At 53.7% G+C, this 115,343-nt stretch carries 93 protein-coding genes (2 of these 93 running past the window's edge); 26 read left to right on the top strand and 67 right to left on the bottom strand.

Features of this window, described 5'->3' with window-relative positions; translation table 11 throughout:
- Positions 1–2,107, bottom strand: partial view of a bifunctional serine/threonine-protein kinase/formylglycine-generating enzyme family protein gene (locus ACJJIK_RS16500; RefSeq protein ID WP_444943361.1) — the 5' portion only. It extends 509 nt beyond the left edge of the window; the window shows 2,107 of its 2,616 coding nt (coding positions 1–2,107); its start codon is at positions 2,105–2,107; the stop codon falls past the left edge of the window.
- An 851-nt stretch (positions 2,108–2,958) separates the two neighbouring features.
- Between ACJJIK_RS16500 and ACJJIK_RS16495 the strand changes: the two genes are divergently transcribed.
- The 8 genes from ACJJIK_RS16495 to ACJJIK_RS16460 all read left to right on the top strand — a co-directional run bounded on the left by ACJJIK_RS16495 (position 2,959) and on the right by ACJJIK_RS16460 (position 10,164).
- Positions 2,959–3,447, top strand: coding sequence for an Hcp family type VI secretion system effector (locus ACJJIK_RS16495; protein ID WP_444929373.1), 489 nt, complete (start codon positions 2,959–2,961; stop codon positions 3,445–3,447).
- A gap of 162 nt (positions 3,448–3,609) precedes the next feature.
- Positions 3,610–5,517, top strand: coding sequence for a type VI secretion system Vgr family protein (locus ACJJIK_RS16490; RefSeq protein ID WP_444929372.1), 1,908 nt, complete (start codon positions 3,610–3,612; stop codon positions 5,515–5,517).
- Positions 5,518–5,530: 13 nt separating this feature from the next.
- Positions 5,531–6,109, top strand: a complete 579-nt coding sequence (locus ACJJIK_RS16485) for a DUF6931 family protein (protein WP_444929371.1) — start codon at positions 5,531–5,533, stop codon at positions 6,107–6,109.
- A 3-nt stretch (positions 6,110–6,112) separates the two neighbouring features.
- On the top strand, positions 6,113–6,406 hold the full coding sequence (locus ACJJIK_RS16480) for a PAAR domain-containing protein (RefSeq protein ID WP_444929370.1): 294 nt from the start codon (positions 6,113–6,115) through the stop codon (positions 6,404–6,406).
- Positions 6,407–7,218: 812 nt separating this feature from the next.
- Complete coding sequence (locus ACJJIK_RS16475; protein ID WP_444929369.1) at positions 7,219–7,695, top strand: DUF6795 domain-containing protein; 477 nt, start codon at positions 7,219–7,221, stop codon at positions 7,693–7,695.
- 26 nt (positions 7,696–7,721) lie between these two features.
- Positions 7,722–8,876 (top strand): lipase family protein, encoded by a 1,155-nt coding sequence (locus ACJJIK_RS16470; RefSeq protein ID WP_444943360.1) that lies wholly within the window; start codon positions 7,722–7,724, stop codon positions 8,874–8,876.
- A 322-nt stretch (positions 8,877–9,198) separates the two neighbouring features.
- Positions 9,199–9,600, top strand: a complete 402-nt coding sequence (locus ACJJIK_RS16465) for a DUF6795 domain-containing protein (protein WP_444929367.1) — start codon at positions 9,199–9,201, stop codon at positions 9,598–9,600.
- Positions 9,601–9,642: 42 nt separating this feature from the next.
- The gene (locus tag ACJJIK_RS16460) at positions 9,643–10,164 is read left to right on the top strand and encodes a DUF6795 domain-containing protein (protein ID WP_444929366.1); all 522 of its coding nucleotides are present in this window, start codon (positions 9,643–9,645) and stop codon (positions 10,162–10,164) included.
- 365 nt (positions 10,165–10,529) lie between these two features.
- Here ACJJIK_RS16460 and tssH read toward each other — a convergent pair whose 3' ends face one another.
- The 18 genes from tssH to ACJJIK_RS16370 form a co-directional block, all read right to left on the bottom strand.
- Positions 10,530–13,193 carry a type VI secretion system ATPase TssH gene (gene tssH, locus ACJJIK_RS16455; protein WP_444929365.1) on the bottom strand — a complete coding sequence of 888 codons (2,664 nt, stop codon included), beginning with the start codon at positions 13,191–13,193 and terminating at the stop codon, positions 10,530–10,532.
- A 38-nt stretch (positions 13,194–13,231) separates the two neighbouring features.
- Positions 13,232–14,362, bottom strand: coding sequence for a type VI secretion system baseplate subunit TssG (tssG, locus tag ACJJIK_RS16450; RefSeq protein WP_444943359.1), 1,131 nt, complete (start codon positions 14,360–14,362; stop codon positions 13,232–13,234).
- Positions 14,326–16,155, bottom strand: coding sequence for a type VI secretion system baseplate subunit TssF (tssF, locus tag ACJJIK_RS16445; protein WP_444943358.1), 1,830 nt, complete (start codon positions 16,153–16,155; stop codon positions 14,326–14,328). Before tssF ends, tssG begins: the two co-directional genes overlap by 37 nt.
- The gene (tssE, locus tag ACJJIK_RS16440; protein WP_444929362.1) at positions 16,155–16,628 is read right to left on the bottom strand and encodes a type VI secretion system baseplate subunit TssE; all 474 of its coding nucleotides are present in this window, start codon (positions 16,626–16,628) and stop codon (positions 16,155–16,157) included. Before tssE ends, tssF begins: the two co-directional genes overlap by 1 nt.
- 5 nt (positions 16,629–16,633) lie before the next feature.
- Complete coding sequence (tssC, locus tag ACJJIK_RS16435; protein ID WP_444943357.1) at positions 16,634–18,148, bottom strand: type VI secretion system contractile sheath large subunit; 1,515 nt, start codon at positions 18,146–18,148, stop codon at positions 16,634–16,636.
- 102 nt (positions 18,149–18,250) lie between these two features.
- Positions 18,251–19,738: a type VI secretion system contractile sheath large subunit gene (gene tssC / locus ACJJIK_RS16430; RefSeq protein ID WP_444929360.1), complete on the bottom strand. Its 1,488-nt coding sequence runs from the start codon at positions 19,736–19,738 to the stop codon at positions 18,251–18,253.
- The gene (tssB, locus tag ACJJIK_RS16425; RefSeq protein WP_444929359.1) at positions 19,735–20,256 is read right to left on the bottom strand and encodes a type VI secretion system contractile sheath small subunit; all 522 of its coding nucleotides are present in this window, start codon (positions 20,254–20,256) and stop codon (positions 19,735–19,737) included. Before tssB ends, tssC (ACJJIK_RS16430) begins: the two co-directional genes overlap by 4 nt.
- Before the next feature lie 50 nt (positions 20,257–20,306).
- Positions 20,307–21,605 carry a type VI secretion system protein TssA gene (gene tssA, locus ACJJIK_RS16420; RefSeq protein WP_444929358.1) on the bottom strand — a complete coding sequence of 433 codons (1,299 nt, stop codon included), beginning with the start codon at positions 21,603–21,605 and terminating at the stop codon, positions 20,307–20,309.
- Positions 21,606–21,789: 184 nt separating this feature from the next.
- Complete coding sequence (locus ACJJIK_RS16415) at positions 21,790–22,386, bottom strand: hypothetical protein (RefSeq protein ID WP_444929357.1); 597 nt, start codon at positions 22,384–22,386, stop codon at positions 21,790–21,792.
- Between the two features lie 329 nt (positions 22,387–22,715).
- A complete protein-coding gene (locus tag ACJJIK_RS16410; protein WP_444929356.1) occupies positions 22,716–23,441 on the bottom strand; it encodes a SapC family protein in 726 nt (241 codons plus the stop codon).
- A 16-nt stretch (positions 23,442–23,457) separates the two neighbouring features.
- The gene (tagF, locus tag ACJJIK_RS16405; RefSeq protein ID WP_444929355.1) at positions 23,458–24,135 is read right to left on the bottom strand and encodes a type VI secretion system-associated protein TagF; all 678 of its coding nucleotides are present in this window, start codon (positions 24,133–24,135) and stop codon (positions 23,458–23,460) included.
- A 14-nt stretch (positions 24,136–24,149) separates the two neighbouring features.
- Positions 24,150–27,692 (bottom strand): type VI secretion system membrane subunit TssM, encoded by a 3,543-nt coding sequence (gene tssM / locus ACJJIK_RS16400; RefSeq protein WP_444929354.1) that lies wholly within the window; start codon positions 27,690–27,692, stop codon positions 24,150–24,152.
- Between the two features lie 57 nt (positions 27,693–27,749).
- Complete coding sequence (gene icmH, locus ACJJIK_RS16395; RefSeq protein WP_444929353.1) at positions 27,750–28,613, bottom strand: type IVB secretion system protein IcmH/DotU; 864 nt, start codon at positions 28,611–28,613, stop codon at positions 27,750–27,752.
- 1 nt (position 28,614) lies between these two features.
- Positions 28,615–29,952 carry a type VI secretion system baseplate subunit TssK gene (gene tssK / locus ACJJIK_RS16390; protein WP_444929352.1) on the bottom strand — a complete coding sequence of 446 codons (1,338 nt, stop codon included), beginning with the start codon at positions 29,950–29,952 and terminating at the stop codon, positions 28,615–28,617.
- Positions 29,953–30,004: 52 nt separating this feature from the next.
- A complete protein-coding gene (gene tssJ / locus ACJJIK_RS16385) occupies positions 30,005–30,664 on the bottom strand; it encodes a type VI secretion system lipoprotein TssJ (protein WP_444929351.1) in 660 nt (219 codons plus the stop codon).
- Positions 30,642–32,579: a type VI secretion system-associated FHA domain protein TagH gene (tagH, locus tag ACJJIK_RS16380; protein ID WP_444943356.1), complete on the bottom strand. Its 1,938-nt coding sequence runs from the start codon at positions 32,577–32,579 to the stop codon at positions 30,642–30,644. Before tagH ends, tssJ begins: the two co-directional genes overlap by 23 nt.
- Before the next feature lie 88 nt (positions 32,580–32,667).
- Positions 32,668–34,098, bottom strand: a complete 1,431-nt coding sequence (locus ACJJIK_RS16375; RefSeq protein WP_444929349.1) for a type VI secretion system contractile sheath domain-containing protein — start codon at positions 34,096–34,098, stop codon at positions 32,668–32,670.
- A 58-nt stretch (positions 34,099–34,156) separates the two neighbouring features.
- Positions 34,157–34,924, bottom strand: coding sequence for a transposase (locus tag ACJJIK_RS16370; RefSeq protein ID WP_444929348.1), 768 nt, complete (start codon positions 34,922–34,924; stop codon positions 34,157–34,159).
- 188 nt (positions 34,925–35,112) lie between these two features.
- Here ACJJIK_RS16370 and ACJJIK_RS16365 point away from each other — a divergent pair, with 188 nt between their 5' ends.
- From ACJJIK_RS16365 to ACJJIK_RS16355, 3 genes are all read left to right on the top strand, one after another.
- Positions 35,113–35,976: a Stp1/IreP family PP2C-type Ser/Thr phosphatase gene (locus ACJJIK_RS16365; protein WP_444929347.1), complete on the top strand. Its 864-nt coding sequence runs from the start codon at positions 35,113–35,115 to the stop codon at positions 35,974–35,976.
- Between the two features lie 23 nt (positions 35,977–35,999).
- Complete coding sequence (locus ACJJIK_RS16360; RefSeq protein ID WP_444929346.1) at positions 36,000–39,083, top strand: DUF6531 domain-containing protein; 3,084 nt, start codon at positions 36,000–36,002, stop codon at positions 39,081–39,083.
- A gap of 93 nt (positions 39,084–39,176) precedes the next feature.
- The gene (locus ACJJIK_RS16355) at positions 39,177–40,199 is read left to right on the top strand and encodes a succinylglutamate desuccinylase/aspartoacylase family protein (protein WP_444929345.1); all 1,023 of its coding nucleotides are present in this window, start codon (positions 39,177–39,179) and stop codon (positions 40,197–40,199) included.
- An 8-nt stretch (positions 40,200–40,207) separates the two neighbouring features.
- Here the strand turns inward: ACJJIK_RS16355 and ACJJIK_RS16350 are convergent, their stop codons facing one another.
- The 13 genes from ACJJIK_RS16350 to ACJJIK_RS16290 form a co-directional block, all read right to left on the bottom strand.
- The gene (locus tag ACJJIK_RS16350) at positions 40,208–41,428 is read right to left on the bottom strand and encodes a lytic murein transglycosylase (RefSeq protein ID WP_444929344.1); all 1,221 of its coding nucleotides are present in this window, start codon (positions 41,426–41,428) and stop codon (positions 40,208–40,210) included.
- Positions 41,429–41,606: 178 nt separating this feature from the next.
- On the bottom strand, positions 41,607–42,260 hold the full coding sequence (trhA, locus tag ACJJIK_RS16345) for a PAQR family membrane homeostasis protein TrhA (protein WP_444929343.1): 654 nt from the start codon (positions 42,258–42,260) through the stop codon (positions 41,607–41,609).
- A gap of 139 nt (positions 42,261–42,399) precedes the next feature.
- Positions 42,400–43,722 (bottom strand): adenylosuccinate synthase, encoded by a 1,323-nt coding sequence (locus ACJJIK_RS16340; RefSeq protein ID WP_444929342.1) that lies wholly within the window; start codon positions 43,720–43,722, stop codon positions 42,400–42,402.
- Between the two features lie 112 nt (positions 43,723–43,834).
- The gene (locus ACJJIK_RS16335; protein WP_444929341.1) at positions 43,835–45,028 is read right to left on the bottom strand and encodes an ATP phosphoribosyltransferase regulatory subunit; all 1,194 of its coding nucleotides are present in this window, start codon (positions 45,026–45,028) and stop codon (positions 43,835–43,837) included.
- Positions 45,029–45,224: 196 nt separating this feature from the next.
- Positions 45,225–46,124: a protease modulator HflC gene (gene hflC / locus ACJJIK_RS16330; protein ID WP_444929340.1), complete on the bottom strand. Its 900-nt coding sequence runs from the start codon at positions 46,122–46,124 to the stop codon at positions 45,225–45,227.
- 11 nt (positions 46,125–46,135) lie between these two features.
- A complete protein-coding gene (hflK, locus tag ACJJIK_RS16325) occupies positions 46,136–47,287 on the bottom strand; it encodes an FtsH protease activity modulator HflK (protein ID WP_444929339.1) in 1,152 nt (383 codons plus the stop codon).
- A 185-nt stretch (positions 47,288–47,472) separates the two neighbouring features.
- Complete coding sequence (hflX, locus tag ACJJIK_RS16320; RefSeq protein WP_444929338.1) at positions 47,473–48,783, bottom strand: ribosome rescue GTPase HflX; 1,311 nt, start codon at positions 48,781–48,783, stop codon at positions 47,473–47,475.
- Between the two features lie 131 nt (positions 48,784–48,914).
- Complete coding sequence (gene hfq / locus ACJJIK_RS16315) at positions 48,915–49,199, bottom strand: RNA chaperone Hfq (RefSeq protein WP_020413623.1); 285 nt, start codon at positions 49,197–49,199, stop codon at positions 48,915–48,917.
- Between the two features lie 190 nt (positions 49,200–49,389).
- Positions 49,390–50,313: a tRNA (adenosine(37)-N6)-dimethylallyltransferase MiaA gene (gene miaA, locus ACJJIK_RS16310; protein ID WP_444945079.1), complete on the bottom strand. Its 924-nt coding sequence runs from the start codon at positions 50,311–50,313 to the stop codon at positions 49,390–49,392.
- Positions 50,314–50,383: 70 nt separating this feature from the next.
- Positions 50,384–52,264, bottom strand: coding sequence for a DNA mismatch repair endonuclease MutL (gene mutL, locus ACJJIK_RS16305; RefSeq protein WP_444943355.1), 1,881 nt, complete (start codon positions 52,262–52,264; stop codon positions 50,384–50,386).
- 45 nt (positions 52,265–52,309) lie between these two features.
- Entirely contained in the window at positions 52,310–53,620 is a 1,311-nt protein-coding gene (locus tag ACJJIK_RS16300) for an N-acetylmuramoyl-L-alanine amidase (RefSeq protein WP_444943354.1), read from the bottom strand.
- Between the two features lie 55 nt (positions 53,621–53,675).
- On the bottom strand, positions 53,676–54,170 hold the full coding sequence (tsaE, locus tag ACJJIK_RS16295) for a tRNA (adenosine(37)-N6)-threonylcarbamoyltransferase complex ATPase subunit type 1 TsaE (protein WP_444943353.1): 495 nt from the start codon (positions 54,168–54,170) through the stop codon (positions 53,676–53,678).
- Entirely contained in the window at positions 54,170–55,651 is a 1,482-nt protein-coding gene (locus ACJJIK_RS16290; RefSeq protein ID WP_444943352.1) for an NAD(P)H-hydrate dehydratase, read from the bottom strand. The genes tsaE and ACJJIK_RS16290 overlap by 1 nt, the downstream gene beginning before the upstream one ends.
- A gap of 134 nt (positions 55,652–55,785) precedes the next feature.
- On the opposite strand from ACJJIK_RS16290, the gene queG reads away from it, so the two are divergent.
- Positions 55,786–56,895 (top strand): tRNA epoxyqueuosine(34) reductase QueG, encoded by a 1,110-nt coding sequence (gene queG / locus ACJJIK_RS16285; protein WP_444929333.1) that lies wholly within the window; start codon positions 55,786–55,788, stop codon positions 56,893–56,895.
- Between the two features lie 13 nt (positions 56,896–56,908).
- Here the strand turns inward: queG and orn are convergent, their stop codons facing one another.
- The gene (gene orn / locus ACJJIK_RS16280) at positions 56,909–57,448 is read right to left on the bottom strand and encodes an oligoribonuclease (protein ID WP_444929332.1); all 540 of its coding nucleotides are present in this window, start codon (positions 57,446–57,448) and stop codon (positions 56,909–56,911) included.
- Between the two features lie 86 nt (positions 57,449–57,534).
- Here orn and rsgA point away from each other — a divergent pair, with 86 nt between their 5' ends.
- From rsgA to asd, 3 genes are read left to right on the top strand one after another with little or no spacing between them, the layout of a single operon-like run.
- Positions 57,535–58,575, top strand: a complete 1,041-nt coding sequence (gene rsgA, locus ACJJIK_RS16275) for a small ribosomal subunit biogenesis GTPase RsgA (protein WP_444943351.1) — start codon at positions 57,535–57,537, stop codon at positions 58,573–58,575.
- On the top strand, positions 58,572–59,366 hold the full coding sequence (locus tag ACJJIK_RS16270; RefSeq protein WP_444943350.1) for a sulfurtransferase: 795 nt from the start codon (positions 58,572–58,574) through the stop codon (positions 59,364–59,366). Before rsgA ends, ACJJIK_RS16270 begins: the two co-directional genes overlap by 4 nt.
- Before the next feature lie 25 nt (positions 59,367–59,391).
- Positions 59,392–60,255 carry an archaetidylserine decarboxylase gene (gene asd / locus ACJJIK_RS16265; RefSeq protein ID WP_444929329.1) on the top strand — a complete coding sequence of 288 codons (864 nt, stop codon included), beginning with the start codon at positions 59,392–59,394 and terminating at the stop codon, positions 60,253–60,255.
- Between the two features lie 76 nt (positions 60,256–60,331).
- Here asd and ACJJIK_RS16260 read toward each other — a convergent pair whose 3' ends face one another.
- The 11 genes from ACJJIK_RS16260 to ACJJIK_RS16210 form a co-directional block, all read right to left on the bottom strand.
- Positions 60,332–61,684, bottom strand: coding sequence for an HD-GYP domain-containing protein (locus tag ACJJIK_RS16260; protein ID WP_444929328.1), 1,353 nt, complete (start codon positions 61,682–61,684; stop codon positions 60,332–60,334).
- Between the two features lie 168 nt (positions 61,685–61,852).
- Positions 61,853–62,917 (bottom strand): uroporphyrinogen decarboxylase, encoded by a 1,065-nt coding sequence (hemE, locus tag ACJJIK_RS16255; RefSeq protein WP_444945078.1) that lies wholly within the window; start codon positions 62,915–62,917, stop codon positions 61,853–61,855.
- Positions 62,918–63,092: 175 nt separating this feature from the next.
- On the bottom strand, positions 63,093–64,511 hold the full coding sequence (locus ACJJIK_RS16250) for an FAD-dependent oxidoreductase (RefSeq protein WP_444943349.1): 1,419 nt from the start codon (positions 64,509–64,511) through the stop codon (positions 63,093–63,095).
- A gap of 20 nt (positions 64,512–64,531) precedes the next feature.
- The gene (gltB, locus tag ACJJIK_RS16245; protein ID WP_444943348.1) at positions 64,532–68,980 is read right to left on the bottom strand and encodes a glutamate synthase large subunit; all 4,449 of its coding nucleotides are present in this window, start codon (positions 68,978–68,980) and stop codon (positions 64,532–64,534) included.
- A gap of 342 nt (positions 68,981–69,322) precedes the next feature.
- Positions 69,323–70,408 carry a 3-dehydroquinate synthase gene (aroB, locus tag ACJJIK_RS16240; RefSeq protein ID WP_444943347.1) on the bottom strand — a complete coding sequence of 362 codons (1,086 nt, stop codon included), beginning with the start codon at positions 70,406–70,408 and terminating at the stop codon, positions 69,323–69,325.
- Between the two features lie 68 nt (positions 70,409–70,476).
- On the bottom strand, positions 70,477–70,998 hold the full coding sequence (gene aroK, locus ACJJIK_RS16235) for a shikimate kinase AroK (protein WP_444945077.1): 522 nt from the start codon (positions 70,996–70,998) through the stop codon (positions 70,477–70,479).
- Positions 70,998–73,151 carry a type IV pilus secretin PilQ gene (pilQ, locus tag ACJJIK_RS16230; protein ID WP_444943346.1) on the bottom strand — a complete coding sequence of 718 codons (2,154 nt, stop codon included), beginning with the start codon at positions 73,149–73,151 and terminating at the stop codon, positions 70,998–71,000. The genes aroK and pilQ overlap by 1 nt, the downstream gene beginning before the upstream one ends.
- Positions 73,151–73,681 (bottom strand): pilus assembly protein PilP, encoded by a 531-nt coding sequence (locus tag ACJJIK_RS16225; RefSeq protein WP_444943345.1) that lies wholly within the window; start codon positions 73,679–73,681, stop codon positions 73,151–73,153. The genes pilQ and ACJJIK_RS16225 overlap by 1 nt, the downstream gene beginning before the upstream one ends.
- The gene (locus ACJJIK_RS16220) at positions 73,678–74,298 is read right to left on the bottom strand and encodes a type 4a pilus biogenesis protein PilO (RefSeq protein ID WP_444943344.1); all 621 of its coding nucleotides are present in this window, start codon (positions 74,296–74,298) and stop codon (positions 73,678–73,680) included. Before ACJJIK_RS16220 ends, ACJJIK_RS16225 begins: the two co-directional genes overlap by 4 nt.
- A gap of 12 nt (positions 74,299–74,310) precedes the next feature.
- The gene (locus ACJJIK_RS16215; protein ID WP_444929320.1) at positions 74,311–74,886 is read right to left on the bottom strand and encodes a PilN domain-containing protein; all 576 of its coding nucleotides are present in this window, start codon (positions 74,884–74,886) and stop codon (positions 74,311–74,313) included.
- A gap of 1 nt (position 74,887) precedes the next feature.
- Complete coding sequence (locus ACJJIK_RS16210) at positions 74,888–75,964, bottom strand: pilus assembly protein PilM (RefSeq protein ID WP_444929319.1); 1,077 nt, start codon at positions 75,962–75,964, stop codon at positions 74,888–74,890.
- Between the two features lie 148 nt (positions 75,965–76,112).
- Between ACJJIK_RS16210 and ACJJIK_RS16205 the strand changes: the two genes are divergently transcribed.
- Positions 76,113–78,746, top strand: coding sequence for a penicillin-binding protein 1A (locus tag ACJJIK_RS16205; RefSeq protein WP_444943343.1), 2,634 nt, complete (start codon positions 76,113–76,115; stop codon positions 78,744–78,746).
- Positions 78,747–78,809: 63 nt separating this feature from the next.
- Here ACJJIK_RS16205 and ACJJIK_RS16200 read toward each other — a convergent pair whose 3' ends face one another.
- The 6 genes from ACJJIK_RS16200 to pilG form a co-directional block, all read right to left on the bottom strand.
- Complete coding sequence (locus ACJJIK_RS16200) at positions 78,810–79,289, bottom strand: chemotaxis protein CheW (protein ID WP_444929317.1); 480 nt, start codon at positions 79,287–79,289, stop codon at positions 78,810–78,812.
- Positions 79,290–79,323: 34 nt separating this feature from the next.
- The gene (locus ACJJIK_RS16195; RefSeq protein ID WP_444943342.1) at positions 79,324–85,473 is read right to left on the bottom strand and encodes an Hpt domain-containing protein; all 6,150 of its coding nucleotides are present in this window, start codon (positions 85,471–85,473) and stop codon (positions 79,324–79,326) included.
- A 139-nt stretch (positions 85,474–85,612) separates the two neighbouring features.
- Positions 85,613–87,754, bottom strand: a complete 2,142-nt coding sequence (locus ACJJIK_RS16190; RefSeq protein WP_444929315.1) for a methyl-accepting chemotaxis protein — start codon at positions 87,752–87,754, stop codon at positions 85,613–85,615.
- Positions 87,755–87,913: 159 nt separating this feature from the next.
- The gene (locus ACJJIK_RS16185) at positions 87,914–88,453 is read right to left on the bottom strand and encodes a chemotaxis protein CheW (RefSeq protein WP_444929314.1); all 540 of its coding nucleotides are present in this window, start codon (positions 88,451–88,453) and stop codon (positions 87,914–87,916) included.
- A gap of 16 nt (positions 88,454–88,469) precedes the next feature.
- Entirely contained in the window at positions 88,470–88,832 is a 363-nt protein-coding gene (gene pilH, locus ACJJIK_RS16180) for a twitching motility response regulator PilH (RefSeq protein ID WP_444929313.1), read from the bottom strand.
- Positions 88,833–89,083: 251 nt separating this feature from the next.
- On the bottom strand, positions 89,084–89,479 hold the full coding sequence (gene pilG, locus ACJJIK_RS16175; protein WP_020413651.1) for a twitching motility response regulator PilG: 396 nt from the start codon (positions 89,477–89,479) through the stop codon (positions 89,084–89,086).
- Positions 89,480–89,829: 350 nt separating this feature from the next.
- On the opposite strand from pilG, the gene gshB reads away from it, so the two are divergent.
- From gshB to ACJJIK_RS16130, 9 genes are all read left to right on the top strand, one after another.
- A complete protein-coding gene (gene gshB, locus ACJJIK_RS16170; RefSeq protein ID WP_444929312.1) occupies positions 89,830–90,786 on the top strand; it encodes a glutathione synthase in 957 nt (318 codons plus the stop codon).
- Between the two features lie 92 nt (positions 90,787–90,878).
- Entirely contained in the window at positions 90,879–91,787 is a 909-nt protein-coding gene (locus ACJJIK_RS16165) for an energy transducer TonB (protein ID WP_444929311.1), read from the top strand.
- A 34-nt stretch (positions 91,788–91,821) separates the two neighbouring features.
- Positions 91,822–92,406: a YqgE/AlgH family protein gene (locus ACJJIK_RS16160; RefSeq protein ID WP_444929310.1), complete on the top strand. Its 585-nt coding sequence runs from the start codon at positions 91,822–91,824 to the stop codon at positions 92,404–92,406.
- A gap of 20 nt (positions 92,407–92,426) precedes the next feature.
- Positions 92,427–92,849: a Holliday junction resolvase RuvX gene (gene ruvX, locus ACJJIK_RS16155; protein ID WP_444929309.1), complete on the top strand. Its 423-nt coding sequence runs from the start codon at positions 92,427–92,429 to the stop codon at positions 92,847–92,849.
- Between the two features lie 76 nt (positions 92,850–92,925).
- Positions 92,926–93,843 carry a hydroxymethylbilane synthase gene (hemC, locus tag ACJJIK_RS16150; protein WP_444943341.1) on the top strand — a complete coding sequence of 306 codons (918 nt, stop codon included), beginning with the start codon at positions 92,926–92,928 and terminating at the stop codon, positions 93,841–93,843.
- A gap of 1 nt (position 93,844) precedes the next feature.
- On the top strand, positions 93,845–94,627 hold the full coding sequence (locus tag ACJJIK_RS16145; protein WP_444943340.1) for a uroporphyrinogen-III synthase: 783 nt from the start codon (positions 93,845–93,847) through the stop codon (positions 94,625–94,627).
- Positions 94,628–94,747: 120 nt separating this feature from the next.
- A complete protein-coding gene (locus ACJJIK_RS16140) occupies positions 94,748–96,049 on the top strand; it encodes a uroporphyrinogen-III C-methyltransferase (protein WP_444943339.1) in 1,302 nt (433 codons plus the stop codon).
- Positions 96,046–97,296 (top strand): heme biosynthesis HemY N-terminal domain-containing protein, encoded by a 1,251-nt coding sequence (locus tag ACJJIK_RS16135; protein WP_444929305.1) that lies wholly within the window; start codon positions 96,046–96,048, stop codon positions 97,294–97,296. Before ACJJIK_RS16140 ends, ACJJIK_RS16135 begins: the two co-directional genes overlap by 4 nt.
- Before the next feature lie 91 nt (positions 97,297–97,387).
- The gene (locus ACJJIK_RS16130; RefSeq protein ID WP_444943338.1) at positions 97,388–98,416 is read left to right on the top strand and encodes an alpha/beta fold hydrolase; all 1,029 of its coding nucleotides are present in this window, start codon (positions 97,388–97,390) and stop codon (positions 98,414–98,416) included.
- Positions 98,417–98,511: 95 nt separating this feature from the next.
- Here ACJJIK_RS16130 and ACJJIK_RS16125 read toward each other — a convergent pair whose 3' ends face one another.
- The 17 genes from ACJJIK_RS16125 to ACJJIK_RS16045 form a co-directional block, all read right to left on the bottom strand.
- Complete coding sequence (locus ACJJIK_RS16125; RefSeq protein WP_444929303.1) at positions 98,512–98,841, bottom strand: hypothetical protein; 330 nt, start codon at positions 98,839–98,841, stop codon at positions 98,512–98,514.
- Between the two features lie 426 nt (positions 98,842–99,267).
- Entirely contained in the window at positions 99,268–99,759 is a 492-nt protein-coding gene (locus tag ACJJIK_RS16120; protein WP_444943337.1) for a hypothetical protein, read from the bottom strand.
- Between the two features lie 76 nt (positions 99,760–99,835).
- Positions 99,836–100,846 carry a serine hydrolase domain-containing protein gene (locus ACJJIK_RS16115; RefSeq protein ID WP_444945076.1) on the bottom strand — a complete coding sequence of 337 codons (1,011 nt, stop codon included), beginning with the start codon at positions 100,844–100,846 and terminating at the stop codon, positions 99,836–99,838.
- 329 nt (positions 100,847–101,175) lie between these two features.
- Positions 101,176–102,642, bottom strand: a complete 1,467-nt coding sequence (ubiD, locus tag ACJJIK_RS16110; protein WP_444929301.1) for a 4-hydroxy-3-polyprenylbenzoate decarboxylase — start codon at positions 102,640–102,642, stop codon at positions 101,176–101,178.
- 155 nt (positions 102,643–102,797) lie between these two features.
- Complete coding sequence (locus tag ACJJIK_RS16105) at positions 102,798–103,067, bottom strand: RNA recognition motif domain-containing protein (protein ID WP_020413665.1); 270 nt, start codon at positions 103,065–103,067, stop codon at positions 102,798–102,800.
- A 271-nt stretch (positions 103,068–103,338) separates the two neighbouring features.
- On the bottom strand, positions 103,339–104,598 hold the full coding sequence (gene rho / locus ACJJIK_RS16100) for a transcription termination factor Rho (RefSeq protein ID WP_444920731.1): 1,260 nt from the start codon (positions 104,596–104,598) through the stop codon (positions 103,339–103,341).
- Between the two features lie 367 nt (positions 104,599–104,965).
- The gene (gene trxA / locus ACJJIK_RS16095; RefSeq protein ID WP_444929300.1) at positions 104,966–105,295 is read right to left on the bottom strand and encodes a thioredoxin TrxA; all 330 of its coding nucleotides are present in this window, start codon (positions 105,293–105,295) and stop codon (positions 104,966–104,968) included.
- Between the two features lie 147 nt (positions 105,296–105,442).
- Positions 105,443–106,657 (bottom strand): radical SAM family heme chaperone HemW, encoded by a 1,215-nt coding sequence (hemW, locus tag ACJJIK_RS16090; protein WP_444929299.1) that lies wholly within the window; start codon positions 106,655–106,657, stop codon positions 105,443–105,445.
- Entirely contained in the window at positions 106,650–107,267 is a 618-nt protein-coding gene (gene rdgB / locus ACJJIK_RS16085) for an RdgB/HAM1 family non-canonical purine NTP pyrophosphatase (RefSeq protein WP_444943336.1), read from the bottom strand. The genes hemW and rdgB overlap by 8 nt, the downstream gene beginning before the upstream one ends.
- Before the next feature lie 89 nt (positions 107,268–107,356).
- On the bottom strand, positions 107,357–107,809 hold the full coding sequence (locus ACJJIK_RS16080; RefSeq protein WP_444929297.1) for a DUF4426 domain-containing protein: 453 nt from the start codon (positions 107,807–107,809) through the stop codon (positions 107,357–107,359).
- A 139-nt stretch (positions 107,810–107,948) separates the two neighbouring features.
- On the bottom strand, positions 107,949–108,539 hold the full coding sequence (metW, locus tag ACJJIK_RS16075; RefSeq protein WP_444929296.1) for a methionine biosynthesis protein MetW: 591 nt from the start codon (positions 108,537–108,539) through the stop codon (positions 107,949–107,951).
- Positions 108,539–109,702 (bottom strand): homoserine O-succinyltransferase MetX, encoded by a 1,164-nt coding sequence (metX, locus tag ACJJIK_RS16070; protein ID WP_444932367.1) that lies wholly within the window; start codon positions 109,700–109,702, stop codon positions 108,539–108,541. Before metX ends, metW begins: the two co-directional genes overlap by 1 nt.
- Before the next feature lie 152 nt (positions 109,703–109,854).
- Positions 109,855–111,822, bottom strand: coding sequence for a dynamin family protein (locus ACJJIK_RS16065; RefSeq protein WP_444929295.1), 1,968 nt, complete (start codon positions 111,820–111,822; stop codon positions 109,855–109,857).
- A gap of 147 nt (positions 111,823–111,969) precedes the next feature.
- Positions 111,970–112,578 (bottom strand): YggT family protein, encoded by a 609-nt coding sequence (locus ACJJIK_RS16060; protein ID WP_444929294.1) that lies wholly within the window; start codon positions 112,576–112,578, stop codon positions 111,970–111,972.
- Between the two features lie 66 nt (positions 112,579–112,644).
- Positions 112,645–113,478 carry a pyrroline-5-carboxylate reductase gene (proC, locus tag ACJJIK_RS16055; protein ID WP_444929293.1) on the bottom strand — a complete coding sequence of 278 codons (834 nt, stop codon included), beginning with the start codon at positions 113,476–113,478 and terminating at the stop codon, positions 112,645–112,647.
- 412 nt (positions 113,479–113,890) lie between these two features.
- On the bottom strand, positions 113,891–114,193 hold the full coding sequence (locus ACJJIK_RS16050) for a hypothetical protein (RefSeq protein ID WP_444929292.1): 303 nt from the start codon (positions 114,191–114,193) through the stop codon (positions 113,891–113,893).
- A gap of 27 nt (positions 114,194–114,220) precedes the next feature.
- Entirely contained in the window at positions 114,221–114,934 is a 714-nt protein-coding gene (locus ACJJIK_RS16045) for a YggS family pyridoxal phosphate-dependent enzyme (RefSeq protein WP_444943335.1), read from the bottom strand.
- A gap of 69 nt (positions 114,935–115,003) precedes the next feature.
- On the opposite strand from ACJJIK_RS16045, the gene ACJJIK_RS16040 reads away from it, so the two are divergent.
- A protein-coding gene (locus tag ACJJIK_RS16040; RefSeq protein WP_444929290.1) for a type IV pilus twitching motility protein PilT crosses the window boundary here: on the top strand, positions 115,004–115,343 show its beginning. 695 nt of this gene lie beyond the right edge of the window; only the first 340 of its 1,035 coding nucleotides appear in the window; it begins with the start codon at positions 115,004–115,006; its stop codon lies off the right edge, out of view.

The raw sequence follows: 115,343 nt of genomic DNA, 5'->3' as shown, positions 1-115,343 counted from the left end.
CGCTCACACCTTTAATAACAACCATTGCCGGGCCTTTGCGGCCGTCCACAAGGCGGTCGCGGCAGGTGTAGCGATCACCTCGCCGGCCACTGCCGGGTACCAGGTGGCCACAGAAATCCAGCTTAAAGTCCTTCAGTGGCTGATAGGCGGGCAGTAGGGCCCTGAACTGATCGACGAGGCCTTCGGTCTGAACCGGGTCTTTAGCACCGAGATTCGATGCGCAATTGAGCAGCTCTTCACCCACTACAGGGCGTATCTTCAGGGCTTTTGTACTGTCCAGACTCGCTAAGCGGGACAACTGTGATCCGACTGCGCTGGCACTGATAGAAAAGCTACAGTTGAGCGCCACTTCCATATCATCGAGCACCGCATCAATTTGCTGCTGCTTCAGTGCCTCCAGGCGGCGACGCTCCGCCCGCTCTTCAGCCAGACGGATGCGCTCAGCTTCCCGCTCTTCGGCGATGCGTTCAGCCTCAAGGCGAGCACGCAGATTCTCTCTGTCATTCGCCAGCTGCGACTTGATCGCCTCAGCTTCTTTAGACTCGCCATACCAGTTGGCAACGCCTGCAAGCATTACGTCTGCTTGGTCAAGGTTACCCAGGTTTAGCTGACCCGTTGCCGCTGCCAGGAAGAGCTCTGAAACCTGGCGTCGGGAAGCGTCGATGAACTCTTCGTCGGAGGGGTTCAACTTGGCGTACTCCTCCAGCTCCAGCTGCAGGTCCCGCTCCCAAGCCGGGGTCAATATACTCAAACCAATCAGGCGGGTGATGGCCTCTTTCTTATCGGCGATGCGCCGGGCCAAAAGCTCCTGTTCGTGCTTGCGCTCAAGCTCGACCCTAACCCGCTCCTGCTCCACTGCGTTTTGCTGCTGTAAGTGGCCATAACCCACAACGGCCCCGCCCAAAACCATAACAAATGCACTGCCGAGCACCCACTTCCAGGCATGGCTGACAAAGAACGCCTGGACAAATTTATCAACGGTACTGGTGCGGTTCTCCCGCTTCAGTTCAAGCGCCGACTCGAGTGCCCGCCACTGTCGGCGGTTAAGACCCTTGATTCGCTTGGGCCGCAGGCCTTTCTCTAAGGCCTTGTCTGCCGGTGTTTTGTCATAGGGGTGGCGCCCACAGAAAAGCTCATAGGCAACACAGCCCAGTGCATATACATCGTCACTGGGCGCCGGCTCAGCCCCTTTGAGCATCTCCAGGCTGGCATAGGCCGGGGTGAGGGCGCCGAGTGTGCCCGCATCAAATATGGTGGTTTCACCGGCCTTACTCGCGATTCCCCCCTCGGAAACGGCTCGGGCAATACCGAAATCAAATACTTTTGCCCCCTTCTTATTGGTGACAAAGATATTGCCCGGCTTAAAGTCCGAGTGGACGATCTTGTGGGAGTGGGCATATATCAGTGCCTGGGAGATATCCCAAAACACCGAGCGGGCGCGCTCCGGCTCCAGCCCCACATCGGCGTGATCGCGCAACAACTTGTCCAAAGGAGCCCCCTCCAGGAACTCCATTGTCATAAATACGCGATCGCCATCGCGGTCAAAATCGTAGACCGTTACAATATTGGGGTGAGCCAGTGTTTGCGACTTGCGCGCTTCCCGCTGGAGGGAGATAAAGGCATCGGGGTGCTTCTGAAAATCGTCATTCAGCAGCTTGATAGCAACATAGGGCTCACTGTCATTGGCTTCCAGCTTGCGGCGATCGAGAGCTTTATAAACCGCTCCCATACCCCCCACACCCAAAAGCTTATCGAGCTCAAACCGCCCCTTGATAACCGTTTTGGTCACGGCATTTGCTTCAGTGGACTCAAAGGGCTCGGACAGAAAAGCCGATTCCACAGGGCCCAGGTCCAGCCCCTCACCGGTTCCCGAGCGATCATCCAGCCTTTTGAGCGAGGGCGCAAAAACCGTAGCATCTGAGCTAAAGTCAGCGGCAGCCGAGGGAATTACCGGCTGAGCGCCTCTAATCGGGGGGTGATCATTGGCCCCGGTCTTATCCTGCTGGACAACAACCGTTATATCACCGTCTTCTGTCAGTCCAGCACTTGAGTGACCCGAATCCGGCGAAGCGTCACTCGGCCGGACAATGCGCGTCTTATCGTTCAATTCCGCCTCCATGGGAAGCCATTACGACATATCCAAGTCCGCAAAAGCTCTGTTATAAATCCATAAAGAGCCCCTGAATAATTCCGTAACGCCTCTGACTTGCAGGACAACCTGCAATCAGGGTGCGGCTTCGCAGGAGTGTGGACCTAAAGGTCGCAATGCAGGGGGCGGGTACTCCGCAAGCCCCTAAGGGCGGGCCCGGAAAGCTATAACTGCTGAATAAAGCCCCTGCAAAGGACTGCGGCCATTCACTGCAAGCTGCGCCCAACATCTGTAGCCTTCAAGGCCTACAGAGATATTACGGAATCGTTCAGAGCCTCCCTAATGGATAAGGCAATAAATATAGGGAGCAAAGTATATCGAACAGCCTTTGCGGCAACAATAAATCAGTATTCAAATAATTTTGCCTTAACATGCCATCCAGCCAATATACCAAAGCAACACCCGTAACCACTAGGGATTAGGCCGTTACAGGGCTAAATTACATATTATTACAAGGCTATCTCAGCAAAAGCATATTACTGGATGTTTTCAAATCGATATCTATCTGTCAATCAATATCCATGACCAGATCTGCACATTTGTCCCTATTAGAGATTTAATCGTTTTTGTGAATAAAAAAATGGGGTCAGAGTCAAATAAGGCAAATGGCTATAATTCGTAACTGCCTAGGGACGCCACTCGAAATTAGTGCCAGAGTCGATTAAATAACGAGAAAATTAGTTTGTTTTTATCTCTCTCTTTGTTTAAATCACCTCAGTTGCCACCGCGACGACAACCTGAACTACTGCAAATCGCGGTGGTAAAGGATTAACCACCAATATTACACACCAACCAATGAGGGACACCCCATGGCTGTTTACATGAATTACAACAACAAGGCCATCAAAGGCAATGTTACTGCTTCCGGCTACGAAGACTGGATCGAAATCGACAACTTCAACTTCGGCGTTGGTCGTGGCATTACCATGGAAGCTGGCGCTATGTCAAACCGCGAAGCTACCCGCCCAAGCCTGAGCGAAGTTAGCTTCAGCAAGCGTTTGGACGCGGCTTCCGGCGGCCTGTTCAAGTCTTCCGTTACCGGTGACGAAGGCGTTACCGTTGAGATCCACGTAGTACAAACCGGTGCTAACTCCGTAGAGAAGTACGCTGTTTACAAACTGGAAAACACTCTGATTTCCTCCTACAGCATGTCCGGTTCTGCTGGTGGTCCTCCCGCTGAGTCCATCTCCCTGAGCTACGCTAAAATCGAAGCGGAACTCAACCACGCAGACAAGACCAACAAAAACCCAGCCAGCATGCGCGTTGGGTACGACCTGGAAACAGCCAAGCCGCTGTAAGCCTGCACGGTCTGATCTGCATGCACAATGGCCTGCGAACTTCCGCAGGCCATTATTTAGCAGTTCTTTAGCTGAGTGCTTACGGAGCCTTCAGCTAAACAACTGAACACAAAACAACAAGTACTATTCTTAAAGGCACCGTAGGGATAGTAGGGGCTGCCCATGACTACATTAAATCAAGACCAAAGACTGATTAAGGTCGACAGCCCGCTCGGCACTGATGCAGTGATCGCCACAAGCCTTCAGGGTGAGGAGTATATCTCCAAGCCCTTCCGCTACGACCTGCAACTCCTATCTGACGATCACGCCATTAGCCAGAATGATATCGTCGGCAAAGCCCTCACCATATCCATACATCACTCAGAAACCCCTCGTTACATTAATGGCTATGTTACGCAGCTATCTCTGCGCGACGTAAATGCTGAAGGGGTGCGCAGTTATAGTGCGATAGTTCAACCTGGTCTTTGGTTTACCACCCTCGGCGGCTCCAACAGAATTTTTGAAAAGAAATCTGCAAAGCAGATTCTTGAAGAAGTCTTAGGCGAATACAGTAAGGTTATTAAGTTAAGCGTTAAATTAAATGCTGAATATATAACTCGTGAATACTGTGTACAATTTGATGAAAGCGATTTCGAGTTCATCAATCGCCTTATGTCTGAAGAAGGTATCTCGTACTACTTCAAACACTCAAGTGGGCAACACGAACTGATTCTTTGCGATGACAGCCAGGACTTCTATGACTGTACCAGTGAGCAAATAGAATACGACGGCGATGGCAGCCATCCAACCAAAAATACCGTGAGCAGTTGGCAGAGAAATTTCAACTATCACGGTGGCGGTTTTGAGCTGAAAGATTATTGTGAGTTCACTGCAACCAAAGACAATAAGCAGCAGGTTAAAACTACCAGTCAGCTAAATGATGTCAGCAATTACGTCCGTGGTATTTATGGGCTGAACCATTTCCAAGTAGATGGTGAGCATAAGCATAAATTCACCGATAGCTACCATAAAGCGTTGGCCGAGCGCTCAATGGAGGCGCAAGAAGCCCTATTTGATGTAAGCCATGGGCGCAGCGACTGCCCCTCTTTTGCCGCTGGTGGCCGTTTTGACTTTGACCATACGCTCTCCTCGGAAAAAGGAAAGTACCTGATTACTTCCGTCAGTATCTCTGCAACAGACGGCAATAATAAAAGTACCCACTTCCACAATACCTTTAACTGCATCCCCGCATCAGTAACACCAAGACCTGAGCCCTCGCTATTTGCCAAGAAGGTCCACTCCCCTCAAGTCGCACGCGTCCTTGAGGTTAAGGCAACCACCGCAGATAGCTCCCAGGACCCCTATACCCAAATCAAAGTGCAGTTCCCTTGGAATTCACAACAAAACAGCTGCTGGGTACGGGTGATGCAATCATTTGCCGGAAAAAACTGGGGGGCAAATTTTGTTCCCAGGATAAACCAGGAAGTTGTCGTCACTTATATTAATGGTGACCCGGATAGGCCATTAATCACCGGAGCCGTATACAACGGTGATAATCCAGGCCCGAACTACACCGCAACTCAAAGCGGTTGGAAAACCGAGTATGAGAACAGCGCCTTCAATGAGCTCCGCTTTGATGATAAAGGCGGCAGTGAAGAAGTCTATATGGAGGCGGGCAAAGACCATAACTTCCTCATCCATAATGATCAGAATGGCAAGATAGAGAACAAACAAACTCTGGAAGTTAAACAAGACCGGACAATTACAGTTACCGATGGCAATGAGGTTGTTACCGTTGCAAAGGGCGACCAGAAACTCAATGTTAATCAAGGTCATCAAACTGTTACTATCGGATCAGGAAACCATAAACTCAAAGTCAGCCAAGGTACTCAAACTACTGATGTTATGGGGGCGATTAAAATTTCCTCCAATACCTCAATCGAGTTGAAGGTAGGCAGCAGCAGTATTAAGCTAACTCCGCAGGGCATTACCATCAAAGGTTTGACACTTTCTTGCGCGGGAGATGCCACTGCGGAAGTCAAAGGTGGCGGTACACTGACGCTGAAAGGCGGCATCACCATGATTAATTGATGCGGGTATATCAATGACGGACCTCATTAAGGTAGAAGCACTAACAGCGGATGAGCTACTCAAAAATTTTGAAGTTAGTGACGAGGCCGAAGAATATTTAGTACTAGATACAGCGCCAGAAGTCAGTATAAATCGCCTTATGGATGCCGGCCTATTTCCAGATGCGATCAAGCTGCTGGCTCACGGGCTCCCCAAGCGGGAAGCCGTGTGGTGGGCCTGCCTCGCAGCTCGGGATATCCAGAGCCCAGAAACTGACGAAGACAATGTAAATGCACTTAATGCGGCGGAAACCTGGGCAAAAAAACCCAGTGAAGAAGCTCGCTTGCGCTGTAAACTGTTCGGTGACAAAACCAAGCATAAAACACCTGCAAGCTGGGCAGCTACAGCAGCCAGCTGGTGCCATGGAAGCCTAGCCTCTGAGGGCGAACCCGTGATAGAACCTCCCGAACACCTCTACGCACACGCCGTTGCCGGCAGCGTTACTCTGGCTGCGGCATTATCCGACCCCGTTGACCCAAATAAAAGATTTATGCGCTACATGGAGCAAGGTCTCGACTTGGCTCGCGGCGGAAATGGCAGGATTGAGGGATAAACTATGGGTAAACCAGCTTCCCGTATCACTGATATGCATGTGTGCCCAATGGTCACCGGTACTGTCCCCCACGTAGGTGGCCCTATAGTCAGCCCTGGAGCCCCCACTGTTATTATCGGTGGAATGCCAGCAGCAACCGTGGGCAGCACATGCACCTGTGTAGGACCGCCGGATAGTGTTGCCATGGGAAGTACAACCGTAATGCTACAAAAAAAGCCTGCGGCACGAATGGGAGATACAACAGGCCATGGCGGGAAAATCGTTGTTGGCTACCCAACGGTATTGATCGGCGGATAAAATAAATCCGCCTTACCATTGGCTAAATACGGTATGCCGGCACCGACAAGTTAAGACCGGCCTTATCTGGATAAGATAATCTGATACTTACAATAACCTGTTTATCTTTTTAAAGTGCATTACTCCGCCACAGCACTTACTCCAAGTAAAGATAACGACTATAAAATAAAATTTTTAAATAAAAATTAACGCACAGAGAAATCTCTCTTGCGAGATTACAACCGAGTGCCCGGTAAGTAATCCGGGCTAAAAGCCTCAGAATAACTCTGCAATATCTCTGTAAGCCTTATAGATTAAGATATTCGGTATAGCTCGCCGCGAATAGCCTTAACCCTTTGCAAGAGCTACAACGCAATAACTGTAGCCGCTTCAGGGCCTGCAGCATTATTTAGGGAGTCGCAATGACTAGGCTTTCACTCTATGTGAAAGCTTTAAGCCTACCCAGAACAATAAAGCTCAAGCCTGATAAAAATAAAAACAACCAACTTAATCGACCAAGAAGAAATATAAATATAGACGAACCATAACCCCCTCCTTTGGAGAGCCTTAATAAAAATCAAGAACCCTATAAAAGCTCAAGAAAAGCCATGTAAAAATAGAGAGAAGAATCAACGCAAAAGCAGCAAGGTACTCGTATAAACCTGCAACCAAATCACAAAAAATTCACTCAAAAGATCAACAGTCTAGAGCAAGAATATAAACACCAGCAAAACATACATTCTATACGCTTCAAATCAATACAAAAATCAAGCCTGCAAGTATAGGTGAAAGAACCCTGCCAATTCAGAAGATAAATCAAGAGAGATTTCAATATGTACAAAAAATTTAAACTATTTTCAGTATTTTTATTATTAACTGCCATATCATCAGGAGGAACTAGCGCTATGGCTTCATTTAACCCATTTAAAGCTTGTACATTTTCAGAAATGAAAATCAAGTTAACCCTAAATGGCGAACCTGCATCAGGAGCCGAGATCACAAGATCAATACAATGGCAAAAAGAATGGATAGATACTTTCACTTCAGATGAAGAAGGAATTGCGATTCTCCCCGCCAAATTCTCAAATTCCTTAACTCAAGTCCTACCAGTGGAGTTTGTATCCGCACAAAAAATTACAGTCGAATATAACGACCAATCATACAAGATATGGGTATATGCAAAGAGACACCCAGAAGAAAACTCAGAACTTGACGGCAAACCTTTTGACTTAACATGCGAACTATCAGATGAACTCAAATTAGAGGAAGTTTTCGATTCATATCTAAAAACTTCTTGTAAGTTTATTTAAAATAAAAACACAAGGATGACAACACTATGCTTAGCCCAAAATACAGCGCCAAGCTTGCTGCAGATACTTACTTAGTAAAAGAACCCAATACCCGGGAGTTGTTTTTTGAAGTCTACAAGGATGATTTTGAAATTGATAAAGAGTTATCCGGAAAATTTGATGGGGAGGCCGGTGCACTCGCTATAATAAAAAGCACAGATACTAGAGGAATAGTTCTATCAGGAAAAAAACAATATAAAGGACAAGCCTTTGTAAGCATACTTGGCACTGACAGTTTATATGACTTGTTAACCGACCTAAATGCCGGCGTGAGAAGATTTCATACTGGAGGTTCCGTTCACCAGGGATTTTTTTATACCTTTGAATCTTTTTTACCAAAACTGGAAAACTTCGCACGTAACCTTCCAAACGACATTCACACTATCCACTGTGTAGGACACAGTCTTGGTGGAGCACTAGCCACTCTTGCCGCAGACTGGCTGTCATCGCACACAGGCAAGTCGATAAAACTGTATACATTTGGTAGCCCACGAGTAGGGCTTGACCACTTTTCTAGCAACTGTAAACGAAAACTCAAAGCCGAAAACATTTATCGTGTTTATCATCGTGCGGATCCTGTACCCATGGTACCCACCTGGCCATTTATCCATATACCAAATGGCGGCACTGGGGACTTTGAGCTGCCAACTCCCAGCCTCAATCCCGGAACAAACCACAGCAGTACAACCTACATCACCTCGGTTTCTCCCAATGGAACCAGCTTAGACTGGGATGGCATAAAACTTAGAAAACCCAAAGGCAATCTAGATAAAAGTATCGAAGCATGGTTAAAATCTGATAATCACCTCTCCCTAACGATGAATGCCGCATGGATGGCTGGTGAAGCACTACTCTGGGTGCTCAAGAAAATTACAAACCTCGCAGGGATTTCACTCGTAGTAACCGGCGGGACTGCTTTCACCCTTCTCGATAGGCTTGCAATATTCATGAATAAGGCCTATCAGATTAGTGAAGATATCTCTTTCTGGGTCTTGCGACTTATTCGTAGATTAGCACAGCTAATCGGCTTGGCTGTTGTAGAGGGCGCAGATATGACCGTATCCTTTATACGCATGATATTTTTACGTATACACCGTGCAGTATCCGACTTAGTGATGAAGGCTGGCAGGCCAAATCAATAGTTAAGCGTTAAAGTTATTTCTATAAGTATGTTATCAGTGGTACCTAGTCCAGCAATGACACTTCATCAAAGTCACTGCTGGGCTAATCTACTTTTCCCTGCTCTACAGGGTAATTGCCCCATACTGATGAATATTAAAAACCTATTCAAAACAGTAGCTTCGCAATAAAATCAATAAAACTTAGATTTGAAAAATATAACCAATCAAATAAAAACACCCTTGACAGAATAACCATAATATTTTCAGCGTGAAAAACTATACATTTAGATTACTTGCAATATCTTTTATATTAACTCTTGCGTCATTTAGAGGGTCTTACGCTATGATCTCATTTAACCCCTTTAAAGCTTACACGTTTTCAGAAATGAAAATCAAGCTAACTTTTAATGGAGAACCCATATCAGGTGCCAAGATTAAACGCTCAATCCGATGGAAAAAAGAGTGGATAGATACCTTTACATCAGATAAAGATGGGGTCGTTGTTCTTCCGCCTAAGTTTTCAAACTCATTAACACAGATATTGCCAATAGAGTTTATCGCTTCTCAGACCATTAACGTTAGCTATAAGGACAAAGATTATGAAATCTGGATTTATGCAAAAAGAAATCCCGCCGAAAATTCCGAAACGGGAAAACCACTTAACCTAACCTGCGAGCTAACCGACAAACAAAGACTGGAAGAAGTCTTCGGGTCCCTCTTATTAACCTCATGCCAATTTAATTAAACACCTGCATTCAACTCCTAAACACACTATAGAATCTGGAAAATGACAACCAACTTAGCCAGAGCAATTAGAGAATATTTAGTGTGCACAAAAAAATATAGCCTCAAATTACTTATGATATCTTCTTTATTAATCAGCATACTACCTGAAGAAACCAATGCTATGGCACCATTCAACCCCTTTAAAGCTTGCATATTTTCAGAAATAAAAATCAAACTAACCCTAAATGGTGAGCCCGCAGCAGGAGCAGAAATTATACGCTCAATAGAATGGAAACAAGAGTGGGTAGATACCTTTACAGCAGATAAAGAAGGCTTTGCCATTCTTCCTGCTAAATTCTCAAACTCTCTGACACAGATACTGCCAATTGAGTTTGTAGCTTCTCAAGCCATTGACGTTAATTATGAAAATAAAACCTACGAAGTCTGGGTTTACGCAAAAAGAAATCCCAACAAAAACTCTGAAACTGGAAAGCCACTTAACCTCACTTGTGAGCTAACAGATAAAACCAGATTAGAAGAAGTTTTCGGCTCCGCCTTACTAACCTCATGCCAGTTTAATTAAATTCAAATAAAAGCAACCATGCAGAGCACATAAAAATCCTCAATACAGATAAAAAATTACAGGCGGACCTTTACCTTTCGATATGCCTGAGAGAAACCAATGAAATTAGCAGGGATATTTGGTTATGATTTTATAATTTATCTGCAGGCCAGAATAACTTATCGAATTTCCCGTTATATGGACTGAAATATGGCCGCCTCACTTATATGCATAACATTTTTATACATATACTGTTTAGTATTCGAATTAGAGGTAAAAGCTGACAGGCAAAATCGACAGTTACACGTTAAAATTATTTGTATCAGTGATAGCTAGCCCAGCAATGAAATGCAATCAAAGTCACTACTGGGCCAACTTATACTTCTCTATTCTACCGCGTAGCTAAAGTCCCCGTCCTCCGTTGAGGAAACCTTAATTGCCTTAACCTCTTCGCCACGTGCCATTTTATCTAGGCACTGGCCGGCCAACTCAGGCAACAGCGTTTTATTTAGAATAACTTCAATATTACGGGCACCGGTATCAGCTTCATGACAACGAGCGACAATATTAATTAAGACATCCTCATCATAGCTAAAGGAAGCACCATAATGCTCATGAACTCGCTTCTCAATTTTGCGCATATTAATTTTGCAGATTTCTACCAGATTCTCATCATCTAGAGGATAGTAAGCAATTACATTGGCTCTCCCCAGGAATGCAGGCTTAAATTTTTGCAACAGATGCGGGCGGATATTATCCATTAATACATCTGGCTCGGGCTTCTCTTCAACCTGGTTAAATATAGCCCGAATAGCATCCTCGCCCGCATTAGAGGTCATAATGATAACGGTATTCTTGAAATCAATATCCCGCCCTTCACCATCCTTGATGGTACCTTTATCAAAAAGGTTATAGAAAATATCCTGTACGCCGGGGTGCGCCTTTTCCATTTCATCCAATAGAATTACAGAATAAGGTCTACGGCGTGCAGCCTCAGTAAGAACACCACCTTCACCATAGCCTACATAGCCGGGAGGAGAGCCCAAGAGCATGGAAACCTTATGCTCTTCTTTAAATTCCGCCATATTGATAGTGGTAATATTTTGCTCACCACCAAATAGCTCATCTGCTAAAGCAAGGGCGGTCTCGGTTTTACCGACACCACTCGTACCACAGAACATAAAGACGCCCACGGGCTTACGCGGGTCTGTTAGACCTGCACGAGAAGTGCGAATGGCTTGAGCTACAGCTTCAATAGCATGCGGTTGCCCAATAACCCGCTTATTCAAGCGCTCAGACAGCGTTTTCACCGCAACAATCTCGTCGCTCACCATCTTTCCAACAGGAATTCCGGTCCAGTTTGCGACAACAGCAGCAATAGCTTGCTCATCCACCGCAGGCTGCATTAGCGGAGTGTCACCCTGAACAGCTTCCAAATCTGCTGTTAAGCTCTTTAGCCGTTGCTGATAGTCCGCTAACAGTGCTTCATCTGGACTTTCTTCTCCACCCTGAGCCTTCATAAATTCACTATCAATTTGATCGCGAAGCTCTTGGATCTGCTCGATCAGCTCATTCTCTTTAACCAGCTGCTGTTCCAGCGTTTCCAGGCGCTGTTCTTCTGAGGCCTTGAAGGCTCTCAGTTCTTCCAACTGCTCCTCGTGCTCTCCCATTGCAGCATTTTCGCGCTCAAGTTTAGCCAGAGTCGTACTAGTGCGCTCAATATTGATACGCGCATCTTCAATGGCTCCAGGGGTTGCCGACTGGCTGAGAGTCACCCGAGCACAGGCCGTATCCAACAAGCTGACGGATTTATCTGGCAGCTGGCGCCCAGGGATATAGCGATGAGATAATTTGACCGAGGCGATAATTGCCTCATCCAGAATTCGAACTTTGTGGTGCTCTTCCAGAGAGGCCGCAATGCCTCGCATCATATCAATTGCATTGCTCTCGTCGGGCTCTTCAACTTTTACTACCTGGAATCGACGAGTCAGAGCGGGATCACGCTCAAAATATTTTTTATACTCTGCCCAAGTTGTAGCCGCTAAAGTGCGCAGCTCACCCCGAGCCAAGGCCGGCTTCAGCAGGTTGGCCGCATCACCCTGCCCCTCTTTACCACCAGCACCAATCATCGTGTGTGCTTCATCGATAAATAAAATAATGGGGGTTGCGGAAGCGCGTACTTCTGAAATTACAGATTTTAGACGATTTTCAAATTCACCTTTTACACTCGCGCCCGCTTGGAGCAAGCCCAGGTCAAGGGTGCGTACAGCAACACCACGGAGTGGCTCAGGCACATCACCACTGGCTATGCGAAGCGCAAAACCCTCAACAACCGCTGTTTTACCAACACCCGCTTCACCAGTCAAAATCGGGTTATTTTGACGGCGACGAGTCAGGATATCGATGCACTGGCGAATTTCCTCATCGCGGCCAAGTACCGGGTCAATCTCCCCTTTTTTTGCTCTTTCGGTCAGGTTGATCGTGTACTTATCTAATGCTGGAGCCTTAGAAGCTGCTGCTGCAACTGCTGCCGCGCCATCACCCATATCCGCTGTAGCACTAATGTGGCTGGACTCACCACTCTGCCCAAACATTGCTCGCGCGGTTTCACGAATTGATTCCGGGGCTATTTCTTTCAGCTCGGGACAAGACTCGAGAATCTGGCGGCGGGAAGTCTCTTCCAATAGCAGCGCGGCAATAAAGTGCCCAGAGCTGATTGCTCTATGCCCATAATCAATAGAAGCCAGCATCCAGGCATTCTTTGCCGCTTCTACGATGGTAGGAGAGAGCGCTGGGGGACGGCTGCTACCGGCCCGAAACCTTGCTATCGCAGTAGCTAATTGCTTGGCGAAGTTGGCGGGATTACAGTCGTGCTTTTCCAGCAAGTGGAATAAATCTGTATCAGACTGGTCCAGTAACTTCAGCAACCAGTGTTCCAATTCAACATTATACTGATTTTGTGACAAACATAGGCCGGCAGCGCCCTCAAGTGAGTCGCGCATATGCGGCGTCATGGTATCAACCAATCTCTTCAAATCGACATTGATCACGTTGACTATCCTTTCCTAAATAATGTTATTAATTTTACTTATGCAGCAGGCAAAGCTTCATCGGGTGAAATATTATCTGCACTCAAGGTAATCTGGACTAACCTATCACCATCTTGCTCACTAGCCATATGGGTATTCCAGCCCAGTAAAGGTTCATTGTCAGCTTTTCTACTTAACTGCACAGGGGCTACCTGGCTAGTTAAAAGCGTCACTGACAACTCAAAATCCAACTCAATACCAGCACTGAAATGTATAAATTCCTTAAGCGCTTCTAACTTTTTAGTTCCTGGAGCAATCGTCATAAATTGCTCATAAGGAATAGAATCAATAATTACTCGAAATTTGTTCTGCGCTTGGAAGCAGTGTGTCCCAAGAATTGCATTAACGCCCAAACAGTTGTTTATACCTTTGGGTGCCTGAACACAAGGTAGGCGACACAAGATATCATTGGGCAATTCATCCCACTGCCCCTGAAACTGCTCTATACGCACAGATAAATCAAAATAATGTTTAATCATGCCGGATAGAGCAGTGGCCGAACAGCGTCCACTGGAAAGATACCCCCCCATTCCCACCAGAGCTTCATCTGGTATCGGCATCCGGTAACGCATCTCACTAGTACCAAGCCCTGCCAGAGACGCAAGTGCCTGAGTAAATTTATCAGGAGCGGTGGAGTTTTGCAGGCGCTGCCGCTCATAGTTCACCGGCAGCTGATACTTATGCCAAGCTTGGTAAAAAAGTGAAATACTGCGGTGATTAAACATGTCGATAAAATCACGAAGTGCAGTATTATTCTCGCGTAGTTCCCTTTGCACTAATTCGGTTAAGTAATAAGGCATTACCCCCTGGCTACCGATTAGACCTGTGAACCCCACCTCCATATGCCACTGCTGAGAATTCTCTTCGCCGAGCTCTTCACCCTCGACGGTATCTTTCTCTAAACGCAGAACATCCGAGCTTACAAAAGACAAACCAGATTGGGCACTAAAGCGTATAAACTCTTTAGCCGGTGGAGCTGCACTTGCTATTGGCTCTTTACTAAAATCGGTACCAGCCAAATGGACCGCACGCTCGACCAGCCTTACCGCTTGAAAAAAATCAAAACTATAAGGCTCTCGGCGCAATCGTTCGATTACAGTAAAGCTTTTTCGCCGGCGCGAGGTGGCCATCGTTTCAACTCTCCATCTCTGCCACTCATCGTAGCAATCAGTTTTGTAAACGAATTAATCGAACAATATAGCCCCAAAAAACGCTCTATTATGCTGGCAAATAATAAGGGGCTTGTGCCATTCAACATCATCGAATCAAGTTCAATTTCAACCTCTGTACCGCGACACAAAACTACGCTTTGGTCTATCTGAATAGGTGCAGTAACAGGTTTTGTATTCAGCTTTAACAGCGACTCAATCAGGTTACGCGTACTTGCCGAGTCGCGAAAATCATAAAGCCTAAAAATTTCTTTTAATGCGTTGCAGCCACCCGCTCCTGACAGCGACAGGTGATTAAGATTGAGATGAGAGATCAATCGCCAATATCCCCGCTCTCTTCGCGGTGGTCGTAGTGTTGCGGTTGGAGAAACGACACAGCTAATTCTAGCTGTGGGCAAATCGCCATCAACAACCTCAAGGTAGGGTTGTGAATTTCCACTAGGCAGTTTCTTAGCCAAATTTCGATTACAGCAAGTCAGCTTAATATCTAGCGTCTGATCACTAATTCTGTGAGGGTTGAAATTTAGATCAACCAGGTTGATATCAATTTCAGACGCCTGCTCATTTCGGTGCTCACCCTCGATGACATCTCTGCGACGACTAAACCAAAATGCCGATTGGTCATCGTGATATTGGCTGTGCTGAATACCATAGAAAGGTCGATACTTGGTTGTCTCACCATCACCATCAGTAGCCGCAACCTCATCAACAGAATATATTTCCAAACCATCTCTGCGACGCGCATCGGGAATAACATGATAACTATACTGGGCGTGACTGAGAGGAATTGGATCTGCACTTTGCTGAAATAAATTTACCGCCGGAGTACATCCCAACGCAAACATGCTAGGACTTAACTGCTTTTCTAGCTCTTCATGGGTTTCAGACAGATAAAAATAGAGATTTAACGTATCCCCATAACTATCATTCAGGGCTTTACCAATATTTAATATATCTAAGAATAGAAATTTTTCTGGGAAAGCAAAATACTCTGTTAGCAGTCGATAGCCAATAAATGCCGTATCGGGATATGGCAGTAAACCCTCATCCGGGTTAAGCCCCACTTGACTGATTTCATCTGCTGAAAGAAAAGTTGGCTTTGGATCACTTTCTCCACTGGCCACAACCAATTTTACACACTTGCTCAAAAGCAGGTCATACAAACTATGAATGTGAGATGGCTGACCGCGCAGGAAAAAGCGCAACTTTTGCGGGCTCAACTCGGAAAACTTGATACTTGGACTTAACGTCTTCAGTGAAAGCTTAAGAACCGCATTCGCCCCCTGGACATCATTACAGCCTGGAGCAATAAATGGTCTAGGCATCAGACTGGCGCTAACCGCCTGGAACGGACAAATTTCCGCCGGGTAGTTGGTCGTAAAGCGACAGGTTTGCCCCTGAAAACTGTCACTTTCCAATAGAGTATTTTTTTCTACTGGGGTTATCGCATCCAAATCCTTCTCTGGTTCAAATTGGACAATAGCACAGGAAGGTATAGGGCGAAGATAGTGAGGATACAGCGTCTCCAGCATGGCATCGGTTAGCTCTGGAAAGTCATCGCTGAGCTTTTGCTGCACCCGGGCATTCATATAAGCGACTCCGGATAGCAGTCGCCCTACCAGAGGATCATCTACCGTGTCTGCATCCAACTGGAGTCTGGATGCCGCAGCAGGGTGCATTTTTGCAAACTCAGCAGAGGTCTGCTGAATAAATGCGAGTTCGCGCTCGTAGAGATCTATTAATTTTTCACTCATTACATAATCTCAGACACGTCTACCAGCTGGGTAACTGGGTTGAGTGCCGAATCAAATACAATAATTTCTGATGCCGGATTTACATGTAACATTGCTTCAACACGAAAACGTATACTGGGATCCTCGACATCCACTTTATCTTGGGTAGTTACTTTGACTGAACGTATCCTTGGTTCGAAACCCAATATAGTTTTTTCTATATCCCGGCAGAATTGCTTGCGGCTAATTGCTGAAGACAGGTTTACCGTCGACAAATCCGGTAAACCGTAGTTGATATTTGATTGCTGTAAATTTTCATGGGTACTGGGTGCGGAAATACATTTAAATCGCGTATTGAACAAATACTCCAAATCACGACGCACCCCCTCTCGCAACTGCCTTAACACTTGGTGAGGTTGATGCACATCCAGCCTGCTGGAAGATTCTAATAAGCGATCCAATACCGGAGCCAGTAAACGTTTTTCTCTCGCCATAATCGTTAAGAACCTCCAACGCCAATTGTTGCCAATGCTGTTGTAAGCTTCAACTCGGATACAAGGTGGTCAACGGTATAATGGCTCTTGAGATGGATAACACTTTGATAGCTACCCGCTTTACCTGGCTCATCGCTAACTTGAACACGGGATTCCCGCAGGGGATATCGAGCCTGCATTTCCCAGGAGAGGTCATCTCTGCCTGTTGTATATTCGTTAAGCCAGCTCTGTAATTGTCTTTCACAATCAGCGGCATTCATATAGGCACCGACCTTATCCCTAATCATTACCTTGATATAATGAGCAAAACGGGAGGCACAAAGTATTTGCTGAAGCATAGAGCTAATACGGGCATTAGCTGTAGCAGCCTTGGAAGTATATTGTTTTGGTCTTTGCAGTGACGGTACACTATTGAAGGCACTGTATGGGGTATCATAACAATGATTCAAACATACATAACCCAATTCACTTAAATCCCGCTCGGCGAAATCAGTAACCAGAATTGAGGTGGACATACGGATCATTCCTGGTGTGCTATCTGGCCTATAAGGCATCATTGGTAGCTGAGTGACTAAGCCTCCCCCCAGGTGATCACGTGCAACGCCCCGAATGTGGGAAAACCATCCAACCTCACTAAACTCCCTCAGCAATACAGCCCCCAAAGCAAAACAGGCATTACCCCATAAATAATTATGACTATGGGACGCCCGCACCTGCTCTTGAAATCTCAACCCGCGATATGAAGAGAACTCTTCATTGTATGGTTCTCTTAACAGGACTTGCGGCAGGGTTAAAGCAATAAAGCGGCTATCTTCCAAGTCCCTGAGGCCGTTCCAGCGAATATATTCCTTTTGACGGAATACCTCGGAGAAATTGATAGGTTTTGCCAGCTCGGAAAAATGATCTATACCAAATAGCTGTGGTGCGACTGCACACACAAATGGTGCAAATGCTGCGGCGGCAGTATGTGCAATACCCTGTAAGGTAAACACGTCATCATAGGGATGATCGGGCAAGGGGCGGTGCGATACGTAGTAATCCCCCAGCAATAAACCAAAGGGTTCCCCTCCAGGGGTGCCGAACTCTTCGTTGTAGACCAAATGAAATAGGCCTGACTGGTCAAAGTCCGGGGCCCGCTCGATATCCTTGGTGAGATCTTTCCAACTGGCATCAAGGAGTTTGATTTTAATACTCTCAGAGTGAGGGGTGTCGAATACCAATAGGGACAGCCCGCGCCAACTCGCTTCAAGCCGTTGGAATTTTTGGTGGTGAATTATACAGTTTAGTTGGTCGCAAATAATTTCATCCAACTCACTAATAACTCTACTAAGGTACTGACGAACAGAGTAATTTTCTCTATTCGCACAGGGGCATAATTCCGTTAACCAGTATTCAAAAGCAAAAAGTTCATCCGGTTCCTGTAGGAATTTGCGTAGTTCATTCTGCTGCCCTTTCGCCAACTTCTCCGGTAAAACATCAGATTGCTCTTCCGATATTTTGTCATGTGCTACACGGGGCACCGGCATACTCCAACAAGAATTATTATTTAAATAAAGTAAAACTTCGGCCTTGACCAAGGCCAGGTGAAGAGAGGACCCACTCTACCGAGCGGGTCCAAAGCATTATCCCGCAGACGGGATATTTGCCACCATACGCAAGGATGTTGTTAACTCTTCCATCTGCAACCAGGGTTTCAGATAGGCAACAGCACTGTAAGACCCAGGCTGACCCGGAATCTCTTTTACCTCTACGCGCGCCTCAGAAAGCGGATATTTAGCTTTCATTTCAGGGCTGGCATCGGGGTTGGAGTTAGTGTACTGAGAAATCCACTTGTTCAACCAGCGCTCACAGTCACTTGCTTCCATGAAAGAGCCCACTTTATCGCGAGCCATTACCTTGAGGTAGTGCGCAATACGGGAGGTCGCCATCAAGTAAGGCAGGCGTGCAGAGATAGACGCGTTGGCAGTTGCATCCGGGTCATCGTACATTTTGGGTTTCTGTGCAGTTTGAGCACCAAAGAATACAGAGTAATCGGTATTCTTATAGTGACACAGAGGTAAGAAGCCCTGAGCACTCAATTCTGCCTCGCGGCGATCGGTAATACCGATCTCGGTGGGGCATTTCTGGTCGAGGTCACCATCATCACTTTTAAATACATGAGATGGAAGGCCCTCTACTTTACCGCCACCCTCAGCACCACGGATAGCGGTACACCAGGAGTTCTCGGCGAATGCTTTCGTCATGGTCGTACCCATAACATATGAGGCATTCATCCAGCAGTATTGATCGTGCTCTGCTGGACGCGAAACACCACTTTCATCAACTTCGAACTCTTCGAAGTCAAAAGCCTCAATCGGCTTGGTGTTAGCACCGTATGGAGTACGGGCCAGAGTGCGCGGCATTACCAGGGATACAAAACGGGAGTCGTCGCTATCGCGGAAACTGCGCCACTTAATATATTCGGCAGATTCAAAAATACCGCCCAGGTCTCTCGGTTTGGAGAGTTCTGTGTAGTCATCGAAACCAAACATGCCGGCACCGGCTGCCGCAACAAACGGACAGAAGCCCGCTGCTGCAACGTTGGACATCTTACTTAACAGGTCGATGTCCTCTGGGTGACTGGTGAACTCGAAATCACCAATCATGACACCGTAAGGCTCACCACCGGCAGTGCCAAACTCTTCTTCATAAATTTTCTTGAAGGTCTGGCTCTGATCGAATTCAACGGCCTTATCCAGATCGCGGAACAGCTCACGCTTGCTCAGGTTGAGCATGCGGATCTTCATGGTTGCGCCAGTTTCAGAACTCATTACCAGATGATTCAGGCCTCGCCATGATCCTTCCAGCTTCTGAAACTTCTCGTCGTGCAAAATAGCAGACAACTGCTTGGACATAGCCTTGTCAATTGCACTAACAGCCTTCTTGATGGTCTGAGTCAGGTTACGGTCCCAGGTGACCGTTCCCTTCATAACTTGCTCAGTTAAATTCGCAAGTAGGTCTTGCGCCTCTTGAGGCTCAGTTTGTTTGGTTGCGGCAATGGCTTGATCCAGGAGGCTCGCTGACTGCTCTTCAGCTTCACCACCTGCAACGCTTTCTACTTCAGTGCTCATTCTGAATCTTCTCCTTTATCCTCACCCAAACCCAGCTGTTCAGAAATTGCGCTGACATTTTCAGTACTCTGGAGGATATCCTCAAGCACCTTCTCAAGCTCCTCTGAACGATCAGCTTTACTCAGTAGGTCACGCAATTTACTGCGAGCCTCAAGCAGTTGCTTGAGCGGCTCAACCTGTTCAACAATTTTCTCAGGAGAGAAGTCATCCATATGATTAAAGTCGAGATTAACAGCCATTTTGCTGCCGTCATCAGACAGAGCATTCTCTACCTGAAGGTTCAACTTCGGGTTAACTTTACCCATAACATCGTTGAAGTTATCGCGGTCAATTTGAACAAACTTACGCTCTTTCAACACCTTGCGGTTTTCGGTGTTATCACCAGAGTAATCACCCATAACGCCGGCCACAAAAGGAAGCTCTTTCTTAACTTCGGCCCCGTTAGTTTCGACATCGTAAGTGATATGTACACGCGGCTTGCGCACACGCTTAAGTTTATTGTGGATGCTTTCAGACATCTAAGGTCTCCTTTCCGACTTTAGGACTGCTGTTCTTAGTTAATTATCAATTACCAACCATCATTGTTGTTGGATTCTTGCGGTTCACGCCAACCCTCATCAAGGGCAGGCTCAGATACACTCTCACTCGGTGTATCTGCAGCAACCGCTGGAGCTGATGAAGTACCAGCTGTAGTCACTGGTGGGGTTATATATTTTTGTGTATCCGTGCCATCGAGACGAACACCCGTCAACTGCGAGTAAAGTGCCTTTGACTGATCATCGGGCAGTAGCTCCGACATCAGTTCTGAAACGGTCATGCGTCCCCAGCCTATCAACCGCTCCAGGCCCGGAGCCAGCGGCGTATGAGGCTCGTAGGTACGGAAGTACTTTGCCGCCTGCTCGAGTAGTTTCAGAGCATCTTCCCTGGAGACTACCGGGCCAGTTGGTACAACTACGGCACTTGTAGACACAGTAGCAACTGCGGGCCCCTCTGTCTGGGTCCCACCGCCCGTAAGCTCTTCGGAAGATTCCGGCTCCTGCGCAACTTGAGTCTGCTCCAGCGACTCCAACTTAGCTTTATACACAAAGCGGCTTGTTCGCAGTACCTCATCCAGTAGGGATGAAATATTAGTGGTGGGAGGGGCATCGTGGCCACAGCTCTGACGCAAATTGTTATTGATTGCCTTGAAGTACTCAAGTGCCCCTTCAATAGTTTGAATCAGGTTTTGTGCCCATTCGGCACTCGCACTATTTACACATTGCTCAACCTGTTCGAAACTGTAGCCCAGTGTCTCTATGCGGGCAGTTTTCGCATCCTCATCCGTTAGCTTGTCAGCATCCCGGGCCTGCTGGAACTGGAAGAATGAGAAGTCCCCATAATCCCCCTCTGGAGTAATAGCAGCACTGCGAATTGGCATCATCAAGGTGCCATCACCGCCATCACCATTAAGGCCCGTTAAGGGGGCAACCTTGGTTTCAAGGCCGTCTTCATCGGGCAGGGGGTACAGGCCTTCCCAATGCTGCTCTACCAGCGAGTCAATCAGCTGTAAGCCATCTCTAAGGCCGACAAAGCCGTGCAGGCGAATCAAGGCCTCGGTATACCAACTGGCAACTTCTAAGTCTTTACTCTTTTTACTGAGGATATTCTCAGCCACTTTCGCTACATCTCGCCAGGGCGCTAGCAAGTCAGTATCTGCATCATCAAACATTGCAGAGCGCTCAGCGGCCCGCGCACTGTTGCGCGCATCTTTGATCGAGTAGTAGTCAGAAGTTGGCGAACGATCCTCGCGGATATCTTCCCCTACGGGGTTATCCTCTGAGATTGGAGCAACTAATTCATCGATATTTATCGTGTTTGGGAATGCCATCAAAAAAGGCCCTTAAACCAAATCAAATCAAATCCTTTAATCAGAATTCTGAGAAGAGTACACGTTGTAGCTATCTAATCAAGGTAAATAGTACGCTTAATAGCTATTAGCTTGAAAAAACATAGACACTTGACCATTTTACGCTATTTATTTTTGTTAGATTTTGGCTTCTTATTCCAAGCTATTACATAGGAACTACGGTTGAATCGCAACTGTCTACGCTGGTCACAACTTTAAAGGTGGCCAGGATATGTAAAAACTCGGACCTACTCTTTTCAAAACCCTCCTGAGAAGACCATAAAAATACAGAGTAGAAACTACTCTGACACTGGAAAAATGTGACCAGATAGCGGACCGGGGTGTTTGCAACATCAGCGCACATTTCATAAATATGACCATCTCGGCGATTACCCATCAAAGGCTCGGGCCCCGATATCAGAACCCCATCCTTCACCCGGGTTAGACATTGCTGTATTTGAGCCCTGCCAAATTGTTCAAGCGATAATTGTTGGGGCAGCTGACTTCGATCCTGCCTCAATACAATCAAATAACGACTTAACTCTGAGCTTCCCGCCTGGATCACCGCCTCCCTATTCAGGTTATTAAATTCCCGCCAACCGGCAGGGACACCAATAGAGATTGCCCCCCCTACACCTTCCAGAAACTCAAGCACTGGCGGCAGCGGGGGATCGCCGCAATTACTGGACTTTTCAGTACAGTGTATTAAATGATCACCCAGACAGAGCTGCGTATGCCATCCAGCCTCCCAGAACTTTTGCATAAGTTGATATGCTTCTGTTCTATTATCAGTCGTTTTAATTTGCGATTTTACCCCGGTCAAAAGTCCCTTAATCTGACTAAAATCCAAACCAAATTCACGCCCCAGTGCAGCTATTGCATATCGCCGCTCTACAGAGCCCCTTATCCTCCCAGTGAAAATTATCCGGTAAGACATATCAGTAACCTTAGCTTCCTGCTCTGATACCTTTTTAGTCAACCAGGGCCTCTGATACACCCAATCTGATCTCAATCAGGTTGGGTACACTTTCTTAGCCAGACGCCCTGGAGTAATCAGTGATTAGTAAATAAAAATAAAACGCTAGCGTCATATCAATGCAGCGTTTTTGCGTGATTTTTTTTATGTAATACGCTCAAATTTTCTGACTGACGCAAGGAAAATAAATGTGCATAAATAAAGGGCAGGCAACCTGTATCACGCAACTTCAAGAAATCCGCATCCCCAAGCTTGCCCAGTTTTTCTTCCGAAACGCAATAAACACCCCTGAATTTATGCTTGACTCCGCCTGGCAGATCTATATTTATTTCTTTTTCAACCAGTAAATTTAACTGCTGAAGAAACTCCACAAATTTCCACGCCTGCAATTTCTGAAGGTGTATAGTCTCCAGGCGACGCTGATTATCCAGCAGGTACTTACTGGGCTGTCCATTGCGCTCAAATAGATTCTTGCCTTGAGAAGCACTATCACCTACAGACAATAGGGATGACTCAACACAAACATAGGCACTGGAAAGATCCCCCTGCCTGTATTTCAAGCCAAAAGGGTAACTGCGAATCGCTAGAGGGATATAGTCACTCTGCCACTGCCCCTGCTGCCAAAAAAGATTCTCACCCGGCTTCACACCCAACAGCGCACAACTTCCCAGCTTTCCCGTCTCTTTCGACTTGGTAAATATAATGGGGCAAGCACGCGCTATCGCCGCAAACTCTGGCAGTACAATTGGGCAAATATGTAAATTTTTACTATGCGAAAGATCAAATTCAAGCAGTCGGCAGCTGCGGTGCTTTTTTTTATCCAGAATGGTCAGCTGTCTCACTTTGCGCTCCAAAATCCTAGCTCATACTCTGCTGCAAACGTACGCCCAACATTGAACTGTAAAGTTCTGGGCTCGGTAATGACGAGCAAAGTAAGGTTGTAGGTGCCACGTGTTGTGATCCTTCACTCCACCAAAGACTATAAGTGGGATAATTACTCTTACTCATCTGCCCCAGCAAACCGGCAAAACCCCTCTCAAGACTGTTTGACAGCCCACTGGCTACAATAAAGTCTCCCTGCGCAGAGGGCAGGGAGATAATTCCAGCTCTTTCTGGTGGGGCACTAAACGCTTCACATAGCTGGTCTGCATGCAGCATATTTTGCAACGCTGTAATTGCCAGTTCAGACAAGCTCTGAAACCAGCTTTTGGCATCTGACATAAAGGCAAAAGCATCCACCACCGGGGACAACGGAGCGGCAAATGTCAGCGGAAAGTATCGCCCTACACTGTCTACACTGGGCACTAACACACCCGCCCACGCATGGGTATCGATAATCCCTTTACAGTGCACAAATCGCCAAATCGGACTAGTCAAATAATAATCCAACCACTCCTGACCTGCGAGTTCACGGGAACCAAATACCGCACGCTGCAGCCAGCCATCCCACACGGAGACAAAGCTACCGGGGAGTTGCCGCTGCACGAAATCCCCGTGCCCCGGCAACTTACCAAAAATACCTACTGTATTTTGCAAATCACTTACTCCGCCTACAGCGTCTCGGGGCACCGATAGCCGCCCAGCAAGCTGCGATCAAATGGATTGTTTACATTGGATGCAATTAATTTAAATTGAGCCTTGCGCCCCTCCTCAGAGAAAGTCACAAAATGCTCCGCATTACTCCGCCCGGCCTGCAGGTCTGAGCTGGCCAGCAATCTGTACCAGGCCCAATCCCCCTCAAAGTGTTTGCGGTGTACTGTTTCATTCAAATCCTCAAAAATGATTCGTACACGATTACTTTCACCGCCTCGCCAAGTCAACCTTTTAGTCGTCTGTGGACCATGGGAATAGGAAACTCGCTGCTCACCCAGTTCAAGCTCAAACTGACGGACACCGTGATCCAGCTTTGTCGGCTCAATACGGAAGGAGTAAGAGGCCCCTTCACCGGCACTAAAGAAGGTTTTGCGAATACGTTCTGCTCTACGCAACTGAGAAAGCGCGTTGCGTGAAAGGCTGATGCCCTGCCCTTCGACATACTTAATTTGCCAGTTTCTGGTATCCACGAATGGCTTTAGATACTGGTTCACAAACTGCTCTTCAATACCGCCCGGCTTAAAGTACTGATTAAACTCCATAACCGGTACTTCCTGCTCACGACTACTACGCAGGGGATATCGGTTTGCCAAACTATTGCTATAGCTTTGGTATACCTCTTCGCGCCAAACCCGATTGATATGCGCTTTGGTCTTGGCCATCACCAGCCCCCAAGCGCTATCGGCAATATCGGTCAACCACTGGTCAAAGGGCGCGGGCGCATTGGCCGCCTTGACCCTGAGCTGCTTAATAGCGTCACTACCACCGGCAAAACGCGCCTTGGCACGGCCAAAAGCGGCCTGATTAGAATCGGGAGCACTATCAATCTCAGTCAGGTACTCCTGAATTTGGTTGATCGTTGTCAGATACTCCTGAATTCGAGCAGGTCGGCCCTTTTCGCTCTGGGTAATTCGCTGAATCTCTTCAAACCTAACATCTACAATATTGGGTTTATAGTGCTCCTGTAGGGCTCCAGCAGCCTGGCCCAATGCAGCCTGACCCAGCCTGCGGGTAGTACTGGATACCGGCAGCGGAACTCCAGAGGCATCAACCGGAACCTCCGGGCGCAGAGTCAGTCGAGTATTATCAGAAGCAATTTCCGTAATCGCCAGTAATGGTGAATAAATCGGATCAGACAGTTTGGACAAAACATCCAGTGCCTGTGAAGTGCTGCCGAACCTCTGGATTTTGAACCCGCCGAGGAAGCTCTGCCAGCGCTGTAAGTACTCACCCAGGTAGATCCGCTTTACTTCCTCACCGAGTTTTTCCCGGTCAGCTTCCGTAAAGTCCTCACCATTCAGATCCCCACCGTAAATCCAGCGCTCCTCTGCCATGTTTGTCATTAGCTGGGAGTCTGCACCAAAATCCAACTCTTTATAGCCAGCCTTGGTGTAGAGGAAGGGAGTAGTAAAGCGTGGATTACGCGCATCCATACCAAAAATCTGCTCAGTATCCCCGCCAATTTCCTGGTAAAGATCTACAGGGGTCAGTCCGAAATCACTGTTTTGCAACTGGGCAAACAAGCGTTGCGGGACCGGTATACGGCGCAATTGTTGTCTTGCGCGAGCCACCACTCTCTCATTTTCTTTAAGTGAACTGGGCAGAGGTTGCGCAAAAAGCTGATCGAGGTGATAGCGCAATTCTTCCTGTTGCGCCGCCTCTCCTGGCAACTGGCGCTCCCAGCGAGCGGTGTAATAATCCTCAATCGTCTTAAGATCCAGCTTATCCGTATTGAAGAACATCAAGTAGGTTTTGAGTGTACTGACCAGAGCGGGATCACTGCTGCCGAGGCGGCTGAGGTCAGTTTCAATATCGCGCAGCAAGGCGGGGAGGTAAATAGTCTCCAATTTATGTCGATAGAGCTCATTCGCTGCAGTATCGATCCTGGTGTCATATAGGCCCAGGTTACTAATCCACGGGTGCTCCTCGCGTTCGTAGACTGCACTGGCATGCTTGAGGGGCTCCAGTAACTGCAGGGCATTAACAGACGTAATACTTTTACCTTTTAGCTCCTGCTCTGCGCTTTGGTAGGCGCTAAGATTGTCGCGAACCTCACCCATGGATAATTTATTCTGCGCGAGACTGCCACTCCATAGGAAAAGGGCACCGACAAAGCTGCCTCCCAAAGTGGCAAAAACGCCTCGGCGCAACCAGAGATTCGCCGACTCAATGCGTCGATTAACCCCCACCAGTTCAGCCTCAGGGAAAACGACATCCTTCAGCAGTCGATTTAAGAAAAAGCTCTTTCCAACCCCCTGGAACTTGGGGCCTACGCTGCGCTCCAAACCAAAGTCAGCCGTTACCGAAGACATCATACGGTCGACCGGGCTGCCCTCTTGAGTACCACTGGTAAAGTAGACCCCCCTGACCATTGGTACCGTTTCATAGCGATTGGGGCCAAAAGTCTGTTTGACAAAATCGGTAAGGATCTCGGTCAGGCTTTCCATGCGGGCGGGGAAACCTTGCAGTAGCGCCCGCTTTTCTATGTTTCTCTCTTGGTGAACACGCCATAAAACGCGCTGATTCAAACGCTCTATCAGCTGTTCAAATTCCGCTTTAAAGTTGTCGAGGGGAGCACCAACTGTGGCATTCGCTTCACGGGGAAAACTCATGCCCCAGACTTGTTCCCGCTCAGCTTGAGAGAGGTTGTCGAAAAACTCAGTAAAACCTGCAACCAAATCGCACTTAGTGAAAGTGAGATAAATAGGAAAGCGTATACCCAGCTCTTGCTGTAGTTCATTAACGCGCTGGCGAATAAGTTTGGCCTGATGCTGACGCTGCTCCTCTGTTTGCACCATTAGGTCCTGCAAACTAATCGCAACCAGGGCGCCATTAATCGGGCGGCGACGGCGGTATCGTTTTAACAAACTCAAAAATGCCTTCCAGGCACTATTATCGTAAACCCGATGACTATCTTGGGTGGTATATCGCCCTGCGGTATCAATTAAAACCGCATCATTGGTAAACCACCAATCGCAGTTCCGGGTGCCACCCACACCGCCGAGGGCCTCTTTACCGTGACTCTGCGCCAGGGGGAACTCCAATCCAGAGTTCACCAGGGCTGTTGTTTTACCGCAACCCGGAGGGCCGATAATGACGTACCAGGGAAGTTGGTACAGGGACACCTGGCCTTTTTCGGATTTAAACCGCGCACTGCGCAATACACCCATGGCTTCGCGAAAGCGGCCAGAAAGAGCGTCTAGCTCCTCCCGCGAGCGCTCTTCGTCGGGATCTGCCGACTCGGCTTCTTGCGACTCCTCAATACCTTTAATCAGGGCCTGATTTTGACGCCGCTCTACCAGCCACTGGCTAACATTCCACACCAGCCAAATAGCAAAAATAAAAACAATAACGGTTAGGCGGATAGAATGAGGAATTGTGGCGTTATCACTGCCAAATTTAATGTAATCAGCCGCAAACCAAATAAATAGGGACAGAGCTGACAGTCCAATGAGCCCCAGTACCCACTTATTGGTAAAAAAATTACGCAAACGTTTCATGAATTGCTCCATCTTCCGGGATATCGATAGTGCCCCGGATCAATATCAGCCCGAGTGTTAGCCGTCCCCCTGTGGAGACTCATTATCACTCTTGGACAAATCTAGAATTTGGTCTGCGACCGGTGTCGTCGTTTCATAGAGCCACCAGCGATAACCACTATAAGTTGCAACTAGCAACCCCAGCACAACACTCATGATCACCCACAGGGGAATGTAGTGGATCAGTCGGGATTTTCGCTCTACACATCCCTGCCAGCGCGGCGAAAGATCCCGGTCCATCGGCTGCTTGTGCTGCTCAATGGTTCTATAGAGTTCATCGCGAATTTGCTCTATTTGTTCGTGTCCACGCTGCACCAGGCGATACTTACCTTGGAAGCCGAGGCTTAAGCACAGATAAAAGAGTTCGAGGAGCTCTAAGTGACTCGCAGGTGTTTCCAGCATGCGCTGTAAAATGGCAAAACACTTCTCTCCACCAAAAGTCTCTTGGTGGAATAGGCTGAGTAAAGAGTGCTGACTCCAACCGCTGGCGGTGCCCCAGGGGGTGGTCAAAACCACTTCATCCACAACGGTGCAGAGCAGGTAACGGGCAGTCAAAACTGACTCGGGTGTTAAGGCGAGTCGCTTTGCTTCCTGTTCAAAACTCTGGATCTCCGTGGTAAGACGCTTGTGCAGGTCTGGCACATTAGCATGATTCATTGTTGTGCGTAATTTAATAATTACGCCTAACAATTTTGAGGCCGCTGATACCAGAGGATTGAGGCTATTGCGTACCTGAACCTCAACTGGGGCATCCTGGCTAGCAAAAAATTGCGGCTGAGCTTGTGCTGCCGCCGGTGCTGCCGCAGCACCGGGGGTGGGAATCAAAACGGTTCTATCGCCGGCATTGGGAGCATGCGGCGGAGTAAAATGGTTATTACTCATATCAATTGTTCCTTACGGCCCAGAGTTCCATGGTCAACCCAGGGAACTCGGCACCAAGATGTACCGCAAAACCGCCCGAGCGGGTCATGGCCTGCCATAACTCTCCGCTCCGCTCGACTTCAAAATAAGTAAACCCGGCGTGGTATGGGATTTGTCGCGGAGCCACAGGCAGGGGGCGCAGAGACAGGCCGGGCAACTGAGCGGAAATAAGTTCTCTGACAGCCTCGACAGGGGCAAGTTTCGCCTGGGTTGGAAAGCGGCTGCGCAAAAGATCACCGGGCATATCTGCTTTCGCAGCCATAATAAAGCTGGCCGTTTTTAATAGTGAAGGATCGGTTACTGGCGCAACATAAATGCCAAACTTGCGCTGTACCAACTCCATAGCGATCGCTGTTTGCTCCAGCACTGTGGAAAGAGACTGCCTCAATGCAGAAAACACTCCTGCAAAGCTCTGCTGTAAATCTTCATGGGCATAGGCTGGAATTTCCGGGGGGCGTTTCGACGCTGAAGTAAAAGTCGAAAGCTCACCGGCCAACTGTAGCAGTTCGAGAAATAAGCTGTGCGGGTGCAGGCGAGGCTGAGCTGTAATCTGTTTTAACAATGGCTCAAAGCGGTTAATCACTTGCAACAATAAATAATCGGCGATTTCTGCCGAGCCACTCCTGCCACTGTCACTGAGGCGATGCCCAAGAGCCGTGCCACGGTGATCGAGCAGCCCTTTAACTTCTTCAATATAAGCATTGATTACCGGAGAAGTCTCCGCATTTAACAGCGGAGGAATATAGTCCGCATCCAGTTCTACCGGTTTTTCCGGCTGGCGCTCCTTAATCCGAGCAACACCAATGGCTGCATAACCACTCAGGTCGTCACTGCCCAACTTCAAGCAAGCTCTTAATTTGCCCACCTGAATTCGTGCGGACTCACCGGATGATGCCGCACTATTGCGGGCATCAAAATTTGAGGCTTGATAGCGCGCCTGCGGAAAGTCCTCTTGGTCCCGAATAGACTCCTGACTGCCTGGACGCTTCATTGGTACACACAGGTAGACTATTTCATCGCGGGTATTCACCGGAACGTCCAGAACGTCCGGCAAATGCTCGTTTTCAGGGGCTAGTATCGGTGTGCCATCGGGGAAAACCGCTTTGACTCTCGATAGAGAAATTTTTCCCATCGATAAGGGTTCACTGTCAATCGCCAGCTCCACAAACCCCCAGGTATAAGGCCCGAGCGACGCTGTACGCGCTTCGACAAGCTGTTCGAGATAGCGATCCTGCTGTTGAAAATGCTGAGGGCGCAAAAACATGCCCTCGCTCCAGATCACTTTATTGTTTGCCGACATAAATGTTCCTTAGACAAGCTCGCATAATATTTCCGAGGCACAATTTTTTGCCCTACTGAGCCCGCTGCATATCAGGGAGCGTTTTTTTCATTCTTTCGTAATCTTCTTTGGAGATTGTCACTGTATCTCCATTGCCATCTTCGCGATCGCGACTAATCAGTTTTGCCCGGCGACGCTTGGCAATATCATCGGGGGTACCAATTCGAGTATCGGCAAGCGACACCTCATAGGTATTCTTTTTATGGTCTGTAACCGGTAAAACCATTAATGCCTCGGCATCCTGATACTGTACAAACTCAGCCAAAAGCCCGATATATTTTACGTCTGGAGTCAATGCCAGCTCTTCGATACGCTGCTCTCCAGGAGCAAATTCTTTAAGAACAACAGTGCCAAGCAGATCTTTACCGAGGCGGGACTGCGCGTTTTCGTACAAATTAAGAAAATCTTCCCGGGCAAACTGGCGTTCATCCGCGAGCATAAATACTCGTATCACGACGGGCGAAGCGCGGCCATCATCATCCGGGTTCACATCATTTTGTGTATCCACAACCAATTCGAGGCTGGTATCCAGATTTAAAGTTCGCCTTGTTGTTTGACAGCCGACAACAGCGACGGCTAAAACTGCAATTAAACCGACCTGAAATAATTTTTTAATCGACACAAGCAACTCCTTCTTTTCCGTCAATTTATTAATTTTTAATACTTCGCGCATTTTTTAACTCTGATAACTGATTCTCATAAGTCACTGCAAATTCATCACCAAACAACTTGCGATAGCAATTATCCGGATCAGCTAGCAACTCCCGATAAACTGCAGTGAATCCTTCCCATTTTTTGGCATTTTTATTGGAAAAAACACTGGAGGTATTTCCCAGCCTGCGCTCAATATTTTCCGGGCTAAAGAATTTGAGCATGGCGCTGTAACCGGCTCTCATACCAGCCAAAACCGCAACTTGATGATCTGATAAATCATCAAAGCTATCTTTTACCGCCTCAGCCGGATTCATAAACGCACCGGTACCGGCAAACATAGCCTCCAGGGCGTCCCGCTCAGTCACACTAAATTTCAGCGGATTATTGGCTTCCGTTTGAATCATGGTTCTCTGCACGCGCAGCTCATTCTTAATGCTGTTTCTCGCACGCAAAAGATCAATCAGACGAGCCACTGTCTCTCGCACAATTTCAGCGCCCTGCTGGTCAGCCTGCTGCAACTGAACCGGATTCATATTTAAACCCAGCGCGGAGGCTAAAACACTGCCCCCAGGGGAGCCAGTAACAGGAGGCTCGGGCAAGTGTGAGAACTGTTGCGCCTGGGTAGCCAGGTCCTCCGGTGAGGAAGCCTGCCCGGAACCAAACCCCGGGGTGCCATTCACTTGCTGTCCCTCCATCGCAGCAAAAGAGTCTGCGAAGGAATTGTCCTGCATGGTTGGAGGTACTAACTGCTGATTAAAAGTCGGGGGAGTCTGCCCGGTCTGCCCGGTCTGCCCGGTCTGCACTGGCGGAAACTGGGAATGCTGCTGCATTGGCGGCAACTGGGAATGCCGCTGCACTGGCGGAAACTGGGACTGCTGAGGCTGCTCTATTGGCGGCAACTGGGAATGCTGCTGCACTGGCGGAAACTGGGACTGCTGAGCCTGTTCTATTGGCGGCAACTGGGAATGCTGCTGCACTGGCGGAAACTGGGACTGCTGAGCCTGCTCTATTGGCTGCAGCTGGGGCTGATCGAACTGTGACGGCGGTATAGAGTTCCCCACAGTTTGCTGCGGCATCTCCCCCAATCCTCCTGCTGGGGGTCGAGGCACCAACGGAGATTCTGGCTGTAAATCTGTCTCAGCAGCAGTTTCCAACACCTGCGAAGGATTTACCTGCATCGAATGCTGGTGGGCTGGCACGTGATCTTCTTCGCTACCCTCTTTCCACCACTCGTCATCGGAGGACCACTGATCAGCAGATTGCTGCTGGCCCGGGGTGCGCAGGAGGCTACCCAGTGATGATTCTGGCGCGCCCCCGCCCAGGCCCGGTTGCTCAAAGGCGAGGAGCGGGTCTAAGGAGCCCGATTGCCCAGTGATAAGGCTGTCACTCGTTGCTGTATTAACTTGACTGCTAGCCCCTATCGACCCCCACTCCCCGGTTTCAGAAGTATTGGCGGGGGCACCGGACCCCGGCACAAGATAACTATCCAGCTCCTTTGCATCAGCTTGGTTTTTCATTTTTGCCATAGCATCCGCACTGAATGTCGTTCGATCTGAATTATCGAAAATATCTGAACTACCCAGGCCTTTAGGAAGATCTCCCTCCTCTTTGGGCTTGCGCACTGAAACTTTTAACTTATATTCCCCAAGAGCGATTATATCGCCCTCTTTTAACGGGACTTGATTGCCCTTTCCTAACGGATTTTCCGAGTCGTTGTAATAGGTACCATTGGTACTAGTATCCACTAGAAAATACTGGTTCTCAGCAAAGCAAATCTGAGCATGCTTTGAGGACACCACTCGATCGGGATCGGGCAAAACCCAATAATTATCGGCAGAGCGACCCAGACTGCCACCAGCTTTCGTGAACAGTTTTGTATGTTTAAGCATATTGGCGCCGGAGGGGTCAGCCAATACAGATAGAATTAGATCCATTTATTCCTGACTCACAATAGTGGTTTATTCACAGTCTTCAGGTAAATTTGTTGCCTGTGCAACGCTATAAAGCCCTAGCCGCTGACACTTAAGTCCAGGGGCCCTTGAGTGTACCGCCCCCCAGGGAGGTAAATCGAGGCAAAATTACCTGATCGCGCCCCTGTACTGAACGCAGAGTACTAAGACCAGCCTGCATAAACTTTGCCGCAGACCGATCTGTCAGCAGTGCTTCTGCACAGGGGGTCAACCACTCACCATGGGGTAATTTGCGCAAGTGAAGAGGCAAATTTTCATAGCTTGCAGATGACGGGGGCTGCAATTTGCCAGTTTCAGAAAAATCCTGGCAAACCCCTAAGGCCAATAGGTAAACACTGTTTCCCCAGAGATAATACTCGTGGCCCTGCTCAGGGGTTAACTCTTCAAAATTAAAACACTCTGTAGTCGAGGTATCTTTTCCAAAAGGAAGCCTCAACATAAACCGGGGAGCTGCCAGCGCCACATGCTCACTCGCCGAGTACTCACGTACCGCTTGCCAACTTTCCGCGAACTGGTCACTCAGGGGGTAATACCAATCATCAGGGTCCACAGAACCCGATAAATTGGGACAACCTGCCAGCTTTGGATCTCCGCCCAGCAAAAGGGCGCTGTCCGCTGCCTCTGCGATTGTCGACAAATCTATCAGCAGATGCAGGTCCCGCTCGTCATCGGTAATAAAATAATCCCCTATGACCAAGTTATAAGGGATATTTCCGGATGCGGTTTCACGCTCAACCAGTAATTTAAATACCTGTGATTTTTCCAGGTCATTTTCGGCCTCAGCAAAGTCGGCAAGTAGCTCTTCTTTACTGACGTCTATCAAGTAAAAATCCAGATTTTTGTGCTCTTCGACACGCCTCAATAGAAGCTGCAGGCTCAGCCAACTGGCCTCCAACTGGCGAAAATCACTGTGATGCATCAATTTTCGCATCGAATCCGAAGTCGCCTCAGCCAGTGCATCCAGGTACTCAGCCTGCCGGGGGTCCTCACTTTTCTGTACAAAGGGAGCCACAATATCTTTGATCAGCCGGTCAACCTGGAAAGTATTCTGACTTTCTCTCTCATTGCGCTCACGACCAGCGGCCAGGATTGCATCTAAAACGGACTGTTCACTACTGTGCTGCTGCAGCTCTGGCTGAGCCGTCAGCTCTGGCTTCCACTGCTGTATCTCCTCCGCAGCCTGTGGGAACTGGCGCGGATCGAGCAGTCTGCGCTCCAGCTCGATAAACTTCTTAAACAGCGGCAAACGGCTATACAGGTAGTCCGGATGCAAATCATCAAAGCAGGGTAAGCCCAGGGGGCGATCCATGACCGGCAGCTGTAAACTCACCCCGAGGTCGGCAAAAACACCCTCAAAGGTATCCCGGTTCAGCAAATATACCCTGCGACTGGAAATCGTATCCGGCTCACACTGACAGCGGCTCCCTCTTCCACTGAAGTCCCCCAGGATAGCAACTTTTAATCTATCAGTGCCTAAATCCATAACTGGTTTTTCCTTATTGTTATCACCAAGGATCTGAAATCCCGCAGAAATACTGGGCCTACTCACAATTTGTCACCTGCTGACAGGGCTTATCGCCCTGCTTTATATCGAGCGTTTCTTTAGACTTTTCTGCGGCTTTATTTACTTTTTTGGGACGGCCGCGCTTTAGTGGCCGCACCCTTTGGTTAACGACCTGTTCAATTTTTTCTTTAAACGCATCCCCACCGAGCACATGACCTAATTTAATCGTCTCGGCGATGTAGTCGAGCAGCTTTCGGTCAAAGCTATACTGGAACAATTTCCTATAGGATTGCGCCCTCTCCACCGCAGTATCCCCCAGGGACAGGTACAAACGGTGATCCTTAATCAAATTATCTTTCTTAATGTTTGCATGGTGATTAAAACTTGACCAGTCGTACTCCTCAAGGGAGTCAGCCAACCCCATGTACAGGGGACGCAACTCTACATACCGGTAGCAGGTCAGCAGGTATGCGTCAGAATCAATCAAACTGGACTTATAACGCCCCCGCCACAGTGTCCCCGAGCGCTTATAGCGATGGTTGACAAACTGTACGTAGCGGCGCCCAAGAGATTGCATCATAGATGATATCCCATCCGGAATCCTAGGCGTAGCTATGATCTGGATCATATTGGGCAGCAAAACATAAGCGTGAACATCAACGCCATACTGGTCCGACGCGTTACGTAAACTAATCAAATAGTATTGATAATCCTCCTCAGCAAAGAAACAGGGCAGATTGTTGTGACCGACCTGCACAATATGTTGGGGAACATTTATCAAATTGAGCCTGGGCAAACGGGGCATTTTGCCTATGGGTCCTTTGTAGCGGGCTTAAAGCCTTTTGGGTAAATTGTTAAAGTCGCTATTATCGCAAATCAATTAAAAGTATTTCAAACTTGATATACGAGTAAATTAACATTACTTTCGCGGTTCGATTGTAATAATATTACGCCCTATTATTTGCTTTTTATTCAAGGGGAGTTGCACCAGACATGGATCAAATAAGTCTGGCGGTCAACGGGCGCACTGATATTGGCCAAGTTCGAGAGGAAAACGAAGATTGTATTCGCTGGCATGCGTCGGCGGATCAACCCTTTGCCTATATTGTGGTGGCCGATGGTATGGGCGGTTACACCGGTGGTGCCACTGCCAGTAAAATTGCGGTAGAGACGGTTCAAGCCCATCTCGATGACCTGCTGAAACACACTTTTTTCTCCTGCACATCCGAACAGCAACAGCTTATATTGCGCGCGACCATTATTGACGCGATAAATAGCGCAAATACGGCACTTCTCAACACAAAAAACCTAAACCCCCAGTTCTCCAACATGGGAACAACACTGGTTGTAGCGGTCATGTGGCGCGATTTTTTAATCGTTGCACATATCGGCGACTCTCGCGCATATCTATGGAACAATTATGGATTACAGCGCCTTACAAAAGATCACAGTGTTGTACAGGAAATGGTTGATTCTGGTCAATTAACTCCCGAACAGGCCAAAGAGTCCAATATTCGCAACCACATTACCCGCGCCCTGGGTGTTTCCAATAGTATCGAAGCCGATATTAACAGCTGGAAACTCACGGAAAACGCACTCCTGTTGTTATGTAGCGACGGTTTGACTGAATATCTCGATGATCACGCGATCGAGCGAGTGCTCGCCACTCACCGCCCCGCTCTGGAATGTGTGTACCGCTTTATTGACGACGCCAATAGACTTGGTGGACGCGACAATATTACTGCGGGAATACTGGAATATTCTTCACAACCATTGCACCAGATACTGCCTCAAGAACAAAATGTTACCGAACGTCCCAAATCTCCTGATGTAACCATTCGAAAGTTACACCGTTAATTTGTTTTATCGGATATTGCCATATGACACCGGAGCGTCTCACCCAACTAATAGCAAATTTACTCGACGCACTCACCCCTCCGCCAATCCCCCAATCTCACGAGAACCCCGCATCGGCTATACGCTGGTGCTCCGAAGTCGAGCAATTACTGGGAAATACCCCGCACAACCTGTGGCGGGAAGACTTTTGGCCAGATCTACCGCGCATTATCGCCAATCGATATACGATCGACTCAGCACCCATGGTGCCCCTCCTCTATAACGCCGATAGTAATTCAACCCAGCTGATCAATGTCCCCGGGGTCAATCCTGAAAATAAGGTGGTGCCCGCCCTGGATCGCAGTCACCGAGTTGCCGGACATATTGTCAGCGCAACGGGAGAGGTGGTTTTTGAGCGAACAGATATAGTGATTCCCGGGCCCCTACCTTTTAAATGGAAGCGCTACTACCGTTCATCTATCCATGAGGATATCGGTATCGGTGTGGGTTGGCGGCACTCCCTCAGCGAACAGCTGGTTGTGCAGGACAATACGGTCGAGCTGATCACCGCCGAGGGCAGATCCGTAAAATTCAAATTACCCGCTATTGGTCACGGGTGCTACAACCGCTTTGAACGGTTGATGCTATCCCGACAGAGCCTGCACAGCTACTGCGTAACCACATTCGATCAACAGCACAAAATTTTTCGCTCCGATGGGGTCAATAGCGCTTTACCCCTTACAGAGATTAGGGATCAATTTGGCAACGCCTTAACAATTGACTACCGGGAGGGCTTACCGCAAAAAATAATCAGCTCTTGGGGCCGCGTCATTGAATTTAATTGCCAAAATAGTCACATCTATAGCCTGATAAATAGTCATGCCGCAGAGGAGCAGAGCGATCTCTGCTGGTACGACTACCAGGAAGATCTATTAGTTAACAGCGGAAGTGGGCTAAAAAAAGAAAGGTATCGATACAAAGATACAAAAATCGCCCACCTGGACAACAGTCAATCTGGCGAGTGTCAGTTTATATATGACACCGATAATCGCTGCCATCGAATAAAGTCCAACGACTTAGACATCAATATTAGCTGGCAGGCAAATAACAATACCTGTACGGTCGAACCAGAATCATCCAGTCCCATTTATCTTCGCTTTAACAAATTCGGCCTACGAATCTCTGAACGTCAGCAATCGCATACCCTAAACTGGCTCTTTGACTCCTACGGCAACCTGTGTGAGAAAATTAAAGCTGATGGCCAGAGAGTCTTTTTCCGTCACGATGAATTTGGACGGCTTGTCCGCTCCACCTCCCAGCGCATTAGCAGTCGCTACATTTACGACGATATCGGTTACTTAAAGGCGGCGCTCATCAACGGTGAGACCCTGTGGCAATACCAGTTTAATGATAAAGGCCGCCCAGAGCTTATCATTGACCCCGCCCAACAAGCCTGGAAGTTCCTTTACACCGATCGGGGTCAACTGGCACGCGTCCAGGACCCAGAGGGGGGCAAAGTGGACTTCAGCTGGGATGGACAAGGTCAGCTGCAAAGTGTACGCCGGGAGGAAAAACGCCTGGACTTTGAGTACGACCACTGGCAGCGAATCACTTCACTAAAAGTGAACGGCGAAGTATGGCGCGAGTGGAGCTATGGCCATAGCGGCGAATTGCGCGAGGCCCACCTCGGCACTTACCAATACGGCCTGGGCTACTCCGAACGCGGCCTACCCAATGCCATCCACGGGGATAGCGGCCAAAGTCTTCTCTGTGATTACAACCGTGCCGGCAAGCCCTGCCATATCAATTTTGCCGATGGCAACAACTGGGAACTGCGCTATAGCCCGAAGGGTGAGCTAACCAGCCTGGAAACGGCGGAGGGGAGCTACCACTGGGAATACGACTGCCATGGACAACTGGTCAGGCACACGGCGCCCGGGGAGCGAATCTGGCGCTGGTACTACAATATCAACGGCAGTCTACATGAATATTGTGATAATGATTCCCGCTGGTACTTCAATTACAACAGCAGCGGCGCACTAACCGACATTCGCAATAACAGCGGTCAAAACTGTGAGTTTCACTACGATCAACAGCACAGGCTGGTACAGGCAGATAACGCCCTATCCTCGGTCCGCTTTAAATACGACAATCGCGACCGGATAATTGCCGAACACCACGACAGTGCCGAGGTCCGGGACTTCAGCCTCCAATACCAATACGACAAACGCGGCTGGCTAAAAAGCGCCAGCTCCGACAATCTCGATTTATCCTATACATTTGCTCCCAGCGGGGCTCTCTATGGCATTGATGCCAACGGTGAGTCGGTGCTCCGCACCGAGGCCAAAGACCAGGGTATCCTCCAGGTTCAGGGAGAGCTGCGCAGCAGCCACAAATATTTGTTTGGACACCTGACTGAGGTGGAATCTGGCCAGGCACTCGCCTGGCAATTTGACAAAACGTCCCCCCTGCAATTGACCAACCCGCTGCGGGCCCAGCAGCTCCCCAGCCTGCCCGAGACCGAGAGTGACAAACGCGGCAATATTATCAGCCAGGGTAATATTGCCGGGCGCAAGGATTCCCAGTACCAATACGATGGCTGGGGCCTGATGAGTCATGCTGAGTGCGGCGAGTTTAAAACGTATTTCCGCTATGATCCTTTCGGTCGGCGATTGAGCAAAACCTGCACACACAGAAAGTCGACTCGTCAGCGCCGTGTTGTCACTATTTGGAGCAGTCTGGGAATCTGGGGAGAAATTCACAATATCGACGGCAAATCCCGGGGTTTAAGCCACTGGATTAACCACCCGCAAACCGATGCCATTCTCTGCCAGTGGAGCCCCGATAATATCGAGTACTACCTTACCAACCCCGACGGCAGGCCACTCGCCATTTTTGATGCCCAGGGCACTATCCAGTGGTCCCAGAGCGGAGAGCCCGTAGAGAAAGGTAAAGACCCCCGCAACCAGAGCCCCAGTGCTTGGCGGGGAGCAAACTTACTCGCCGATATGGAAACCGGGCTCTGGTATCACCCTTCCGGCTACTGGAGTCCCAGTCTCGGTATCTGGCTAAATGGGGAGCGCTCACACAACTTGGCGAGTTCGGCCCCAGTTATCGGGCAGCTGTAACCGGGTATTCGGGCAGCGACCTCAACAGTCACTGGCCGAAGCCGCGCTGATCTGGCTATACACTTTGGGGGTATCTATCTACCCGTAAGTGTTATGGAAGAGCGCTCGGAGTTTGAGATCGGTGGGATCCACGTCGCCAGGGGCGAGTCCTGCCATATCGACCTACCCATTGTCAGGCTGTATACAAGTACAGATATGGCGATTCCCGTGTATGTGCGGCGCGGCAAAAAAGATGGCCCCAAGATATTTGTCTGCGCTGCCCTACATGGCGATGAACTCAACGGCATTGAGGTAATAAGTCGCCTTATCCAGAGTAGCAGGCTGAGATCCCTGCGCGGAACTCTGATTGCCGTGCCGATGGTTAACGTTTACGGGGTATTACAGCACACCCGCTACTTGCCGGACCGGCGGGACCTCAACCGCTCATTCCCCGGTTCGGCGAAGGGCTCTCTCGCCGCGCGTATGGCTCACGTCTTCCTCAAGGAGATAGTCAGCAAGTGTGACTACGGTATCGATTTGCATACAGGTGCCATCCACCGCAGTAACCTTCCACAAATTCGCGCCAATCTGGACGATGCACAAACTCGCAGAATCGCCAAAGCTTTTGGTGTTCCCGTATTACTCAACGCCTCAATTCGCGATGGCTCCCTGCGCCAGGCGGCCGCAGACCTTGGGGTCAGAGTGTTGCTATATGAGGCCGGCGAAGCCCTGCGCTTCGATGAGCTCTGTATTCGCGCCGGCGTAAAAGGGGTAATCAACGCACTGAAGTGCTTGGAAATGCTGCCAAAAACCCGCAAAACGAATGTTATTGAGCCGTTTGTCGCTCGGCGAAGTGGCTGGCTGCGCGCGGCAGACAGCGGCATCGCCAAGTACTGCAAAGCACTTGGCGATCGGGTCTACCGGGGCGACTTGCTGGCAACCATCGCCGACCCCTACGGCCAGGAACTAGACCAGGTATTCTGCAATGCGGACGGGATAATTATTGGCCGGCAAAATATCCCCCTGGTGCAGGAGGGAGAGGCGATATACCACATCGCCTACTTCCGCGAACCCGAGGGTGTTGCCGAAAATCTGGAGCTGCTCCAGGATACCCTGCTACCGGACGAAGACTTTTAGAGCACCCTCTACGGTTTTCGCAACAGCTCCAGTACTTCTTTGCTCGGATACCCCTGAACTTCAACGCCGGCACGCTTTTCAAATTCGCGCACCGCCTTGCGTGTGCCCGGCCCCGCCTTGCCGTCGATTTCACCGCTGTAGAGGCCCCTCTGCTTGAGTAGCCTCTGCAACTCTTCCACCTGAACACTATCGAGCGGTGTAAACGGGCGCTCCCAGTCATTGACCAGCGGAGCCCCGCCGCCAATCCGATCTGCCAGCAGGCCGATAGCGATGGCATAGCGGTCGGAGTTGTTGTAGCGCTTGAGGACAAAGAAGTTCTTGAAAACCAGGAATACCGGACCCTTGCGCCCATTCGGCAGCTTTAACTCGGCAATGGCTTTTTTACTGGGAAAGGCCTTGCCGTTGGCCCGGGTAACCCCGAGCTTTTCCCACTCGGTCACGGCCATCTTGCCCGCCGGCATTTTACCGGCGGGGATATTGACCTCGTAACCCCAGGGTTTGCCCCGCTGCCAGCCGTTACTGGAGAGCAAGTTGGCAGCGGTGGCCAGTGCATCCGGAACAGAGTTCCAAATATCCCTTTTGCCATCTCCATCGATATCGATTGCGTAGGCCTGATAGCTGGTGGGGATAAATTGGGTATGCCCCATTGCCCCGGCCCAGGAGCCCAGCAACTGCTTACCTTCGATATCGCCGGCCTGCAAAATCTTTAACGCAGCCAGCAACTGCTGGCGACCAAATTTCTTGCGCCGGGGATCCGCATAGGCCAGTGTTGCCAGGGAGCGAATCACACTGCGCATGACCTTGTCGTTGCCGAGGATGCCGCCAAAGCTGGATTCCACCGACCAGATCGCCAACAGGATATTGGGGTCCACCCCGAAGCGCTTCTGGATCTTGTCCAGCCAGGGCTTCACCTTGACCTTTTCGCGCTTGCCCCGCTCAATTGCTCTCTTTTGCACCCGGTTGTCAAAGTACTGCCATACCGGCGCTTTGAACTCGGGCTGGTAATTGGCGCGATCCAGTACCCACTGATCCGGGGAATTGATGCCCTGAAAGGCTCGATCGTAAACTTGTGCAGAGATACCGTTGTCGATCGCCGTTTTGCGGAACTCTTTTACCCACTGCTCGAAAGCCGGGTCGGCTCTCTCTTGTGCGTGGGTATTGGAAACCAGGAGAGCCGCGCTGATAGCGAGGATAGCGGATAGATATTGAAACCACTGCATTCTGGGCATGGAGTTACCTTAGACACAACTTTTGCTCGCTCAAGGGTAGAACGAGCCACCCTTATCCGAAAGGTGGACCGGTCGGTAACCGTTGAACTTCCCACCCACTATTAAACTGGACAGTCACTCCAGGGGGAAGTTCGCGCTGCTCACCTTGAGAGTGAGCCCTGCCGCAAAACAGGAAAAATTACGGGATGACGTAAAACAACACCGCAAAGAAATGCAAAATACCGCCCGCCAGTACAAAGAGGTGCCAAATGGCATGGTGGAAGCGCAGGCTGCGCCAGAGATAAAAAGCGATTCCGCCGGTGTAACAGAGACCGCCCAACACTAACAGCCACAGGCCGCCAGTTTCCAGGCTATCCGACAGCGGCTTGATAGCCGCGACCACTACCCAGCCCATCAGGGCGCTGAGGGTAATCGACAGGGCTCGGATCTTCTTCAGGGGGGTGAACTGGATAATCAACCCGACCAGCGCGAGCCCCCAAATAATCCCGAACAGCCACCAGCCCCAGGGGCCCCGCAGAGTGACCAGGGTGAAGGGGGTGTAGGTTCCCGCAATCAAAAGAAAGATCGATGAGTGGTCCAGAGTCCGCAGTATCTCCTTGGCGCCGATATGGCTGACGGCGTGATACAGCGTGGAGGCGAGGAAACACAGTATCAGCGTGGAGGCATAGACGCTGGAGCTGACAATATGCCAGGCATCGCCACGCAAAGCGGCGAAACCACTTAATACCCCCAGACCGGCAATCGCCAGCAGGGCCCCAATACCATGGGTGACGCTATTGGCGATCTCTTCAGCGAAACTATAACGACTGGCAACAGAAACGGAAGATGACATAAATTAGCCCGGTTAAATTCGGCTTATTGGCCCACATAGAATGTTCGACCAATAATTTGAAACAGGCCTAATGATCAGAGGCCTCACTTAAAATAGCAAGGCCTTACCGGGCGTATACTCACAACCGAGCAGTCAGAGCTTAGACGCTGGCGTTGTGAATACCCATTTCGCAAAGAGCGGAAGATTCGCGAACAATGGTTTCGTTGCGATCGGGACCGGTAGAAACAATATCTACAGGCGCGCCTACCAGCTCTTCGATACGGGCGATATAGGCGCGCGCATTGGCCGGCAGATCCGCTTCGCGACGCACACCGAAGGTATTTTCGGTCCAGCCGGGCATAGACTCATATACCGGCTCGACGTCTTCCCAACCTGCGGCATCAAAAGGTACCGGTACTTCTTCACCGGCACTGTTGCGGTAGCCCACGCACACCTTCACTTCCTCTAAGCCATCGAGAACATCCAGTTTGGTCAGGCACAGACCGGAGATGCTGTTGATGCGGATCGCGTGGCGCACAGCAACGGCATCAAACCAACCGGTGCGGCGCTGGCGGCCGGTAGTGGCACCGAACTCGTGACCTTTCTCACCCAGGTGACGGCCGACTTCACAGTCAAGCTCAGTGGGGAAAGGACCGCCGCCGACGCGAGTGGTATAGGCCTTGGTAATGCCCAATACATAGTCCAGGTACAGAGGACCAAAACCAGAACCAGTAGCGGTACCACCGGCAGTGGTATTGGAGGAGGTCACGAACGGGTAGGTACCGTGGTCGATATCCAGCAGGGAGCCCTGGGCGCCTTCAAACAGGATGTGCTCGCCGTTCTCGCGCGCTTTGTGCAGGTGGTCGGCAACATCGGTGATCATCGGCACCAGTTGCTCGCGCCAGATCTTGGCCTGCTCAACGGTATCTTCATAGCTCACCGGATCTACTTTGTAGTATTCGGTCAGGGCGAAGTTGTGGTAGTCGATCAGTTCCTTCAGCTGGTTGCAGAAGTTATCCCAGTTGCACAGGTCGCCCAGGCGCAGACCGCGACGGGCGACTTTATCCTCGTAGGCGGGGCCGATACCGCGACCGGTAGTGCCGATCGCTTTGGCGCCGCGCGCCTTTTCACGGGCCTGGTCGAGGGCGACATGCACCGGCAGAATCAGCGGACAAGCCGGGGACAGGCGCAGGCGCTCGCGCACGGGAACTTCGCGCTCTTCCAGTTCGGCCATCTCCTTCAGCAGCGCTTCCGGGGAGAGCACCACACCGTTGCCGATCAGGCAGGTAACACTGGGGCGCAGGATGCCGGAGGGGATCAGGTGCAGTACGGTTTTTTCACCATCGATAACCAGGGTGTGACCCGCATTGTGGCCGCCCTGGAAACGCACGACCAGCGAGACCTGCTCGGTTAGCAAGTCGACAATTTTGCCCTTGCCCTCATCGCCCCACTGGGTCCCCAGTACTACTACGTTCTTGCCCATCTGTATAAATCTCTAAACTCAGGTTTTTCTCTGCAGGAGCCGGGGCCCCTCATAAATGGATGTCTGCGGGCGAGCCCGCTGGATACTAGGCACATCCACTGCGCCCGAAAAATCAGTCTCGCGGCTTAACCACCCACGATTCGCCCTCTGCCACCAACTCGCGGTCACAGCGGGACTCCAGTTCACTATCGACGCCACCGGCGAGGGCTGTGATAACCACTTCGCCGCGCTCCCGCAGCTCGTGAACCGCCTTCCACAATTCGGCGGCTCGGGAGCCGCTCACATCTGGCGCCAGTATTGCAGCGCGCTCGTCTACGGCGGCGCTGCCCAGGTTACTCAATGCCACCAGGTCACTACTGAAGCCCGTGGCCGGGCGATCGCGCCCAAATACAGCGCCGATACCGTTGTAGCGGCCACCGTTGGCCAGCGCCTGGCCGTGCCCCGGTGTATAGGCGGCAAAGACCAGACCGGTCTCGTAGTCGTAACCGCGCACTTCGCTCAAATCGAAGAACAGCGTGACTTCCGGGTAGCGTTCGCTCAGGGCCTCTGCCACCTGCCTCAGATCGGAGACTGCCGCCAACAGGTTTTGCGGGGCGCCCGTAAACAGCTCGCGGGCGCGATCCAGACACTCCCGATCCCCAACCAGCCCCGGCAGGACTTTTAACCACTCGGCAGCTTGCTGATCGGCGACATTCTCCTCGACCCACTCGCACAGATCTGCGGTCGCTTTACTCTGCAGCATTGCCGACAGGGCGCTGCGCTGCTCGCCGTTGAGACCCGCCGCTTCCACCAGGCTCTGGTAAATAGCCACGTGGCCCAGGTCCAGATGCACCTGACGGATACCGGCAACCTGCAGGCTCTGTAACATCAGCGAGATCACCTCGAGATCCGCACTGAGGCTGTCTACACCAAACAGCTCGGCACCGACTTGTATCGGCGCCCGCGAGCCCATCGGCGTTCGCGGCTTGGTGTATACCACCTGGCCGGCATAACAGAGACGATTGGCGCCCCGGCGGGGGAAACTGTGGGCATCGATTCGAGCCGTCTGCGGAGTCATATCCGCGCGTATCCCCAGGGTGCGACCGGATATCTGGTCGGTGACCTTGAAGGTGCTCAGATCTACATCATGGCCCATCCCGATCAGGAGGGAGTCAGTAAATTCCAACATCGGCGGTATCACCAACTCGTACCCCCAACAATGATAGAGGTCCAGTAGTCGGCGGCGCAGAGTTTCCAATTGCACGGCATCCGCAGGCAGAATTTCTGCAATGCCATCCGGCAACATCCAGCGATCGGCTTGAGTCATGATGAAATGAATTCGTCAGCGAAGAAATTGCGGTGCCGCAGCGCTTCCCACAAATAAGCCACAGCACTTCCCACAAAAAAACCGGGCGAGGCCCGGTTTGCGTGATTTTAGCATCAAGTGCTGACAGGAAGGTAGGGTTATCGAAACCGAGCCCGCGCGCATAGCACCGGCACCCGCTGCTATGCGTGGCTCAGCCTTACTCTCCCTTGGGGTCTTTCAGATAGCGGAAGAATTCACTATCCGGGTCGACCAGCAACATATCCGACTTGCTCTGGAAGGACTCTTTATAAGCCTGCAAACTGCGGGTAAAGCGATAGAACTCCGGGTTTTTGCTGTAGGCCGCCGCATAAATAGCTGCCGCCTCCGCATCACCGGCACCGCGCAGCTCTTCGGACTTGCGGTAGGCCTCGGATTCAATCACCACTTTCTGGCGATCTGCGTTGGCCTTGATACGCTCACTGGCCTCCTCACCCTTGGCGCGGTGATCCCGCGCTTCCAGTTCACGGCCGGCGCGCATCCGCTGGAATACAGACTCGGAGACTTCCGGCGGCAGGTCGATGCGCTTGACCCGCACATCGATCACTTCCACACCCAGACTCTTCTGGGCAACCTGACTCAGGTTCTTGGTGATCTCCGCCATCAGCGCATCGCGCTCATCCGTATCTTCCTTGTCTACGTTCTCACCGCTGACCACCTCGTGCAGTGTGCGCACACCAAACTGGTTGCGCAGGCGGTCGTTGATTTGCTCTGACAACAGACGCACCGCATTGCGCTCATCACCGCGAGTAGCGATATAGAACTTATCCACATCGGAGATTCGGTACTTAGCGTACGAATCAACCATCATAAATTTGTTCTCACTGTTGAGCATGCGCACGGGGCTGGAATCCACCGTTTGAATACGTGCGTCAAACTTGCGCAGCTTTTCCGCAATAGGAAACTTGAAGTAAAGCCCCGGCTCGGTATAGGTGCGTACCAGCTCACCAAAGCGCAGCAACACGGCTTTTTCAGTCTCTTTCACCACAAAGGCGCTGGAGGAAAGAACCAGCACGCCCAGCAGGATGACAACAATAATACCCAGTGTTTTGTTATTCATATCATCCCCTCCTAGCGAATGGCCTGGCTGCGGCGGCTACTGGCGGTATCCTGGCGCAGACGCTCAACAATACGCTGGTAGACTTCCTCAATCATAACCGGCGAGGTGCCCTGGCTCTGGGCCGCGCGCACCGCACCCGCACTCCCCTGTGCCAGCTTGTCCAGCGGTAGATACATCATGTTATTGCCGCCCTCGACGTCCACCATCACTTTGGAGGTGCTGGACATCACATCCTGCATCGCGTCCAGATAGAGGCGTTCGCGGGTCACTTGCGGGGCGCGCTCGTATTCGGCCAGCAGCTTCTCAAAGCGCACCGCCTCACCGCGGGCACTCTCCACTACGCGGGCCTTGTAGGCCTCGGCCTCTTCGATAATGCGCTGAGCCTGACCGCGAGCCACCGGAATTTTCTCGTTGGCGTAGGCCTGGGCTTCATTTTGCAGACGCACTTCGTCCTCACGGGCCTTGGTGACATCGTCAAAGGCATCCTGAACCTCGCGCGGCGCCTTGGCGTCGGTGAGGTTGACCACATCCACTCGAATACCGGTCTGGTACAGATCCAGATACTCCTGCAATCGCTGCTGAGTATCGGCAGAGACCTGGGTCCGGTTCTGTGAGATCACACCGTTGAGGCTGAGAGAGCCGACGACGTGGCGCAGGGCGCTATCGGTCGCCTCCTGTAAACTCTTCACCGGGTCGCGAACCCGCAGAACGAAGGACTCGGCATCGCCAACCTGCCACTGCACGGTGAGTACCACCTCTACAATATTGGCGTCCTCGGTCAGCATCTGCCCGGTCGTGCGCTCGGTGCGCACCTCGGTCATATTCACCTTGGTCACGCTATCGATCAGCGGCGGGTTCCAGTGCAGACCGGCAGATTCCGTCGAGTGGTATTTACCCAGGCGCAAAACAACCGCCTGTTCGTTGGCATTGACCTGATAAATCCCCAGGCCACCGTAAATCAATACAGCGAGACCAATCACCAGTACCCAGGGAAATTTGGCTGAGTCGCCACTGGGGCTGCTGCCGCCACCGCCAAACAGGCCACCTAGTCGCTGCTGAATTTTTCGCAATAGTTCATCGAGATCCGGCGGGCCTCCGCTATTGCGGTTACCGCCACCACCCCAGGGGTCTTTATTGTTACCACCCGGCTCATTCCAGGCCATTTAACTTACTCCAACTATGATCACTTAATCGTTTACTTCGGCGGATTCTAGCATCCCTTGCCGACAAAATATTGCCGGCAGCCCCCGCCTGAGACAAGTGGCTGGCCCGTGAAGACCAACCCCAAATAAATTCGACTACAAACTGCAATATGGCCTGAATTTAACCATCAGTATTTATACGACAACTACTCGGCAAGCGGCTCTTCTGGCGACCATTCCGGCGCATCACTGCCGCCGATATGTGGTGCCAGTAGACGCTGGAAATCGCTGTGCGGCAACAGTATTTGCAGTTCGCAGTCACCGTTATCGCGATAGCCTTCAGACTGCACCGCATTGATCTCAAACAGCTGTGCCCGCAGCCTGGACTGGTGGGGTTTTACCACCAGCTGCCCGCGCACCATTTGCTCCCCCAGGCGCTCGGCAATCGCTTCGATTAGAAGCTCACAACCTGCGCCGGTTGCCGCAGAGAGCCACACGGCCCGGGGCACCCCCTGATCGTCCCGGTCTATACGCGGCGCGAAGTCCGCCAGCAGATCAATCTTGTTGTAGACAACCAGCTGCGGCAGTTCTGAGGCATCAATTTCCTCCAGAACCGTTTGTACCTCTTCCATCAGGTGCAGGCGATCATCTGCCGCAGCATCCACCACATGTAGAAGCAAAGTCGCGCTGGCGGCCTCTTCCAGGGTTGCCCGGAAAGCCTCTACCAGCTTGTGCGGCAAGTGAGAGACAAACCCCACCGTATCAGCCAGTACCATGGCGCCCACATTGGGTAATTCAACCCTGCGCATAGTGGGGTCGAGGGTGGCAAACAGTTGATCCCTGACATAGACATCTGCATCGGTCAGGCGATTAAACAGGGTCGACTTGCCCGCATTGGTATAGCCGACCAAAGATACCGTGGCCATTTCCGCCCGCGAGCGTGCGCGGCGCCCCTGCTCCCGCTGACGGCGCACCTTCTCCAGCCGCTTTTCGATGGAATCTATGCGTGCGCGCAGTAATCGCCGGTCAGTTTCCAGCTGGGTCTCACCGGGCCCGCGCAGACCGATACCGCCTTTTTGCCGCTCCAGGTGGGTCCAGCCTCGCACCAATCGCGTGGCCATATGGCGCAACTGGGCCAGTTCCACCTGTAGCTTGCCCTCGTGGGTTCGCGCACGCTGGGCAAAAATATCCAGAATCAGTCCCGTGCGATCCAGTACCCGGCATTTTAATTCGCGCTCGATATTGCGCTCCTGGCTCGGAGAGAGGATGTGGTCAAAGATAACCAGGGCGGCTTCCTGATCTTTTACCACCTGGCGAATCTCCTCCAATTTACCCCGGCCGACAAAAGTTTTCGGGTCTGGAGTAGCGCGCTGGCCAAAAATAAAACTGACAGGATCTGCTCCGGCAGATAGGGCCAACTCCTCGAATTCACGAGGGTCGTCGGGACTGTCGATAGCGGAGAGTTCTAGGTGTACCAGTACTGCAAGTTCACCGGATTCCGGTCGATCGAAAAACAATGGGAATTCTCTATTGCGAAAAGGGCGCGACAGGCCCTGACTGAGGTGACAACCGGCAAGCCCTGCAAGGGGCTCACCGAGCTGCGGGCACCCCGATAAAGCGGGGCGCAGGTGAAACTGATACGGATCTCTTAGCTAAAAGATTCGCGCTCACCGCCTTCACCGTTACCCTCACCACCGTGCTGGGCTGCGGGATTCAACAGCGGTACGCGCACTGCACGCGACGGTACAACCGTAGAAATAGCGTGCTTGTACACCATTTGGCTCACAGTATTTTTGAGTAACACCACGAACTGGTCGAAAGATTCAATTTGCCCTTGGAGCTTGATGCCGTTTACCAGATAAATAGAAACCGGGATACGCTCTTTGCGCAATACGTTGAGGTAAGGGTCTTGTAAGCTATGCCCTTTTGACATCTTTTTTCTCCTTGTCAAAAAGCTGAATGCGGTATGCAGGCCGCAATCGCACCCGCGAAGAGCGCGGATCAAAAAACGACTGAGGTTGAATACGCGTATAAGTAGTGTAGTAGCGAGCCGGAAAAGGCCGGCTCTGTGAAAACTGACTGAACGGGCTTGTCGTTTAATAGCCCAACCACGTTATGGATGCTTAAGCGAGAAATTTCAAGGCTTCTGCCAATATTTCGTCACTCTCACGCACCCCGCCTTGCTCATCCTGAGTATACAAAGTTAGCAGGTCTGGCCAGCGCCGCAGCCAGGTTAACTGGCGCTTGGCCAGCTGTCTCGTCGCGGCAATTCCAGCGGCCACCATACCATCGTAATCGGTTTGCCCCTGTAAGTATTGCCAAACCTGTCGGTAGCCCACCGCGCGGATTGCCGGCAGGTCCTCATGCAGGTCTCCCCGCTCCCGCAGGCCCTGGACTTCATCGATAAAGCCCGCTGTGAGCATCTGGCGAAAACGCCGCTCGATACGCTGGTGCAGCAGGGAGCGATCGCGGGGCATAATAGCCATTTGGCACACCTGGTACTGCTGCTGTATTCCCCCAGCTTCCTGCTCGCGGCGCAGCTGCGAAAGCGGCACACCGGTGAGGCGATAAACTTCCAGGCCCCTCTCGATGCGCACCGAGTGATTGGGATGCAGCTCCGCCGCCAATTGCGGGTCCACTCGGGCCAGCTCCGCGTGCAGTACCGGCCACCCCTCGCGCTCGGCGCGCGCTTCAATTTCTGCCCGCACTGTTGCATCGGCCTCAGGTAACTTGGCCATACCTTCCAACAGAGAGCGGAAATACAACATAGTTCCGCCAACCAGCAATGGCACTTTACCAGCAGCGGTAATTTCTGCCATGACTTCCAGCGCATCTTTGCGAAAACGGCCGGCCGAATAAGACTCGGCCGGATCACAGATATCGATCAGGCGGTGGGGATATGCAGCTAACTCCTCGGCTGAGGGCTTGGCCGAGCCTATATCCAGGCCTCGGTAGACCAGCGCGGAATCGACACTGATTAATTCCACCGGCAAGCGATCGGCCAGCGCCATGGCCAGATCCGTTTTGCCCGAAGCCGTCGGCCCCATCAGAAAAATTGCACGGGGCTTGTCGCCCGGCGAACTGTTATTCAATTTACCACCCACTTCTGCCGCGCAGCTATTGGCCGCGCATAAACCACTTATCCATATCCGCCAGTTTAACCTGGGTCCAAGTCGGGCGACCGTGGTTGCACTGACCGCTGCGCTCGGTGCGCTCCATATCCCGCAACAGGGCATTCATCTCCGGAATGGTCAGGCGCCGATTGGCGCGCACCGAACCGTGACAGGCCATAGTCCCCAGTACCTCGTTGATACGCTCACCAATACGGGCGCTGTCGCCTTCGCCGAGCAGGTCCGAGAGCACATCGCGCACCAGCTGTTCCACCTCGGCGCCGTGCAGCATTGTGGGCACCTGGCGCACCAGTAAGGTCTCGGGGCCGGCCCGCTGCAAGACGAAACCGAGCGCGGTGAATACCTCGCTGCGTTCTTCGAAACAGTCCGCTTCCCGCTGGCTGACCGCCAGGCTCACCGGAACCAGGAGGGGCTGGGCCTGGATGCCACCGGCCGCATAAGCCACCTTCATCTGCTCATAGACAATGCGCTCGTGGGCGGCGTGCATATCGACAACGACCATCCCGTGCTCGTTTTGCGCGAGAATATAGATCCCGTGCAACTGCGCCAGGGCAAAGCCCAGCGGCGGCACTTCTGCTTCGCTTTCAATGCCCGCACCTATGGCCGCCCCGGGAGGCGCTTGGAGCACGGACACTGGCCTGCTGCTGGGGATACCCTGCGGCTGTTGTGTCGCCGGGGATGAGTCCTGATACGGCTGGTGCAGAGCGCCGTAAGCGTTCATCTGCTCGCGCAAATTGGAGGGCGAGGGGCGATTGCTGAGCGGCATTTTATGCTGTCCGGCAAATTCACCGACCTGTAGGCCCGTGACCTGTTCCTGGCGCTCCTGCTCCGGCTCGCTTTCCGTTTCCTCCTTCTGCCCCGGGCGCACATCCGCCAGGGCCCGGTGCAAACTGCCAAACAGGAAGTCGTGAACCAGGCGGCTGTCGCGGAAGCGCACCTCATGTTTGGTCGGGTGTACATTCACATCGACGGAAGCGGGGTCCAGCTCCAGGTAAAGTACAAATGCCGGGTGGCGGCCGTGGTACAAGACATCGGCGAACGCCCGGCGCACCGCGTGGCTGACCACCTTGTCCCGTATAGCGCGGCCGTTGACGTAAAAGAACTGCAAGTCGGCCTGGGAGCGCGAGAACGCGGGTTCCGCAACCCACCCCCACAGGCGCAGACCGTTGCGCTCCACATCGATATGCAGCGCATTCTGCATAAATGCCGGCCCGCACACCTGGGCCACACGGCGCTCCATTTCCACCCGCCCGGTGCCCGCGCGCAGGTTGTGGACACCCTTGCCGTTGTGGCGCAGGCTGATAGAGACATCAAATCGCGACAGTGCCAGGCGCTTGATCGTATCGTCGATACGGTTGAATTCTGTTTTCTCGGTGCGCAGGAATTTGCGTCGAGCGGGGGTATTGAAGAACAGGTCGCGCACATCCACCGTGGTGCCACGGGGGTGAGCCGAGGGCGCAAGCTGCGCCTGCATGTCGCGCCCCTCCGCACTGACCTGCCAACCCTTGCCACTTTCATCGCGGCTGCTGGTCAGTGCCAGGCGCGCCACCGAGGAGATACTGGCGAGGGCCTCGCCGCGAAAGCCCAGGGTGGCCACCGCCTCCAGATCTTCCAAAACGTGAATCTTGGAAGTCGCGTGGCGGGCCAGGGCCATGGGCAGGTCTTCCCGCTCTATGCCCTTGCCGTTATCGCGCACTTTCATGCGCTTGCTACCACCGCCGTCCACATCGACCTCAAGTCGTGTAGCGCCCGCATCCAGGCTGTTTTCCAGCAACTCCTTGATCACCGATGCCGGGCGCTCAACTACCTCACCGGCGGCAATCTGGTTGGCGAGACGGGGGGAGAGTTGCTGGATTTTATCGTGCATAAATCTGGCCTGTTAATGCTGCAAGGACCGCTCGGCGCCGAGATCTCAGCCGGAGGGGATACTCAGGGTCTGCCCCACCCGAATCACGGAGCTCTCAATGCCATTCGCTCTCATCAGGGCGGCGACAGAAATATTATACCGCGTCGCGATCCCCGACAGGGTCTCCCCGCGGGCGATCACGTGGCTGCGAGACTTATCGCTCTGGTTGGCGGCGAGCCAGGTATCTGCCGGGGGGCGGCTGTTAAAGTGCGCCACTATACCGTCGGCGAGCTTTTGCGCCAGCTTGCGCTGGAAGCTGGGGTCGCGCAGGCGCTTCGCCTCCTGGGGGTTGGTAATAAAGCCCGTCTCCACGAGGATTGAGGGTACATCCGGCGAACGCAGCACTGAGAAGTTGGCCTGCTCCACCTGTTTTTTATGCAGGTGAGTGACGGTGCCAATCTGCGACAGCACACTGGCGCCGATATCCAGGCTGGCATTCATGGTGGCAGTCATGGAAAGGTCGAGCAATACGCCAGCAAGGGTGTCGTCCTTATCGCCCAGGCTCAAACTGCCGGCACCACCGATAAGATCGGATTCATTTTCCCGCGCGGCCAAAAAGCGGGCGGTCTCACTGGTTGCACCCCGCGAGGAGACCGCGTAGACCCCAGCGCCACGGGCATCTTTACGGGTAAATGCATCGGCGTGGATCGACACAAAAAGGTCCGCACGCATATTGCGCCCAATTTTTACCCGCTCCCGCAGCGGGATATAGTAATCCCCGGTGCGCACCAGCTTGGCGGTAAAGCCCTTCTCAGCGTTGATCTTTTTGTGCAGCTGCTTGGCGATTGCCAGCACCACATCCTTTTCCCGCAGACGACCGGGGCCGGAAGCCCCGGGGTCTTCCCCGCCGTGTCCCGCATCAATAGCGATAATGATATTGCGCTCACTGCTGACCTGCTGCAGCGTTTTCTCGCTGCCTTTCACCTCGTCGTAAAGATCGATCACCAGCCGGTCCGGCAGGCTTTCGTGGCGCGGCAGAACAAAGCTGCGCGGATTGATCTGCTGCTTGAGATCCAGTACCACCCGCAGGTCGCGCTTGTTTTGACGGGCGTGGCGCACCCGCGCGATCGGGGTCTTGTCCAGATCCAACTTATCCAGCTCTGCTTTCAGCTCGGTCCCCGAGAGATCGACAACCACCCGGTGCGGGCCCTTGAGGGTAAATAGCTTGTGCTCCGCCGGGCCACTCAAGTCAAACACCAGGCGCGTATGGTCGGGGGCGCGCCACACCCGCACACCATCCACATCTACCGCAGAGGCCGGCAGGACAGCAGCCAACCACAGCGCGACAATTGATAGAGACCGCCACATCAAACTCATTACTTCCCAGCCCCGTTGCTTATAGGTATCGGTAATTCCCTGTACTCTGGTGTTTTCAGGATTCTGGCAACAACTTTTGCAGTAGATCCAGCACCCGCTCCCCCTGGGGTGAATGCGCGATCAACCTGAGCTGGCGGCCGCTTTCAGGGACATCCAACTCAACCTCCAGGTCCGGGGCGGGCAGTATGCCCTCGCCCCGTTCGGGCCACTCGACCAGACTCAAGCTCTGCGCAGAGAAGTAATCCCGCACCCCCATAAATTCCAACTCTTCCGGGTCACCCAGGCGATAGAGGTCGAAGTGGTAAACCCGGTGCGCACCGAGATCATAGGGCTCCACCAGGGTATAGGTGGGACTCTTTACTGCGCCCTCGTGCCCAAAGGCCCTCAACACCCCCCGGCAAAAAGTCGTCTTGCCCGCACCCAGCTGGCCGTGCAAATACAGCGTCAGCCCCTGCTGCAGGCCCGCCGCGAGACAGGCCCGCCCGAGCGAGTTGCCGCCGGATACGGTGGCTGCTTCATCAGCCAAATGCAATGTCAGTTCACTCGCCATCAATCTACCAAACGTCTAATCCAGGGTAATAAATCCGTCGCGAGCAATCCGCGCAGGCCCTCTTCGGCAGCGCGATTGCCCGCCTCTCCGTGTAACCACACCGCCAGTCGGGCAGCCTCCAGTAGCGGCAGGTGCTGACCAATCAATGCTGCGATAATGCCAGTGAGCAGGTCCCCCATACCACCGGAAGCCATACCCGGGTTACCCGTGTTGATCAGGTCAACGCCGCCATCGTGTGCAATCAGGGTGCCGGCGCCTTTTAATATCACTACGCCACTGAATTTTTGCTGAACTGCCACGGCCGCTGCGCGGGGGTCGGCAAGCACCTCGGCGGTATCACAGCCCAGGAGGCGGGCGGCCTCCCCCACATGTGGAGTCAGCACCCAGTCGTCCCGCCGCACCCCGGCCAGGACCCGGCCCCCGGCGAGAATATTCAAGGCATCGGCATCTACGACCAGGGGTACCTGAGCGCGGCCGGCTCGCGCCAGCAGCTGCTCACTCCAGGGAGAGCGCCCCAAGCCGGGGCCCACTGCAATCACGCTGGGGCCTTCGAGCAGAGGCTCCAGCTCCTGCCCGGAGATCACCGGGTGGGCCATCACTTCCGGGCTGCGGGTCAGCGCCGCAGGCAAGTGCTCGGGGCGGGTCGCCAGGGAAATCAGCCCGGCACCACAGCGCGCAGCAGATTGCGCGGCCATCAATGCGGCACCGCCAAAGCCGCTATCACCGCCCACCACCAGAATATGACCAAACTGGTTTTTAAAACTATCGGCCGCGCGCGCAGGCAGGCGACGGATGGCATCCCCCTCGTAGCGCATAGCCAAGGGTTCGACCGCCCGATAGGCGGCCTCGGGTGCCCCCAAGTCTTCGAAAATCACCTCTCCACAGAGCGCCGGGCCGCGACCGCAGTAGAGCCCCATTTTGCGCCCGATAAAAGTCACCGTCATATCGGCACTGACCGCCTCGCCGGCACTGCCGGTATCGGCACTCAAACCGGAGGGGATATCCACCGCCAACACCGGACCGGGGCTTTTGTGGATTCGCTCAAGCGCATGCGCCACGCCAGAGCGCAGCTCACCGCTAAAGCCCGTTCCCAGCAGCGCATCCACAATCAGAGTATTGGCATCCGCCGTATCCAATTCAGTGAGGGAGTTCACCACCTGAACACCCTCCCGGCAGGCGTACTCATAGGCCTCGCGGGCGTCGCCGCTCAGGTGCTGAGGATCGCTACACGCATAGACGGTGACCGGGATTTTCTTTTGCGCGGCAAGCGCGGCTATCACATAGCCGTCGCCACCGTTGTTCCCACCACCGCAGAAAACCTGGAGGCGGCCGATCTGCGGCCAGCGCCTGCGTAGATGTGAAAAAGCCGCGCGACCGGCGCGCTTCATCAGTTGGATAGAGGGGATCTCCAGTGCAGCAATTGTCTGTCGATCCAGCTCACGTACCGACTCGGCACTGTATAGAGGTTGAGGCGTGTCCATGCAGCTCCCGCGATGTGGTCAAGAATTCATCTGTGGCAAAATAGGCAATTACATCGCCATTGTTTGCGCCAACCGCAAAGTATACCGCCCCGGCCAAGCATTGTGCTTGCAGGGAATATCGAGCCGCTTTATCTATGACCGAATCACTGCTCGCCGACTTAGCCCAACAGATTAAAATTTGGGGCCGGGAACTGGGTTTCCAACAAGTGGGTATTACCGATTGCCAACTGGAAGAGGAAGGGGAGCGCCTGCGCGCCTGGATTGAGGCGGGCTATCACGCTGATATGGACTGGATGGGCGCTCACGGTGAGAAACGCTGGCGCCCCGAATTATTGGAGCCGGGAACACTGCGGGTCATCAGCGTGCGCCTGGACTACCTGCCACCAGACACCCAGCCGATTAAAGTGTTGAAGGATTCGAGTAAGGCCTATGTGTCCCGCTATGCCAATGGCCGCGATTACCACAAACTGATCCGCAAACGCCTGGCCAACCTGGCCAAGCAAATTGACAGCTACTGCGCCGAGCGGGGTATTGAGTCGAAAGGTCGGGCGTTTACCGACAGTGCCCCGGTGATGGAGAAGGCCCTGGCAGCCAAGGCCGGCCTGGGCTGGATTGGCAAAAATACGCTGGTACTCAATTCGACCGCCGGCTCCTACTTTTTCCTCGGCGAGATCTATACCAATTTGCCGCTGCCCGTGGATATCAGCGAGCAACCGGATCAGTGCGGCGACTGTGTCGCCTGCCTCAGGGTTTGCCCCACCGATGCCTTTGTGGACGACCGTACCCTGGATGCGCGGCGCTGTATCTCCTACCTCACTATTGAGAACAAGGGCCCAATCCCTGAGGAGTTTCGCGAGCCTATCGGCAATCGGATCTACGGCTGTGACGACTGCCAGATCGTGTGCCCCTGGAATAAATTCGCCAAGCCCACCAGTGAAAAAGACTTTCACCCCCGCCACGGATTGGACAATGGCGAGCTGCTGACGCTGTTTACTTGGAGCGAAGAGGAGTTCCTGCGCAAGACCGAGGGCTCGGCGATTCGCCGTATCGGCCACGAGCGCTGGCTGCGCAACCTGGCTGTTGCCCTGGGCAATGGCGAGGCCACACCCGAAGTCATCAATACCCTGGAGAGTGCACGCGCCGGCGCTACACCCCTGGTCTTGGAGCATATCGATTGGGCGCTGGAGCGGTTGCACAGCGGGCGCAGGCGCAAGCGTAAAATCAAACGCAAGCCCGCCGGCTAATCGGGAGTGGGGGTCAGAGGCGGAAGAAGGTTTCGCGGTAGTGGCACAACTCGTTGATGGAATCGCGGATATCATCGAGCGCCAAGTGACTACTATGTTTTTTGACTCCGTCCAAAACCTCTGGGCGCCAGCGGCGAGCCAGTTCCTTCACTGAACTGACATCCAGATTGCGGTAGTGGAAATAGGCTTCCAGCGCCGGCATATATTTCACCAGAAAGCGGCGGTCCTGGCCGATAGAGTTACCACACATGGGAGATGCTCCCTCGGGGACCCACTGTCGCAGGAACTCCAGGGTCTCCCTCTCTGCATCCCGCTCGGAATTGCTGGACGCCTTAACCCGCGCTACCAGCCCGGAACCGCCGTGCTGTTCGGTATTCCATTCATCCATAGCCTCCAGCAGGGCATCGCTCTGGTGAATCACCATTGAGGGGCCCTCGGCGAGAATCTCCAGGCGTGAATCCGTCACGATCGTGGCAATTTCAATAATGCGCTCTTTGTCTGGATTTAAACCGGTCATCTCCAGGTCAATCCAGATCAGGTTGTTCTGATCCACAACGGGCCTCCTCAAACTTTCCGCGCAAGTTACCGCAACTACCCGGCAATAGCTATAATCCGCCGCTAGTCTCCAGGTGCTAGTGCATGAGTAAACGCAAATTAAATCGCCGCCAACAGTGGCGTATCAACAAAATCCAGCAAGAACGCGAAGCCCGCGCGCGCAAGCGCGAGCAATCTGCCGAAGACGCCCTGGAAGAAGGGCAACTGGGGCAGGAGCAGATCGGTCTGGTTATCGCCAACTATGGCACACAGGTTTTAGTGGAGAGCGAGAGTGATCCGAGCCTGCGCCAGCGCTGCCATTTGCGCGCCAATATCGAAACGCTGGTGACCGGCGATCGCGTTGCCTGGCACCCCGCCAGCGAAGATAGCGATGGGGGCATTGGTGTTATCGGCGCGCGCCTGCCGCGCAACTCCGAGCTACAGAGGCCCGATCGCTACGGCGACCTGAAAACGGTTGCCGCCAATATCGATCGCATATTGATCGTTATCGCCCCCTACCCGGAACCCTTTGCCAATGCCATAGACCGCTATCTGGTCGCCGCAGAGACCACCGGCATAGCGCCGATGCTGCTGCTCAATAAAACCGATCTGATCGATGAGCGCAATCGCGAGTCACTGGAAGAGCTGCTCGCCCCCTACCCGGAACTGGGCTATCCGGTTTTGCGGCTGTCCACCAAAACTGGCGAGGGCCTGCCGGAGCTGCTGGAAACCCTTGCGCAAGGATGTAGCGTTTTTGTAGGGCAGTCCGGGGTGGGCAAGTCATCCCTGGTCAACGCACTGCTGCCCAGTGCCGGCGCCCGCACCGGTGCCCTTTCAGAGGCCACACAGAAGGGGACTCACACCACTACAGCAGCGGAACTGTTTCACCTGTCCAGTGGGGGTGATCTGATAGACTCCCCAGGCATTCGCGAGTTTGGACTCTGGCATATGGAGGAGGCCGCCCTACTGGAAGGGTTTGTGGAATTCCGACCATTTATAGGACACTGCCGCTTTCGCGACTGCCGCCACCAGGGCGAACCCGGTTGCGCTATCCAGGAAGCTCTGACCGATGGAAAAATTAGCGAGCGCCGCATGAATAGCTTTCTGCATTTGCGCAACAGCCTGGAATCGGAGAACAAGTTTTGAAACTGATTATCGAAGCGGAAGAGCTCGCGGCTCAGCTTGAGCGCGAAGAGCTGCTGATTGTCGATCTCAGCTCACCCCACAACTACCTCAACGGCCATATCCCCGGGGCTGTTCACCTGCCCTTCCAGGCGCTCATGGCTGGCACCGCGCCCGCACCGGGCAAGCTGCCCGGTATCGAGCAACTGACCCAGGTGTTTCAAGCTATCGGCCTAAAGCCGGAACAGCATGTGGTCACCTGTGACGACGAGGGCGGTGGTTGGGCCGGGCGCTTTTTGTGGACTCTGGAAATGATAGGCCACCGCAATTACAGCTACCTGAATGGCGGTATGCTGGCCTGGCGAGGCGCCGCCCTTCCCCTTACCAGCGAGTCAGCGCAAATCGAGCCGAGTGATATTCAAATCACCGTCAACAGCACAGCTGCAATGGACGCCCAGCAAATCCAAGATCAACTGGGCAATGATGAATTCCTAGTTTGGGATGCCCGCTCCCCCCAGGAGTATCGCGGTGAGCGGGTCCTGGCCATGAAGGGCGGCCATATTCCCGGGGCGATCAATTGCGAGTGGACCCAATTGATGGACCCGCAAAGAGATTTGCGTATCCGCTCCGATGCTCGCGAATTCCTCGCCGCCCTGGGAATTGATAGCTCACACAAGATTGTCACCCACTGCCAGAGCCATCACCGCTCCGGCTTTACCTGGTTAGTGGGCAGGTCCCTGGGATTTGATATCCGCGCTTATCCAGGTTCCTGGAGCGAGTGGGGCAATTTGCCCAACACCCCGGTACAGCAGTAGATACATTGAGAAAAGACACAGATTTATGAACCCTAAACTTTTTGCCGCCCTGCAATACCTCACGCCGCAACACGCACTCTCCCGCGCTGCCGGCTGGTTGGCGAATACGGAACTCAAGTGGATCAAAGATCCTTTCACCCGCTGGTTTGTGGAAAAATACGGCGTGGATATGCAGGAGGCCAAAGAGAGCGACTGCACTGCCTACCGCACCTTCAATGAATTCTTTACCCGCGAGTTGGTGGACGGCGCCCGCCCCGTTATCGAGGGGCAACACACCCTCGCCAGCCCCGCCGACGGCGCCATCAGCCAGCTGGGCCAGATCCATAACGGCCGTATTTTCCAGGCCAAGGGTCACGACTACAGCCTGGTTGAGCTGGTGGGCGGTGATCCCAAGGTAGCCGCGCAATTTAATGACGGACACTTCGCCACTGTGTATCTGTCACCGAAGGATTATCACCGTGTGCATATGCCCATGGCCGGCACCCTGCGCAGCATGACCTATGTGCCCGGGCAGCTTTTCTCCGTGAATACGGTAACGGCAGAAAATGTGCCGCGCCTGTTCGCGCGCAATGAGCGCCTGGTGTGCGTGTTCGATACAGAAGCGGGCCCTATGGCAATGATCCTGGTGGGCGCAATGATTGTCGCCGGTATCGAAACCGTATGGGCCGGACAAGTCGCTCCTATCCAGCGCAAGGTTATCAGCACAGATTATCTGGATAAGGCGCCCATCCACCTGGAGAAAGGTGAAGAGATGGGACGCTTTAAGCTGGGCTCTACCGTCATTATGCTATTTGGTGCAGACCAGGTGAGCTGGCTCGATCAGCTTGAGGCCGAGTCGCCCGTGCGCATGGGTGAGCATTTCGGTAATTTACTGTCCGATAAGGACTGATATTTAGAAGGGGCAGCGGCAGTCTTTAGGAGCCTCTAAACAACTCCTTAACTGCCGCCTCGAGAAAAGCGCGCGCTTATTTTGTCAGGCGCGTTAGCAGCTGCCCCAATCGGCCACCGCGGAATAGATAGTCGTCGCGAATATTTGCCGCATCCACTTGGGGGTAAGCCCCGGGCTCTATATCCCTGAGGATACTGATCTTTTCCTCAGCTCTCATCTTGCCCCGTTCGATCAGCTTTTGCTCGCGATCCTCGACCTCAGCCAGGTCGCACAGGCGGGGCTTAGTGAGCGCCTGTTTTTGCCCATCGAGCACAATCATCACTTTTGGCCGCAGGCGCCGGTCGTAGGTCTGCTCCACTACCACACCCACTTCTCCGGTCGACAGCTCTACCTGGGTACCGGTGGGGTAGAGACCAATAGCCTGGATAAACTCCACCACCAACTGCTCCTGATAGGCGATACCGCGCAGGTCATACAGTTTGGCAACTGCCCGGGATGGTGCCACCGGCTCACTGGAACCGCGGGGGTTAGTGGCCTCATCGTAAAAAGTTACTATTCCGCACATGCGCGCCAGCACCGAAATCCGGTCACCGCGCAAGCCCTCGGGGTAGCCGCTGCCATCGTGGCGCTCGCAGTGACCGCTAACGATTTCAATCACCTGCGCATCTATTTTCGGGTCTGCCGCCAGCATCTTCACGCTGTGCTGCACAAATTTGCGATACTCCAGCTCGCTGCGCGGGTCGCGCCGCTTCATCTGCAACACTTCCCCGTCGATAGACAGTTTACCCACATCTTTTAGCAGAGTAGCCACCCCCAACTTCAGTAAGTCAGTACGCGAAAGGCCAATATGGCGGCCGAATAGCACGGCCCAAATACTGGCGCGCACCGAGTGGCTGTAGGTGTGCTCATCTTTATCCCGCACCCGGGCCAACCAGGCGAACGCATCGGGGCTGCGCAATACACTCTCAACCAGATCCTCGACAACCTGATTGACCTGCTGCACCGGTATGGGTCTGTTATTGGCGATAAGACCCATTACCTCACTCATGCCATAGAGAATCTGGCCGTGGAGCTTGCGCGCATTGCTGGCTTCCCGCTGCACCGGCTGTGGCGGGGGGTATTTTTTATGGGAAACAGAGACAGGTTTGCAGGGGATAGTGACCGCTGTACGAGTGGAGGCGCCCCTCTTAGCGGAAGTCTCACTGTCACCGAGTAATCGGCGCAGCGTAACACCGGCACTGCCGACAGTTTTGTGAATGTCGACATACACAAAGCGACAGTATTTCTGTAATTGGCGGATTTCTTCCAGATCGCGGATATAGAAACCCTGTAGCGCAAATGGCGCTCGCGCCCAAGGCCGGTCAAGCTTGGAGACAAACATGCCGCGCTGTAAATCACCGACAGAAATTTTTGCTTGTTCGATTGCCACTGGGAAGATGCCGACAACTGTAATTAATACTACAAAGCTGCCCAGAGAGACCTGCGGCTCAATCTCCTCGGTCTCTGGGGCAAGCCAACCTTTATATCATGGAGCGATATTAAGGTTCACCCGCCCAAAGTGAGACTGCATTCACAGACTCAGCGATCAGTCGCCAAATCAGGCGTGATACTGACCCGACAGCTCTACCACAGCTTCAATCATGGCACCGGCGTGCTTGGGATCCACCTTCGGGGTAATACCGTGACCTAAATTGAAAACATGGCCACTTCCCTGCCCAAATGACTTCAGAACAGCCGCCACTTCTGTGCGAATTCGCTCGGGGCTGGCGTAGAGAACAGCCGGGTCCAAATTGCCTTGCAGGGCCACCTTGTCGCCCACGCGGGCGCGGGCACTGCCAATGTCGGTAGTCCAGTCCAAGCCCAGGGCATCGGCGCCAGTATCTGCCATTGCCTCCAGCCACTGACCCCCGCCCTTAGTGAACAGGATTGCCGGCACTCGACGACCGTCGACTTCCTTAATCAGCCCCTGCAGAATTCTCTGCATATAGTTCAGGGAGAATTCACGGTAAGCGCTGTGGCTGAGCGCCCCACCCCAGGTATCAAAGATCTGCACGGCCTGGGCGCCGGCGCGAATCTGGGCGTTCAGGTAGTCGGTAACAGAGTCAGCCAGCACCGTGAGCAATTGGTGCATCAATTCCGGGCGGTTGTAGAGCATTTCCTTGCAGCGGGCAAAATCCTTGCTGGAGCCGCCTTCAACCATATAAGTGGCCAGCGTCCAGGGACTGCCGGAGAAACCGATAAGCGGCACGCGACCATTCAATTCGCAGCGGATGGTGGACACGGCATTCATCACATAGTCCAAATCCTTTTCGCTGTTCACCACTTCCAGGGCTTCGATATCGGCCGCCGTGCGCAGGGGCTTGTGGAACTTGGGGCCCTCGCCTTCGGAGAAGTAGAGGCCCAGCCCCATAGCATCGGGAATGGTCAGGATATCGGAAAACAGAATGGCGGCATCCAGCGGGTAGCGCTCCAGGGGTTGCAGCGTCACCTCACAGGCCAGCTCGGTATTGCGGCACAGATCCATAAAACTGCCGGCTTCGGCGCGACTGGCTCGATATTCCGGCAGGTAGCGCCCCGCCTGTCGCATCATCCATACAGGCGTTCGATCCACTGGCTGGCGCAGCAGGGCGCGAAGAAAGCGGTCGTTTTTCAATTCGGACAGTTTGGTATCAGACATAGAAACACCGAGCGGGCTAAAAAAACGGCCATTGTACAGGGGCTGGGCCGCTATACACAGGGTGGCAAAGATATTGCGAGGTGCCTATTGGGACTGGCACAAATATGCACGGGATAATTGGGCAGTGAGGGACCGTGCCCTCACTGCAAATCAGCAGCGATTAAATATCCAGGTAATCGAGGATACCCTCACCGGCCTGGCGCCCTTCCCAGATAGCGGTCACTACCAAGTCGGAGCCGCGCACCATATCGCCGCCGGCAAATACCTTCTCATTGGAGGTCTGGAATTTGTATTTTTGTTTTTCTGGAGCGACGACACCACCCCAGTCGGCAACTTCAATATTGTGCTGCGGAAACCACTCCGCCGGGCTGGGACGGAAGCCAAAGGCCACCAGAACAATATCCGCAGGGATAATTTCTTCCGAACCGGGCACTACCTGAGGGCGGCGACGGCCGTTTTCATCGGGCTCACCGAGTTCTGTGGTTACCACTTTAACCCCAGCCACCTTGCCATCGCCAACGATCTCAACCGGCTGGCGGTTGAATTTGAACTGTACGCCCTCTTCCTTGGCATTGGCCACTTCCCGACGCGAGCCGGGCATATTTTCCTCATCGCGGCGGTAGGCACAGGTGACGCTTTTGGCGCCCAATCGAATCGAGCTGCGGTTACAGTCCATGGCGGTATCACCACCACCGAGAACCACCACGCGCTTGCCCTCAACCGAAACAAATTCGGAAGCATCGCGCTCCCAGCCCATATTGCGATTTACGTTGGCAATCAGGAATGGCAAAGCATCGTGAACACCGGGCAAATCTTCACCGGGGAAGCCACCTCTCATGTAGTTGTAAGTGCCCATCCCCATAAAGACAGCATCGTAGTCATTGAGCAGCTGCTCAAAACTGATGTCCTTACCCACCTCAGTATTGAGACAGAACTCAACGCCCATCTCAGTAAACACTTCCCGGCGCTGCTGCATTACCGACTTCTCCAGCTTGAACTCGGGAATACCAAAGGTAATCAGGCCGCCAATTTCCGGGTGCTTGTCGAACACCACCGGCTGCACGCCGTTGCGCACCAAAATATCAGCGCAGCCCAGACCCGCCGGGCCGGCACCAATCACCGCCACTCGCTTGCCCGTTTTCTCAACATGACTTAAGTCTGGACGCCAACCCAGGGCGAAGGCTGTATCGGTAATGTACTTTTCCGCATTGCCTATGGTGACCGCACCAAAGCCATCATTGAGGGTACATGCGCCCTCACAGAGACGGTCCTGGGGACAAACCCGACCACAGACCTCCGGCAAAGTATTGGTTTCGTGGCAGAGTTCAGCAGCCTCAATAACATTGCCCTCACTGATCAGCTTCAACCAGTTGGGGATGTAGTTGTGTACCGGGCACTTCCATTCGCAATAGGGGTTGCCACAATCCAGGCAGCGGTGCGCCTGGCTGGCCACCTGCCGCTCACTGAAAGGCTCATAAATTTCAACAAACTCGCCGGTGCGGGTGATGATGTCCTTCTTCGGCGGATCGATGCGACTTACGTCGATAAACTGGAAGTCGTTGTTCAGTCTGTCTTTCATACTGTTTCTCCACCCCGCCTTTATTCGCCGCGCTTGCGCACGTCGGAAAGAAGATCTGCAAGGCTCGCCGCCTTTGGTTTAACCAGCCAGAAACGGCTCAAGTAATCATCGAAGTTATCCAACAACTCGGCGCCCCAGGCGCTCTGGGTCTCCGCCGCATACTCCTCGATAACTTCGCGCAGGTGACTCTGGTGTGGCTCGAGAATTTCGCTGCTGATTCGGCGCAGCTCGATCAACTCATGGTTGCAGCGATCAAAGAAATCCCGCTCCATATCCAGGACATAGGCGAAGCCACCGGTCATACCGGCGCCGAAGTTAAATCCGGTGCGCCCGAGAACCGCGACCATACCCCCGGTCATATATTCACAGCAGTGATCTCCAGCCCCTTCGACTACCGCAAAGGCACCGGAGTTGCGCACGGCGAAGCGCTCACCGGCACAGCCCGCCGCAAATAACTTGCCGCCAGTGGCACCGTAGAGACAGGTATTGCCAACAATACTGGTTTCCTGGGAGGCGAATGAGCTACCTTGCGGCGGTCGTATAACCAGCTTGCCGCCGGCCATGCCCTTACCCACATAGTCGTTGGCATCGCCATCCAGATACATATCCAAACCACCGGCATTCCACACACCGAATGACTGGCCGGCGACCCCTTTGAGGCGCAGTTTCACCGGAGCTTCAACCATGCCCTGGTTACCGTAGCGCTTGGCGATCTCACCAGACAGGCGCGCCCCCAGGGATCGGTCACAGTTGGTCACGTCGTAGCTGAACTCGCCACCTTTAAAGCCTTCGATGGTAGGCAGGATATCCGCCACCATCCGCTCCGCCAGTTCACCCTTATCCCAGGGATCATTCGTCGCGGACTGACAGGTTTGCGGCTTGCTGTCCAACAGCTCATCCGTATGCAACAGAGGCGCGAGATCCAGCTTTTTCTGCTTGTCAGTTTCGCCATCCAGCACGCGCAGTAAGTCCACACGCCCCACCAACTCTTCTAGGCTGCGCACCCCGAGCTTGGCCATCCACTCGCGGGTCTCCTCGGCGACAAAACGGAAGAAGTTCATCGCCATTTCTGCGGTGCCAATATAGTGCTCGTCACGCAGGTCCTTCTTCTGGGTGGCGATACCGGTGGCACAGTTATTCAGATGACAGATACGCAGATACTTACAGCCGATCGCCACCATGGGTGCCGTTCCAAAGCCGAAGCTCTCTGCACCGAGAATTGCCGCCTTAATCACATCGAGGCCGGTTTTCAGCCCCCCATCGGTTTGTACCCGAACCTTGCCGCGCAGATCATTGGCACGCAAGGTCTGGTGGGTTTCCGCCAATCCCAGCTCCCAGGGCGACCCGGCATAGCGAATCGAGGTAATTGGGCTGGCTGCTGTGCCGCCGTCGTAGCCGGAGATGGTGATCAAATCCGCATAGGCTTTGGCAACACCCGCAGCAATGGTGCCAACCCCAGGCCGCGATACCAGTTTTACCGAGACCAAGGCATCGGGATTGACCTGTTTTAGGTCGTAGATCAATTGCGCCAAATCCTCGATGGAATAGATATCGTGATGCGGCGGCGGGGAAATCAGGGTCACGCCGGGCACCGAATAACGCAGCCGCGCGATCAATTCGTTGACCTTGCCGCCGGGCAGCTGGCCGCCTTCACCGGGCTTGGCGCCCTGGGCTACCTTAATCTGTAATACCTCCGCATTTACCAGGTAGTGCGGTGTTACGCCAAAACGACCGGAGGCAATTTGCTTAATCTTGGAGACTTTATCAGTGCCAAAACGGGCTGGATCTTCACCGCCCTCGCCACTGTTTGAACGCCCACCCAGGCGATTCATCGCTTGGGCCAGGGATTCATGGGCTTCGGGGGACAGGGCCCCCAGTGACATGGCCGCCGTATCAAAGCGACGCAAAATCTGCTCTGCCGGCTCCACGTCTTCCAGAGCTACCGGTTCGATGTTCTCCTTGAAGTCCAGCATATCCCGCAATGTCGCCACCGGGCGCTGGTTAACCAGCTCCGCGTAGTCCCGCCACGCGGCATAGTCACCGGTGCTGGCAGCGCGCCGCAGGGTAGTCACCACATCCGGGTTAAATGCGTGATACTCCTGGCCGTAGACAAACTTGTGCAGGCCGCCGGGGGAAACAGGTTTGCGGGCTTTCCAGGCAATTTCAGAGCGGGCCGCCATATCGGCTTGCAGCTCGGGGAAGCCGGCACCTTCAATGCGAGTGGGCGCTCCGGGGAAACACAGGTCCACCACATCCTTGGAAATACCCACCAGCTCGAACAGCAGTGCGCCGCGATAAGAGGCAACGGTGGAAATGCCCATCTTGGACAGGATCTTTAACAGGCCCTTGATAATGCCGTTGCGGTAATTTTTCTGCGCCTCAGCGGCATCCAGCAGCAATTCACCGGTATCGATCAGGTGATTGATAATGCTGTAGGAGAAATACGGGTGTACTGCGGTGGCACCGACACCAACCAAACAGGCCAACTGATGTGCATCGCGGGCGCTGGCGGTATCCACCACAACATTGGAGTCACAGCGCAAGCCCGCATGTACCAGGTGGTGGTGCACCGCGCCCGTCGCCAGCAGTGCATCGATTGGCAAGTGCCCCTCGCGAATATCGCGATCGGACAGTACTACAATCACAGCCCCCGCCCGCACTGAGGCCTCAACTTTGGCGCAGAGCTGTTCAATCGCCGACTTGAGGTCCTGTTCAGCGGGGTCGTAGTTCAGGTCGAAGATCTCCGCTTCGAAGCCCGGGCGATCAAGGGATAAGAGTGCCGTGTACTTCATATGGGAAAGTACTGGCGAAGACAGGATCACCCGATCCGCGTGCTCGGGGGTTTCCTCAAATACGGATTTCTCTCGACCCAGGCAGGTCTCCAGAGACATCACCACGGTTTCCCGCAGGGGGTCAATTGGCGGGTTGGTTACCTGGGCAAACTGCTGGCGGAAGTAGTCGTAGAGCGAGCGGTTGTAGCGGGACAAAACCGCCATCGGCGTATCATCGCCCATTGAACCGACCGCTTCCTGGCCCGCTTCAGCCATGGGCCGGACGACTTTATCGCGCTCTTCCAGGGAGGAGCTGAACAGCTTTTGGTAGACCTTGAATTGCTGGTGGGAGAAGTTGTTGTCCACCGGCGCGGTAACCAAAGTAGAGCGGATACGGCGTGCTTTATCCTTGAGCCAACGCTTATAGGGCTGTGCCCGCTTGAGCATATTATCGATGTCAGCGGTGTGGTAGAGCTTGCCCTCTTGGGTGTCTACCGACAGCATCTGCCCCGGTCCAAGGCGGCCCTTAGCCACAACATCTTCAGGGGCATAGTCGTACACGCCAACTTCAGAAGCCACGGTGATCAGGTCATCCTTGGTAATCACCCAGCGCGAGGGGCGCAAGCCGTTGCGGTCCAGGGTACACACTGCGTAGCGGCCGTCGGTCATCACCAATCCAGCCGGCCCATCCCAGGGCTCCATATGCATGGAGATATATTCGTAAAAGGCGCGCAGATCCGCATCCATTCCTTCAACATTTTGCCAGGCCGGCGGCACTAGCATGCGCACGGCCCGGTGCAGCTCCATTCCGCCCGCCAACAGCATCTCCAGCATGTTGTCCAGGCTGGAGGAGTCGGAACCCTCGCGGTTAACCAGGGGCACCAGCTCATTCAGCTCTGGAATCAGGTCAGTGGCAAATTTACTGGTGCGGGCAACAGACCAGTTGCGGTTGCCGGTAATAGTGTTGATCTCACCATTGTGCGCCAGCAAGCGAAATGGCTGAGCCAGGGGCCAGCGGGGCATAGTGTTGGTAGAGAAACGCTGGTGGAAAACACAGATCGCGGTTTCCAGGCGCGGGTCGGCCAGTTCTGGGAAAAACTTGGGCAGATCAGCCGGAATCATCAGACCCTTGTAGGAGAGGACACTGGTTGAAAGGCTGGCGATATAGACTTCGCTACTTAAGCGCAACTCGGCTTTGCGACGGGCCACATAGAGACGGGCATTGAATTTCGCCTCGCCGAGGGGCTCGTCTGCATTGTTGATCAGCAACTGCTCAAAGTGTGGCAGGCAATCCCGGGCAATAGGGCCCAGGCATTCCGGGTTAGTCGGTACGGTGCGCCAGCCGACGGTCTTTAGGCCCTGAGCTTGCAACTCAGTTTCGATAATTTTGCGGGCTTTATCGGCTTCGGCTTGATCTAGTGGGAGCATGATTGATCCCACGGCGTAGGTTGCTGTCAGCTCAGCACCAAACAGGGTCTTGGCTTCTGCGCGGAGGAAAGCATCCGGCTTTTGCAGCAAAAGACCGCAACCATCACCGGTTTTACCATCGGCGGCAATACCACCCCGGTGGGTCATGCAAGTGAGGGATTCAATGGCCGTCTGCACTAATTTGTGACTTGCCACACCGTGCAAATGAGCGATCAGACCAAAACCGCAGTTGTCCTTAAACTCATCCAACTGATACAGACTGCTACCCATAGAATTCCTCGTCGCTATCGATTGGGGGACCACTGGCGCTTAAAAAAAGAAGTGCCTGTTATGGGCGAATGTCACTTTAAGCTTCGCGCTATGCTCTCCTGCGGTCCCTTGGAAAAAGATCCCGAGATAAAAAAAGCCCTCTGCTGGGGCTTTTTTTGTTGTTATTGGCGGTTTTTTGCCCCGCCTTTCCTTTCGGGGGGGCGCAATATTACTTGTCCAACACTACATTTTCAACTTTTAGCAGTGTATTAGTCTGTCAAATCAAACAAAACCAAACTTATCTTCTAGCAGCTAACCTTTCTGGTACTCAGTCCTATTTTTTAGACAATAAGAGCAGGGTTATCACTCGGCACCGCAGTTTTTCAGTGCATTTATAATCATTTTTCTGGGGGTATCATCGACAATAATTGCTTCTCCCAGTGCCTTTAGCAGCACCAAGCGCAATTTTCCGTCCAGCACCTTCTTATCCACCTGCATTACTTGGAGGAATTCATCGGTTGTCATGCCCTGCGGTGCCTGCTGCGGCAAATCAGCCGCCTCTAGCATCACTCGCAACCGTTCCACCAGCTCTGCATCGATATCTCCGCGCAATCTGGATAACTCCAGCGCCATAACCATGCCGGCGGCAACGGCCTCACCGTGTAACCAACTGCCATACCCCTGCACTGCCTCAATGGCGTGGCCGAAGGTGTGGCCAAGATTCAGTATCGCCCTACGACCACTCTCGCGCTCATCACTGGCAACCACATTCGCCTTATCGGCGCAGCAGCGCTCAATAGCGTAAGCCAGTGCATCGGGCTGCCGCGCCAGCAGCTTGTGTAAATTTTCCTCGATCCATTCGAAGAAGGGTCTGTCACAGATCAATCCGTATTTAATGACCTCGGCGAGGCCGGCGGAGAATTCACGTGCAGACAATGTGGCAAGGGTATCGGTATCCGCAAGGACCAGGCGGGGCTGGTGGAAGGCACCGATCATATTTTTACCCAGCGGGTGGTTAACGCCGGTTTTCCCCCCAACAGAGGAGTCAACCAAAGACAGCAGCGTAGTCGGCACCTGGATAAAGTTAACCCCACGCTGGTAACAGGCTGCAGCAAATCCACACATATCGCCAACGACACCACCGCCCAACGCGATTAGTGTCGTAGTGCGGTTGTGACGCTTTTCCAGCAGCACATCAAAAACTCGATTTACGGTATCGAGAGATTTAAAAGCTTCGCCATCGGGAAGCTCGACAACGTCTACCTTATCGAGCCCTTTTAAGCCACCCAGTAATTTCGCTAAATAGAGAGGCGCAATAGTTTCATTGGTAACAATACAGGCTTGGCGGCCTTGGATATAAGGCAGAATATATTGCGGATCTCCAAGCAGACCTGCACCAATAATTATCGGATAACTGCGCTCGCCGAGTTCTACGTTAAGACTGTGCATGCTGCTCTCTATCCCCTTAGTGATTATCTCAACAGAAGTGAGACGCACTTTAGCACAGGCACTTGGGGCTAATCGGACAGCAGGTTGCCTAAATGTTCCACGACCAGGAGGGAGGCTTGTTTTGGTGAGAGGTAATTGGTGTCGCAGATAATATCTGCAACTTCGCGGTACAGCGGTTCGCGTTCCTGCAATATTTCCGCAATACGCTGACGGGGGTTGGGTACGCGCAACAGTGGGCGATTGGTATTTTTAGACGTGCGCTCCAGAAGCTGATCGATATTGGCCTGCAAATAAACTACGTGACCATATTTCTGCAGCTGGCGCCGGTTCTCTTCCAGCAAAACGATGCCGCCACCGGTGCCGATAATCTGGCACTCACCCTGGCAAAGCTCCTCCAGTATTTCACTCTCACGGCGGCGAAATCCGGCCTCGCCTTCCACATCAAAAATCCAGGGGATATCCGCACCCGTGCGCTCTTCCAACACCTTGTCAGTATCGGCAAAAGGCAGCTGCAATTGCGCTGCCAGCAACCTGCCGATAGTAGACTTGCCGGCCCCCATGGGGCCGACCAGAAAAATAGAGCGGGTGATCACTTAGTGTAAAACGCCTCGTCTTCGAGAATACGCGGTGTGATAAACATCAGGATCTCGCGTTTGTCATCGGTGCGGATAGTCTTTTTGAATAAGTTGCCAACATAGGGAATGTCGCCCAGCAGAGGGACTTTGGTTTCACCCTCCACAACATTGCTTTCAAAAATTCCCCCCAAAACAATAGTCTCGCCGTTGCGCACCAATACCTTGGTCTCCAGGGTATTGACGTTAATTGTAGGCACTTGCCCCGCCCCTACATCGACGTAATCACCAACACTATTCTGCTCAATATTGAGCGCCATAATAATATTGTTATCCGGAGTAATCTGCGGCGTTACATTTAATTGTAAGACGGCCTCGCGGAAAGTGATCGATGCGGCGCCAGAGGAAGTTGCCTCCTGGTAGGGTATCTCTACCCCGGACTGAATGGTTGCTTCCTGCTTATCACCGGTAACTACTTTGGGCTGAGAAACAATCTCCGCCACCCCGACATCTTCAAGTGCGGATAACTCAAGGCTCAGGAAAAAGTCATCTTGTAAGATCGCATAAGCCATGCTGCCTGCGGGGTTACTCACACCCAGATCCACCAACAGAGGGTCAAAATCCCCGGTTAGACTGCCAAGAGCGGTACCATCATCCAGCGTTACACCGCCGGAGCCGACACCGTAGGTGCTGTCATTAATCTCACTGCCATCAACAAAATCCCACTGCACGCCCAGCTCGCGCTGGAAATCGCTGTTAGCAGTAACAATCCGCGCCTCAATCATCACCTGGCGAATGGGAATATCGATTACCTCTATCAGTTCGCGGAACTGGGCAATCTTGTCTTCGGTATCAGTGAGGATAATTGTGTTAGTTCGCTCATCAACAATGGCGCTACCGCGGGAGGAAAGCATACTCATCTGCTGATCTGTACTGCCGCTGCCACCAGAAGCGCCATCGGTTCCCGAGAACAAGTTAAAGATCTCACCGGCATCGGCATAGCGGACACTGATAAATTCTGTTCTCAAGGGGGCCAGCTCTTCCAGCTGTTTACGCGTTTCAAGCTCCTGGCGCTCGCGCTCAGCAATTTCCGCTGCCGGAGCTACCATAATAACGCTGCCCTCCTGACGCTTATCCAGGCCCTTCGCTTTAAGGATAAGAGCCAGAGCCTGGTCCCACGGAACACCATCGAGGCGCAAGGTGATTTTGCCCTGTACCGTATCGCTGGCAACTAGATTGAGATCGGTAAAGTCAGCGATAACCTGTAAAACGGAACGAACTTCAATATCCTGGAAATTCAGCGACAACTTCTTGCCGTTGAATTGGAACTCCTTTTCTTTTTCACGGATTTCCTGCGCGGATAGCGGCTTAACACTCAGCACATACTCAGTATCCGCCTGGTAAGCCAAATAATCGTACTCGGTATCGTTGGGGTCTACAGCAATAACGGTGTTGCGCCCATCGTAGTCCACAACAATATTGCTTACCGGTGTGGCAAAATCAGTAACGTCCAGTCTCTGGCGCAAAGACTCGGGCAATTCAGCACCCAGGAAGGTTAAATAAATTTTACCGTTGGTACGCTCAACATCGATATTTACCGCCGGGTCAGTGAGGCTCACTATTACCTTGCCTTCACCTTCATCGCCACGACGGAAATCTACATTGTTTACCCCAATGTTGCCGGCGGCCTGGAACTGTTTTTCACCGCCTAACTTCAAACCGGTATCGCCCTCAACAGCCTCTGTAACTGAAACTGCTTTTTCGGAAGACTCGGTGCCAATTTCCATAACCAGCTGATTGCCCTGGCGTTCACTGGAATAGGTGGGCAGTTGGTCAAGGTTTACGATCAGACGTGTGCGATCTTCACTGGAAACAATTACCGCACTCCTGGCTGCACCAATGCCCAGTGAGTACTTCTTCTGCGGCAGCACACTTTCAACACCGGCAAAGTCCAAAACAATCCGGGCCGGCTGCTCTATGGTATAACCGGTAGGTTCAGGCGGCGTATCGCTAAAAGTTAGACGCAGTTGCACACGACTGCCAGGCAACTCAGCAAATTGAATATCATTAAGCTGATTTACTTGGGCATGCAGCGCCACAGGAAATATCAATAAACCAAGTAGTAGCAGCTGAAATCGAGCCATTACATTGGCGAACTGTTTGTGGTTCATTATTTGTTGCCCCTTTCTTCCAACGCCAGTGCCCGAGGCCTCTCAATCCAGCCGCCAGTGCCATCCGGTATAATTTCAAGAATATCAAGCTGCGAACTTGTCGCGTTAACTACGCGGCCGTGATTTTTACCTAAATAATTGCCTACCGTAATACGGTGGATTCCACCCGTACCATCATTAATTAGCGCCCACATCTGTCCATCGCGAGAGAGACTACCCACCATCGACAGCAGATCAATACTCACTCTTTCAAGCAATTCCCGCTGCCGGGTCAGGTCCGGCGCTATGTCCAGCTTGCGCCCGACAATACGCTGCTCTGACTCCAGTACCGGGCGGGAAAAGGGGCTACGCTGCGCAGCGGCACTGTAAACATAGGGGCTGTATGGCGTAAAAGTGGGTATCGGTTCAATCTGCCCTTTTGGCTTGCGCTCAACAGCGGCCATTCTTTCTTTCAAGTCACTGTGATCGGAGTTCAAGCCGCAGCCAGAAAGAAGCAACAAGGTTATTGCAGCAAGTAGGTATTTTGTCATCCCTCTTCACCCTGCCCCTTGTAGCGATAGGTTTTTGCATTGATGACCATATTCAGCAGACCTTTATCACCGCGCTCACCTGTAATATTAAAATCGTGCAAAGTCACTATTCGAGGCATACCCGCAATACCGCTGACAAAGCCCCCAAACTCGTGGTAGCCGCCCTGGACTTCTATTCGAATCGGCAGCTCCACATAAAACTCACCAACGCGCTCTTTTTGCAAAGCAACTTTGTTAATTGTTAAGCCCGAGCCGCGCCCGTACTCATCAATATCCTCAAGCAAACCAGGCACTTCGGTATCTTTTGGCAACTGTTTCAGCAAAGCGCCAAAAGTTTCTTTCATTTCAACTAACTGAGCTCTATAGGCGTCAAGGTTGGCGGCTTCAAACTGCTTTCGTTCAAACTGGGTGAAGAGTTCCCTCTCTTTATTCGCCGCTAAATCAAGGCTCTCATATAAGTTTTTAATAAAGAGGTAATAACCACCGCCAATTATGACGACAGCGACAAGGGCCAATACAGCCAGGCGCCCCGGTAAAGGCCAAACGCCTATCCGAGTGAGATCGATATCATTGATATCAAGCTCATTCAACTGCTTTAGTGAGTCTGCCAGTGCCATGGACCAAATCCTTTACTGTTTTGCGCCATCTTTACTATCTTTTTGCTTGCGGCCACTTACGTTCACCGTAAGTTTAAATTCACTGGCTTGCTCACCGTATTGTGGAGTTGCCGTTACGCCAGTTAACTGGGGGGCCTCATACCAATCTGATTGGTCCAGGTTGCGCATAAAAGAGGAAACTCGATTATTTGATTCGGCCACGCCGACTAGATTTAATCTATTTCCTTCGCGCTTCATTCCACTGAGCCATAATCCCTCAGGGGTTGCCTGTACTATCTCATCAAAGTAACGCACAGAAAGAGGGCGGTTACCCTGTAGCTCCTGAATCACTCTCATGCGGTCAATGAGCTCCTGACGGCGTTTTTTGAGATCTTTGATCTCTTTTACTTGAACATTGAGCGCATTAATTTTGGTCTGCAGAATCTGGTTTCGCTCTTTCTGATCGACAACCTGATCGTCCACCATCTTCATCCAAAAGAATGCCACCGCTGCTGCGGCAATAAGCACCAGCAGTGCGACTTGCTGAAAATCTTTTTGTTTTTGCGCACGGTAGTCCTGGCGCCAGGGGAGAAGGTTAATTTTTGCCATATCAGTACTCCTTCTCCCTCATCGCCAAACCGGCGGCGATCATTAAAGAGGGAGCCTCATTCGCCAGCGCCTGCTTATTGACCCTTGAAGAGACTCCCATCTTCAAAAAGGGATTAGCAATTAGAGTGGGTCTGCCTAATTTCTCACCAATCAACTCACCCACGCCCTCCATCGCGGCTACCCCACCGCCCAACAGGATATGGTCCACATCGCTGTAGGATGTCGAGGAGTAAAAGAACTGTAAAGAGCGAGTGACCTGCTGTACAACCGCATCGCGGAAAGGCTCTAACACTTCCGTAAAATAGTCATCCGGCAAGCCGCTACCGCCCTGGCGCTTTGCCAGAGCGGCCTCCTCAGCTGAAAGGCCATAGCGGCGCTGAATTTCATCGGTAAGCTGGCGTCCGCCAAAAAGCTGCTCGCGGGTATACACGGTCTTGCCATCGACAAGCACCGACAGCGCGCTCATGGTTGAGCCGATATCGATCACCGCCACTACCAGCTGCTCTTGCGGTGGGAGCTGGTCCTCAAGCAAGGTATAAGTTCGCTCTATGGCGTAGGCTTCAACATCTACCACGCCGGCCTCCAGCTCTGCTTCCGCCAGCGCAGAAGTTCGCTGCTCAATATTCTCTGTGCGGCAAGCGGCGAGAAGCACCTCTACTTGCTCCTCTCCCCTTTCAGAAGGACCTTGGACCTCAAAGTCCAGACTCACCTCTTCCAGCGGATAGGGAATATACTGGTCAGCTTCTAGGGCAATTCTTGCCTCAAGATCTTCATCGGAGAGGTCCGCTGGCATTTCCAGCGTCTTGGTGATCACTGCCGACCCAGATACAGCCACTGCGGCGAGGCGCAGGCGGGTCTTGGAGCGCCGCACTACTTTGCGAATAGCCTCAGCTGTCGCTCCCACATCGTTGATATTCTTATCAACTACCGCATTGGGGGGAAGGGGTTCCACGGCGTAACTTTCGACACGATATTTGTCGCCGTTGCGACTTAGCTCCAGCAACTTGACCGCAGTAGAGCTAATATCGAGTCCCAACATGGCCTTGGGGCCTTTGTTCAGAAAAGGGAAAATTCCCATTTTTTCTTATCTTTTCCGTGGGTTATGAGGGTTTGATGTTATAGCACTTTAAATTACCGCTTCAACCTGCATTTGCATAGGTAATAGCGCACAATATTCGTATAATTATTCACCTAATCACTTGAACGAAGTACACAGAAGCAGTTTCATGACCGTAAAAGCCCGCAATCGTCTGCTCGCACTGCTTTGGCTCGGCCTGGCCGGTGTGGCCGCTACCGCTATGGCCCTAGCCAGTATCTACCTCTACCTCAAGCCGGGACTGCCCTCGGTGGAGAGCCTCCGCGATATCCGCCTGCAAACCCCGTTGAGGGTCTACTCGCAGGATATGAAACTAATCGGCGAGTTCGGTGAAAAGCGGCGCAACCCTATCACGATTGAGCAGACGCCAGAACCCTTTATTCACGCGATTCTCGCCGCCGAGGACGCAAGCTTTTACTCCCACAACGGTGTCTCCATCAAGGGCTTGATGCGCGCGGCCTCGCAACTGATCAAGACCGGCTCTATCCAGTCAGGTGGTAGTACACTAACAATGCAGGTAGCGCGCAACTTCTTTCTCAGTCGCGAGCAGCGTTTTGTACGCAAGTTCAACGAAATTTTGCTTTCACTGCAAATCGAGCAAGAGTTGAGCAAGGACGAAATCCTCGCCCTCTATATCAACAAGATCTTCCTCGGCAACCGCGCCTATGGCTTCCAGGCGGCAGCTCAGGTGTATTACGGCAAAGATATCAAGGACCTGAATCTGGCCCAGTGGGCCATGATGGCGGGGCTGCCCAAGGCGCCATCAACTTTCAATCCGCTGGCCAACCCCTCCCGCGCCCTAGTGCGCCGCAACTGGATTTTGAAGCGGATGCTGGATTTGGGGTATATCAGCCAGGATCAATTCAAACAGTCCATCACAGCACCGGTAACGGCCAGCTATCACAGCCGCGACCTCGACCTGAATGCTCCCTATATCGCAGAAATGGCGCGGAAAGAGGCTGTAGAACTCTTCGGCGACAATGCCTATACCGATGGCTATCAAATTATCACGACCGTGGACAGCCGCTTACAGGAGGCCGCGCGCAACGCCCTACAACACGGCCTGGAAAGCTATGACGCGCGCCACGGCTACCGCGGTCCAGAGCAGCGCCTGGCTCCGGAGTTACTGCAAGATAGCGACCAACTGATTGATTTACTCAACGAAATTCCGATTTTAGGCGGTCTGGAACCCGGCGTTGTAACTGCGGTAGAACCCAAGAAACTTCTGGTACAACTCCGGGACCGACGCGTTATCGAAGTGCCCTGGAGCAACGGCCTCGACACCATCAGACCGTACATTTCCGAAAGTGCTCGCGGCGCGCGCCTCCAGTCCGCTGAAAAAATGTTTGCACCGGGAGATGTTATCCGACTGCGCAAAGTCGTTAAGGACAGCCAAGTGGAGGAGACCCCCAGTGAAGCCGAGGCAACGGCTGGAGTGGATCTATCCACAGGCCCCGCCGAACCCGCAGAGCCGCAAACCAGCGAAGAGTGGGTACTGACCCAGGTGCCAGATGCCCAGGGCGCGCTGGTATCTATTGCACCTGAAGACGGCGCTATCCGCGCGCTCGTCGGTGGCTACGACTTCCGTCAGAGTCACTTTAACCGCGTCACTCAGGCGGCGCGGCAGCCCGGCTCCAGCTTTAAGCCTTTTATTTACGCTTCGGCCATCGAGCGCGGATATACCGCAGCCAGTATTATCAATGACGCCCCGATTATCTTCGAGCAGAGCAACCTGCAAGATGTTTGGCGCCCGGAGAATGATGGCGGGACCTTTCTCGGCCCAACCCGCCTGCGTATGGCGCTATACCGATCGCGCAATATGGTCTCAATCCGCCTGCTGCAATCCCTCGGCCTGGACTACGCCCTGGGCTTTGTCGAGGGATTTGGGTTTGAGCGCAGCAAGTTGGCCCGCAACCTGACTATCGCACTGGGAAGCTCCGCTCTCACCCCCCTGGAAATGGTGCGGGGCTACGCCGCTTTCGCCAACGGCGGCTACCGTGTGGAACCCTACCTGGTGGATCGCGTGCTGGACGTCAATGGCGAGGTCCTCTACCAGGCACTGCCCCTAACCGTATGCAATAACTGCCCAGAGCTGGGCAGCGGCCCCGCAGCCCTGTCCGCCGAACCCCTCGACCTCGCAGATTTACACCCTGAGGAGCCGCAGGTCGATCAGGGGCAGGAGCCGGCGGAGCTGCACCTACTCCCGGTCGGTCCCCTCGACCCGAGCAAGAGTCAGGCCCGCCCCCGCGCACCGCGAGCCATGTCGGCAGAGACCGCCTACATTATGGACTCGATGCTCAAAGATGTGATTAAAAGGGGTACCGGGCGCCGCGCTCTGAAGATGAAGCGCGGCGATATTGCCGGTAAGACCGGGACCACCAACGGTCCGCGCGACGCCTGGTTCTCCGGTTATAGCCCCCACCTGGCCACCAGTGCCTGGGTTGGCTTCGACTCCTACGGCGAACTGGGTAAGAATGAATACGGCGGTTCTGCCGCCCTGCCTATCTGGATCGATTTTATGAGCACCGCCCTAGAGGGGCTTCCCGAGCGCCACCTGGCGCAGCCGGATAACATAGTCACGGTACGCATCAATCCGAAAAATGGCCTGCGCACCTCCTACGGCGGCATGTTTGAGATATTTAGAACCAACCGGATGCCCGGCCGCGAGGTATACAACCCCTACCGCAATCGCTATACCGATGACACCAGGGACCTGCCCAGCCAAGAAGCCCAGGGCGACTCTCTGCCGGAAGAGCTGTTCTAAACCCATCACTCAATCAAAAAAGGGGCCTTTGGCCCCTTTTTTCGTCATACCTCAGAGACAGCCTCAGTGGCTGCGATAGCGCGCACAGGCCCGCTCCAGGCCCTGTAGGTCTGGTATAACCGCCTCCTCGCCAGACAGTGCCACATGCATCAGCTCTCCGGGACTCAGCGGCTGCTCGCGCAGTGCCAGCTCTTCCGCAGTAACCCGCACCAGGCGCGGTGTACCGTGCAGGAGCAGTGCAAAATACGGCAAGTCGCCATCGGGGTTTCCGGTGCTGAGCACCGCGATACGTCCCTCTTCCGCAACCGCCCCCAGGGCGCCGCCGCGCATCACTTCAAAGGACACAACGGGCAGGCGCTGTTCCCGCCAGACCAGATCCCCCAGATACCACTCCGGTACCTCTTGAACCGCCATCGGCGTCTGCATGGCAACAACCTCGGAGAGGCTATCCACCGGCACCAGTAGCTGCCCCTGCTCCAGAGGCAACAACAGGCTGCTCACTTCCTGGGGAACATCTACCGACAGTGCTTCAACTTCACTCATTGCCTATCTCTATTTAGTCCTGATATTTGCCATCTCAGCTGCCGACGGCCTCGGCATCTGCGTACTCACGGATAGCCGCCAGCAGTACATCTTCCTGGTAGGGCTTACCCAGGTAGTGGTTAACTCCCAGGGACATAGCGTGATCGCGATGTTTGCTGCCGGTACGCGAGGTGATCATCACAATCGGGATATCCCGCAGACGACTGCTGGAGCGAATATGGCGCGCGACTTCGAAGCCATCCATACGCGGCATCTCGATATCCAGCAGAATCAGATCTGGGATCTTATCCTGCAACTGGATAACGGCATCCTGACCATCTTTCGCGGTCCTGACCAAATAGCCCTCCCGCTCCAGGAAGCGAGTTGTAACCTTGCGCACCGTTACCGAGTCGTCCACAACCATAACCGTCTGCTGGCGCGCTTCCTGCACCGGCTGCACTTCGGTCTGCTCCTGAACCTGGAGCTGTGGCACTTCCGGTCTGGCCAGCTGGGTCGCCTGGCGGCGCAGCAGGGCGTGGGCGTCGAGAATCACTACGACACTACCATCACCGGTCACGGTTGCCCCTGACACCCCCTGAACCCCGGAGAACTGCGGACCGAGACTTTTCACTACGATCTCGCGGCTGCCTTTGATCGCATCCACTTGCAGGGCCATAGCGTGCCCCTCAGAGCGCACCAGCAGCACCGGCAGTTGCATATCGTCGACACTGAGCTTGGGCTGGGCACCGGATTTCAGCAGGGTACCGAAGTAGCTCACCTGATAGAGTTCACCGGCGTACTCGAAGCGCGCGTCATCAGAGCGGTAGTAGTGCTCCAACTCAAATGGGCTGAGGCGCACAATACCTTCGATAGTATTCAGCGGCAGAGCAAATAGATCATCGCCAATTCGCACCATCAAAGCGCGGTTAACCGAGACAGTGAAAGGCAGGCGAACGACAAACTCGGTTCCCGCACCCGATTCAGAGTTGATATGGACGCTGCCACCGATTTGCTTCAGCTCGGCAGATACGACGTCCATTCCCACCCCGCGACCGGAGATCTGGGTCACCTTTTGCGCAGTGGTGAAACCAGCTTGCAAAATAAATTGCAGGATCTCGCTATTAGAGAGCTCCGCATCCGGCCTCATCAGGCCATTTTCCACCGCTTTTTCACGCACCCGAATCAAGTTGATACCGGCACCGTCATCGCGGATGGTGAGGACAACCTCACTGCCCTCCCTTTTGAGGGCTACATCGATGCGCCCGCGCTCGGCCTTGCCGGCTGCCAGGCGCTCCTCCGGCATTTCGATACCGTGGTCCACGGCGTTGCGCAGCATATGCTCCAGCGGGGCAACCATGCGCTCCAGCATTGACCGGTCCAGCTCGCCCTCGACGTTGGAGAATGCCAGCTCAACCTGCTTGCCCAGCTCAGCACTTACCTGGCGCACGATACGGCGCAGGCGTGGTACCAGGCGGGAGAAAGGTACCATGCGGCTGCGCATCAGACCTTCCTGCAATTCGGTATTTACCCGGGATTGTTGCAGCAACAGGGTTTCGGTATCGCGAGCCTTGTTATCCAGGGTGGAGCGCAGCTCCATCAAGTCAGAGGTGGACTCGAGCAGGGAGCGGGACAGCTGCTGAATAGACGAGTAGCGGTCCATTTCCAGCGGGTCGAAGTCGCCGTCCTGTTCTGCCAACTGCTCCTGACGGAACAGGATCTGGGCTTCGGTCTCGCGGTCCAGGCGACGCAACTGCTCGTTGAGACGCACCAGCGTCACATCCATCTCGTCCAGGGCGAGACCGAACTCACTCATCTGCTCTTCGAGACGACCGCGGGAAATAGCGGTCTCACCGGCGAGGTTTACCAGCTCTTCCAGAAGCTCGGCGGCGACACGCACCATCTCCTGCGGTTGATTGCGGGTCGGCGCCGCGACTTCCTGCTCGGCACCGGCCTTGCGGATAAACGGCAAGACGTTATCGCCCTCCTGAACCGCAACCGCCTCCGGCAATTGAGGGGGAGTCTCTTCTGTCGCTGGCGCTTCGGCCTCGGTATCCTGCACAGCTACAGCTTCGCAATCGGCTTCCTGTAGGACTTCGGTGGGCTCCAGCACGACTTCCGCAGCGGCCGTATTGGCGGGTTCTTGGTCCGCCCAATCCGTACCGACCAACTGTATAAAGGCATCGAGCTGTTCACCGTTCATCCAGGCGCGAACGGTCTCTACACCATCGGCGAGACGGTCGTGAATGCCGTGGGCATCGGCAAAGAAGCTTGCGGAGGGACGCTCGCTGCCACTCATGCCCTCGATTACAGTTTCAAAGCGGTGGGCAACTTCACCCAGCCCCATCAGGCCGGCCATGCGCGCGCCCCCTTTGAAGGTGTGCAGCACCCGCTTCAGAGCCTCGCCCTGGGTGCGACTTTCCGGCTCCTCCTCCCAACTCTGGATCAATTCCTCCAGCTCGTCGGTAAGGTCTCCGGCCTCCTCCATAAAGACATCGACAACATCCGGATCAATATCTGCCAGCAACTTGTGCAAATCGACTGACTGACCGGAGCTCTGTGGCGACACCTGAGTGTCCTCTGTCTCGACAATCAAATCGCCAAACGATTCGACCGCCGAAATAGGCTCCGCCGCGACAACTTCAACCGCTACCGGCTGCAATTGCGAGACCTCCTCTGCCTCAAGCTCACCGCTGAGCGGCGGCTCGATCCACTCTTGAGGAGGCGCTTCCGCTAGCGCTAATTCGCTGACCACTGTGGACTCTGGCTGCTGCTCTTCGGGCTCGGCAACCGCCAGTGCTTCACCGTCGATACCCAGCTCGCCGAGATCGTAGTCATCCTCGGCGGAGGTGGGAGTTGCCTCGCCCTGGACCAGGTAGCGCAGCGCCTCTTCTACGGCTTCGCTGACCTCCGGCAGGTCCTGTGCCGCCGCGACCGCATCGACTAAATCGAGCAGCTCGTTGTGCCCCTGCTCAAGAGAGGCCCAGAGTGCGGGCTCCTGCTCCAGATCACCGGCAAGCACCTTGTTATAGACATTCAGTAACAACTCTGCGAGTTCGGCCAGAGTCGGCAATTGCGCCCGATTGGCGGCCTCTTGCAAGGTATTGAGTTCTTCGGCAACCAGTACCACCCGGCTCTTATCCGCCGGGTCGGCGCGCCACTCAGAGAGCATCTGGTCCGCATCGAGCAACACTCGCATGCCATCGGCCATAAGAACTTCGAGCAGTTGCGGATCCACTGCCCGGGGCTCATTGGCCTCGCGCTCGCGAATTAAGTGGCCGACTGAGCGCTCTTGCAATTCCGCCACCCGGGCGAGGAACTGCTCCGATTTTTCAATCGCCAGGGGTTCTGAAGAGCGAATCTGTTCCAGTACTTGGCGCACATAGATGGCGCCATCGCTGATCAGATCAAAAATATCTGCATCGATAGGCACCTGGTAAATGCGCAGTTCTTTAGCGAAGCGCTCCAGTGGTGCCATGATTTCGGCAACCACTTTGACTTCCGCCATATGCGCAGACCCCTTCAGGGTGTGTAGCGCCCGGTGTAATGGATCGCTGGGAACACCATATAAAGGTGCCGCAGCCTGCATCTCATGCAGGTATTCATCCACAACAACGAGGTGGGTCTCCGCCTCCTGCACAAAGATTTCCCAGAGCTGGGCCAGGTCCTCGCTGCTATCTTCAGCCGTATCAACGATAGCCACACCGCCGGCACTCTGGGCTTCCAGGTCAGCGGGCATCTCCCCCGCACTCAGCTGTTCTGCCCAGGCTTGCAACTGCAAGGTGAGCTGCTGATCCGGATCACTCTGGCCGAGCTTAAACGCCTCAATCATTGAGGGCAGCTTCTGATAGACCTGCTCAATCAAATATACATGGGCGGGGCCGGGCTTCACGCTGCCATCGATCACCCGATTGAGCATATTTTCGATCGCCCAGGCCAGCTCACCGATATCCAGGGCCTCGACCATACGGCCCGAGCCCTTCAGGGTGTGGAAGCCGCGGCGGAACTCCACCAGCGCATCTTGATTGGCAAAATTGGCTGCCCACTCGGGGAAGTAGCAGCTGATATGCGCGAGTACCTCCCCGGCCTCCTCGAGGAAAATCTCGATGATTTCATCGTCGATCAGGCTCTCGGTATCGTCACCGAGCTCCGCCATCGCATCCGTAGCGGGTTCCACTGCGGGGGGCTCTGCCAGCGGTGCTGGCTCGATAATTTCAGCGACCTCAACAGGCTCCAGCTCTGGCGCGAACACCTCGTCGGGCTCAGATACGGGTGCGATTGCCGGTGCAGTTTCATCCTGCGGCTCTTCAGTGGAGAACCAGGACGCTTCCAGTCCCGCGTCGCCTGTATCTTCCGCCTCGCTCTGGACGACCTCTGCACTGCTACCCACTTCACTAACCGACGGCGCTGCGGCTGCAACGGAGGCTTCCAGAGACTCTTCGACAGCCAGTGCCGCCTCTTCGCCAGGAACCAAGTCGTAGTCGATAAGGTCCGGCAGCTCGGATTCATCAGGTAGTAGCTGCGGCTCCGGGCTGACCTCGGCCTCTGCTGGCGCCTGTACAGAGACGCCCAGAGCCTCGACGCTCTCTTCGGCCAAGGCCAGCAGCATCTCTGTATCAGCCAGGCCTTCCGCACGGCGCTCCAGATAATATTCAACACTGGTAATGGCGTCGGCCAGGGTATCCAGCATTGTCCATTCAGGCTGCTCCCCAGCCTTGATCAGGGCGCTATCAATATAGTGGTTACACGCGGAAATAATCTCGCCGGCACGCTGGTAGCCCACCATATCTAGGCCACCACACACCTCTTGCAAGCGCTGCGGTACACGGCTCAGGTAACTGATATCCCAGTGGCTGGCCACATACTCCATAACCGCTTCTTTTACTGCCTCCAAACCGAGTCTGGCTTCGCGCAGTACGGAGTTAGTGGCATCCCCCATAATGGGCTGCTCATCGTCCACATTTTTATTGCGATCGACGGTGGCGGCCAGTGCGGAATCGAGCTGTACCAGCTCCCCAGCGGCGCGCATCAGATACTCTTCGACGTCGGTACCACGGGAGGCATCGCGAAGGTCTTCATAGACGCTGCGAGCTCGAAGCCGCTGAGCTTCCAGTCCCAAAATACCCAGCGTATCGGCGAGGCGCTTGGCCACAGCAGCAGTATCAGACAGTGACGGCTGCTCTATATCGGTTGCGCTGGGCTCCAGAGCTTCGCGTACTAACTGCAATTCATCGCGCACCGCAGCAATGGCGCTGCCCAGGGCCTCGGGGCCCATCGCCAGCACATCCTCCGTATCCGGGCGCGGTGTGCCGGGCACCGCCTTATCCAGGGCGAAGCGCTGGTAGAGCTTCTCACAGTGCAGGCCATTGGGACCGGCGAGGTAGACATAAAAAAGCAGGTTGCACAGAAAATCCTGGTCCAGGCGCGCATCCAGCACCTTTGCACCGCGCCCCTGTAACAACCTGAACTCGATATCCACCTTGCGCAGCAAGTGGCGCAGTGCGGGTTGCACATTGATGCGGTGCTCACCCAGCGCCTCCAGGATACCGAACAGTACCTCCCACAGGGACTGGCGGCAGCTGCCACTGTAAAGCAGCTGCATTTTTTCAATAATCTTGGTGAGATAGGCCAGGCTCTCGCCGCTGTTTACGTCTCGGATCAGACCCGCTGCGGCAACGTGGTACATCTTGCGCAGCTTGGTGACCAAGTCATTCAGGCGGGCACTATCGGCGACCAGGGGTTGGCGTTTTCCAACCACCTTTGCCAGTGAGGAGAGTTCCGGGGAAAAAAGCGCCCCCTCACTGATCAAACGCTCGCGGCGCACCGCGCGCAAGTCATTCATCAGCGGGAGTAAGAGCACTGCGTTATCGCGACGCTGGAAGGAAACCTTTTCGAGATAAAGGGGCAACTCCAACAGTGCGCGCATCAGGAACTCGCGCGTCTCGTCGGTATTCTCAACCGCTCCAGTGGCGAGAGCTTGGATAAGCTGCTCCATCTCTTCTGCCAGCATAGCGGCACCGCTGAGCTGCACCATGTGCAAACTGCCGTGTACCTGGTGCACCAGCGACAAGCTGTTTTGTAGAAGAGAGGCACCCGCATCGGGTTCTACAGCGAACGTCTCAAGAAACTGGCGCGCCTGCGCCAGCGTCTCGTTAATTTCACCGATCAGCCAATCCAAGGCCGTGAAGTTCGGATTGTCGTGACTCACGCCAAGTCCCCAATAATTTATTCAGTACTCAAGCGCTACAGTTTTCCGCGAGACATACCCGCAGATTTATCGGAAGCAATTCCGTGCGCCCCTTTTGCGCCCGGCCAAGGTTTACAGTGGCCGGGCATTATTGTGTGGGTTAGGCCAGGGCCCGATCTTCGCGGGACTCCAGTGAATGGGTGTCTTCACCTTCAATGGTAAAGGTATCTGTATCCATTTCCGGTAATTCCACGTCATACAGCTCGCTGTTGCTCTCAACACTTTCCTCTTGCGGAAGCTTGAAGCCGGCAACGGATTCGCGCAGTGCACTGGCGGTCTGCGCCAGGTTACCAATCGACTGGGCGGTAGCCTGGGTACCCGCAGAGGTCTGCGAGGTAATTTCCTGAATCACGTTCATCGTGTTGGAAATGTGGCCGGCAGAGGAGGCCTGCTGACGTGCGGCGTTAGAAATGTTCTGAATCAACGAGGCCAGGTTGCTGGATACACTTTCAATTTCTTCCAGGGCAACACCCGCATCCTGGGCCAAGCGAGCTCCACGTACCACCTCACTGGTGGTCTGCTCCATGGAGATTACCGCTTCGTTGGTATCCGACTGAATCGCTTTTACCAGGCCTTCAATCTGCTTGGTTGCAGCGGCGGAGCGCTCCGCGAGTCGCTGAACCTCGTCCGCAACCACGGCGAAGCCGCGACCGGCGTCACCGGCCATGCTCGCCTGAATCGCAGCATTCAATGCCAGAATGTTGGTCTGGTCGGCAATGTCGTTAATCAAGCTCACGATATCGCCAATCTCCTGGGAGGATTCACCCAGGCGCTTAATCCGTTTGGAGGTATCCTGAATCTGCTCGCGGATATTATCCATGCCTTTAATGGTGTTCTGTACCACCTTGGCGCCGTTACTTGCGATATGTACCGAGCGCTCGGCTACCTGGGCAGATTCGGAGGCGTTGGCAGATACCTGGTCAATGGTGACCGCCATTTCGTTAACTGCGGCAGAAGCTCCGGCAATTTCCTGCGCCTGGTGCTCGGAGGCCTCGGCGAGGTGCAGTGCGGTCTGCTGGGTTTCCTGGGACAGGCCCGATACTTCCTGTGCCGCGCCGTTAATCCGCGATACCAGCACACGCAGTTGGTCAATGGTGAAGTTGATGGAGTCGGCAATCGCACCGGTAAAGGCTTCGGTTACCGTTGCAGAGGTGGTCAAGTCACCGTCGGCGAGGTCCGCCAACTCATCCAGCAGCTGCATAATCGCGTGCTGGTTGCGCTCGTTGGTATCTTCCTCTTTCTTCAGGTTGCGGCGGGTACCGGAGAAGGCCATCGCCATCATACCGAAGATCAACAGTACGAATACCAAAGCCAGTGCAGCGATGGTCAAGTTGTTGGGCTGGCGGTGGTCGGACAGGTTTACGATTCGGTCATTCAGGCTACTCAGCGCTTCGATCAGCTGGGGGGATGACACGATAATACCGTCGGAGGCCTGGCGGGTAGCAAACAGGGCCGGGGTTGCCTCAAAGATATCCCGTACCGAGGTGCTTACAAATCCGAACAGCTCGGTAATTTCATCCAGGGAGTGGCGGGCCTCCTCGTCGGTGATACGGGAAATCCCCATCACTACATCGCCACTTTTCATACCGTCAACCACCTTACCGAAAAGACTGGCATCGGTATTAAACTGGTCGGCGGCAGCTTCGGCATCATCGCCACCCTGGAGCATTTTATCGATATTTCGACCAATACGCTCCGCACGCCATACCTGCAACTGGGCCTGCTCGACCTGATTGGCCGGGGCGTTGTTAGCCAACAGGATTTCAACAATATTGTTGTGCTCGGCCTGTAGTTCCGGCAGCGAGTCACTCAGCGTTGAAGCGATATCGTTAAGGAATACAATCGTTTCCTGATTGCCGATAATCGTGTCGACCTGCTCGCGCAAGTTGCGCCAAACTTGGTCATAGGCAGAGAGCTCGGCGCTCAGTGCGCGGCGACTGTCACTGTCCATTCGCTGAAGCTGATTCCAGGCGTTATCCATTTCTTCGGTAACGTTTTCCAGCTCAGTGAAAGCCTCACTATCACCTGCGGTTGCCGCCGGTGCATAGGAAACTACCTGATAGGAGAGAGCCCGCAATTCGGCGACTTGTTGCAGGTACTGTTTATCCTGCTCGTCTCGACTCTGTACCAAATAAATACTGACAATAAGCCCCGCCAGCGTGGCGAGTACCAGTAGACCTAATACCAACGCGGCAGGGTTACTGCGCAGCGCGGAAAAGGAACTCTGGGAGCCTGGTTTCATAATTTACTCCTAGCGGGCCGTTGCATTGGGCCGGTTTAATACCACTGTAGTTTTAACGCTTTAATGACAAAACCCCTCAGTCAGTGCCACACATCCCTGCACTAATTGCGGGCCACCCGGCTGACCACCCACGGCAACCGGAAAGAAAAACTGGATTGCTCAGCGCAAAGCCGCATCCATAAATTGCGCATCCTTGATCAGTGCCCGCATATCGAGGACCAGCCAGCGATGCTGCTGTAAAACAAATTGGCCGTGCACCATTGGTGCAAATGGCTCGCTCAAATCCGTTGGCGCCTCACGGGCATACTCGAATGCCAAGTGCTGCATCCCGTACAACTTATCGACAATGAGACCCACATAGGTCTTATCCCGCTCGAGCACTAAAACCCGGCGCTGCTGCCGGGGGCCGGAGAGATAGCCGCCGTAAAAAGCTGCGAGATCAATGAGGGGAAGCAGGCGACCACGGACATTGGAGACCCCTTTAACCCAGGGCTGCACGCCGGGAATAAAGGTGTGCTGTGGCACTTCGAGCAATTCCACGATGTCATCCATAGAGGCGACAAAGTGCTTATCCAGAAGAGAGAAACCGATACCGGTCCAGTAGGGTTTGATTTCCCGGCGACCGGGCAGGCCAGTAGCCTGCGCTTTCGCGCGCCGGGCAATATCAACCAGAGCTAAGTAAGGTGTTTGTGACTGCACTTTTCGCAGCTGGCTATTAGGCCAACACCTCCCCGATAGTATCCAGCAACTTGCTTTCATCGACAGGTTTGGTCAGGTAGGCTCTGGCGCCTTGGCGCATCCCCCAAACGCGGTCGGTATCCTGATCCTTGGTAGTTACCATAATGATCGGGATCTCACCGGTACTGCTATCTTTGCTCAACTGGCGAGTGGCCTGAAAGCCGTTGAGCCCCGGCATCACAATATCCATCAGGATCAGGTCGGGGCGCTCGGCGCGGGCCATTTCAACTCCGCTTTCACCATTCGGAGCGGAGATCGCTATATGTCCATTCTTTTCCAGAATGCTTGATAGTTTGTGTGTTTCGGTAGGAGAGTCATCAACTATTAATACTCTTGCCATCATTTCCCCCATGACATCTTTTTTCGGCAACTACGCAACAACCACTGCGCTCGGCGGTTTTGTTGTGATTATCCTCGCTAGCATGTGCCGAAATGCACTATGACTACCGACGGTCCGGGTACAGGATTTAACCCAACCACTATTCGCTGGGGCTCCATGTACACTAGTTAAAGCTATATGCTGCGGCGCCCGTGGAACACAGTGCCCACGATGGAATCCGCTATCTGTATTTTCTTTTTCTACTCAACCGCTTAGGCGGCATGGTGCGGCTTGGCGTGGGCAGAAATAGCACCCAGCAGCTCGCTCTTACTAAAAGGCTTGGTCAGGTATTGATCACAACCGACAACACGCCCCTTGGCCTTGTCGAACAAACCGTCCTTACTCGACAGCATTACAACGGGAGTGGAGCGGAACTCACTGTTATTTTTAATCAGTGCGCAGGTTTGATAGCCATCCAGGCGCGGCATCATAATGTCGACAAAAATGACATCCGGACGGGAGTCCGCGATTTTTGCTAATGCATCAAAACCGTCTGTCGCAGTGACAACCGTGCAGCCCGCCTTTTGCAACAGCGTTTCCGCTGTGCGGCGAATTGTCTTACTGTCGTCGATCACCATCACAGTCAGACTTTCCCAGTTAAGCTCCATAGTCTTTTTTGAATCCCCTGTTTACTTATTTTCGGGCACACGAAAACTTTACTTGCGCCCTTTTTTCAAACCACTTTTGGGGTTCGGGCGCCAAGCCTGGCGAAGGTCGCACGCTGAAACGAACTTTTATCACAGAACCCCAGGCGAATCCACCGGAGTCGACACCTGGCGGGCGACGCAGTTCAAATTATCGCCACCGGTATAATCCCCGCAGGGATTGCGTTAAAAGGTTGCACCTTGGCAAGGCTACTCTTACCTTATCCGCCCAATGAGAGCTGGCAACGGCAACAAAAACGAGCCTGCAACCCGTGCTGACCGGGACAGAGATACCCAACGATACGGAAGCCCCTATGAATTATTCCCTCGGTGTGGTGATGGACCCCATCGCCCAGATCAATTTTAAAAAAGATACGACACTCGCACTGTTACAAGCCGCACAAGATTGTGGTTTCCAGTTGTTTTATTTTGAGCAAAGTGATCTCTATCTGGAAAATGGCCGCGCAACTGGGCGCGGCTGCCCCATGCAGGTTTTCGCCGATGAGAATCGATGGTTTTCCCTGGAGGCACCCAGAGAGATGCCGCTTGGCGATCTGGATGTCATCTTGATGCGTGTCGACCCGCCCTTCGATAATGAATACATTTACTCCACGTATATCCTCGAAGCGGCGGAGCGCGAGGGCGCGATGGTGGTCAACAAACCCCAGGCGCTGCGCGACTGCAATGAGAAGATTTTTGCGACCAGCTTCCCCCAGTGCTGCCCGCCAGTTCTCGTCAGCCGCGATATGGCCAAGCTGCGAAAATTCCACCAGACCCATCAAGACGTCATCTTCAAGCCCCTAGATGGTATGGGCGGAGCCGGTATTTTCCACTGCAAGCCCGATGGCGCCAATCTGGGAGCGATCCTGGAGATGCTAACAGATCACGGTCGCCAGCAGATTATGGCGCAGCGCTACATTCCCGAAATCAAAGATGGCGACAAGCGCATCCTGGTGGTTAACGGTGAAGCAATACCCTATTGCCTGGCGCGAATTCCAGAAGCGGGGGAAACCCGTGGCAACCTGGCCGCCGGTGGGCGCGGCGAAGCGCGCCCACTAACCGATCGGGACCGCTGGATCGTCGAGCAGGTTGCTCCCACTTTAAGGGAAAAGGGTCTACTATTTGTCGGCCTGGATGTTATTGGGGATTACCTGACAGAAATTAATGTCACCAGTCCCACCTGCGTACGAGAAATCGATGCCGCCTACAATACAGATATTGGCGCGCGACTAATGAGCGGCATCACACACCTACTGGCGCAAAAAAGGTAAACTGGGCGTCCGAAAACTCTCAGGGCAGTTCACCACTGGGCGCAAGGCTGTGTGAAACACTCGTCAGAATAAGTAGTAGTTGATAATAGATAATGAATTCCTCCGCCAACGCGACACAATTTCACGCCATGCAGCGTGAGCGCTTTGTGTTCTCATTATTCCTTGCCGCCGCATTACATGTGCTGATTATTTTTGGAGTGGTCTTTGCCACTCCCGAGGGCACTCAGGCGCCGCCAACGCTTGAGGTGACACTCGCCCAGCACCGCGCGGCCCAGGCCCCGGACGATGCCGATTATTTGGCACAACACAATCAATTAGCCAGCGGTGCTGCCGACTCGCCGAAAGAGTTATCCACAAACCGCCGTGCAGAATTTGCCGACACGCAAATTCACGATGTTAACCCGCTACCACAACAGCAGGCGGCGCGCCCGGCGGAACAGCGCCGCCAGTTGATTACCACCATTGGCGACAGTCCCATCCAAGCGCCGGAACTCCCGGCGGAAGATAAATTTTCGGAAGAAAAGCGCGGCAATGCACCCAGTGATCTGGCGCAGAGCAACCCCGAAGTAGCCAGCCTACAGGCCCGTCTGGATAAGATTCGCCAGACCATTGCCCAGCGCCCGCGAGTGCGCAGACTCACCTCGGTGGCCACCAAGGCCTCAGCGGACGCGGCCTATTTACACGAGTGGCGGCAAAAAGTAGAAGCTGTCGGCAGCGACAACTTCCCCGAGGAGGCCCTGCGCAACCAAATTACCGGCAGCTTGCGTATGATGGTGCGACTGCTGCCCACCGGAGCCGTCGAAGAAGTTGTTATTCTTGAGTCATCTGGCGAGCGTATACTCGACGATGCCGCCCAACAAATCGTGCGCCTGGCGGCACCCTTTGCCCCCTTCCCGGCAGAGATTCGCCGCGAGGTGGACCGCCTGGAAATCATACGAACCTGGCGCTTTGAAATGACCGGATTCTCCACTTCTGCGGGGGATCTGCCTGAGCGAGGCTAAAATGGGCTCTCAACCGGCGGCTTGCGACTGACCTATGCCAAATTCGAATATCGATAGCGACCTGACCCACGGCAGCCTGCGCGGCCAGTTTCTCCTGGCCATGCCCGGTATGGAGGACCCCCGTTTCAAGCACGCTATCGCACTGATCGTTGAGCACAACAGCGACGGCGCTATGGGGATCGTGATCAATATCCCCAGCAAAGTGCACTGGCACGAAGTGTTCGAGCAACTGTCCCTGGAGGACCTCAGCCTGCGCGGCGGCGAATCGGTGCTGCTGGGGGGGCCCATGTCCCCGGAGCAGGGCTTTGTACTGCACGGCACCGGTATGCACTTCGACTCGACCACCGAAATCAATACGGATATCAGTTTGACCGCCTCCAAGGATATCCTCGAATCCCTCGCCGCCGGGCGCGGCCCTGACGATGTGCTACTCGCACTCGGCTACGCGGGCTGGGGTCCCGGACAGCTGGAACAGGAGCTGGCGGAGAACGCCTGGCTGACACTGCCGGCAGAACCTGAAACTCTATTCGCCACCCCGGTCGAAAAGCGCTGGCAAAGCGCCGCCGCCCGCCACGGCATCGACCTCTCCGGCCTCGGCTCCCAAGCGGGCCACGCCTAGCAGCAGACTTACTGACCCGTATGAATAAACCCGTTACCGCCCTCGCGTTTGACTTCGGCACCCGCTCCATTGGCATTGCCTACGGCCAAAGCCTCACCGGAGGCGCCCGGGAACTGCCCCCCCTGCCCGCCAAAGACGGCAAACCCAATTGGGACTCCGTCGAAAGCCTGATCAAAGAGTGGCAACCCCACCTCTTACTGGTTGGCCTGCCCCTCAATATGGATGGCAGCGACAGTGAATTTGGCCTGCGCGCGCGCAAATTCAGCCAGCGCCTGCACGGCCGCTATGGCCTGCCGGTAGAACTGATTGACGAGCGCTTGAGCACCCGAGCTGCCAAGGAGGAGGCCAATGAACGCGGGCACCGGGGCAATTACGCACAGGACCCGGTGGACTCTATCGCCGCGCGAATTATTCTCGAGGATTGGTTGCGCGCACGGGACTAGCCCCGCTATCGCTGCAACCTCACCGCCGTACGACTCTGTTAGAATGTCGCCTTCAACCAATAAGTGATTGAACCGCATGTCTATAGATCGTATTCGCATCGCCACCCGCCAGAGCGCCCTGGCCCTGTGGCAGGCCAACTATGTCAAAGACCGCCTACAGCAGGCGCACCCCGAACTGCATATCGAATTACTGCCCCTCACCAGCCGGGGTGATCAGGTTCTGGATATTCCCCTGACCAAAGTCGGCGGCAAGGGCCTTTTCGTCAAAGAGCTGGAAGTGGCGATGCTGGAAGGCCGTGCGGATATCGCGGTTCACTCGATGAAAGATGTCCCGATGGAGTTCCCCGAGGGGCTGCACCTGCCCATTATCTGCGAGCGCGAAGACCCCCGCGACGCCTTTGTCAGCAACCTTTACGACAGTCTGGATGACCTGCCCCAGGGCGCCGTTGTCGGGACCTCCAGTTTGCGCCGACAGTGCCAGCTGCTGGCCCGCCGCCCTGACCTCAAGATCACCTTCCTGCGCGGCAATGTGAATACCCGGCTGGCCAAGCTGGATGCCGGCGATTACGACGCAATCATCCTCGCCGCAGCCGGGCTGTTGCGACTGGAAATGCCCGAGCGTATCCGCAGTTTTCTGGCCACCACTACCCTGTTGCCCGCTGGCGGACAGGGCGCTGTGGGTATTGAGACGCGCCGCGACAGCGAGCTGGAAGCGCTCATTCGCCCGCTGCACTGCGATGAAACGGCCGCCCGCCTCAGCGCAGAGCGCGCCCTGGTCAAGCGCCTCAACGGCGGCTGCCAGGTACCTATCGGCTGCTACGCCGAGCTGGAGGGCGACACCCTGTGGCTGCGCGGATTGGTCGGCAGCCCGGATGGAGAGACCATGATACGCGCGGAGAGTCGCGGGCCCGCCGCCGAGGGAGAGCGCCTGGGCACGGAGCTGGCAGAACAGCTGCTGGCCGATGGTGCCGATAAGATTCTCGCCACTATCTGATATGGACGATCTCACCCCCGGCCCGCTGCTGGGCAAACGTATTCTCAGCACGCGGCCGGCGCCGCAGGGGGAGAGCTGGTGCGCCCTACTGCGCAGCCTGGGAGCCCGGGCAGACAATATCCCCATGCTCGGCATTGAGCCCCTCAAGGATAAGGCCGCCGTGCAGGCCTTAAAAAATTCGATTCTCGACTTCGATCAAGTGGATATAGCGATCTTCGTCTCCCAGAACGCCGTGCGCTACGGCGTGGATTGGCTGGAAGATTACTGGCCGCAACTTCCCCAGGGGCCCCGCTTCCTCGCTATCGGCGCGGCAACGGCGAGCGCCCTGGAACAGCGGGGCATCCCCTGTGAGCAAAGTGGCAACACGATGAATTCCGAGGCGCTGCTGCGCCTGCCCTGGTTGCGACAACTGGACGGGCAGCGGGTTATTATTTTTCGCGGTGCCGGCGGCCGCCCCCTGATCGGCGATACCCTGAGCAACAGGGGAGCGCGGGTTACTTATTGTGAACTCTACCGCAGAACCCTGCCGCAAGAGGCCGCCGCTACCCTGAAGGAATATCAATTCCAGCCCGATATTATTAGTGTCCACAGCGGTGAAACCCTCGGCAATCTGGTTAACTGTATCCAGCAAATAAACCGCAACAGCCTCTTTGCGGCCACACTTATCTGCCCCAGTGTGCGGGTTACCGCGATGGCAAAAGAGCTGGGCTTTACCCGCTGCCGCACCGCGCTAAACGCCGGTGATAACGCTATGCTGGAAACACTGCGTCAAGCACTCGGCTGATTTGCTATCGAATTCTCGATCGCTTTGCGTTAAAAATCTTAAAACGGCGTTTAGCCCGCTATTAAGGCTCGCGCCACTCGCTATAATCTGACGACATTTTCCACCTGCGCCGCTATACCCATGACCGATAAAAAAGATCAACATGCAGCCGCACCCCATGAGCCCTCGCAAGATACAGCGCCGGTAAAAGGTAAAAGCAATTTTGCCAAAGCCGCACAGGAGCAGGCCTCGACCGGTAAAGCGCGCGGCGGAGCGGCAGCGACTCAATCCAATCGGCTCTGGTGGTCGCTGTTGTTTATCCTTCTGTTGATCGCTGCGGCCGCCCTGACCTGGTTTAACTCACCGCAGCTGCGCGAATATATAGGCGCTTATCTCGACTTCCTGCCCAAAGCGAGCACTACCCGCATCGCGCCGGGTGCCGACGTCAGCGCGGACGGCGAGGCCCCCGCGCAGACACCGGCAGGCAGTGCCGCCCCAGAATTCCCTGCCGCTACCCCCACTGAAGCTCGGGCCCCCGATCACTCAGAGACGCTCAAACAGTTGGAACAGGCCGATAGCGGTCTGCGCGATCAACTGGAACAGCAGAGTCGCACTATCCAGCAGCTGCAACAGCAGCTGGCATCCATACAGCGCAATGTCACCGCGCAGAGCAATCGCCTGGGTCAGCTGGGAAATGTAAGCCGCGACGACTGGCAGCTGGCTGAGGCCGATTACCTGCTGCGCCTCGCCAACCAGCGCCTGCTGCTCGAAGGCGACAGCCGCACTGCTCTGGGGTTGGTCGAGCGGGTCGACGAAATATTGCGCGACGTGGACCTGCCGGACCTGTATGGCGTGCGCCAGCAACTCGCCCGCGATATCACCGCCCTGAAACTGGTTCAAAACGTCGACCGCCAGGGTTTATACCTCCGCCTCAGCGCCCTGGAAGAACAGCTGATTCGCACAAACATCCAGCCACAATTCGATATGGCCTCGGTGGAGGCCCCCGGGGAAGCGCCGTCTGGCCACGAGGAGAATGCCCCCCTGTGGAAGCGCGAGTGGCACAACTTCGCCCGTTTTATGCGCGAATCGGTGCGTCCCATCGACGGTAATATCAACCCGGTAATGCTGTCTCCGCAGAGTGAAGCGCGCTTTCGCCAAACTCTGCGCCTGAATATGGAGCAGGCCCAACTGGCACTGCTGCGCGGGGATACTGCAATTTATAGAGACGCCCTGGATAGCGCGCGGACACTGCTGCTCAGCTATGGCACGGCCAGCCCTCAGCGCGATGCGCTGGCGCAGCAACTGGTAGACCTGAGCGAACAGCGTATCCAGGTCGATATGCCCGATCTCAGCAGCTCGCAACTGGCCCTGCGCAATTATATTGAGCGCCTCCACAAAACCTCGAGGGCGCCCACCGCTCCACAACAGGAGCAGAGCCAGTGAAAAGACTGATCTTCACCGCCCTGGTACTCCTATTGCTCGGCGCCCTGCTACCTGAGGTCATCAACAACTATCCCGGTTACCTGGTAATCGGCATCGGCGGCGCGCTGAATAAAGGCTACGAGATGAACCTTTGGTTCGCCATCTTCTTTCTGGTGGCAGCCCTGATTACACTGTTCTTCGCCATATGGCTGGCTCGCAGCCTATTTCGCGCTATCAGGGGAAGTGTCGATCGGCTGAGATTCGGCCGCCAACGCGTGGCCCGCCGGCGCCTGACCAGCGGTCTGGTGGAATTTATGGAGGGCAATTGGTCGAGGGCACGCCGGCAGCTGCTTAAGAGCGCACCGCGCTCCGAGGCCCCACTGATCAATTACTTGGCGGCGGCGCGCAGCGCCTTCGAGCTGGGCTTCCGCGAGGAGGCCAACGAGTTACTCGCCAAAGCGGAGGCCTGTGGCGAAGATACCCGCCTCGCCGTTGCCCTGAGCCAGGCGCGCATGCAGCTACTGGATAAACACTACGAACAGTGTATTGCCAGCTTGGAGCGCGCCAAACAGCTCGAGCCCAAACACCCAACCCTATTGCAACTTCTCAAGCAGGCCTATTATCTTCTCGGCGACTGGGACCGCCTTCGCGCCCTGCTGCCCGAGCTGGAGAAGCATGCCAATATGCCGGAAGAGGAGCTGCACACACTGGAGCTCGAGATATACCAGCAGCAGTTGACCGAAGCGGCCAATCGCAAAGATACCGATAAGATACACAAGACTTGGCAGGGCCTGACCAGCCGCTGGCAGCGCAATCGAGCCCTGCGCAGCCTCTATGCCCAGCAGATGCACCGCATCGGCGAGGATATCGAGGCAGAGAAGCACCTGCGCTGGCTACTCAACCGGGCCTGGGACCCCAAGCTTGCCGAACTCTATGGCTGTCTGGTGGGCGCAGACCCGGCGAAACAAATATCTGCTGCCGAGGGCTGGCTGAAAGAGTACGGCGAGAGCGCCGCCCTGCTGACCTGCCTCGGGCGCCTCGCAATGCGCAATCAGCTGTGGGGCAAGGCCCAACAGCACTTCGAGAAAAGCCTGCTGTTGCGTCAGGACCCCATCACCTCCGCCGAACTGGCCCGTTTATGCCAGTCCCTGGGGGAGAAAGATAAAGCGGCCAAGCTCTACGAAGAGGGCCTGCTACAAGCCGTCAAAGACCTGCCGCAGTTGCCCATGCCGAGCCAGGACACCCCCCTGCTGGGTGCGCACGCCTGAGCCCCGACCACTGAAAGGCCCCAAAGGGCCTTTCGGGCACTCCGCAAATACGCCTATAGTGAAGCTCCACTTACCTATTAAGGACACCGCTGTGATTCCGCCAGCGCACTACACCCTCGCTCTTCTTTTTATAATCGGTGTGTTTTTTTCCAGCGCCACCTCTGCCGAATATGCAGTAAATCCCCAAGATAAACACTTGAGCGATTACCAGTACCCCTACCTGGTTAAGTACTTTCAGTGGCAACAGCAGGGGCAGCCTCTGCGCATGGCCTTTATGGATGTCGCACCCGCTGGGGACAAAAGGCCAAGAGGGACGGTACTTCTGCTGCACGGTAAAAATTTTTCGGCTGCCTACTGGAAGGACACAATCAGCCAACTCAGCCAGCTGGGATTTCGGGTGATAGCCCCCGACCAAATCGGTTTTGGAAAATCCAGCAAACCGCTGGGCCAGTACACGTTTCAGCGCCTCAGCGACAATACCAGGGCTCTGCTGGATCAATTAAAGGTGGGAAAGGTGTCTGTGGTTGGGCACTCTATGGGGGGGATACTGGCGACCAGATTTACCCTGATGTACCCGGAGCGGGTCGAAAAGCTCGCACTTGTAAACCCTATCGGCCTTGAGGATTGGAAGCGCTGGGTCCCCTACGAAGCGCTGGACAAGGCCATTAGTCGGGAAAAAAAACAGAGCCCGGAAACCATTAAGCGCTATATGAGTAAGGCCTACTTCTCCGGTCAGTGGCGCGAGGCATACAACCCGCTACTGGATATTCAGGCTGGCTGGACTCTGGGACCCGATGCCGCGCATATGGCCACGGTGGACGCGCTAACCTCAGAGATGGTCTTCACCCAACCGGTACTCTATGAGTTTGCCGATATAAAAGTGCCGACCCTATTGATTATTGGCACTCGGGACCGCACAGCCATTGGTCGCGCCCGCGCCTCTAAAATGGTGCAAGACAAATTGGGACGTTACGATCAACTGGGCAAACGTGCGGCGGCACAAATTCCCGCTGCCCAATTAATCGAACTGGACGCTGTCGGACACCTGCCCCAGTTTGAAGCATTCCCCGCTTATTTTGACGCCCTCAGTAAATTTCTTACGGCCCCGTTGGAAAAATAAGCTTCACCGGTTCAGAGCAAGCGCTAAGCCTGCACAGTGCAAATGGCGAATTAATCGCCGTTTGCACACACTGGGCTACACGCCTTAAAGCGCCATTAGGCAATCAGGGGCAAACCGACAAATAACACCATGGCAAAATAGGTAATCACCCCCTGTAACAGGGCAATTAAAATGGCTTTCAAAAAGCCTGTACCCAGCACAAGCATATAGGCAATAGCTGCCAGGGGAATCGTCAGTAAAATCCCTGCGCTATCCGTCACCCCCGGCAACATACCACCGACGATTCTCTGAATAATCAGTGCGAGCAGCAGGGCGAATAGACAATAAAATACCCCGGTATTCTTCGCTCCCAACATGGCGGCCGCCAGCTTCAGAGGCAAAACCAGTACTGCCACCATAATGATTACAAAAATAATTAATTCCATTTGTAACCTCTCCATTTCGTTTTAGGGAGCCTCTGTAAGCCGTGCAGGGCAGACCTTGAAGGCCGCAGCTGCGGTATGGCAGGGCTGTAATCATGTGCGCTACTGCGTCTAGCTCGCATAGATATTATGGAATTATTCAAAGGCTCCCGACGATTTATTCCACTACTAAGCGCCATCCCCTACCGAGAAAATTACGACCCACTGAAAATGTCGCCAGACGCAAAATATAGACTGGCCGATCTATAGGTTGGCAGCCAATATCCATCTGACCATTGATAATCTGCTATATGACGCTGTATCAACGCAGTGGCAGATCATACTTATATAAATCAAAACCACAATAAAGTTCACAAATAAAAAAAGCTGGCGGAAAATTCACGTCAGCTTTGCGAACCAGTCACCGATAAGCTCTCAGGGAGTGCAGGTTTATTGACGCACTAAAATTAAATCTGAAGCTATTTGCTCACCATTTTTCACATAGGTCTCTTGTCGTTGTAACCTGCCATTACCCAGCCATGCAAAAGCGAGGCTGTCCAAACGACTGCCCGAAGCAAAATTGGTTATATCCTTGAAGGAGAATTCTATAGCTTCCCCAGTAGTATTTTTCTGCCAACTCAATCTGGGCTGGTTGCCCTGTGGGCAGTAGTGTGTCACCAGTAAATCGTCACCATCCAGGTGATAAACCGTTAATGAATGTTGGCGCCCCTTATGAATCCAACTTTCAATGAGCACGCTTCCCCCAGCTGTTTCGCTAAAATTGATTATAAAATCGTTATTTTTCTCCCCCTCTTCCCGCCACTCCCCACTGAGCGCCTTAATCTTATTAAAGGCCTCCCCTGCGCCCTGGCTGGCAAATACGGGCTTAAAAAACATCAATGTAAACAACAAAATTAATAGCTTAGGCGCTCTTGCTATCATCTTCCCCTCCACACCTTATTAAAAATCGCTTGAAAAACTGCCGCTCAGAGCAGCGGCCTATAGAATATAGGGCAACCTAAATAGCTATTAAGCGCTCGGCTATGCGCTGCATCGCAACGGCAGATTGACTATCCATATCGCGATTCATCAAGATAATAAAACCATCCTTACTTTCTGGCTCAAAATACATAGCTACAAATACACCCAGATCAGTTCCCATATGCCCCACAAGCCCATCGCGACCTCGCCAAAAGAAACGCTGCGAATCTGAAATCGACACAGGTAATTGCAGACGAAACATCTCCTGGTACATCACCTCTGATAAGATCTGCGCGCCAGATTTATCGCGGTTATGCAGTAGCCCCAGGAGGAAATCGCTCAGATCAGCAATACTTATACGAACACCACCGTCAGGATACTGCGGATTGCCGCTGTGCGCATGCGCATGAAATTGCTTGTACTCAAACGGAGGGTTAATAAATTTTCTGATTAAATAGTTCATCTTCTCCGATTCACTATCTGCACACAGTCCAACAAATGGTACGCATTGCTCTACTTTGTAGGGAACTGCGATAGAGCTCAGATCTAATCCATTGAGCCTCCAGCTGGCAGTCTCCATATCCAGGCGGTGAAATAAAGTATCCCGGCTGTAGTTAGCCAGAGATTGACCGGTTACTGACTCAACCAATAATCCGGCTAAACCAGCAGAAAGATTGCTGTATTCCCTGTGCTCGCCGGGATTGCTTGCCAGATAATAATCCCCACTACCGTACCGGCTTCCCCCTTTAACCAGCAGAGAACGTAGATGTTGCTCCAAACTGATAGAGGGATCACGATTTTCCGCGTAAGTGGCGTAGTCGTAGTAATCCTTGATGGCTGCGGAGTGACTGGCCAGATGTCTCAGCGTAATTTTTTCCCCTTCCATATGTGGATTGTCGACCTTAAATGGTAAATAGCTATTAATATCCTCATCCAACGCCAATTTACCATCGTCGACCAATTGCAATAGTGTTGCACCCATAATCGGCTTACTTATCGAGGCAATATTAAATAACGTATCCTGAGTCACTGGTTTGCCCGCCTCAATATCGGCCGAAGCGCGAGTTCACCCTCTTTTATTCTGGCAACGGCTATTCCGGGTATGGCTGTCTCATGCATAACTACAGGAATAAACTCTTCGATATTATCAATTCCGGCACTTTGCTCCTGCTCACTTGGTACGACTAGAAAAAATATGAAAACATCTATCGATATCAGGGCCACGGTTGAGCCCGTACCTGACCGCGACGCCAGCAGTAAAAGCTATAGATGCAAAGAAGGAAGAAAAAAATAAAGAGTGACCGCTAAGCGGTCACTGTACTGAACGCCACCAGGGGCGCTTACTTGGGCGGGGGTACTGACAATAGAGTGCTGTGCTTATTCGAGGCCTAATTTAGACCAGATTTCATCAACTTTTTTAACCACTTTTGGATCGCGCTCAATGGGCACTCCCCATTCACGAGTCGTCTCCCCTTCCCATTTGTTCGTTGCATCAAAACCAATTTTTGAGCCCAAACCAGACACGGGCGAAGCAAAATCCAAATAGTCAATTGGAGTATTTTCCACCATCACCGTATCCCGCGCCGGGTCCATACGCGTGGTCATCGCCCAGATCACATCTTTCCAATCCCGGGCATTGACGTCTTCATCGGCGACAATAACAAATTTGGTGTACATAAACTGACGCAGGAAAGACCAGACCCCCATCATGACCCGCTTGGCGTGACCGGCGTACTGCTTTTTCATGGTGACAACGGCGAGGCGGTAAGAGCACCCCTCTGGCGGCAGATAAAAATCGACAATTTCGGGAAACTGTTTCTGTAGGATTGGCACAAAAACCTCATTTAAAGCCTCCCCCAGAATCGCCGGCTCATCCGGTGGGCGCCCGGTGTAGGTGCTGTGGTAAATGGGATCTTTGCGCTGGGTGATCTTCTCCACCGTAAATACCGGGAAGCTATCCACTTCGTTGTAGTAACCGGTGTGATCGCCGTAGGGCCCCTCGTCGGCCATATCCTCAGGGTAGATAAACCCTTCCAGCACATATTCAGCACTGGCGGGCACCTGTAGATCGCTGAGTAAAGCCTCGCAGACTTCTGTCTTATCACCGCGCAACAGCCCGGCAAAGGCATATTCGGACAAGGTATCCGGCACAGGGGTGACCGCTCCCAAAATGGTGGCGGGATCGGCCCCCAGGGCAACGGCTACCGGATAGGGCTCACCGGGGTGTTTCTTACACCAGTCCCGATAGTCCAGCGCGCCGCCGCGATGGCTGAGCCAGCGCATAATCAAGCGGTTCTTGCCGATTAGTTGCATCCGGTAGATACCCAGGTTTTGCCGTTTTTTCTCCGGCCCCCGGGTAATTACCAGTGGCCAGGTGACCAGCGGCGCCGCATCCCCCGGCCAGCAGGTCTGAATGGGCAGTTTGTGCAGATCGACCTGATCCCGCTCAAGCACTACCTGCTGACAGGCTGCAGCCTTTACGACTTTGGGCCCCATATTCAGGACCTGCTTGAAGACCGGCAACTTCTCCCAGGCATCGCGCAAATTTTCCGGCGGTTGTGGCTCTTTGAGAAACGCCAACAGCTCCCCCACTTCGCGCAGCTCGGCGACACTCTCCCTTCCCATTCCCAGGGCCACTCGCTCTGGGGTGCCAAAGAGATTGGCGAGTACCGGGGTATCAAAACCTATCGGATTTTCAAACAGCAACGCAGGCCCCTCGGCGCGCAATACCCGATCGGAAATCTCTGTCATTTCCAAAACCGGGTCAACGGGGTGCTTGATGCGTTTTAACAGGCCGCGCTTTTCCAGCAACTTAATAAAGTCGCGTAGATCTTTATATTTCATGGGCTAACAGGGCGTGACGATAAACCAGAGCACAGTGTAAAACAGAAGGCGCAAGATGGGTAACAACACTCCAATTGGAGCGCAGAACAGGCGGGAGGGGGTCGCGGCTCGCAAGCCTAAGCTGCGAGCCGCTGAAATAATAAGCTTATTACAGCTTAGAAGCGGGGGCGACGCGGACGATCTTCGCGAGGCTTCGCTTCGTTAACGCGGATGTTACGGCCAGACAGCGGTTGGTCGTTCATCTCTTCGATAGCTTTACGCGCTTCATCGTCGTTAGGCATTTCTACGAAACCGAAGCCTTTAGAGCGGCCAGTCTCACGGTCGGTGATAACAGTAGCCCGAGAGATCTCTCCGAACGCACCGAAAGCTTCGTGCAGGTCGTCAGAGGTTACCGCGTAGGCCAGATTTCCAATATAGATATTCACAAAAGGTTCTCACTAGGTGTGTGGGCTGTCGTGCAGTCACAAATGGATAACCAGCTCCACCAGATTAACCATTTGAGATTGGCCCTTTGCGGAGAGACTCCTGGGCCAATTCAGTCAGGCGCGTTGCCTAAAATCCATATCAAGCGCCACAATGTGGAACTTTATATGCCTTATGGCTCGCCTTTTCAACAGTAATAGGCGCAATTCATCGCCTTATTCTGTCCCAAATAAATAAAGAGCGCCTTTTTAGGCGCTACTTTATATACAAAAATTATTTCCGTTTCATGGATAGGAAGAATTCATCATTTGTCTTGAAATCTTTCAGCTTATCCACTAAGAATTCTGTCGCTGCAACATCTTCCATATCGTGCAGTAGCTTGCGCAAAATCCACACTCGCTGCAACTCGCCCTCAGGCATTAACAGCTCTTCCCGACGCGTGCCGGATCTGCGCACATTAATGGCCGGATATACGCGTTTTTCTGCGATCTTACGATCCAGCTGCAACTCCATATTACCGGTACCTTTAAATTCCTCGAAAATCACTTCGTCCATTTTCGAGCCGGTATCGATCAGTGCAGTAGCAATAATAGACAGACTTCCGCCTTCTTCAATATTTCGCGCAGCACCAAAGAAGCGCTTCGGACGCTCGAGGGCGTGGGCATCAACACCACCGGTCAATACTTTACCGGAACTGGGAACAGTTGTGTTGTAAGCGCGGGCCAGACGGGTGATCGAGTCGAGCAGGATAACCACATCCTTCTTGTGCTCAACCAGGCGCTTGGCCTTTTCAATCACCATTTCTGCCACCTGTACGTGGCGCGCGGGCGGCTCATCGAAGGTTGAGGCCACCACTTCACCGCGCACCGAGCGCTGCATTTCTGTCACTTCCTCGGGGCGCTCATCGATCAATAATACGATCAAATGGCACTCTGGATTATTGCGCGTAATGGCCTGTGCCATATTTTGCAACATAATCGTTTTACCGGCCTTCGGCGGTGCAACAATCAAGCCGCGCTGGCCTTTTCCGATCGGGGCAACAAGATCAATAATACGACCAATCAAGTCTTCGGAGGAGCCATTTCCGCACTCGAGAGTGAGGCGATCGTTGGGGAAAAGAGGAGTGAGGTTTTCGAAAAGAATTTTGTTACGTGCGTTTTCCGGCTTGTCAAAATTAATTTCGTTAACTTTTAATAAGGCAAAATATCTTTCACCTTCTTTTGGTGGGCGAATCTTTCCGGAAATTGAGTCACCCGTACGTAAATTAAATCGGCGAATCTGACTTGGAGATACATATATATCATCCGGTCCCGCGAGATAAGAAGAGTCAGCGGAACGCAAAAATCCAAAACCATCTTGAAGGATTTCTAATACGCCGTCGCCATAAATATCTTCACCGCTTTTGGCGTGGCGCTTGAGAATATTGAAAATAATATCCTGCTTGCGCGAACGGGCCAGATTTTCCAGGCCCATGCCTTTGGCTATTTCAATCAACTCTTCAATGGGTTTGGTTTTTAATTCGGAGAGATTCATACCAATTGCTTATTAATGTTTCTGTTGTCATTTGGCGCGGACACGCCTGAAATTATGAGGAGGGGTTTGATATTTAGAGATTAGCTCGTCTATTTGCCCAAAACACCCAGGTACATTTTCCCACCAAAACCACGATACTCAGTAAACTTATGCTCCCCATAATCAATTTATGGAGCATTATCAGAACAAGTTCAACTCGAGGAGTACACGCACCGGGAATGGTCTGGGACCCTGTGGAGGGGCGTCTTTGTCAGCTCGTCTCACCTATTTCAAGACCGCTGAACTATTTCAGAATTACAGCCAGTATAACGGGTGTTTCCCATCCTGCAAAGAAATTTACCCCCTTTGCAGGATGAAAGCGACAGCCTTACAGCTGGCTATCGATAAATTCGGTCAGTTGAGCGCGGGACAGTGCGCCGACTTTAGTACCTTCGACATTGCCGCCTTTGAACAGCAGCAGGGTGGGGATACCGCGAACATTGTATTTTGCCGGGCTCTCTTTGTTGGCATCAACGTCCACTTTGACGATCTTCAACTTATCGCCGTACTCACCCGCCAGGTCTTCCAGCACTGGAGCGATCATCTTGCACGGACCGCACCACTGTGCCCAAAAGTCTACCAGCACCGGGCCTTCAGCCTTGAGAACTTCTGCTTCGAATTCAGCGTCAGATACGTTGATGATTGAGTGCTCGCTCATATTGTATTCCTGTTCTTTAGTTACTCGATGCGGGGCGGCGCCAACACATCTTCTCACGGTCACAGCGGTGGTTGTACAGCTGCGATGCACCATTGCTCCCAAAATTGGGGCGCACAGTGAAATTTCAAGCCTCTCCTGCCAACAGACTTACGTCTGTTCCAGAAAGCGCTGCAAAATCTCATCGATATAGTCAAAACCAAAGGCACTGGCAGCAATGCGCTTATCTAAACACGCCACAAGTTCCATCGCCGTCAGCGCCGGCCACTGTTTTTGCAGCTCGGACAGTGGCAGGCCGGTATAGCGGGTAAAAATCTCGCTGGGAACACCATCCACCAGGCGCAGGGCATTCATCAGAAACTCCAGGGGCAAATCCTCGCGCTCAATCCTATCAGTATGAGGTTGCGATAAGGTGCTGTGCAGCAACCCGGGCTGCTGTCGGGCAGTGGACAGATAATCCCGGGGCGTGCGAGTGCGCCGACTGCGCAGAATTTGCCCCGTTTCGGCTAAAGTTACCTTGCCGTGAGCGCCGGCACCAATACCTAAATAGTCGCCAAAAGACCAGTAGTTGATATTGTGACGGGACTCAAGCTGGGGCTTGCTATAAGCCGACACCTCGTAGCGGCGATAGCCCTCCGCCGCAAGCAGCTCACGTCCACTGCCCTGCATACTGGCGATCAGCTGGGAGCCGGGGGTAACCGGTGGCGCACTGTAAAATGCCGTATTTGGCTCAATGGTGAGCTGATACCAGGAGATATGTTCAGGCGCCAGGGCAATTGCCCGGCGCAAATCGTCGAGAGCTTCCGCCTCGCTCTGCTCCGGCAGTCCGTGCATCAGATCGAGGTTAATATTGTCGAAGCCGGCGCGGCGCGCCATTGCCAGAGCGCCCTCGGCCTCCGCCCCGCTGTGAATACGTCCCAGCTGTTGTAGCTGATGGGAATCGAAGCTCTGCACACCAATAGACAGGCGGTTGACCCCGGCGGCCCGGTAGCCGGTGAACTTGGCCTGTTCAAACGTGCCGGGATTGGCCTCCAGGGTTATCTCAATCCCCTCGGCAAAGCCCACCACCTGCTCGGCCGCCGCCAGAATCTGCCCAATGGCCTGGGGGGAAAACAGACTCGGGGTACCGCCGCCAAAAAAGATGGACTGCAATTTACGCCCCTGTACCCAGGGCCGCTGGCTCAGCAGGTCCAGGCGCAGCTGCTCCACATAGTCAGATTCCGGCAGGGCGTAGTCTGAATTGGCCCGGTCCCGATCAACCTGATGGGAGTTAAAGTCACAGTAGGGGCATTTGCGCACGCACCAGGGGATATGGATATACAGGCTGAGCGGCGGCAGCTGTAATGCCGTATTGTGATCAGACAAAGTCAGCACCCTGCATATTCTGCTGCCACAGAAGTTCAAACTGCACCATGGCCTGGGCCCGGTGGCTCAGCTGATTCTTGCGCTCCCTCGGCAGTTCAGCGGAAGTCATTCCCTCAGATGCGACAAAGAACAGTGGATCGTAGCCAAAGCCCTGCTCACCTGCGGGCTCGCGCAAAATTGTCCCGCTCCACTTGGCGCTGCATACCAGGGGCACCGGGTCATCCCATTGGCGCACAAAAGCCAGTGCGCAGTGGAAGCTGGCAGAGCGCTGCTTTTCCTCGATATCCTGTAGGGCTTCCAATAGCTTTGCGTTATTTTTCTCATCGCTCGCCCCGGCGCCCGCATAGCGCGCGGAGTAGATGCCCGGAGCACCGCACAGGGCATCCACCGCCAGACCCGAGTCATCCGCCAGTGCCGGCAGGCCACTGATGCGGCTGGCGTGGCGCGCTTTGATCAAAGCATTTTCAATAAAGCTCAATCCGGTCTCGTCGGCGTCTGTCACCCCAAAGTCAGATTGGGGGACGACTTGTACGTCCCACGAGGCGAACAGCTGTGAAAATTCGCGAAGTTTGCCGGCATTGCCGCTGGCAAGAACAATTTTATTTAGCATATGGTTTCAAATAAAAAGCGGGCCTGGGCCCGCAGTGAATCTTAAAGAGGGGAATTTAGCCTGCGCTCAGCTGGCGGCATCTCGGCGGATTAATCCCGGTCCAGCTTGCGACGGAAGTTGATCGTCTCATTTTTTCCATTGGGCAGTTTGACCTCTACGTTAAAGGTGAGGGTCTCCTCATCCTCAAAGCGCAGTGGCGCGAGATAGTACACCGCCTTGCCCTCGCGGATTTCCTTGAACTCAAGTGGTCTCGACTGCTGAATCAGGTTGGTGGCGGTGCCGGACATCTCGGCGCTGAGACCATGGGTTCCGCCCTCTTTCTTGACCACCGATACATTTACGTAGGCCCGCCCCCTCGCCCGCGCCAGCTGGTACTGACGGGCGATATCCGGCTGGATAAAGTCACTGTTGAATACTGAATAGATCACTCGATAGTCGCCAAAATCGGCATAGTTCTTAATCGTGCGCGCCTCTTGTGCAGCAGCGCCGGCAGACAAGACGAGCAGGGCCACAGATGCAGCCAGGGCAAGGATAGGTTTCACATTCCACCTCCAGTTGTTATAAGCCTCACCTCTCCCAGCAGGTTCGGTGGTCAAATCCGCTCAGTCCCCACGGGAACCCAGCGCTCAATCGGTCCATCACGCCAAGGCCCTCCACTAAAGAGCTGGCGCAAATCTTAGTTTAGCGAGTTAGATGATAGATGGCTGTCTCACCAAACAAATTGGGTAAAAAGTCCTTGAGTATCCGCCCAGCTTTAGACTCGGAAACTACCTGGCGATGCAGAATCGTCCAGCGGTTTTGCCGGCACAGCACCTCAAAGTCTGTAAAAGTACAAAAGTGAATATTAGGCGTGTCATACCATTCATAAGGTAATAAATCGGAAACCGGCATACGCCCGGAAAATGCGAGGTGCCGGCGCGCCTTCCACTGTCCGAAGTTTGGGAAAGTAATGATGCAATCCCGCCCGACCCTAAGCATCTCCTCTACCACCAGGTGGGGCTTGCTCAAGGTCTGTAGCGCCTGGGTCATAACCACGGTATCAAAGCTAGCATCGGCAAAGTTGCCCAGCCCCGTATTCAGGTTTTGCTCGACCACATTGACGCCGCGTGCCACACATCGCTCAATTTGGGCCGGATCAATTTCCAGGCCGTAGCCTTTCACCCCTTTATTGCTTCCCAGCTGTTCGAGCAGCGCGCCGTCACCACAGCCCAGGTCGAGCACCCGGCTCGCAGGAGTAATCCACTCCTGAATAACATCTAAATCTATTCGCATCAGCACACCCCCTCGACGACTTCCGCTGCGACCCGCTGCATATAGGCACGAAAAATCCCCTCATAGCGGGCGTTGGGCAACAGGAAGGCGTCGTGCCCCATAGCCGACTCCACCTCGGCGTAGCTCACAGGAATATCCGCATGCATCAGGGCATCGGCAATTTCCCTGGAGCGCTCCGGCGCAAAGCGCCAGTCAGAAGTGAATGACACCAGCAAAAACCGGCACTTGGCGTGGGAAAAGGCCTCGACCGGGTCATCGCCGTACTCTCGCGCCAAATCGAAGAAGTCCAGCGCCCGGGTCATCAAGATGTAAGTATTGGGATCAAAGGTATTGGAGAAGCTCGCCCCCTGGTAGCGCAGGTAACTCTGTATCTGAAACTCCACCTCTTCATCCGAGCCCCGCTGGAAACTCCCACTGCGCAACTCGCGGCCAAACTTGCGCCCCAGGCCGTCGTCGGAAAGGTAAGTGATATGCCCGATCATACGCGCGACGGCGAGGCCCCGGCGGGGCAGCTTCTCCTCGCGCAGATAGTGGCCGTTACAAAAGTCCGGGTCGGAGGTAATCGCCTGGCGCGCGGTCTCGTTAAACGCAATATTTTGTGCGGATAACTTCATGGCCGAAGCGATAACCACGCAGTGGCGCAGGCGCTCGGGATATTCCAGCGACCAGCGCATCGCCTGCATGCCACCGAGGCTGCCGCCGATAACCGCCGCCCACTGTCGAATGCCCAACACATCTGCCAGGCGCGCCTGGCTGTGTACCCAGTCGCGCACCCGCAGCGGTGGAAAGTCCGGCCCCCAGGCGGCGCCGGTATCCGGGTTGATAGAGACCGGACCGGTAGATCCGTGACAACCGCCGAGATTGTTCAGCGCCACTACGAAGAAACGGTTGGTGTCGATCGGCTTGCCCGGACCGATATAGTGATCCCACCACCCCGGGCGCTTATCCTCGGCGCGGTGCCGCCCCGCAGCGTGATGGTGCCCGGACAGCGCGTGGCAGATCAGGACCGCATTGTTCTTTTCCCGGTTGAGCTCACCGTAGGTTTCGTAAACCAGGGTATAACTCTTGAGTACTCGGCCACAGGCCAGTTCCAGTGGCTCACTAAAGTGATGGCTTTTGGGCTCGACCAGGCCCACGGAGCCGGCATCAGCGTCAGTGGCAATTTGGGCTTCTGAAGAAGCGGTAGGATTTTCCGTCGACAAGGTACTGTATCTGTCAGGTTGAAAGGTGTTGCCCGGCAAATTGCCAAAGCCGCCAGTGAGTGAGAGCACTGCAACTTATAACAAATGCCAGACAGAACCAATATCAATTAACTTCAAGTCGTCTGCGAGGCCTTCAGGGGAGTGACGTTGCGCGCGCGCGGCGCCGGTGCAACGGGTTGCGGTGCCGAGCCGTTGTGCCGCAGCAAATCCTCCAGCGCCACCAGCGCCTTGTCATTGCGCTGCACTTCATCCTCGAGAGTGCGAAGATCTGTGCGGCGGTTGCAGGTTTTCTGCTTCAGCTCTGTCAGCTTAATCAAATGGCGGTTGAGTAACTGCTTTTGATACTGCGCATGTTGCTTGAGCGGCTCGAGGGCGTGCTCCAGCCAGTTTTCCGCCTTGTTACTCATATCCTCGTAAAGCCTGCCCACCTCACTGGCTAGTGTGGTGATAAAGCGCTCGCTGAGACGGTTGCGGCGCGCGAGTAGCAACTGCGGAGAGCGTCTCAACTGCGCCGCTTGGCGGTGCAGTCCCCGCAGCACAAAGCGGAACTTGCGGATGGTGAAATACTGTTCGGCGGTATCGACTTTCTTCAAGCTGGAGCGCTCAAACACCGCATCGAGCAAGCGATTGGCCTGATCCACTTCCCGCTCGAGATTGGACAGTTGGTAGTCGACCCCTTCCATAAAAGTATCGATGGCCTTGGCCAGCCCCATAGGCGTCCAGCGGCGATTGAGGTTAGCCAGGGTATCGTCGATCAGCGCCTGCAACTGCTGTCTGGAAATCGGCGTCAGCAGGGAAGAACTTTGCCGCGCCAGCATTCTCTGGCTCGATTTGAGCGTCAGCAGCTCCTGGTGGCAGAGTTTGTGCTGCTCGCGCACGGTGACCTGTAGCTGCTCCAACTCTGCCAATTGCTCTGCGGTATTGCCGCTATTGCGCTGCAAGTGGGCCAGCGCCGCGCGGCCACTGTTCAGGCGGCGCTTGAGCAGATCGCGGGTATCCGCCATCAAGGTGAGGGCTTGCTGCAGGGAGCGGTGTTCGGCCATTTTTTGGCGGTGTTCCAGCAGGCGCTGCACCAACATCCGCTCAAATTCACCAAAGCGGCTGTTGCGCAACAGATCGGCATCCCGCTGCTGCCGCCCCAACAGGGCCATTTTTGCAGAGACCCCAGCCACGCTCTCCTGCGGCAGAGACAGGAGAGCGGCCACTTCGGCGCGCATGCGCCGCAACAACAACTCGGCATCCTCCTCGGGGTCATCCCAGAGCACATCCATCTTGTTGAGCAGGGCCATCACAGAGGTTCCGCGATGCTCCTGCAAGGGCGCCAGGTGAGTCTCCCACATCCCCATATCGGTACCGCTGACTCCGGCATCGGCCGCCAGCAAAAAGGCGACAGCCTGAGCTCCGGGCAGTGTGCTCAAGGTGAGTTCCGGCTCGTTGCCGAGGGCATTCAGCCCCGGGGTATCGATAATGCGCAAGCCTTGATCCAGCAGCGGGTGCGGCAGGCAGATCAAGGCAAAGCGCCAGGCGGGGATTTCGACAAGATTGCCCTTGCCGTCCAGGTGACGCCGATCGAAACCGTAGCGGGCAGCCTCTTCCGGCATAACCGACTTGGTCGCGGCGACCTTTAGTAAAGTCTCTCGGGTCGCCTCGGGGTCATTGGCATCAAACTCGTGAGTTACCCACTTTTGCGGAATTCGGCGGAAGCTCTCCAGGCTGGTATTCGTCGCCAGGGTCTCAATCGGCAGCAGGCGCAGGCTGGCGCGCTCACTGCCATCACTGAAGATTTCTGTGGGGCACATGGTCGTACGCCCGGGTCTTGAGGGCAGTAAACGCTGGCCGTAGGTTTGCGACAACAGCGCATTGAGCAGCTCTGTTTTCCCCCGCGAAAACTCCCCCACCAAAACCAGAGTGAACTGATCATCGGCGAGCAGGGCGCGGGCCTGTTGTACAACTTGGCAGGCCCCGGCGGAATTGGAGAAATGCTGTTCAAGCCATTGGCTGAAGTGGGCAAATTGGCGATCGAGATTCTTTTTCCAACGGTCGTAGTCGGAAATATGCTGGCGTAAAAGTGCGTCTTCCATTTACGGTGTTCTTGTTATTGAGACCCGGTGACTAGCGACCCGCCCCCGAGATAAAGGGAGCGGCCGTAATCGATAGTATTAAGAGTCTAACACCGCGCAGATGCGATCCAGTGCGCGCGGCTGAAGAAATGTTCAGCCGGTCACATTTTAAAAGCCGGGAATATGCCAGAACAGGCTGTAGACAAAAGCGGGCATATTGGCCATCTGGGCAAAGCCCAATAGCAGTTTGTCGGCCACCGTGAGCAGGATAAAGACAAATATCGGGCTGATATCGATCACCCCCAAAGGCGGAATCAAACGTCGCACAGGACCGCAGAAAGGCTCCAGGAGTTGATGCAGTAAAATCAAAGCCGGATGGCCACTATTGGGGGCAATCCAGCTGGCGACGATGGAGATCAACAGACCGATAAACACCACCGCGATCACCGTGGAGACACAGCCAATCAGCGACCACAGCAGTGCACTGAGGGGATTAACCAGGCCGTAACCTGCGATCGTGGCACAAGCCATAATCATGGCCCAACCGACTAACAGTGCCAGCACCAGCGAGGCCATATCGATACCAAAAAGTCCCGGTACCACTTTGCGCAGCGGCAACAGTAAAGGGTTGGTCACCTTCACAACGCCCTGGGATAAGGGGTTGTAAAAATCCGCACGGCCCAGCTGCAACAAGAAACGCAATAACACGGCGAAAAGGTACAAAATGCCCAGTATGCCCACGACATAAACGCCGATACTGCTAAAGGTATTGACCATGAATAAACCCTAAACAAAAAGATTTTCAGCAGCCACCGCTGCACCTATCCAACTGGAGCGGTAGCTTTACCGATCCAACTCCTTTGCCATTTCCGCCGCCCGCTCTTCGCAATCGCGCATGGCGCTGGCAACCAACTGGGGCAAGCCGCCCTGTTCAAAGCGCTGCACCGCGCGCTCGGTAGTACCACCTGGAGACATCACGTTGCGCTTCAATTGGGCGACATCCACATCGCTGGCGACCGCCAGTTTGGCGGCGCCCAGGGCAGTTTGCAACACGAGGCGCTGCGCATCCGCGCGGGCGAGGCCACCGGCGGAAGCGGCGTCGATCATCGCCTCCATAAACTGGAAAAAGTAAGCCGGTGCCGATCCCGCGACCGCAATCACCTGGTCGATGCCGCGCTCCTCATCGACCCAGTAGGAGATACCTACCGCAGCGACGATGCGCTCGGCAGTGACTCTCTGCTCGTCACTCACTTTGGTATCGGCATAGAGACCGGTAACTCCGGTTTGAACCAGTGCCGGGGTGTTGGGCATAGCCCGAACGATAGGAAGGTGCGCACCCATCCAGCGGTGGTAAGCCGCCAGCGGAATACCTGCGGCAAAAGTGATAATCAGCGGTGCGCGATCTGCCAGGTGAGGTTGTAGCCCCTCACAGAGCTCCCGCATCACCTGTGGCTTCACCGACAGCACAATCACATCGGCATCGGCGATAGCGGCAATATTATCGTCGCTAACGGCTACCCCATGGCTCGCGGCAAAGGTATTGAGCTTGTCCCAATCCCGGCCTGTGGCAGTAATCTGCTCTGCGGGATACCCAGAGGCCACCAAACCGCCGATGACTGCACCCGCCATATTGCCGGCACCACCAATAAAAACCATTTTAGGGCTCACTGTACTCACTTATATCACCTTGGGCGGTTGCAAAATTTTGTCGCTGCTCCCCTATCGAAGCACCCCGCTAATATGTGGCCGCCGGATTCAAATAACAAGAGAGCCCAGCTGGCTCCCACGAAGAGAAGAGTATGCACAGGGGGTGGCGCTCACTGCGAGCAGCACTGCCAGCGGGTACTCGAAGATGTACCCGCCACCATCGCTATCAGGATATGCACTCGGCCAGCTTCGGGGGCTGAGACCTAGACGGTAAAGGCCTCTGTATCGGCAGCCGTTTTGGCGAGGGAACTCAACGCCACAAAGTCGAGTGCGCCGGCGGCTCACCTTTAAATAAAGAGCATCAGTCTAAATAAGCGCTAGCTGCCTGCTCCCAGGAAAAGAAAACGGCCCTAACGGCCGTTTTCTTTTCGAGTTAAGCGCTTTAAGGCCCGTCTGCATAACCGAACAGAAAGGGAAAGATTTCCACAATCGCAATCAGGTTGAGGGCAATCGCCGTAAGCCACAGCCAATAGCGCCTATCATCGCCAAATATCCCAGTAACTGCTGAGTTCATAAAACTGGTAATCAGCGAAATTTTGGGGGAGACAAAGGAGAGCAGACAAATAAAAGCCAACCACTCCAGCGCCACCCAGGTCACCAGTACACTATTCGTTACAGACAGAGACAGTACCGCACACAGGGTCAAAAGCAGCAGTACTACATCTACAGTCCCAGATTTTGTCATTCCATTTACCAAAAATATACTTCCGTACTAACTCTGTTGTGCAGAATAGTTTCGCGCCCCAAAAATATCTGTGCCGATGCGCACAATGGTGGCGCCGCAGGCGATAGCGGCCTCCATATCTCCAGACATGCCCATAGACAGGGTATCCAGGGTCTGCTGGGGAAGCTGTTTGCGCAAGCCTTGCAGTAGCGCTGCCAGGCGGGTAAATGGCTCGCGCTGTTCCACGGCGCCCTCGCGGGCTGCGGGGATCGCCATCAGACCGCGCAGACGCAGCCCCGGCAATCTCACCACTTCAGCCGCCAGAGCGGCCAAATCCTGTGGGGCTATGCCAGACTTGCTCTGCTCGCCATCGATATTCACCTGCAAGCAGATATTGAGCGGTGCTATATGAGCGGGGCGCTGTGCCGATAGGCGCTGGGCGATTTTCAGGCGGTCCACCGTGTGCATCCAGTGAAATCGCTCTGCCACCGCGCGGCTTTTATTCGATTGCAGTGGCCCAATAAAGTGCCAGTGAATGTCCAGGTCGGACAGGGCATCTTGTTTCTCCAGAGCCTCCTGTAAATAATTTTCACCAAAGTGCCGCTGACCTGCGGCAAAAGCGCTGCGCAAGTCCTCCGCCGGCCGAGTTTTGGAAACCGCCAACAAGGTGATTTCTGCGGGGTTGCGATCGCAGTTGTTGCAGCATGTCACAATCCGCTCACCTACTGCATTCAGGTTTTCGACGATTGTCTCTTTGCGCATATACTGGGGCCCTTACCGATTTGAGCGGCGATTTTACCTGAGCCCAAACAAGAACCCTAAGGTAGCAGTATGGATATCACTGAACTCCTCGCCTTTAGCGCCAAGCAAAACGCCTCCGACTTGCACCTCTCGGCGGGCCTGCCGCCGATGATTCGCGTCGATGGCGACGTGCGCCGTATCAACCTGCCATCCATGGAGCACAAGCAGGTACACAGCCTGATCTACGAGATCATGAACGACAAGCAGCGCAAGGATTACGAAGAACTGCTGGAGACAGACTTCTCTTTTGAAGTCCCCGGTGTCGCCCGCTTTCGTGTGAATGCCTTTAACCACAACCGGGGCGCCGGCGCGGTATTCCGGACCATTCCCTCCAAGGTTCTCACCATGGAAGACCTGGGCATGGGCCAGG

The sequence above is a fragment of the Microbulbifer regidiadema (SeqCode) genome (assembly GCF_052466995.1).
This window is presented reverse-complemented; position numbering and strand designations above follow the sequence as displayed.

Excerpts from the sequence above, each read along its gene's own strand:
- ACJJIK_RS16495 (WP_444929373.1), top strand. The coding sequence starts at position 2,959 with ATGGCTGTTTACATGAATTACAACAACAAGGCCATCAAAGGCAATGTT.
- ACJJIK_RS16490 (WP_444929372.1), top strand. The coding sequence starts at position 3,610 with ATGACTACATTAAATCAAGACCAAAGACTGATTAAGGTCGACAGCCCG.
- ACJJIK_RS16485 (WP_444929371.1), top strand. The coding sequence starts at position 5,531 with ATGACGGACCTCATTAAGGTAGAAGCACTAACAGCGGATGAGCTACTC.
- ACJJIK_RS16480 (WP_444929370.1), top strand. The coding sequence starts at position 6,113 with ATGGGTAAACCAGCTTCCCGTATCACTGATATGCATGTGTGCCCAATG.
- ACJJIK_RS16475 (WP_444929369.1), top strand. The coding sequence starts at position 7,219 with ATGTACAAAAAATTTAAACTATTTTCAGTATTTTTATTATTAACTGCC.
- ACJJIK_RS16470 (WP_444943360.1), top strand. The coding sequence starts at position 7,722 with ATGCTTAGCCCAAAATACAGCGCCAAGCTTGCTGCAGATACTTACTTA.
- ACJJIK_RS16465 (WP_444929367.1), top strand. The coding sequence starts at position 9,199 with ATGATCTCATTTAACCCCTTTAAAGCTTACACGTTTTCAGAAATGAAA.
- ACJJIK_RS16460 (WP_444929366.1), top strand. The coding sequence starts at position 9,643 with ATGACAACCAACTTAGCCAGAGCAATTAGAGAATATTTAGTGTGCACA.
- tssG (WP_444943359.1), bottom strand. The coding sequence starts at position 14,362 with ATGGCCACCTCGCGCCGGCGAAAAAGCTTTACTGTAATCGAACGATTG.
- tssF (WP_444943358.1), bottom strand. The coding sequence starts at position 16,155 with ATGAGTGAAAAATTAATAGATCTCTACGAGCGCGAACTCGCATTTATT.
- tssE (WP_444929362.1), bottom strand. The coding sequence starts at position 16,628 with ATGGCGAGAGAAAAACGTTTACTGGCTCCGGTATTGGATCGCTTATTA.
- tssC (WP_444929360.1), bottom strand. The coding sequence starts at position 19,738 with ATGAGCACTGAAGTAGAAAGCGTTGCAGGTGGTGAAGCTGAAGAGCAG.
- tssB (WP_444929359.1), bottom strand. The coding sequence starts at position 20,256 with ATGTCTGAAAGCATCCACAATAAACTTAAGCGTGTGCGCAAGCCGCGT.
- tssA (WP_444929358.1), bottom strand. The coding sequence starts at position 21,605 with ATGGCATTCCCAAACACGATAAATATCGATGAATTAGTTGCTCCAATC.
- ACJJIK_RS16415 (WP_444929357.1), bottom strand. The coding sequence starts at position 22,386 with ATGCAAAAGTTCTGGGAGGCTGGATGGCATACGCAGCTCTGTCTGGGT.
- tssM (WP_444929354.1), bottom strand. The coding sequence starts at position 27,692 with ATGAAACGTTTGCGTAATTTTTTTACCAATAAGTGGGTACTGGGGCTC.
- icmH (WP_444929353.1), bottom strand. The coding sequence starts at position 28,613 with ATGAGTAATAACCATTTTACTCCGCCGCATGCTCCCAATGCCGGCGAT.
- tssK (WP_444929352.1), bottom strand. The coding sequence starts at position 29,952 with ATGTCGGCAAACAATAAAGTGATCTGGAGCGAGGGCATGTTTTTGCGC.
- tssJ (WP_444929351.1), bottom strand. The coding sequence starts at position 30,664 with ATGCGCGAAGTATTAAAAATTAATAAATTGACGGAAAAGAAGGAGTTG.
- tagH (WP_444943356.1), bottom strand. The coding sequence starts at position 32,579 with ATGGATCTAATTCTATCTGTATTGGCTGACCCCTCCGGCGCCAATATG.
- ACJJIK_RS16375 (WP_444929349.1), bottom strand. The coding sequence starts at position 34,098 with ATGGATTTAGGCACTGATAGATTAAAAGTTGCTATCCTGGGGGACTTC.
- ACJJIK_RS16370 (WP_444929348.1), bottom strand. The coding sequence starts at position 34,924 with ATGCCCCGTTTGCCCAGGCTCAATTTGATAAATGTTCCCCAACATATT.
- ACJJIK_RS16365 (WP_444929347.1), top strand. The coding sequence starts at position 35,113 with ATGGATCAAATAAGTCTGGCGGTCAACGGGCGCACTGATATTGGCCAA.
- ACJJIK_RS16360 (WP_444929346.1), top strand. The coding sequence starts at position 36,000 with ATGACACCGGAGCGTCTCACCCAACTAATAGCAAATTTACTCGACGCA.
- ACJJIK_RS16355 (WP_444929345.1), top strand. The coding sequence starts at position 39,177 with ATGGAAGAGCGCTCGGAGTTTGAGATCGGTGGGATCCACGTCGCCAGG.
- ACJJIK_RS16350 (WP_444929344.1), bottom strand. The coding sequence starts at position 41,428 with ATGCCCAGAATGCAGTGGTTTCAATATCTATCCGCTATCCTCGCTATC.
- trhA (WP_444929343.1), bottom strand. The coding sequence starts at position 42,260 with ATGTCATCTTCCGTTTCTGTTGCCAGTCGTTATAGTTTCGCTGAAGAG.
- ACJJIK_RS16340 (WP_444929342.1), bottom strand. The coding sequence starts at position 43,722 with ATGGGCAAGAACGTAGTAGTACTGGGGACCCAGTGGGGCGATGAGGGC.
- ACJJIK_RS16335 (WP_444929341.1), bottom strand. The coding sequence starts at position 45,028 with ATGACTCAAGCCGATCGCTGGATGTTGCCGGATGGCATTGCAGAAATT.
- hflC (WP_444929340.1), bottom strand. The coding sequence starts at position 46,124 with ATGAATAACAAAACACTGGGTATTATTGTTGTCATCCTGCTGGGCGTG.
- hflK (WP_444929339.1), bottom strand. The coding sequence starts at position 47,287 with ATGGCCTGGAATGAGCCGGGTGGTAACAATAAAGACCCCTGGGGTGGT.
- hfq (WP_020413623.1), bottom strand. The coding sequence starts at position 49,199 with ATGTCAAAAGGGCATAGCTTACAAGACCCTTACCTCAACGTATTGCGC.
- miaA (WP_444945079.1), bottom strand. The coding sequence starts at position 50,313 with ATGGGGCCGACGGCTTCGGGCAAAACGGATCTGGCCATGGCGCTGGCC.
- mutL (WP_444943355.1), bottom strand. The coding sequence starts at position 52,264 with ATGCACGATAAAATCCAGCAACTCTCCCCCCGTCTCGCCAACCAGATT.
- ACJJIK_RS16300 (WP_444943354.1), bottom strand. The coding sequence starts at position 53,620 with ATGAGTTTGATGTGGCGGTCTCTATCAATTGTCGCGCTGTGGTTGGCT.
- tsaE (WP_444943353.1), bottom strand. The coding sequence starts at position 54,170 with ATGGCGAGTGAACTGACATTGCATTTGGCTGATGAAGCAGCCACCGTA.
- ACJJIK_RS16290 (WP_444943352.1), bottom strand. The coding sequence starts at position 55,651 with ATGGACACGCCTCAACCTCTATACAGTGCCGAGTCGGTACGTGAGCTG.
- queG (WP_444929333.1), top strand. The coding sequence starts at position 55,786 with ATGACCGAATCACTGCTCGCCGACTTAGCCCAACAGATTAAAATTTGG.
- rsgA (WP_444943351.1), top strand. The coding sequence starts at position 57,535 with ATGAGTAAACGCAAATTAAATCGCCGCCAACAGTGGCGTATCAACAAA.
- asd (WP_444929329.1), top strand. The coding sequence starts at position 59,392 with ATGAACCCTAAACTTTTTGCCGCCCTGCAATACCTCACGCCGCAACAC.
- ACJJIK_RS16250 (WP_444943349.1), bottom strand. The coding sequence starts at position 64,511 with ATGAAAGACAGACTGAACAACGACTTCCAGTTTATCGACGTAAGTCGC.
- gltB (WP_444943348.1), bottom strand. The coding sequence starts at position 68,980 with ATGGGTAGCAGTCTGTATCAGTTGGATGAGTTTAAGGACAACTGCGGT.
- aroB (WP_444943347.1), bottom strand. The coding sequence starts at position 70,408 with ATGCACAGTCTTAACGTAGAACTCGGCGAGCGCAGTTATCCGATAATT.
- pilQ (WP_444943346.1), bottom strand. The coding sequence starts at position 73,151 with ATGAACCACAAACAGTTCGCCAATGTAATGGCTCGATTTCAGCTGCTA.
- ACJJIK_RS16225 (WP_444943345.1), bottom strand. The coding sequence starts at position 73,681 with ATGACAAAATACCTACTTGCTGCAATAACCTTGTTGCTTCTTTCTGGC.
- ACJJIK_RS16220 (WP_444943344.1), bottom strand. The coding sequence starts at position 74,298 with ATGGCACTGGCAGACTCACTAAAGCAGTTGAATGAGCTTGATATCAAT.
- ACJJIK_RS16215 (WP_444929320.1), bottom strand. The coding sequence starts at position 74,886 with ATGGCAAAAATTAACCTTCTCCCCTGGCGCCAGGACTACCGTGCGCAA.
- ACJJIK_RS16210 (WP_444929319.1), bottom strand. The coding sequence starts at position 75,964 with ATGGGAATTTTCCCTTTTCTGAACAAAGGCCCCAAGGCCATGTTGGGA.
- ACJJIK_RS16205 (WP_444943343.1), top strand. The coding sequence starts at position 76,113 with ATGACCGTAAAAGCCCGCAATCGTCTGCTCGCACTGCTTTGGCTCGGC.
- ACJJIK_RS16200 (WP_444929317.1), bottom strand. The coding sequence starts at position 79,289 with ATGAGTGAAGTTGAAGCACTGTCGGTAGATGTTCCCCAGGAAGTGAGC.
- ACJJIK_RS16190 (WP_444929315.1), bottom strand. The coding sequence starts at position 87,754 with ATGAAACCAGGCTCCCAGAGTTCCTTTTCCGCGCTGCGCAGTAACCCT.
- pilH (WP_444929313.1), bottom strand. The coding sequence starts at position 88,832 with ATGGCAAGAGTATTAATAGTTGATGACTCTCCTACCGAAACACACAAA.
- pilG (WP_020413651.1), bottom strand. The coding sequence starts at position 89,479 with ATGGAGCTTAACTGGGAAAGTCTGACTGTGATGGTGATCGACGACAGT.
- gshB (WP_444929312.1), top strand. The coding sequence starts at position 89,830 with ATGAATTATTCCCTCGGTGTGGTGATGGACCCCATCGCCCAGATCAAT.
- ACJJIK_RS16165 (WP_444929311.1), top strand. The coding sequence starts at position 90,879 with ATGAATTCCTCCGCCAACGCGACACAATTTCACGCCATGCAGCGTGAG.
- ACJJIK_RS16160 (WP_444929310.1), top strand. The coding sequence starts at position 91,822 with ATGCCAAATTCGAATATCGATAGCGACCTGACCCACGGCAGCCTGCGC.
- ruvX (WP_444929309.1), top strand. The coding sequence starts at position 92,427 with ATGAATAAACCCGTTACCGCCCTCGCGTTTGACTTCGGCACCCGCTCC.
- hemC (WP_444943341.1), top strand. The coding sequence starts at position 92,926 with ATGTCTATAGATCGTATTCGCATCGCCACCCGCCAGAGCGCCCTGGCC.
- ACJJIK_RS16145 (WP_444943340.1), top strand. The coding sequence starts at position 93,845 with ATGGACGATCTCACCCCCGGCCCGCTGCTGGGCAAACGTATTCTCAGC.
- ACJJIK_RS16140 (WP_444943339.1), top strand. The coding sequence starts at position 94,748 with ATGACCGATAAAAAAGATCAACATGCAGCCGCACCCCATGAGCCCTCG.
- ACJJIK_RS16125 (WP_444929303.1), bottom strand. The coding sequence starts at position 98,841 with ATGGAATTAATTATTTTTGTAATCATTATGGTGGCAGTACTGGTTTTG.
- ACJJIK_RS16120 (WP_444943337.1), bottom strand. The coding sequence starts at position 99,759 with ATGATAGCAAGAGCGCCTAAGCTATTAATTTTGTTGTTTACATTGATG.
- ubiD (WP_444929301.1), bottom strand. The coding sequence starts at position 102,642 with ATGAAATATAAAGATCTACGCGACTTTATTAAGTTGCTGGAAAAGCGC.
- rho (WP_444920731.1), bottom strand. The coding sequence starts at position 104,598 with ATGAATCTCTCCGAATTAAAAACCAAACCCATTGAAGAGTTGATTGAA.
- trxA (WP_444929300.1), bottom strand. The coding sequence starts at position 105,295 with ATGAGCGAGCACTCAATCATCAACGTATCTGACGCTGAATTCGAAGCA.
- rdgB (WP_444943336.1), bottom strand. The coding sequence starts at position 107,267 with ATGCTAAATAAAATTGTTCTTGCCAGCGGCAATGCCGGCAAACTTCGC.
- metW (WP_444929296.1), bottom strand. The coding sequence starts at position 108,539 with ATGCGAATAGATTTAGATGTTATTCAGGAGTGGATTACTCCTGCGAGC.
- ACJJIK_RS16065 (WP_444929295.1), bottom strand. The coding sequence starts at position 111,822 with ATGGAAGACGCACTTTTACGCCAGCATATTTCCGACTACGACCGTTGG.
- ACJJIK_RS16060 (WP_444929294.1), bottom strand. The coding sequence starts at position 112,578 with ATGGTCAATACCTTTAGCAGTATCGGCGTTTATGTCGTGGGCATACTG.
- ACJJIK_RS16050 (WP_444929292.1), bottom strand. The coding sequence starts at position 114,193 with ATGACAAAATCTGGGACTGTAGATGTAGTACTGCTGCTTTTGACCCTG.
- ACJJIK_RS16045 (WP_444943335.1), bottom strand. The coding sequence starts at position 114,934 with ATGCGCAAAGAGACAATCGTCGAAAACCTGAATGCAGTAGGTGAGCGG.